At 45.0% G+C, this 115,343-nt stretch carries 112 protein-coding genes and 1 pseudogene (2 of these 113 running past the window's edge); 31 read left to right on the forward strand and 82 right to left on the reverse strand.

The genetic code is table 11. The features are described from left to right. The 10 genes from J2X75_RS10870 to J2X75_RS10915 all read right to left on the reverse strand — a co-directional run. A protein-coding gene (locus J2X75_RS10870; protein WP_310336308.1) for a 6-phospho-beta-glucosidase crosses the window boundary here: on the reverse strand, positions 1–505 show its start. It extends 938 nt beyond the left edge of the window; 505 of the gene's 1,443 nt are visible here — the first part of the coding sequence; it begins with the start codon at positions 503–505; its stop codon lies off the left edge, out of view. A 34-nt stretch (positions 506–539) separates the two neighbouring features. Beyond that, positions 540–2,453: a beta-glucoside-specific PTS transporter subunit IIABC gene (locus J2X75_RS10875; RefSeq protein WP_210108511.1), complete on the reverse strand. Its 1,914-nt coding sequence runs from the start codon at positions 2,451–2,453 to the stop codon at positions 540–542. Between the two features lie 445 nt (positions 2,454–2,898). Next, positions 2,899–4,836, reverse strand: coding sequence for a beta-glucoside-specific PTS transporter subunit IIABC (locus tag J2X75_RS10880; protein WP_310336312.1), 1,938 nt, complete (start codon positions 4,834–4,836; stop codon positions 2,899–2,901). A 167-nt stretch (positions 4,837–5,003) separates the two neighbouring features. Continuing rightward, positions 5,004–5,843 carry a BglG family transcription antiterminator LicT gene (gene licT, locus J2X75_RS10885; RefSeq protein ID WP_036613486.1) on the reverse strand — a complete coding sequence of 280 codons (840 nt, stop codon included), beginning with the start codon at positions 5,841–5,843 and terminating at the stop codon, positions 5,004–5,006. 224 nt (positions 5,844–6,067) lie between these two features. Continuing rightward, positions 6,068–6,373: a hypothetical protein gene (locus J2X75_RS10890; protein WP_124116346.1), complete on the reverse strand. Its 306-nt coding sequence runs from the start codon at positions 6,371–6,373 to the stop codon at positions 6,068–6,070. A 56-nt stretch (positions 6,374–6,429) separates the two neighbouring features. Further along, a complete protein-coding gene (locus tag J2X75_RS10895) occupies positions 6,430–6,990 on the reverse strand; it encodes a DEAD/DEAH box helicase family protein (RefSeq protein ID WP_307535155.1) in 561 nt (186 codons plus the stop codon). 167 nt (positions 6,991–7,157) lie between these two features. Further along, positions 7,158–8,246, reverse strand: a complete 1,089-nt coding sequence (locus J2X75_RS10900; protein ID WP_310336316.1) for an acyltransferase — start codon at positions 8,244–8,246, stop codon at positions 7,158–7,160. A 140-nt stretch (positions 8,247–8,386) separates the two neighbouring features. Then, entirely contained in the window at positions 8,387–8,920 is a 534-nt protein-coding gene (locus J2X75_RS10905; RefSeq protein ID WP_310336317.1) for a GNAT family N-acetyltransferase, read from the reverse strand. After that, positions 8,901–9,374, reverse strand: a complete 474-nt coding sequence (locus tag J2X75_RS10910) for a putative immunity protein (RefSeq protein ID WP_310336318.1) — start codon at positions 9,372–9,374, stop codon at positions 8,901–8,903. The genes J2X75_RS10905 and J2X75_RS10910 overlap by 20 nt, the downstream gene beginning before the upstream one ends. A gap of 175 nt (positions 9,375–9,549) precedes the next feature. Further along, complete coding sequence (locus J2X75_RS10915) at positions 9,550–12,219, reverse strand: family 78 glycoside hydrolase catalytic domain (RefSeq protein WP_310336322.1); 2,670 nt, start codon at positions 12,217–12,219, stop codon at positions 9,550–9,552. Positions 12,220–12,353: 134 nt separating this feature from the next. Between J2X75_RS10915 and J2X75_RS10920 the strand changes: the two genes are divergently transcribed. Next, positions 12,354–13,238 carry a helix-turn-helix domain-containing protein gene (locus tag J2X75_RS10920; RefSeq protein WP_310336324.1) on the forward strand — a complete coding sequence of 295 codons (885 nt, stop codon included), beginning with the start codon at positions 12,354–12,356 and terminating at the stop codon, positions 13,236–13,238. A 13-nt stretch (positions 13,239–13,251) separates the two neighbouring features. Here J2X75_RS10920 and J2X75_RS10925 read toward each other — a convergent pair whose 3' ends face one another. The 4 genes from J2X75_RS10925 to licT (J2X75_RS10940) all read right to left on the reverse strand — a co-directional run bounded on the left by J2X75_RS10925 (position 13,252) and on the right by licT (J2X75_RS10940) (position 18,405). Next, positions 13,252–13,818 carry a 5' nucleotidase, NT5C type gene (locus tag J2X75_RS10925; RefSeq protein ID WP_145322218.1) on the reverse strand — a complete coding sequence of 189 codons (567 nt, stop codon included), beginning with the start codon at positions 13,816–13,818 and terminating at the stop codon, positions 13,252–13,254. A 167-nt stretch (positions 13,819–13,985) separates the two neighbouring features. Continuing rightward, positions 13,986–15,449: a glycoside hydrolase family 1 protein gene (locus J2X75_RS10930; RefSeq protein ID WP_307535141.1), complete on the reverse strand. Its 1,464-nt coding sequence runs from the start codon at positions 15,447–15,449 to the stop codon at positions 13,986–13,988. Positions 15,450–15,498: 49 nt separating this feature from the next. Beyond that, positions 15,499–17,418, reverse strand: coding sequence for a beta-glucoside-specific PTS transporter subunit IIABC (locus J2X75_RS10935; protein ID WP_310336330.1), 1,920 nt, complete (start codon positions 17,416–17,418; stop codon positions 15,499–15,501). A 132-nt stretch (positions 17,419–17,550) separates the two neighbouring features. Then, positions 17,551–18,405 carry a BglG family transcription antiterminator LicT gene (gene licT / locus J2X75_RS10940; RefSeq protein ID WP_036613466.1) on the reverse strand — a complete coding sequence of 285 codons (855 nt, stop codon included), beginning with the start codon at positions 18,403–18,405 and terminating at the stop codon, positions 17,551–17,553. A 356-nt stretch (positions 18,406–18,761) separates the two neighbouring features. Between licT (J2X75_RS10940) and J2X75_RS10945 the strand changes: the two genes are divergently transcribed. Beyond that, positions 18,762–19,295: a stalk domain-containing protein gene (locus J2X75_RS10945; RefSeq protein WP_105599282.1), complete on the forward strand. Its 534-nt coding sequence runs from the start codon at positions 18,762–18,764 to the stop codon at positions 19,293–19,295. A 33-nt stretch (positions 19,296–19,328) separates the two neighbouring features. On the opposite strand, the gene J2X75_RS10950 is transcribed toward J2X75_RS10945, so the two are convergent. The 4 genes from J2X75_RS10950 to zwf all read right to left on the reverse strand — a co-directional run bounded on the left by J2X75_RS10950 (position 19,329) and on the right by zwf (position 24,381). Then, entirely contained in the window at positions 19,329–20,432 is a 1,104-nt protein-coding gene (locus J2X75_RS10950) for a metallophosphoesterase (RefSeq protein ID WP_310336335.1), read from the reverse strand. Positions 20,433–20,677: 245 nt separating this feature from the next. Continuing rightward, positions 20,678–22,096 (reverse strand): NADP-dependent phosphogluconate dehydrogenase, encoded by a 1,419-nt coding sequence (gene gndA, locus J2X75_RS10955; protein WP_310336337.1) that lies wholly within the window; start codon positions 22,094–22,096, stop codon positions 20,678–20,680. A 60-nt stretch (positions 22,097–22,156) separates the two neighbouring features. After that, positions 22,157–22,822, reverse strand: coding sequence for a fructose-6-phosphate aldolase (gene fsa, locus J2X75_RS10960; RefSeq protein ID WP_091020607.1), 666 nt, complete (start codon positions 22,820–22,822; stop codon positions 22,157–22,159). Positions 22,823–22,857: 35 nt separating this feature from the next. Further along, positions 22,858–24,381 (reverse strand): glucose-6-phosphate dehydrogenase, encoded by a 1,524-nt coding sequence (zwf, locus tag J2X75_RS10965; protein WP_307535129.1) that lies wholly within the window; start codon positions 24,379–24,381, stop codon positions 22,858–22,860. Between the two features lie 112 nt (positions 24,382–24,493). Here zwf and J2X75_RS10970 point away from each other — a divergent pair, with 112 nt between their 5' ends. Further along, the gene (locus tag J2X75_RS10970; protein ID WP_310336341.1) at positions 24,494–25,378 is read left to right on the forward strand and encodes a LysR family transcriptional regulator; all 885 of its coding nucleotides are present in this window, start codon (positions 24,494–24,496) and stop codon (positions 25,376–25,378) included. 97 nt (positions 25,379–25,475) lie between these two features. Here the strand turns inward: J2X75_RS10970 and J2X75_RS10975 are convergent, their stop codons facing one another. From J2X75_RS10975 to J2X75_RS11000, 6 genes are all read right to left on the reverse strand, one after another. Further along, positions 25,476–26,045, reverse strand: coding sequence for a chemotaxis protein CheW (locus J2X75_RS10975; protein WP_310336342.1), 570 nt, complete (start codon positions 26,043–26,045; stop codon positions 25,476–25,478). Next, positions 26,032–26,313 (reverse strand): hypothetical protein, encoded by a 282-nt coding sequence (locus J2X75_RS10980; RefSeq protein ID WP_310336344.1) that lies wholly within the window; start codon positions 26,311–26,313, stop codon positions 26,032–26,034. Before J2X75_RS10980 ends, J2X75_RS10975 begins: the two co-directional genes overlap by 14 nt. A gap of 250 nt (positions 26,314–26,563) precedes the next feature. Beyond that, positions 26,564–27,244, reverse strand: a complete 681-nt coding sequence (locus J2X75_RS10985) for a hypothetical protein (RefSeq protein WP_310336346.1) — start codon at positions 27,242–27,244, stop codon at positions 26,564–26,566. 132 nt (positions 27,245–27,376) lie between these two features. Then, entirely contained in the window at positions 27,377–27,973 is a 597-nt protein-coding gene (locus J2X75_RS10990) for a cupin domain-containing protein (protein WP_310336348.1), read from the reverse strand. 138 nt (positions 27,974–28,111) lie between these two features. Beyond that, positions 28,112–29,068, reverse strand: coding sequence for an aldo/keto reductase (locus J2X75_RS10995; protein ID WP_310336350.1), 957 nt, complete (start codon positions 29,066–29,068; stop codon positions 28,112–28,114). A 135-nt stretch (positions 29,069–29,203) separates the two neighbouring features. Next, a complete protein-coding gene (locus tag J2X75_RS11000) occupies positions 29,204–30,010 on the reverse strand; it encodes a helix-turn-helix transcriptional regulator (protein ID WP_310336351.1) in 807 nt (268 codons plus the stop codon). Positions 30,011–30,171: 161 nt separating this feature from the next. Between J2X75_RS11000 and J2X75_RS11005 the strand changes: the two genes are divergently transcribed. Beyond that, the gene (locus J2X75_RS11005) at positions 30,172–31,710 is read left to right on the forward strand and encodes a hypothetical protein (protein WP_310336353.1); all 1,539 of its coding nucleotides are present in this window, start codon (positions 30,172–30,174) and stop codon (positions 31,708–31,710) included. A gap of 58 nt (positions 31,711–31,768) precedes the next feature. Here the strand turns inward: J2X75_RS11005 and J2X75_RS11010 are convergent, their stop codons facing one another. From J2X75_RS11010 to J2X75_RS11030, 5 genes are read right to left on the reverse strand one after another with little or no spacing between them, the layout of a single operon-like run. Beyond that, entirely contained in the window at positions 31,769–32,491 is a 723-nt protein-coding gene (locus J2X75_RS11010; protein WP_310336355.1) for a GntR family transcriptional regulator, read from the reverse strand. Between the two features lie 10 nt (positions 32,492–32,501). After that, on the reverse strand, positions 32,502–33,515 hold the full coding sequence (locus J2X75_RS11015; protein ID WP_310336357.1) for a sugar kinase: 1,014 nt from the start codon (positions 33,513–33,515) through the stop codon (positions 32,502–32,504). Beyond that, positions 33,508–34,263 (reverse strand): 2-dehydro-3-deoxy-phosphogluconate aldolase, encoded by a 756-nt coding sequence (dagF, locus tag J2X75_RS11020; RefSeq protein WP_307535109.1) that lies wholly within the window; start codon positions 34,261–34,263, stop codon positions 33,508–33,510. Before dagF ends, J2X75_RS11015 begins: the two co-directional genes overlap by 8 nt. Further along, on the reverse strand, positions 34,260–35,369 hold the full coding sequence (locus tag J2X75_RS11025; protein WP_310336361.1) for a DgaE family pyridoxal phosphate-dependent ammonia lyase: 1,110 nt from the start codon (positions 35,367–35,369) through the stop codon (positions 34,260–34,262). Before J2X75_RS11025 ends, dagF begins: the two co-directional genes overlap by 4 nt. Then, positions 35,347–36,396, reverse strand: coding sequence for an amidohydrolase/deacetylase family metallohydrolase (locus tag J2X75_RS11030; protein ID WP_310336752.1), 1,050 nt, complete (start codon positions 36,394–36,396; stop codon positions 35,347–35,349). Before J2X75_RS11030 ends, J2X75_RS11025 begins: the two co-directional genes overlap by 23 nt. Before the next feature lie 257 nt (positions 36,397–36,653). Between J2X75_RS11030 and J2X75_RS11035 the strand changes: the two genes are divergently transcribed. After that, positions 36,654–38,984, forward strand: a complete 2,331-nt coding sequence (locus J2X75_RS11035; RefSeq protein WP_310336364.1) for a helix-turn-helix domain-containing protein — start codon at positions 36,654–36,656, stop codon at positions 38,982–38,984. 75 nt (positions 38,985–39,059) lie between these two features. Here the strand turns inward: J2X75_RS11035 and J2X75_RS11040 are convergent, their stop codons facing one another. From J2X75_RS11040 to J2X75_RS11055, 4 genes are all read right to left on the reverse strand, one after another. Beyond that, positions 39,060–40,076, reverse strand: a complete 1,017-nt coding sequence (locus J2X75_RS11040; RefSeq protein ID WP_310336366.1) for a glycoside hydrolase family 130 protein — start codon at positions 40,074–40,076, stop codon at positions 39,060–39,062. 86 nt (positions 40,077–40,162) lie between these two features. Next, complete coding sequence (locus J2X75_RS11045; protein WP_310336369.1) at positions 40,163–41,773, reverse strand: extracellular solute-binding protein; 1,611 nt, start codon at positions 41,771–41,773, stop codon at positions 40,163–40,165. Between the two features lie 40 nt (positions 41,774–41,813). After that, positions 41,814–42,725, reverse strand: a complete 912-nt coding sequence (locus J2X75_RS11050; protein ID WP_124116320.1) for a carbohydrate ABC transporter permease — start codon at positions 42,723–42,725, stop codon at positions 41,814–41,816. A 16-nt stretch (positions 42,726–42,741) separates the two neighbouring features. After that, entirely contained in the window at positions 42,742–43,719 is a 978-nt protein-coding gene (locus J2X75_RS11055; RefSeq protein WP_124116319.1) for an ABC transporter permease, read from the reverse strand. 567 nt (positions 43,720–44,286) lie between these two features. Between J2X75_RS11055 and J2X75_RS30350 the strand changes: the two genes are divergently transcribed. The 3 genes from J2X75_RS30350 (at position 44,287) to J2X75_RS11060 (ending at position 45,406) form a co-directional block, all read left to right on the forward strand. Next, positions 44,287–44,610 (forward strand): CPBP family intramembrane glutamic endopeptidase, encoded by a 324-nt coding sequence (locus J2X75_RS30350; protein ID WP_397383527.1) that lies wholly within the window; start codon positions 44,287–44,289, stop codon positions 44,608–44,610. A gap of 28 nt (positions 44,611–44,638) precedes the next feature. Continuing rightward, positions 44,639–44,734 (forward strand): MerR family DNA-binding transcriptional regulator, encoded by a 96-nt coding sequence (locus J2X75_RS30355; protein ID WP_366344209.1) that lies wholly within the window; start codon positions 44,639–44,641, stop codon positions 44,732–44,734. Between the two features lie 276 nt (positions 44,735–45,010). Further along, a complete protein-coding gene (locus J2X75_RS11060) occupies positions 45,011–45,406 on the forward strand; it encodes a hypothetical protein (RefSeq protein ID WP_310336375.1) in 396 nt (131 codons plus the stop codon). A 159-nt stretch (positions 45,407–45,565) separates the two neighbouring features. Here J2X75_RS11060 and J2X75_RS11065 read toward each other — a convergent pair whose 3' ends face one another. Both J2X75_RS11065 and J2X75_RS11070 read right to left on the reverse strand, forming a co-directional pair. After that, positions 45,566–45,931, reverse strand: a complete 366-nt coding sequence (locus J2X75_RS11065) for a cupin domain-containing protein (protein WP_310336378.1) — start codon at positions 45,929–45,931, stop codon at positions 45,566–45,568. A gap of 86 nt (positions 45,932–46,017) precedes the next feature. Next, positions 46,018–46,380, reverse strand: a complete 363-nt coding sequence (locus J2X75_RS11070; RefSeq protein ID WP_310336754.1) for a cupin domain-containing protein — start codon at positions 46,378–46,380, stop codon at positions 46,018–46,020. Between the two features lie 162 nt (positions 46,381–46,542). On the opposite strand from J2X75_RS11070, the gene J2X75_RS11075 reads away from it, so the two are divergent. Then, positions 46,543–47,406 (forward strand): LysR family transcriptional regulator, encoded by an 864-nt coding sequence (locus tag J2X75_RS11075; RefSeq protein WP_310336381.1) that lies wholly within the window; start codon positions 46,543–46,545, stop codon positions 47,404–47,406. Here the strand turns inward: J2X75_RS11075 and J2X75_RS11080 are convergent. From J2X75_RS11080 to J2X75_RS30360, 7 genes and pseudogenes are all read right to left on the reverse strand, one after another. After that, entirely contained in the window at positions 47,292–47,675 is a 384-nt protein-coding gene (locus tag J2X75_RS11080; protein ID WP_310336384.1) for an FAD-dependent monooxygenase, read from the reverse strand. The genes J2X75_RS11075 and J2X75_RS11080 overlap by 115 nt on opposite strands. Positions 47,676–47,716: 41 nt before the next feature. Further along, complete coding sequence (locus tag J2X75_RS11085) at positions 47,717–49,069, reverse strand: glucoamylase family protein (RefSeq protein WP_310336386.1); 1,353 nt, start codon at positions 49,067–49,069, stop codon at positions 47,717–47,719. Between the two features lie 252 nt (positions 49,070–49,321). Then, positions 49,322–49,807, reverse strand: a complete 486-nt coding sequence (locus J2X75_RS11090; RefSeq protein ID WP_310336388.1) for a hypothetical protein — start codon at positions 49,805–49,807, stop codon at positions 49,322–49,324. Between the two features lie 93 nt (positions 49,808–49,900). Further along, positions 49,901–50,272, reverse strand: a complete 372-nt coding sequence (locus J2X75_RS11095) for a hypothetical protein (RefSeq protein ID WP_310336390.1) — start codon at positions 50,270–50,272, stop codon at positions 49,901–49,903. Between the two features lie 18 nt (positions 50,273–50,290). Next, entirely contained in the window at positions 50,291–51,034 is a 744-nt protein-coding gene (locus J2X75_RS11100) for a hypothetical protein (protein ID WP_307535078.1), read from the reverse strand. Continuing rightward, complete coding sequence (locus tag J2X75_RS11105) at positions 51,034–52,341, reverse strand: SPFH domain-containing protein (protein ID WP_310336395.1); 1,308 nt, start codon at positions 52,339–52,341, stop codon at positions 51,034–51,036. The genes J2X75_RS11100 and J2X75_RS11105 overlap by 1 nt, the downstream gene beginning before the upstream one ends. Before the next feature lie 285 nt (positions 52,342–52,626). Then, positions 52,627–52,873 (reverse strand): annotated as a pseudogene (locus J2X75_RS30360) (DUF6809 family protein). 97 nt (positions 52,874–52,970) lie between these two features. On the opposite strand from J2X75_RS30360, the gene J2X75_RS11110 reads away from it, so the two are divergent. Further along, positions 52,971–53,951: a serine hydrolase domain-containing protein gene (locus J2X75_RS11110; RefSeq protein WP_310336397.1), complete on the forward strand. Its 981-nt coding sequence runs from the start codon at positions 52,971–52,973 to the stop codon at positions 53,949–53,951. Between the two features lie 86 nt (positions 53,952–54,037). Here the strand turns inward: J2X75_RS11110 and J2X75_RS11115 are convergent, their stop codons facing one another. Both J2X75_RS11115 and J2X75_RS11120 read right to left on the reverse strand, forming a co-directional pair. Further along, the gene (locus J2X75_RS11115; protein ID WP_310336398.1) at positions 54,038–55,060 is read right to left on the reverse strand and encodes a serine hydrolase domain-containing protein; all 1,023 of its coding nucleotides are present in this window, start codon (positions 55,058–55,060) and stop codon (positions 54,038–54,040) included. A gap of 143 nt (positions 55,061–55,203) precedes the next feature. Then, on the reverse strand, positions 55,204–55,812 hold the full coding sequence (locus J2X75_RS11120; protein ID WP_310336400.1) for a TetR/AcrR family transcriptional regulator: 609 nt from the start codon (positions 55,810–55,812) through the stop codon (positions 55,204–55,206). 169 nt (positions 55,813–55,981) lie between these two features. On the opposite strand from J2X75_RS11120, the gene J2X75_RS11125 reads away from it, so the two are divergent. After that, complete coding sequence (locus J2X75_RS11125; RefSeq protein ID WP_310336402.1) at positions 55,982–56,920, forward strand: alpha/beta fold hydrolase; 939 nt, start codon at positions 55,982–55,984, stop codon at positions 56,918–56,920. Between the two features lie 144 nt (positions 56,921–57,064). Here the strand turns inward: J2X75_RS11125 and J2X75_RS11130 are convergent, their stop codons facing one another. Further along, entirely contained in the window at positions 57,065–57,793 is a 729-nt protein-coding gene (locus tag J2X75_RS11130; protein ID WP_310336404.1) for a DUF1361 domain-containing protein, read from the reverse strand. Positions 57,794–57,823: 30 nt separating this feature from the next. Then, positions 57,824–58,360: a hypothetical protein gene (locus J2X75_RS11135; protein ID WP_310336406.1), complete on the reverse strand. Its 537-nt coding sequence runs from the start codon at positions 58,358–58,360 to the stop codon at positions 57,824–57,826. 324 nt (positions 58,361–58,684) lie between these two features. Here J2X75_RS11135 and J2X75_RS11140 point away from each other — a divergent pair, with 324 nt between their 5' ends. Together J2X75_RS11140 and J2X75_RS11145 are read left to right on the forward strand one after the other, a co-directional pair. Continuing rightward, positions 58,685–59,326: a spore coat protein gene (locus tag J2X75_RS11140; protein WP_397383530.1), complete on the forward strand. Its 642-nt coding sequence runs from the start codon at positions 58,685–58,687 to the stop codon at positions 59,324–59,326. A gap of 240 nt (positions 59,327–59,566) precedes the next feature. Beyond that, complete coding sequence (locus J2X75_RS11145; protein WP_310336409.1) at positions 59,567–60,520, forward strand: hypothetical protein; 954 nt, start codon at positions 59,567–59,569, stop codon at positions 60,518–60,520. A 99-nt stretch (positions 60,521–60,619) separates the two neighbouring features. Here the strand turns inward: J2X75_RS11145 and J2X75_RS11150 are convergent, their stop codons facing one another. After that, complete coding sequence (locus J2X75_RS11150; protein ID WP_310336411.1) at positions 60,620–61,555, reverse strand: sigma-70 family RNA polymerase sigma factor; 936 nt, start codon at positions 61,553–61,555, stop codon at positions 60,620–60,622. A gap of 33 nt (positions 61,556–61,588) precedes the next feature. Then, complete coding sequence (locus J2X75_RS11155; RefSeq protein WP_307535058.1) at positions 61,589–62,035, reverse strand: carboxymuconolactone decarboxylase family protein; 447 nt, start codon at positions 62,033–62,035, stop codon at positions 61,589–61,591. A 399-nt stretch (positions 62,036–62,434) separates the two neighbouring features. Between J2X75_RS11155 and J2X75_RS11160 the strand changes: the two genes are divergently transcribed. After that, positions 62,435–63,481 (forward strand): Rieske 2Fe-2S domain-containing protein, encoded by a 1,047-nt coding sequence (locus J2X75_RS11160; RefSeq protein ID WP_310336413.1) that lies wholly within the window; start codon positions 62,435–62,437, stop codon positions 63,479–63,481. Positions 63,482–63,958: 477 nt separating this feature from the next. On the opposite strand, the gene J2X75_RS11165 is transcribed toward J2X75_RS11160, so the two are convergent. Both J2X75_RS11165 and J2X75_RS11170 read right to left on the reverse strand, forming a co-directional pair. Further along, complete coding sequence (locus J2X75_RS11165; protein ID WP_310336415.1) at positions 63,959–64,744, reverse strand: cupin domain-containing protein; 786 nt, start codon at positions 64,742–64,744, stop codon at positions 63,959–63,961. A 151-nt stretch (positions 64,745–64,895) separates the two neighbouring features. After that, on the reverse strand, positions 64,896–65,945 hold the full coding sequence (locus J2X75_RS11170; protein ID WP_310336416.1) for a leucine-rich repeat domain-containing protein: 1,050 nt from the start codon (positions 65,943–65,945) through the stop codon (positions 64,896–64,898). A 108-nt stretch (positions 65,946–66,053) separates the two neighbouring features. Here J2X75_RS11170 and J2X75_RS11175 point away from each other — a divergent pair, with 108 nt between their 5' ends. Next, positions 66,054–66,362 (forward strand): hypothetical protein, encoded by a 309-nt coding sequence (locus J2X75_RS11175; protein ID WP_310336418.1) that lies wholly within the window; start codon positions 66,054–66,056, stop codon positions 66,360–66,362. Positions 66,363–66,458: 96 nt separating this feature from the next. On the opposite strand, the gene J2X75_RS11180 is transcribed toward J2X75_RS11175, so the two are convergent. Genes J2X75_RS11180 through J2X75_RS11210 form a run of 7 tightly spaced genes read right to left on the reverse strand, consistent with a single transcriptional unit; the run spans position 66,459 to position 71,512 of the window. Beyond that, on the reverse strand, positions 66,459–67,070 hold the full coding sequence (locus tag J2X75_RS11180; protein ID WP_310336420.1) for an SMI1/KNR4 family protein: 612 nt from the start codon (positions 67,068–67,070) through the stop codon (positions 66,459–66,461). Then, positions 67,070–67,513: a hypothetical protein gene (locus J2X75_RS11185; protein ID WP_310336422.1), complete on the reverse strand. Its 444-nt coding sequence runs from the start codon at positions 67,511–67,513 to the stop codon at positions 67,070–67,072. Before J2X75_RS11185 ends, J2X75_RS11180 begins: the two co-directional genes overlap by 1 nt. A 32-nt stretch (positions 67,514–67,545) precedes the next feature. After that, positions 67,546–68,847 (reverse strand): hypothetical protein, encoded by a 1,302-nt coding sequence (locus tag J2X75_RS11190; protein ID WP_310336424.1) that lies wholly within the window; start codon positions 68,845–68,847, stop codon positions 67,546–67,548. Positions 68,848–68,868: 21 nt separating this feature from the next. Then, positions 68,869–69,603, reverse strand: coding sequence for a hypothetical protein (locus J2X75_RS11195; RefSeq protein WP_307535041.1), 735 nt, complete (start codon positions 69,601–69,603; stop codon positions 68,869–68,871). Between the two features lie 45 nt (positions 69,604–69,648). Further along, entirely contained in the window at positions 69,649–70,209 is a 561-nt protein-coding gene (locus tag J2X75_RS11200) for a hypothetical protein (RefSeq protein WP_091017861.1), read from the reverse strand. Further along, entirely contained in the window at positions 70,206–70,856 is a 651-nt protein-coding gene (locus tag J2X75_RS11205; protein ID WP_310336427.1) for a hypothetical protein, read from the reverse strand. Before J2X75_RS11205 ends, J2X75_RS11200 begins: the two co-directional genes overlap by 4 nt. A gap of 41 nt (positions 70,857–70,897) precedes the next feature. Then, positions 70,898–71,512, reverse strand: a complete 615-nt coding sequence (locus J2X75_RS11210) for a hypothetical protein (RefSeq protein WP_310336428.1) — start codon at positions 71,510–71,512, stop codon at positions 70,898–70,900. A gap of 278 nt (positions 71,513–71,790) precedes the next feature. Here J2X75_RS11210 and J2X75_RS11215 point away from each other — a divergent pair, with 278 nt between their 5' ends. From J2X75_RS11215 to J2X75_RS11225, 3 genes are all read left to right on the forward strand, one after another. Then, on the forward strand, positions 71,791–72,783 hold the full coding sequence (locus J2X75_RS11215; protein ID WP_310336429.1) for a multicopper oxidase domain-containing protein: 993 nt from the start codon (positions 71,791–71,793) through the stop codon (positions 72,781–72,783). A 53-nt stretch (positions 72,784–72,836) separates the two neighbouring features. Next, positions 72,837–73,526 (forward strand): Crp/Fnr family transcriptional regulator, encoded by a 690-nt coding sequence (locus J2X75_RS11220; RefSeq protein WP_310336430.1) that lies wholly within the window; start codon positions 72,837–72,839, stop codon positions 73,524–73,526. 190 nt (positions 73,527–73,716) lie between these two features. Continuing rightward, complete coding sequence (locus J2X75_RS11225; RefSeq protein ID WP_310336432.1) at positions 73,717–74,142, forward strand: YlbF/YmcA family competence regulator; 426 nt, start codon at positions 73,717–73,719, stop codon at positions 74,140–74,142. Positions 74,143–74,284: 142 nt separating this feature from the next. Here the strand turns inward: J2X75_RS11225 and J2X75_RS11230 are convergent, their stop codons facing one another. Then, entirely contained in the window at positions 74,285–75,007 is a 723-nt protein-coding gene (locus J2X75_RS11230) for a ZIP family metal transporter (protein ID WP_091017873.1), read from the reverse strand. A 138-nt stretch (positions 75,008–75,145) separates the two neighbouring features. Next, positions 75,146–75,874, reverse strand: coding sequence for a YwiC-like family protein (locus J2X75_RS11235; protein ID WP_310336434.1), 729 nt, complete (start codon positions 75,872–75,874; stop codon positions 75,146–75,148). A gap of 71 nt (positions 75,875–75,945) precedes the next feature. Between J2X75_RS11235 and J2X75_RS11240 the strand changes: the two genes are divergently transcribed. Further along, on the forward strand, positions 75,946–76,647 hold the full coding sequence (locus J2X75_RS11240) for a Crp/Fnr family transcriptional regulator (RefSeq protein ID WP_310336435.1): 702 nt from the start codon (positions 75,946–75,948) through the stop codon (positions 76,645–76,647). A gap of 121 nt (positions 76,648–76,768) precedes the next feature. On the opposite strand, the gene J2X75_RS11245 is transcribed toward J2X75_RS11240, so the two are convergent. The 6 genes from J2X75_RS11245 to moaA are packed head-to-tail and all read right to left on the reverse strand — an operon-like array spanning position 76,769 to position 85,950. Beyond that, on the reverse strand, positions 76,769–78,280 hold the full coding sequence (locus J2X75_RS11245; protein WP_307535020.1) for a nitrate/nitrite transporter: 1,512 nt from the start codon (positions 78,278–78,280) through the stop codon (positions 76,769–76,771). Continuing rightward, positions 78,281–79,006: a respiratory nitrate reductase subunit gamma gene (narI, locus tag J2X75_RS11250; protein WP_310336437.1), complete on the reverse strand. Its 726-nt coding sequence runs from the start codon at positions 79,004–79,006 to the stop codon at positions 78,281–78,283. After that, positions 79,003–79,665 (reverse strand): nitrate reductase molybdenum cofactor assembly chaperone, encoded by a 663-nt coding sequence (narJ, locus tag J2X75_RS11255; RefSeq protein ID WP_310336438.1) that lies wholly within the window; start codon positions 79,663–79,665, stop codon positions 79,003–79,005. Before narJ ends, narI begins: the two co-directional genes overlap by 4 nt. A 14-nt stretch (positions 79,666–79,679) precedes the next feature. Then, the gene (narH, locus tag J2X75_RS11260) at positions 79,680–81,149 is read right to left on the reverse strand and encodes a nitrate reductase subunit beta (RefSeq protein WP_150365487.1); all 1,470 of its coding nucleotides are present in this window, start codon (positions 81,147–81,149) and stop codon (positions 79,680–79,682) included. Further along, on the reverse strand, positions 81,139–84,891 hold the full coding sequence (locus tag J2X75_RS11265; protein WP_310336440.1) for a nitrate reductase subunit alpha: 3,753 nt from the start codon (positions 84,889–84,891) through the stop codon (positions 81,139–81,141). Before J2X75_RS11265 ends, narH begins: the two co-directional genes overlap by 11 nt. A gap of 57 nt (positions 84,892–84,948) precedes the next feature. Then, entirely contained in the window at positions 84,949–85,950 is a 1,002-nt protein-coding gene (gene moaA, locus J2X75_RS11270) for a GTP 3',8-cyclase MoaA (protein ID WP_124116286.1), read from the reverse strand. Between the two features lie 319 nt (positions 85,951–86,269). On the opposite strand from moaA, the gene J2X75_RS11275 reads away from it, so the two are divergent. Genes J2X75_RS11275 through J2X75_RS11295 form a run of 5 tightly spaced genes read left to right on the forward strand, consistent with a single transcriptional unit; the run spans position 86,270 to position 89,064 of the window. Then, complete coding sequence (locus J2X75_RS11275; RefSeq protein ID WP_091029052.1) at positions 86,270–86,503, forward strand: DUF2249 domain-containing protein; 234 nt, start codon at positions 86,270–86,272, stop codon at positions 86,501–86,503. Positions 86,504–86,520: 17 nt separating this feature from the next. Next, complete coding sequence (locus tag J2X75_RS11280; protein WP_124116285.1) at positions 86,521–86,895, forward strand: hypothetical protein; 375 nt, start codon at positions 86,521–86,523, stop codon at positions 86,893–86,895. Beyond that, the gene (locus J2X75_RS11285) at positions 86,882–87,487 is read left to right on the forward strand and encodes a DUF2249 domain-containing protein (RefSeq protein WP_124116284.1); all 606 of its coding nucleotides are present in this window, start codon (positions 86,882–86,884) and stop codon (positions 87,485–87,487) included. Before J2X75_RS11280 ends, J2X75_RS11285 begins: the two co-directional genes overlap by 14 nt. 13 nt (positions 87,488–87,500) lie before the next feature. Next, complete coding sequence (locus J2X75_RS11290) at positions 87,501–88,733, forward strand: hypothetical protein (protein ID WP_091017894.1); 1,233 nt, start codon at positions 87,501–87,503, stop codon at positions 88,731–88,733. 31 nt (positions 88,734–88,764) lie between these two features. Next, positions 88,765–89,064, forward strand: coding sequence for a metal-sulfur cluster assembly factor (locus tag J2X75_RS11295; RefSeq protein ID WP_397383532.1), 300 nt, complete (start codon positions 88,765–88,767; stop codon positions 89,062–89,064). Between the two features lie 216 nt (positions 89,065–89,280). Here J2X75_RS11295 and J2X75_RS11300 read toward each other — a convergent pair whose 3' ends face one another. The 9 genes from J2X75_RS11300 to J2X75_RS11340 all read right to left on the reverse strand — a co-directional run bounded on the left by J2X75_RS11300 (position 89,281) and on the right by J2X75_RS11340 (position 102,088). Continuing rightward, complete coding sequence (locus tag J2X75_RS11300; protein WP_310336450.1) at positions 89,281–89,622, reverse strand: cupin domain-containing protein; 342 nt, start codon at positions 89,620–89,622, stop codon at positions 89,281–89,283. A gap of 143 nt (positions 89,623–89,765) precedes the next feature. Beyond that, positions 89,766–91,724 carry an ABC transporter permease gene (locus J2X75_RS11305; RefSeq protein ID WP_310336452.1) on the reverse strand — a complete coding sequence of 653 codons (1,959 nt, stop codon included), beginning with the start codon at positions 91,722–91,724 and terminating at the stop codon, positions 89,766–89,768. Then, on the reverse strand, positions 91,699–92,469 hold the full coding sequence (locus tag J2X75_RS11310; protein ID WP_017687815.1) for an ABC transporter ATP-binding protein: 771 nt from the start codon (positions 92,467–92,469) through the stop codon (positions 91,699–91,701). Before J2X75_RS11310 ends, J2X75_RS11305 begins: the two co-directional genes overlap by 26 nt. Before the next feature lie 192 nt (positions 92,470–92,661). Beyond that, the gene (locus J2X75_RS11315; protein WP_310336457.1) at positions 92,662–93,660 is read right to left on the reverse strand and encodes a sensor histidine kinase; all 999 of its coding nucleotides are present in this window, start codon (positions 93,658–93,660) and stop codon (positions 92,662–92,664) included. Beyond that, positions 93,657–94,370 carry a response regulator transcription factor gene (locus J2X75_RS11320; protein ID WP_310336459.1) on the reverse strand — a complete coding sequence of 238 codons (714 nt, stop codon included), beginning with the start codon at positions 94,368–94,370 and terminating at the stop codon, positions 93,657–93,659. The genes J2X75_RS11315 and J2X75_RS11320 overlap by 4 nt, the downstream gene beginning before the upstream one ends. Positions 94,371–94,453: 83 nt before the next feature. Next, complete coding sequence (locus J2X75_RS11325; protein ID WP_310336760.1) at positions 94,454–95,428, reverse strand: diacylglycerol kinase catalytic domain-containing protein; 975 nt, start codon at positions 95,426–95,428, stop codon at positions 94,454–94,456. A 71-nt stretch (positions 95,429–95,499) separates the two neighbouring features. Then, on the reverse strand, positions 95,500–96,543 hold the full coding sequence (locus tag J2X75_RS11330) for an SPFH domain-containing protein (protein WP_310336461.1): 1,044 nt from the start codon (positions 96,541–96,543) through the stop codon (positions 95,500–95,502). Between the two features lie 197 nt (positions 96,544–96,740). Further along, positions 96,741–101,117: a glycosyl hydrolase 53 family protein gene (locus J2X75_RS11335; protein ID WP_310336462.1), complete on the reverse strand. Its 4,377-nt coding sequence runs from the start codon at positions 101,115–101,117 to the stop codon at positions 96,741–96,743. 254 nt (positions 101,118–101,371) lie between these two features. Next, a complete protein-coding gene (locus J2X75_RS11340) occupies positions 101,372–102,088 on the reverse strand; it encodes a YceI family protein (protein ID WP_310336464.1) in 717 nt (238 codons plus the stop codon). 192 nt (positions 102,089–102,280) lie between these two features. Here J2X75_RS11340 and J2X75_RS11345 point away from each other — a divergent pair, with 192 nt between their 5' ends. Continuing rightward, the gene (locus J2X75_RS11345) at positions 102,281–102,967 is read left to right on the forward strand and encodes a response regulator transcription factor (protein ID WP_036672909.1); all 687 of its coding nucleotides are present in this window, start codon (positions 102,281–102,283) and stop codon (positions 102,965–102,967) included. After that, positions 102,952–104,418 (forward strand): HAMP domain-containing sensor histidine kinase, encoded by a 1,467-nt coding sequence (locus J2X75_RS11350; RefSeq protein ID WP_310336466.1) that lies wholly within the window; start codon positions 102,952–102,954, stop codon positions 104,416–104,418. Before J2X75_RS11345 ends, J2X75_RS11350 begins: the two co-directional genes overlap by 16 nt. Positions 104,419–104,514: 96 nt before the next feature. Here J2X75_RS11350 and J2X75_RS11355 read toward each other — a convergent pair whose 3' ends face one another. Next, entirely contained in the window at positions 104,515–105,327 is an 813-nt protein-coding gene (locus J2X75_RS11355; RefSeq protein ID WP_310336468.1) for an AAA family ATPase, read from the reverse strand. Between the two features lie 342 nt (positions 105,328–105,669). On the opposite strand from J2X75_RS11355, the gene J2X75_RS11360 reads away from it, so the two are divergent. Together J2X75_RS11360 and J2X75_RS11365 are read left to right on the forward strand one after the other, a co-directional pair. After that, on the forward strand, positions 105,670–105,822 hold the full coding sequence (locus J2X75_RS11360) for a DUF1540 domain-containing protein (protein WP_074095586.1): 153 nt from the start codon (positions 105,670–105,672) through the stop codon (positions 105,820–105,822). A 203-nt stretch (positions 105,823–106,025) separates the two neighbouring features. After that, a complete protein-coding gene (locus J2X75_RS11365; RefSeq protein WP_310336471.1) occupies positions 106,026–107,483 on the forward strand; it encodes a 4-hydroxyphenylacetate 3-hydroxylase N-terminal domain-containing protein in 1,458 nt (485 codons plus the stop codon). Positions 107,484–107,500: 17 nt separating this feature from the next. Here J2X75_RS11365 and J2X75_RS11370 read toward each other — a convergent pair whose 3' ends face one another. The 3 genes from J2X75_RS11370 to J2X75_RS11380 are packed head-to-tail and all read right to left on the reverse strand — an operon-like array spanning position 107,501 to position 109,384. Further along, positions 107,501–108,067, reverse strand: a complete 567-nt coding sequence (locus tag J2X75_RS11370) for a nitroreductase family protein (RefSeq protein ID WP_150365473.1) — start codon at positions 108,065–108,067, stop codon at positions 107,501–107,503. A gap of 52 nt (positions 108,068–108,119) precedes the next feature. Next, on the reverse strand, positions 108,120–108,926 hold the full coding sequence (locus J2X75_RS11375) for a hypothetical protein (protein WP_310336472.1): 807 nt from the start codon (positions 108,924–108,926) through the stop codon (positions 108,120–108,122). A 5-nt stretch (positions 108,927–108,931) separates the two neighbouring features. Continuing rightward, complete coding sequence (locus J2X75_RS11380; protein WP_091017919.1) at positions 108,932–109,384, reverse strand: flavodoxin; 453 nt, start codon at positions 109,382–109,384, stop codon at positions 108,932–108,934. Positions 109,385–109,677: 293 nt separating this feature from the next. Between J2X75_RS11380 and J2X75_RS11385 the strand changes: the two genes are divergently transcribed. The 3 genes from J2X75_RS11385 (at position 109,678) to J2X75_RS11395 (ending at position 111,813) form a co-directional block, all read left to right on the forward strand. Continuing rightward, positions 109,678–110,541 (forward strand): class I SAM-dependent methyltransferase, encoded by an 864-nt coding sequence (locus J2X75_RS11385; RefSeq protein ID WP_017687801.1) that lies wholly within the window; start codon positions 109,678–109,680, stop codon positions 110,539–110,541. Positions 110,542–110,543: 2 nt separating this feature from the next. After that, a complete protein-coding gene (locus J2X75_RS11390) occupies positions 110,544–111,275 on the forward strand; it encodes an RluA family pseudouridine synthase (RefSeq protein ID WP_310336474.1) in 732 nt (243 codons plus the stop codon). A 193-nt stretch (positions 111,276–111,468) separates the two neighbouring features. Next, positions 111,469–111,813, forward strand: coding sequence for an MGMT family protein (locus tag J2X75_RS11395; RefSeq protein ID WP_310336763.1), 345 nt, complete (start codon positions 111,469–111,471; stop codon positions 111,811–111,813). Between the two features lie 109 nt (positions 111,814–111,922). Here J2X75_RS11395 and J2X75_RS11400 read toward each other — a convergent pair whose 3' ends face one another. The 4 genes from J2X75_RS11400 to gyrA all read right to left on the reverse strand — a co-directional run. Further along, the gene (locus J2X75_RS11400; protein WP_124116268.1) at positions 111,923–113,434 is read right to left on the reverse strand and encodes a DHA2 family efflux MFS transporter permease subunit; all 1,512 of its coding nucleotides are present in this window, start codon (positions 113,432–113,434) and stop codon (positions 111,923–111,925) included. Further along, positions 113,431–113,877, reverse strand: a complete 447-nt coding sequence (locus J2X75_RS11405) for a MarR family winged helix-turn-helix transcriptional regulator (protein WP_036613308.1) — start codon at positions 113,875–113,877, stop codon at positions 113,431–113,433. The genes J2X75_RS11400 and J2X75_RS11405 overlap by 4 nt, the downstream gene beginning before the upstream one ends. Positions 113,878–114,151: 274 nt before the next feature. Continuing rightward, positions 114,152–114,592, reverse strand: coding sequence for a MarR family winged helix-turn-helix transcriptional regulator (locus J2X75_RS11410; RefSeq protein WP_036613306.1), 441 nt, complete (start codon positions 114,590–114,592; stop codon positions 114,152–114,154). Between the two features lie 228 nt (positions 114,593–114,820). Next, a protein-coding gene (gene gyrA / locus J2X75_RS11415) for a DNA gyrase subunit A (protein WP_310336476.1) crosses the window boundary here: on the reverse strand, positions 114,821–115,343 show its final stretch. It continues 1,940 nt past the right edge of the window; only the last 523 of its 2,463 coding nucleotides appear in the window; the start codon falls outside the window, past its right edge — the gene reads right to left on this strand; the stop codon is at positions 114,821–114,823.

Raw genomic sequence — 115,343 nt, forward strand, 5'->3', positions numbered from 1 at the left:
ATAGCGTCGTCGCATATTTCTCAAAGAAACCGATCATATTACGATTCTTCCAACCGCCGTAAGTCTCGACCAGATGCACAGGTACATCGAAATGACAGATCGTCACAACAGGTTCAATGTTGTATTTCAATAACTCATCAAAGACATCATCATAAAATTGTAAGCCTGCTTCATTTGGTTCCGCTTCATCCCCATTAGGGAAAATCCGTGCCCAGGCTATTGAAAGCCTGAGGCACTTGAATCCCATTTCTGCAAATAACGCAATATCTTCCTTATATCGATGATAGAAGTCAATGGCTTCATGTGAAGGATAGAATTCCCCTGTTTTTGGCTCATATGAATCCAGATTACCCAGAGCAATATTCCATCGATTCGCACCAATCGGAATCAGATCTACCGTTGTTAAACCTTTGCCACCTTCCAGATAGGCACCTTCCAATTGATTCGCTGCGGTTGCTCCTCCCCAGAGAAAATTCTCCGGGAAGGCTGTAAATTTTTCATTCATTGAGGAGTTCCTCCTAAACCATCTTCAATTTCAATTAGCTTAATACCGTGATCAATTTATCTTTCTCATGAACAGATGCATCTTTTGTTCCTACAACGTCCAGATAATTGGAAGTATTCGTGACAATGATCGGTGTAACCGTCTCATATCCTGCATCCTTAATCGCTTGCAGGTCAAACTCAACAATCAAATCACCTGCGTTAACACGGTCTCCGTCCTTCACATGGGTTGTAAAATGTTCACCTTTCAGCTTCACCGTATCCTGACCAATATGGATCAGCATCTCTACACCATCATCGCTTACAAGACCAATGGCATGTTTCGTGCGATATACCGTTTGAACAATACCCGTAATTGGAGATACCACTCTACCGCTGGTTGGACGAATTGCAATCCCTTTACCCATGTGCTCTCCTGCAAACGTTACGTCATTAATATCTTTCAGTGCAACGACTTCACCAGCCATTGGGCTTACAATTTCGTATCTGCTGTTCGGATTTGGATCAAGTACAGGTGCTGGAGCTGGTTTAGCTTCTACTTTGTCTTGGAATCCAACCACATACGTCAGAATAAAACCAAGGATGAATGCAATGCCACATGCCACCAGAGCCATATAGAATCCGGAATCAACACCTGTAGCTTTATTAATGAAGCTTGGGAACCCGAATACTCCCAGTCCACCAAAGATGTATAATTTCGAACCAGCTAATCCCAAAATACCGCCACCGATACCACCTGCAATACAGCTCATGATAAACGGTTTTTTCAGTGGAAGTGTCAGACCGTAGATGGCTGGCTCAGTTACACCGAAGATACCCGATATGAATGCAGGAATACCTAAAGATTTTAATTTCGTATTCTTTGTTTTGAACATCACTGCAAGCACAGCACCAATCTGTGCAAAGGAAGCTGCGAATGACATTGCAATTATTGGGTCAGCACCAGATGTACTCAAGTTAAGAAGCATGACAGGAACAAGTCCCCAGTGAAGACCAAACAATACAAACACTTGCCACAATCCACCAATAACCAAACCAGTAATAACTGGGCTTAATTCGTAGATACCTGTTGCTCCCGCCCCAATCAACTGACCCGCCCATGTGGATACTGGACCAATAAGAATGAACGTTGCTGGAACGATAACGAGTAAAGTAAAGAATGGAACAAGGAACGTGCTTACGACTTTAGGAATGATATTTTTGAAGAATCTTTCAATTTTAACAGCGAAGAAAGTAGCAATAATGATTGGAATAACCGATGTTGAATAACTCATCAGAATGACCGGAATCCCCAGGAACGTGATGTGAATCGGTGATTCAAACAATGAACCTGCAAACAGAGTGTACAATGGATCCCCGGCAGTCAACCCAGACAACGTAGGATAAACTAACGAGGCGCCTATCGCCATACCCAGGAACGGTGAACCGCCAAACTTCTTGATTGCCGTGTAACCAAGGAAGATCGGGAAGAAGTAGAACAGACAGTCACCCGTTGCATTCAACAGTTGATACGTTCCGGAAGTATCCGTAAGCCATCCGAATGATAAAAACATCGCTGTAAAACCTTTAATCATACCTGTTGCAGCCAGCAAACCGAGTAATGGTGTGAACACACCGGAGATCATGTCGATAAAGCGGCTGAACAACCCTACCTTTTTACCTGAGTTGTCTGCTTCCTCTTCAATCTGACCTTCGCTTGGGAAGTTTCCCGCCTTAACAACTGCTTTATATACATCCGGCACTTCGTTGCCGATAACGACCTGATATTGTCCACCACTTTGCATGACGGTAATAACACCTGGCAGATTTTTAAGTTCTTCCGTTTTGGCTACGCTTTCATTTTTCAGTTTAAACCGCAATCTTGTTACACAATGGAATACGCTGTTCACATTCTCGCGACCACCTACACCTGATAGAATATCCTTAGCCAATTGATCGTAGTTGCTCATTGTAATTCTCCCTCTCTAAGTAGACTCCCCATGACTTTTGAAACAAATAAAACCTGAACTACTGAACATACACAACATACCGGATCGTCCGGAAATCAGTCGTGTTATTCAGCAATTCAGGTTTTGCCCTTAACGGTTGCAACCCTGTAAGGCTGTACACATTGGTATTTAATTATTTGGATAACGAAAGTAAGTTACATTCCATATCCTCTGAACTGAGGATGGTCGGCATTGCCTGATTGAACAGTTACAATCCGATTAATGTATGCGCTTACTTCTTGAACTCATCATAGTACATCTGAACTACGTTTGCAACACTTATTTTTATTAAATTCACAAATACATTTGGGTGACCGAAAATGAAAAAAAGAGACCACTTCGAAAACATCAAAGTGGTCTCTATAAAGCTAATGTTCAGATTAATAAAATACGCACTAATGCAAAATTAACCAATAACCGTAATCAATTTATCCTTTTCTTGCACTTCACGATTTATTGTAGCAACCACGTCCAAATAATCAGCCGTATTGGTTACAATAATCGGTGTTACGGTCTCATAACCCGCCTCAATAATGGCTTGCAGATCGAATTCAACGATCAGATCGCCAACACTCACACGATCTCCATCTTTCACATGGGCAGTGAAATGTTGACCTTTGAGCTGTACCGTATCCTGACCGATATGGATCAGAATCTCTACACCTTGATCATCTACAAGTCCAATCGCATGTTTGGTACGGTAAATCGTCTGTACCACACCATTAATCGGAGATACAACTCTCCCACTGGTTGGACGAATAGCAATCCCTTTACCCATATGTTCACCTGCAAATGTAGCATCGTTAATTTCTTGCAAAGGAACCACCTCACCCGTCATTGGGCTGGCAATTTCGTAACGATTGTTTGGATTAGGCTCAAGTGCTGCCTTCTCTTCTTTTACTGGCTCTGGAGCCTGTTTGGCAGCCTCTGGATTAGCAGGATCTTTGAATCCTACAAAATAAACGAGAACAAAGCCTAGTACAAAAGCAATGATAGTGGCAATCATAGCCATCCAGAATTCATAGTTGATCCCATCTGTGGGACTAATCAGCGCTGGAACACCAAAGATTCCTGAAGCAAATACAAACATTTTGGAACCTGCAAAGCCAATAATACCACCAGCGGTTGCAGAAGCAATACAACTCATAATAAATGGTTTTTTCAGTGGCAAAGTAAGACCATAAATAGCAGGCTCAGTTACACCAAAAATCCCGGACACAAAGGCAGGAACACCCAGTGATTTGAGTTTGGTATTTTTCGTTTTAAGCATAACCCCAAGAACGGCACCAATCTGAGCAAAAGAAGCAGCAAACATCATCGCCAGAATCGGATCTGCTTTCAGAGTGGACAGATTGAGCAACATGATTGGTACGATACCCCAGTGTAACCCGAAGATAACCAATACTTGCCACAATCCACCAACAACAATACCAGTCACCAACGGACTCAAGTCATAGATGCCCGATACCCCGGCACCAATCAGCTGACTTGCCCATGTTGCGATTGGACCAATCAAGAGGAATGTCACAGGTACAACAATCAGAATGGTAAAGAATGGCGTGAGGAACGTTCTCACAACAGAAGGAATGATCTTTTTGAAGAATATTTCTACCTTTGCTCCAAAATAAGCAGCAATAATAATCGGGATTACGGATGAGGAATAACTCATCAAGATAACGGGAATACCCAGGAACGTGATATGAATCGGTGATTCAAACAATGTGCCTGCAAACAGCGTATAAAGCGGTTCCCCACCACTAAGACCGGATAAGGTCGGATATACAAGTGATGCTCCGATGGCCATCCCGAGGAATGGAGATCCACCGAATTTTTTCATAGCTGTGTAACCCAGGAAGATTGGGAAGAAGTAGAATAGACAGTCTCCTGCAGCGTTCAACAATTGATAGGTTCCTGAAGCCGGGTCCAGCCATTCGAGAGAAGTAAACATGGACAGGAAACCTTTGATCATCCCAGTTGCAGCAAGCAATCCGAGAATTGGTGTAAATACACCTGAGATCAAGTCGATAAACTGACCCAAGAGACTCTCTTTTTTACCGGAAGATTCTGACTCATCAGTTGAGACCGGTTCATCCGCATTCATATTACCCACATGTAACAAGGCTTTATACACATCAGACACTTCGTTACCCACAACTACCTGGTATTGTCCCCCGCTTTGCATTACCGTTATGACTCCAGGTAGATTTTTGAGTTCGTCTGTTTTCGCATTATTGTCATTTTTTAATTTGAAACGAAGTCTGGTAGCGCAGTGCACCACGCTGTTAATGTTCTGTTTACCACCAACGCCAGACAGAATGTCCTTGGCTAATTGCTCGTGTTTCATGAAGTCTTTTCTTCCTTTCTGGCTAAACACAGATTCGAAGCATATTGGAGAGAATAAAAAAACCTGAACATCTGAATGTATGGAACATCCGGTTAACGGTATGTTCTGTCATTCAAGCGTTCAGGTTTTGCCCTAGTGGTTGCAACCCTGCAAGCTGATCTATGGGATTATTCAGAAGTTGCATTCACAACTCTCTCAATATGGATCGTTAAGTACATCAATTCTTCGTCAGTTAGTTGATACGTGTAGTTGCTTTCAATGAATTTCTTGATTTTCTCCGAGCACTTGTGCGCTGCCGGATACTTTTTCTGAATCATCAGGAACAGTTCATCATCGTTGTTGCTCTTGTAATGTTTTCCCTTCACCAAACGTTGGGCGAAGAACTTCAAATGCGTCACAAAGCGATAAAATGTCAGTGAGTTCTCATCAAAATCAATCTTGAAATGATACTTGATGATTGTCAAGATTTCTTGCATGACCTGGGTCATACTCTTGATGTTGGGCATTTCCTCATTCAACGCTGCATTGACAAAGTGAAGTGCCATAAAACCGGCTTCGTCCTCGGGCAAGATCACACCAAACTGATCACAGATCATATTGAGCGCTTCCATTCCGACTTCATATTCCTCTTTGTATAACTGCTTTGTCTCCCAGATCAAACCGTTGCGTATGGGCAGATTCTTACGATACCGCTCAATGGCAAAGTGAATATGGTCTGTGAGATGTAAGTAGATGCTCTCATTTAATTTCTTGCCAAGTTTTAGCTTGGCGTAAGCGATGATTTCCTCGGATACTTTCATGTATTCCAAAGGAATGCTGGAGATTAATGCCTTGAAGTTTTCCTGAATATCTTCATTCTGTAAAGTAAATATCTTGTCGATATGCTGCTCGGAAACCATATCACCCGCCCGCTTCTGATAAGCAATCCCCCGGCCAATGATAATAACTTCCTGTTCGTCATTCATTGCAACTACAGCATTATTGTTCAGCACCTTCTCGATTTTCACTTTATCACTCCAATATACAGAAAAAGACAAACCAATCCCTTTTCTCAAGGTATACGGCTTTGCCTGATTCAACAGTTACAACCCGATATGTTGTACGCGCTTCCCTCATAATATTACAAATTTCTACACAGTGCAACATAAAGTTAATATCGTATTAGCATGACTCCCGATCTAGGTATATATACTCACAGGAGTGAGCAAATCAAGAATTATTTTACAGGGATTCACGGTTTATTGTTTTTGCTTTCTTTCTCCAGTTCCGCTTCAATTCTTCGATTAATCATGTCCATCTGTTCTGAATCCAAACGATCAACTTGAGTGTATTCTTTATCCAACTCGTACTCTTGCGCCTCGCCTTTGTTCATTAGTCCCAGATGATTCTTGATGTCTCGGATATCTTCACGCATATGCATCGTCTGGCGGTATTGGTCCACAACGAGTGCAAAAATAATACCCCCGGCCACTATTGGGCCAAAGGGGAGCAGATAACATAAAACAAGACCTATGAGCAAAAATATAACAAAGTACATGATGGAATGCCCCTCCCATATAAGTATCTACTTTGCTAAGATAGACGTTTCTCAGATTACAAATTAAATCGTTCCTGAATTAACTTTGCCACCTCGTCTGGGCTCTTGTATGTGTTATCAATCCTTATGTAGTGTTCATGCGTGATTTCTCCCGCTTCCGAGTTCAGTCGATATTGCTTCATCGTATCAAGTAAATCTCGCTCAGACCACGCAATGTCACGCTTTGTTGGTTTATGTAACAGACGATGCGGACTTTTATTGCGCTCTAGTCTTTCCGATGCATCGGCCTCCAATTCCACATAACAGACCTGACCCCCTTGAGATGTAAACAACTCACTGATCTTACGGATGTATTCACCATCTGACTCCGCGTCCAAAGCCCATACAAATGTGAAAATTAAACCCGGCAAGTCACTCTTCGCCACTTCTTCGAAAATCTCCTGACGGAACAGACTCACCAGTCTTTTGCCTTGTGGTGTGCCATAGCCGAAGAAAGGAGACACCAATTCAATCGTCATGTGGTTATGAAACAATTTTAGCTTTGTTATCTTCTCCAGCTCTTGCCCCACCGTCATCTTGCCCACAGCCTGTGGGCCAAAAATAATCACTAATTTCATTTTCGGTCACTCCTGACAAGGTAGTGTTCATTCCATTAATTCAATTTTATGGACATTAAACTCTATGATACCTTCTTTAGGGCAAATAAAAAAGAGGTTTCAAGTGATTCCCTCAGCGCGTGAGGGCTTGAAATCTCTTATCTTAAATTGCATATGTTTATTTTAACTTAACGTCCAATCAGTACCCATCCCCACTTCATCCGGCGCAATCCCATTGCGCAGATCCATGAGATCAGGAGAGCAACAACATAAGATAGGATGATACCCACGCTGAAGTGCCGAGCCAGGTCATCTGTAAATTCACGTCTCCAGAAGAGCAGTACGAGGGGATGCATTAAAAACACACCAAACGCAACTGTACCCAAGGAATCCAGAATATGCGTAGCTTTACGAACTTCAGTATGTTTTCCTGCGCCCAATCGTTCACTAAAGATCAGCAGGAGCAAGCAGGCTGACAACGTAAACAGATTTCGGAACAGGAACAGCACGGTATAGGTTACCACCGGATATGCAGCAAAAGCGGTTTTGATATAAGCATTACCATATATAAAAATGGCACCTCCACCTAACAACGCAGCTATGAGCACATAACGGTGAGTATACAGTTTCTTTAATGCCCACTCAAAGTTCAGCCCAACCCATGCGCCAAATCCAATCACGATCAGATAACTGGGTAACAAACTTCCAGTCCGTTCGAAGTGAAACTGCAAATGTAGTGCATAAAAGATCGCTTGACCCGCAATAAAAAATAATGGCAAATAACGATTAAACAAACGATGGCGTGTAAGGGACAGAAGCCATGGAAAAACGACATAGAATTGAAGAATAATCAGAAAAAAGTACAAGTGCGTATGAGCGGTTCCCATCACTAATTGTTTGGCAAATTGAACACCATGGGTCAAAGGTTCTTTGCCCGCAAGCAACTGTTTAATGGCAAAATAGATAAGGGACCACACCACATAGGGTACAAATACATAGAATAAACGCTTTTTATAAAAAGCGAGCATCCAACCCTTCTCATTCACCTTGGAGCTGTAGTTGTAGAACAAAACCAGGGATGACAGGAACAGGAACGCTGGAACGGCAAATTGCAAAAACGTGTTCCAGAAATAATACACATCATGATCTAATGTGTTCTTGGGGTAATGCGCAACTGCTGTTGAAGTCGCATGGATCGCTACCACTGCCATAATGGCAAAAGCACGATAGAGATCCAGATACTCAATACGCCGGGGCCGATTAACCGGTTGATTCATAAAGATAACCTCACTTGTGCCTGATATGGGATGATAGTTTCCGGCCGCAATCCAGATTCTATGCTTCATTTTAATCAGCACGCGAGGGTAATACAATCATAATCCATATTATTTCCGTTATATTACATCATTATTCTGCATTATTCGACATTTTCTATCCAGAATCGTTCAACAACGTTGCCATTGGATTCTACATAGTCTACATCCTTGATGCCACCATTTCGAAGGATAACCCTTCTGGAAGGCTCATTAACCGCATCGCATACGATCAATACTTTGGTAATTCCAAGCTCTCTTGTTTTCTCCAAAGAAAGTCTGAGAATTTCGGATCCATAGCCACTTTGCCGCTCTCCTGGACGAATGCCATATCCAATATGCCCTCCACTGTTGAACAATTTATCGTTAAGCTCATGTCTTATATTCACGGCACCCACAATTTTTTGACTCTCCGTGACCAGCCAGTATGTACTGTCTTTGACCCAGCCTTCCGGGATGTCGATCCCTTGTTCATTGCGCTGCAAAAACGCCAACATCTCATCAAACGCAGAAGGATCTTTGGAAATGACCCAAGGTACCATCGATTCTCCACTTCTGACCCAGTCTTCATAAAATGCCAAATATGCTTCCTTATATGCTCGTGATGGTTTAATTAATCTAACGTGTTCTTTCCCCATGATCACTACATCCTCCTAACAGATATTGATATTGCCACGTTCTCTCTTCCAGGACACGACGTTCTTGCTCTTCCATCAAACAGTCATAAAAGACAGCTTTCACTGCATACGTTGCGGCATGCACCGCATGGCCTTTCACATGGGCCGTTGCAGCTGCGTGCCCCGCCGCACGAGATGCAGCAGAGGCAGCGACATTATCCAATTCTCGTGCAGCAGCATGAGCTGCAAAAGCCGCCTTTCGAGCATCAACCATGGCAATTTCTCCACGGATCCAACCTCTTCCTGCATCAATGGCATCACGGGCGCGGAGATCCTCCGTCTTTTTCTCAAATATATGCAAGACACGTGCCGCACACTCCGCAGCCCAATAGGCCAATGTATGGTGATCCTGTTGCTTAGCCAGATTCTCTATTTCGCGGCGCAAAGGCGCATCTTTGAATGCAGGTTTTGCCATGGTCATGCTCCTTTCATTGTTCAAAAACTACAAATTTACTCTCAGACAAGTTCGAAAAAGGACCTGCGTGTGTGCAGATCCTCTTCAACTGTACATCTTACCACTTATTCTATCATTATAAGGACTCTGTCAATGCAGACTGTTGAATATCTCGTTCCTTTTTCGCATCCGTGACTTAGTACGTGAATCGGTAACTCCCAGATCCAAGTGTGACTTCAACATCGTCCCCAATGTTTTGAATATCCTGAATTCCACTTATCTGATCCAACTGATCCAACGGTTTCCCTTGTTCCAGAACGATCTGTGCACCTGCTCCAGGAAGACGTACCGTACCTCTCGTATTGACAGGAATATGCACTCGTATCTCCATTTCTCCCTCCGCCAGCCGATACCAACTTGAAGCAACTTGACCATACATCGTCTCCAAACTTGCTTCCACCCAATCCAGCCCAGGCCCGGGTTGCGGCTGGATATGCACCATTCGGAATCCTGGCTGATGTTCATCGGACCGAATGCCAGCAACATAACGATACAACCATTCTCCAATCGCACCGTACGCATAGTGGTTAAATGAATTCATATCAGCACTCCAGAGACTTCCATCCTCTTTGATCCCATCCCAATGTTCCCAGACCGTCGTTGCGCCTTGAGTCACCTGATATAACCAGGAGGGATAATCCTCTTGAAAAAGTAATGTATAAGCCAGGTCGTGAAGACCCGCATCACTCAATACCGGATTCAGATAAGGTGTACCCACAAAGCCTGTAGTAAGATGATTGCCCGCCTCTTTCACGAGTTTTACCAATTGATCAACAGCACGAGTTCGGGCAGTGGCGTCCAGAAGGTCAAATTGGAGCGCAAGAACATGTGCTGTTTGCGTAGGAACAGCAATTTTGCCAGCTGGAGTCACAAATTCATTTCGAAACTCATGAACAATGTTTGTATGCAACTGCTTGTAATATTCAGCATCATCTGTCTTTCCAAGGACCTCAGCCGCTTTTTGAGTTAACGACACCGAATAGGCATAAAATGCAGATGCCACATAATCCGTGTCCGTTGCGCCGACATAACTATTAGGCTTGGAGTCCAGTCCCAGCCAATCGCCAAAGTGGAATCCCGTGTTCCATAGATAAGGATTGTCACCCTGTACGTGAATGTACTCGATCCACCGCTTCATACTCTCATATTGCTCGGCCAATAATCTGGCATCCCCATACATCTCATAGATGGTCCATGGACAGATGACTGCTGCATCACCCCAAGCGGCGGAGGAATGACTGGTGTCACCCCATCCTTCTGACGTGGAACTTCTCAGATCCGGAACGAAGAATGGAATACCTCCATCTTCTCCCTGATCCGCTTCCAGATCCCGCAGCCATTTGGTAAAGAGTGGCGCCGTATTCATCAGGTAGGAAGACGTGCGGACAAACATCTGTGCATCGCCAGTCCATCCGAGCCGTTCATCCCTCTGTGGACAGTCTGTCGGCACGTCAAGGAAATTCCCTTTTTGCCCCCACAATATATTGTGATGCAGTTGGTTCACCAGTGGACTGGAGCATGAGAACTGACCTGTTTGCTCCATATTCGAGTGCAGCACTATTCCGGTGAATTCATTCAGACAAACGTGTTCCGGGAAGCCAACCAGCTTAACATAACGGAACCCTTGGAACGTAAAATGCGGCTCAAATGTTTCCACGCCATCCCCCTTGCACGTATAGCGAATACACTGCTTGGCGGAGCGAAGATTATCGGTGTAGAAGTTGCCTTCATGATCCAATATCTCAGCATGGTGCAGCTCAACCGTCTGACCGACCTCACCTTGAATGCTGAATCTCACCCATCCCACCATATTCTGCCCCATGTCTATTACACGATCTCCCTGTGGGGTTGTTAAGAAGGCGATTGGCTGTAGTTGTTCGACTTGGGTAACGGGTACGTTCTCCTGCGCAACGATGATATCTTTGGGATGATCCAGTACGTTCACAGGTACCCAATTCGTCTGAGATGAATCCGACCAATCAGACTCCATTCGTGCATCATACGTCTCCCCCATATAGATGTCCGACATACGGATTGCACTAGGAGCAGCGGTCCAATCCCCACCAGATAAAATCCATTCCTCCGATCCATCTGCGTATTTCATATGCAGTTCCAGCAGCAATGCGGACGTTGAACCAAATATCTCCCGTTCTTTGTTCCAGCCGAGATACCCTCGGTACCAGCCATCACCCAGATAAGCGCCTAATATGTTCTGCCCATCCTGAAGTAGATGAGTTACATCATAGGTTTGATATTGTAATCGCTTACGATAAGAGGTCCAACCAGGTGTAAAATAATCTTCTCCTACTCTTGTGTTGTTCATATGCAACTCGTATAATCCAAGTGCTGTCACATATATTCTGGCAGACGTAACAGGTTGTTTCACATTAAACTGCTTGCGCATACGCGGGCATGACGTATCTCCATCATCTGATGGTTGAGCTGTGATCCATTCTGCTTGCCACTTGTTATGACGATCCATAAGTCCCATCTCGAAATAAGCCGTTTCGGACCAACCCGAATCACTTCCTGCATCATCCCATGCCCGAATCCGGTAATAGTATCGCGTTTGCGAGGAAGGCTGAAAATGGTTTAATTCCACATGTATGGATTGATCCGTGTTTATCTTGCCAGAATCCCATTCAATCTCATCAAAATCTTTCGTTAAGGAGAGTTGTACTTGGTAAGCGAATTGCATACAGTTCCGCCGATCGGACTGCAACTGCCAGCTTAATCTCGGTGATTTGACATCAAGACCTATCGGGTTGATTCTATACTCACAGCGAAGGTGACTCACGTTGAACATTAGCAGATCGTCCTTTCCATCTTGGCTTCCCATTCGGGGTTACGATATAATTATATCGATCCTGTTGCCCTAAATACCCGGTTATCAGGACTATTTCATCCGGTGATTCAGCCATCTGTGCGAGGAGGTTGCTTGTGAATTCATCTGTACAACTTATGAAAAGCGAATACTTTCTGCATAATCATCTGCAACTTTTTGTCAATCGTTGCTCTGAAGATTTTGTGCTTCCTTTTCACGCACATGAATTTATTGAGTATAGCTATGTCTCCGAAGGAAAGGGCTTTCATCATATCGGTGAAGATGTCATTCCCGTGAAGAAAGGCATGCTGTTTGTCATTCCTGTTGGTGTTCCTCATGTCTTTCGTCCTGTGAGCACAAACGTAACCGAGCATCCATTAATTATATATAATTGTCTGTTTAATGCTGAATTGATCAACACGCTGACAGCCATCATTCAGGAAAAAGAAATCATTCAACATCTGATGAATCTGGCACAAAATCAAGTTCCTTATATAGCCGTTGTGGATCACAACGACAGGATTGAAGAACTAATGGTGAAGCTGTACCGTGAATCCTCCGTTCCGGGAATCGGTTCCTCTACCATGTTATACACCCTGGTGAGCCAGCTGGTATTGATGACCTACAGACAACTTTATCAAGAGGATCATGATGAAGAGCATCATTCCACCGGTTTTGATTACATCCTTCACTATATCAAGGAACACGTAAGCACTCGTATTCGGATGTCTGATTTGGTCCGTGTATCAGGCTGGAGCGAGAAGCAAATTGGGCGAATGTTTCTGCGACATACCGGTCAGACCTTTAGCAGCTACCTGCAACACCTCCGTATACAAAAAAGCTGCGAACTTCTAAAGAGTTCACAGCACAAAGTCAGTCTGATTGCAGAGCTGGTCGGATATCGGGATATGGATTCATTCTATGCCGCATTCAAAAAAATAACAGGCGAAACACCTCTCGCCTATCGCAAAAAATCCAGAGCACTGCGCTCTGGACAATAAGGTTAACTAACTTTCAGACACTAACAACCTGTAACACTTCATCTATGTATGCCTTGGCTTCTTTCCATGAAGACATCAACGGAAAGTTGTATCGCTCACGCTCCTGTATATTCCACGGATGCGGGATACAGATGACCTTTTTGCCGTCCTCATGCGCTGGAATCAGGTTATGTGCTCCATCATCAATGAGCAGATCGAAACCAAGCAAGTTTTTTCTTTTGCATGTAATAAACTGTTCTGCGGTTATAAAAGGCATGTGCTGCTGAAGCCAGTTCCACTTCTCAACGACTGTTCTTGGTTCTGCTGCCGTTACGACTATGACATCATAAGCATCGTTCAGCTTTCGCATCTCATCTACTACATACTCGTCGTATAACTCCAATTCCTCGAACAGACCCGGCCGACCATAAAATACATCGTGCGTGCTCTCTGGATGACGCAAATGGGACGTATCCCAATGAATCATATCCTCATAGCGCAACGGATGGGTCGGGAAGTTGAGGTTGTTGTGATAAATAGCCCGCTTGACCAGATGACATATCGTGTCATCCATATCTACAGCAATAATAGGCTTCTTCATGGTTATCCCTCCCCCAATACGATCACAGTATACCATCCAGAATGTTATGAAGTCATCCTTTTTACCTTGAAATGCCACTAGCGCTGATGAGAATTCTACCTGATTATATTAAAAAGGCGCCCCTGCGCAGCAATTCAGCTATGCCCGGGGTGCCTATTTAGATTATTCTATTCCAAGTTTTCGCCATTGGAGGCAATGACTTTTTGGTACCAGCCAAAGCTCTTTTTCTTATAACGATTCAATGTGCCTTGTCCATTGTCATCCTGATCCACGTAGATTACGCCATAACGCTTGGACATTTCCGAAGTGGATGCACTGATGATATCAATCGCTCCCCAGTTGGTATATCCCATCAGGTCCACACCATCCATAACGGCTTCTTTCATTTGTGTAATATGTTTTCTCAGATAATCAATACGATAATCATCGTTGATGGAACCGTCTGCTTCAACCGTATCTTTCGCGCCAAGGCCATTCTCCACCACAAACAGTGGCAATTGGTAACGATCATACAGCTCTTTCAATGCAACGCGCAGACCGATCGGATCAAGCTGCCAGCCCCACTCCGTACGCTCCAGATTCGGGTTCTTAATTGTACTGTACAGGTTACCACCCGTCACTCCATATTCCTCTGGATTTACTGCGGACACCAAGGATGTGTAATAACTGAACGAGATGAAATCAACCGTGTGCTCGCGCAGGATCTGCTCATCTCCTGGTTCCATGGCAATCGTAATCCCGTTCTCTGCCCAATACCGAGCCATGAACGTTGGATAACTACCACGAACTTGTACATCCGTATGCAGCAGGTTCAGCTGGTTATCGATCTGTGCTTGCAGCACATCCTCTGGCTTCGATGTCGCCGGGTAGTGAATCATACGCGCAAGCATACATCCGATCTGGAAGTTCGGGTTAATCTGACGTGCTTTTTCTGTTACCAGGCTGCTGGCTACAAATTGATGGTGAAGTGCCTGATAGGAAGCCTGCATCGTATTCTCCACACGGTCTTCAATAATACCTCCGCCTGTGAACGGTTCAATAATGGTTGTGTTAATCTCATTAAACGTCAACCAGTATTTTACTTTGTCTTTGTACCGGGTCATTACGGTTTCCGCATATCTCACAAAATGTCCAATCACTTCACGGCCAGCCCAGCCGTTATATTTCAGTACAAGTGCCATAGGCATCTCATAATGCGAAAGTGTTACCAGTGGTTCGATATCGTATTTCCGGAGTTCATCGAACACTTCGTCATAGAAACGCAATCCCTCTTCATTTGGCTCGGCATCATAACCATTCGGGAAAATACGCGGCCAGTTGATGGACAGTCGGAATGTCTTGAAGCCCAGCTCAGCGAACAGCGCAATATCCTCTTTGAAACGGTGGTAAAAATCAATCCCGTAACGCTTCGGATAACCTTTCGCGCTATGATGTGCCATAGCTTTCTCAACCGTCGCACTGGTAACATGCATCAGTTCTCTAAGGTTGGTGTAGTCCTTTTTCTCAAAATAAGGAACCATGTCGGCCGTCGACCATCCTTTGCCGCCAGCGTCGAATCCACCTTCAGCCTGGTTGGCGGCAATAGCGCCGCCCCATAGAAAACCTTCCGGAAACCCTTGTCGATTAATCATTCGTATCTCTCCTTCTTTAGTTGATATTGTTAGTCCTAAGACGGACAGTTTAGATTTCAGCTTTCAAGACGTCTTCACCCATCGTGATTTCGCCCAATTTCACAGGTAGAACCTGCTTGTAATCTGCCGTATTGGTAACAACCATAGCGGTTGTAATGTCGTATTCTTTTGCAATCTCGGCCAGTTCAAATGTAAGTAACTTGTCTCCAGCCTGTACACGTGCTCCTGTAGCAACATGTGCATCGAAATACTGTCCACGCAGCTTCACCGTGTTAATTCCAACATGAATCAACAATTCCATTCCGTTATCACTGCGGACAACGATCGCATGTTTCGTTTTGAACACATTCATGATGGTACCTGTCACTGGAGATACCAATTCGCCCACCGTTGGAACAAATGCCACACCTTTACCCATCAATTCATCACCAAATGTTGGATCGTTGACTTCTTTGAGCGGGATGGATTTACCTGTCATCGGTGCAACAGCTACTGCATCACTCGTTGGTGTTGGATCGCCCATGTCTTCCATGTTCACGGTTGCGGCGTCATCGGAAGGTACTTTCGCTGGTGCAGAAGAAGCACCTGGTGAGAATTGAGCTAACGCCTCTGCGTCTCCTTCTTCTTCCTTAATACCAAATATCGTAGACATGATTGCACCCACGATAAAGGCCAAAATCATACCCCCAAAGGAATACCAGAAGGTCTGTCCGATCAGGGAAGGAAGTCCTGGGAGACCACCGTTACCTGCAAGTACGTACGCTTTGGCGCCAAAAGCAAGGGCGAAGCCGCCACCTACTGCGCTACCAATCATAGCTGCGGCAAATGGTTTTTTATACTTCATGTTAACCCCGTACATAGCCGGCTCCGTTACACCCATCAGCGCTGTAAAGCTCGTGGACAATGCCACCGTTTTGAGTTTTTTATCTTTTGCCCGGAAGAATACGCCGAGTGTTGCACCAGCCTGACCCATATTGGAGATAAAGGTCAGTGGCAAGAATTTATCGAAGCCCAGTGTAGCGATATTACTCAGGATGATCGGCACAAGTGCATAGTGCATTCCTGTCATAATGATGAGCGCCATCGCGCCGCCCAGAACAATACCTGCAATCAATCCGCCTTCATTCAACAGCCAGTTGATACCGCCAGACAATCCGCTCCCTACAAATGTACCCAATGGACCAATTGCAATCAGCGTCACCGGAACCATAACAAGTAAGGTAATCAGCGGCACAAGCAATAGCTTGAGTGCAGCAGGGATAACGCGGTCAACCCATTTCTCAACATAGGACATCAACCATACAGCGAGTAAAATCGGAATAACCGATGAAGCATAACTTACTGCTGTAACCGGGATTCCCAAGAATCCAACCGATTCACCGCTAGATAACAATGCTGTCATGTCTGGATACATGAGTGCCGTACCTAGTGCAATCGCAACAAACGGGTTACTGCCGAATTTACGAGCAGCGCTGACTGCTATCAGTAAAGGCAGGTAATGGAATACGCCGTCACCGATAGCTGAAAGAATACGATACGTATCCGTTCCGGCAGACATCCAACCTACGGACACGAATAGTGCAAGTAATCCTTTGAGCATACCTGCCGCAGTAATCGCTGGAAGCATTGGGGCAAAGACACCTGCGATTGTTTCAAAAATTTTCAGCACGACATTTTGTTTTTTATCCGACTTTGGCTCTTTGTTTTCTGTACTTTGCTGGATTGCCGGATTTTCCTTCACCATGGCATCGAATACTTTTGCCACATCATTACCGATAATGACTTGGAATTGATCGCCGGAAATATTCGTGCCCATGACCTTATCCAGTTTCTTGAGTGAGCCGTTGTCGACTTTCTCGTTGTCTTTTAGATCAAAGCGCAAACGTGTGACGCAGTGATAAACTGAGTTAATATTGTTTGTTCCCCCAACGGCTTTAATAATTTCCTGCGCCGTTTCCTGATGTTTCATGATGTTTTCCTCCTCATTTTTCCAATAAAAAATACCCGAACGAATCTAGCGCATATTGATGGCGCCATCTCATTCGGGTATTGCCTGATTGAACAGTAACAAGCCCATAGGATATCCAGTTGTAATTTGATTCTATTGCGTGGACTTCTCGTCCCGCTTGGTTTTCATCAAACGTTCCAGATGGAGCGTTAGATATAACTGCTCAGAGTGAGTCATGTCATACTGATAGTTTTTATGGATAAAAGTCTCGATCTTGCCAATACATTTGAATGTCTCAGGATAGTTTTTCCGAACCACTTCATATAAATACTCCTCAGCATCATCATGTGAAGAATGGGTAATGACACGCTGACAGAAATATTTCAAATGGGTGATGAAGCGGAAATAATTAACGCTATCTTCATCCAATTCGACGTTGAAGTGATATTTGATGATATTCATGATCTCCTGCAACAACTGCATCAAATGGGTGACATCGTTCATGGAATCATTGACTTCCGCATTGATGAAATGCAAGGCAATATTACAGATTTCATCTTTGGGAAACTCAATATCCAGTCTTTCCTTCAGCAAGGTCAGTGCTTCTCTGGCCACATCATACTCCGCCTTATAGAAATGCTGAACTTCCCAAGAAAGTGGATTACGAGTAATCATTCCTTTTTCCAAGCGCTGAACAGCAAAGTGAATGTGATCAGACAGCGAGACGTAGATCCCGTCACTGATGGTTTTGTTCAATTGCGTTCGTGCCAGTGTCACAATATCATCTGTTGCCTGCAGAATCTCAATCGGCACTTCAGCCACGATGGATTTGAATTTCTCATAGATCGATGCATCCTGAAGACGAAATACCTTCTCAATCCGCTCTTCATCAATCTCATCGCCTGCTTTGAACTTAAATCCGATACCCCGGCCGAGGATCAGCAGTTCCTGATTTTTGTCATCCACGGTACTGACAATATTGTTATTAAATATCTGTTTAATAATCATTATGGACCCACCTGGTTTTTTTTGAGGAATAAAAAAGGGCAAAACCAAAACAGAAATAATAAAATCATTTCCATAGTGGTTTTGCCCGCATTACCGGTAACAAGCCTCGGATATAATTTATCATAACCTGAAAACGGTGTCAACCCAAAAATACTACTATTGCTATTACACTTCATTCCCTTACATGAGTCTTTTCCCTAAGCTTCCACGTTTAAGGGTGCATATGCTTTAGTATTCACATTTTGGAGCAGATTCAAACGAAATATTCCCAACGACTCATCGCTTGAATTGAATGAGATTATAACTAAAGTAAATGTTTTGAAGGATTTTTCACCTTAAATAGAGAAATGATTTAATTGAAGGAAGTAATTTTAGATAAAGGGGATTTATTCGTGAGGGACAAAGTAAAAGGATTACTCATTGGTATCACAATTGGATCAATGCTTACAGGAGTTACAGCTTATGCAGCATCAGGAACGCCCATAAAAGCTTTACTACAGAAAGTAAATATTTATGTAGATGGAACAAAGAAGTCGACAGCTAATGCAATAACTTATAACAATACTACATATGTACCAGTTAGAAGCATAAGTACTGCACTTGGTGAGAACGTAGCTTTAAAGTCTAACAATCTGTACATTGGCAAACAACCATTAGTTAAACTAACAGGGAATCAAGCGTTTGAACTGTTATATAAAAAAATTAAGAAAGAAATCGAAATGTATAGCCTAACTGTTGGAGAGGAATCCAAAGACGGAGATTTTTATGTAATGCGTTCATTCTCAGACAGAGAAACGTATGAAGTGACTTATGGCCTTTACTACATCCACATGTACACAGGGGAAGTCTACGAATGGAACTTCAAATCCAAGAAAATGGTTAAACTATAGTTATTAAAAGGCCCTTCTCTCGAAGGGCCTTCATCATTGCTGGAAGGTCACATTAATTTGTACAATCTCCGAACGACTACTAGTACGAATTGGAGGTCCCCAGAAGCCAAATCCTGAGGTTACGATGGAGTGCATAGAACCTTTTTGCAGATAACCCCAATCATTCTCGTAAATCGCTTGTGTGATGAACTGAGCCGGCGCAATCTGTCCACGGTGGGTGTGACCGGATACGACCAGATCTACATTGTTCTGCTCCGCAATATCCAGATCATACGGCTGGTGATCAATCATTAGTACCGGTTGGCTCAAGTCAGTACCTTGCATTAACGTAGCTACTTCTGCGCGATCCTTCTCTGTTCGGTCTTTCCGTCCAATCAGAGTGATCTTGTCATCCAAAACGATTTTGTTATCGTACAGAACTTGCATGTTGCTCTTCTCCAGCGCAGCAATCAGATCTTCAATCGGACCATCGAACTTATCGTGATTCCCGAGAGAAGCATAGACACCGTATGGGGCCTGAATATCACTGATAATATCGGCAATTCCGCTATTGAGGTACATATCCAGATTGTCATCAATAATATCTCCAGGATACAGCACCAGGTCCGGCTTCAATGCATTAATCTCCTCCACCATGCGTTTGGCATGTGCAGGGCCAGACAGAAGTCCGAAGTGCATATCGGCAGCCATGACAATGTTGAGCTTGTCTACACCTTCTACTTTTTTATCAATCTGGATATTATATGTTCTGACTACCGGGCTGTAAGCGTTATAAATTCCATAACCTAATGTGGACACTAATAACACCAGCGTAACGACTCCCGCCCATTTCTGTGTGTGATGTCTAGGAATACGGGTTAATCTCAGCAACCACATCATAAGGTGAACGACGGGCAGGATCAGTAATAACAACGAAAAGATTGCCAGCCAGTAAGAACCGATGATACCGAGGAACGAGATGCTTCCAAATACCCGTGCCAGAATGAAGGAAACGGCAAGGAATACAAGCGCTATAATATACAACCATCGAAATCTGGCGGACACAACTGGCTTCATCCAACTCCAACCGCTCCAGCCTATGTAGAACACTAATAAACCGTATACGACCAAAAACAATATACCTGCTAATACAAACATGCCCGGTCTAACCTCCACGTCAATAAGTTGTATTCTGAATTTTCATCACGGACACAGGTCCGTCTGAACAAGTATAACGTAGTTGATGAGTCAGATCATCTGTTTGCCAAACCCAGATTCGTACATTTTATTACAATTTGATGATATTCAAATTCGAACCAAAACGAGAAAAAGCATTCCCGCAGCCGCCCTGAATAGTTAAATTCAAGGACAACTGCAGGAATGCTATATTTTCGGAATTAAAATTACTCGTTTGTGTCCATCCACTGGAAGTGGAATGAACCTTCTTTGTCCACACGTTTGAATGTGTGAGCACCGAAGTAGTCACGTTGTGCTTGCAGCAAGTTTGCTGGCAAACGCTCTGTACGGTAGCTGTCATAGTAAGACAGTGCGCTGGAGAATCCAGGTACTGGAATACCTTGTCTTACAGCAGCCGCTATAACTTCACGCCATGCGCCTTGATAAGATTCAACGATGTTTTGGAAGTAAGGATCCAAGAGCAGGTTTTTGAGTTCTGCATCTTTGTCATATGCTTCTTTAATGTTTTGCAAGAACTGCGAACGGATGATGCAGCCGCCACGGAAGATCATGGCAATGTTACCGTATTTCAGATCCCAGCCGTATTCATCGGAAGCTGCACGCATTTGTGCAAATCCTTGTGCATAGGATACGATTTTACTTGCAAACAATGCTTTACGTACGTTCTCGATGAATGCTTTTTTGTCGCCAGAGAATGCTTCAGTTGCTGGTCCACTCAGGATTTTGCTAGCTGCTACACGCTCGTCCTTCATGGCAGACAGGAAACGGGAGAATACGGATTCCGTAATCATGGACAATGGAACGCCGAGATCCAGCGCACTTTGGCTTGTCCATTTACCTGTTCCTTTTTGTCCAGCAGCGTCCAGAATAACGTCAACCATTGGTTTTCCTGTTTCTGGATCGTATTTGGAGAAGATATCTGCCGTGATTTCGATCAGGTAGCTGTCCAGCTCCCCTTGATTCCACTCAGTAAAGATCTCATGTAACTCTTCAACGGAAACGTTCAATACGGATTTGAGCAAGTGATAAGCTTCACCAATCAACTGCATGTCTCCGTACTCGATACCGTTATGCACCATTTTCACATAGTGTCCAGCACCGTCTGGTCCGATGTATGTGCTGCAAGCGTCATCGCCAACTTTAGCGGAGATCGCTGTCAGGATCGGTTCTACCAACTGATAAGCACTTTCCTGTCCACCTGGCATGATTGCCGGGCCTTTCAGGGCGCCTTCTTCACCACCGGATACACCTGCTCCGATGAAGCGGAAACCTTTTTCTTCCAGTTCTTTACTACGACGTTGTGTGTCAGGGAAGTAAGCATTACCTCCATCGATAATAATGTCGCCTTGATCCAGATGAGGAAGCAGTTGCTCGATCGTTGCATCTGTTGCTTTACCTGCTTGCACCATGATCAGAATTTTACGCGGAGACTCCAGGGATTCCACGAATTCTTCAATAGTGAACGCACCTGTCAGGTTTTTACCTTCTGCTTCTTTCAGAAGATCGTTCGTTTTCTCCGGGGAACGGTTAAATACCGATACCGAGAAACCTTTGCTTTCAATATTCAAAGCTAGGTTTTTACCCATTACTGCCAATCCAATAACACCAATCTGTTGTTTACTCATAATGTCCTCCCAATACTCCATTATTTATATAGTAAGTTAAAACGAATGAATGGTTATAGATTATTGTACTGTTTTTTTCCAGTCAGCTGCAAACTTGTCCATACCTTGATCTGTCAGCGGGTGTTTGGAGATTTGTTCAATGACGGAGAATGGAACAGTTGCGATATGTGCTCCCGCCATTGCTACACGTGTAACGTGATCCGGATGTCTTACGGAAGCCGCAATAATCTGTGCATCCAGGTTATGTGTACGGAACAATTCAGCAATTTTGGTAACCAATTGTACGCCATCCTCAGAGATATCATCAAGACGTCCCAGGAATGGAGATACATATGTCGCACCAGCACGAGCAGCCAGAAGCGCCTGGTTCACAGTGAAGATCAACGTTACGTTGGTTTTCACACCTTTTTTGGTCAAGTAACGGCAAGCTTCAAGTCCTGCAAGTGTCATTGGCAATTTGATCGTAATGTTTTTGTCGCTGTTGTTAATTTTGATCAATTCGTTCGCTTGTGCAATCATATCTTCAGCAGTAAGGGCATCTGGTGTCACTTCCGCAGAAACAGACTCAACTTCAGGTACCAAACGCAAGATTTCTTCAATACGATCTTCGAATTTCACGCCTTCTTTGGCTACCAAAGATGGGTTTGTTGTTACACCAGACAATACACCGATTTTGTATGCTTTTTGGATATCTTCCACGTTAGCTGTATCGATAAAAAATTTCATGATTTAATTACCTCCAGATATAATTTTTTTATGGTTTAGAGATTCGCATTAACCGCCAAGGGTATGCTATTTGTAACTACAGACTCTTGATCCGCCGGCTCATCAAACCACCAGTGGTGACCATCTTCTTCAAGCATAACATCTGATTCAGCTGGACCATAGCTACCTGCAGGATACAGGTGAAGTGGCAACAGATTTTCCTGGAATGCATCCAGAATAGGTTGCACCCACGCCCATGACAATTCTACTTCATCCCAGTGGGCAAAGAATGTTGGATCACCCAGCAAAGCATCACGAATCAGATTCTCGTAAGCTTCCGCGAGGTCACCTTTATCCGGAGAAAGATCGATGTGAACCGGTTTGAATTCACCTTTATTCTCAGGATCACTGGCGTTCAGTTGCAATGTCATGCTCTGATCCGGACTCATTTCAATGACGAGCAGGTTTGGCTTGGAACCCTTGTTTTTCAGCACATTTGTTTGTCCTGAAGGTTCTTTGAATTCAATCACGATACGTGTTGATTTCTCCTTCATTCTTTTACCCGTGCGAATGTAAAACGGAACACCACGCCAGAAGAAATCATCAATTTGTAATTTGGCAGCAATAAATGTGTCATTCATCGTATTCTCGGCTACACCCGGTTCAGCAGTATAAGCATTTACCGGTTTACCTTGAATGTTGCCATCTGCATACTGTCCACGGATGATGTTTGCGCCCACAGTTTGTTTTTGTAACGGCTGGATCGATTCCATAATGTGTTTTTTCTTCAATCCAACTTTTTCGGAAGTACTGTTGTATGGAAGCTGGATCGCCATCATCATGAGCAATTGCAACATATGATTCTGGAACATGTCTCGCACTGCACCTACATGATCATAATAGGATGCACGTTCTTCGACACCTACAGTCTCATTCGCTGTAATTTGCACATTGGAGATGTAGCGGTTGTTCCATAACGCCTTCATGATTGGGTTACTCTGATGCAACGTCTCCAGACGCTGTACCATCGGTTTGCCCAAATAGTGGTCAATCCGATAAATCTCTTCTTCCGTGAACGATTCGCTTAATTTGCGATTAAGGTCGCGGGCGGACTGCAGATCGTGACCAAATGGCTTCTCGATGACGAGACGCTTCCAGCCGTCTGTGGAACCCAGCCCACTTTGTTGAATGTTCTCTGCAATGGGTTCGAAGAATTCCGGACCAACCGAGAGATAAAACAAGCGATTGGACGGAATGCCAAGCTCAGCTTCTCTTTGTTCAACTAATCCCAACAGCTTTATATAATCTTCCTTATGGCTTATATTCAATACACTGTAGCGGAAAGCTTTCACAAATGACTTCACAACTTCAGGATCAGCTTGGCGTCTGGAAAATTCATTTAATGATTTTTCCACTTGTGCCTGAAAGAATTCATCAGACCACTCTCTACGCCCCAGACCAATCAATGAGAAGGTTTCAGGAAGCTTCTGCTCAAGATATAAGTTATATAAGGCAGGATATATTTTTCTTTTGGCTAAATCGCCAGTAGCACCAAATAAAACAATGGTAGTTGGTTCCATCTCACCGTTCTCCTTCCAAGTAACTCTGGTTTCTTTGTTGTAGTTACACTATAATACGTTTTATAGCTATACAAGTAATTAATATATTTCACAGGAGCTATAGACCACATCTATGACTACAAATTACGAACTATATAAAGTCTTTTATTGGGCCGCCAAAACGGGAAGTTTGACACAGGCTGCGAAAGCACTGTATATCACTCAACCCAGCGTCAGTCATGCCATTAAGCAATTGGAAGAGAGCTTTGGTCTTACCTTGTTTTATCGAAATTCCAAGGGGGTAGCGTTGACACAGGAAGGTGCCAGTCTATACTCCTATATTGAACAATCCCAAATTCTGATCTCACTTGCGGAAGAAAAAATGGCCGCACTGAAGAATCTCGACAATGGTGAACTCCGGATTGGTGGCAGTGACTCCCTGTTCAAGCATTACATGCTGGCGTATCTAGAGGAATTCCACATCTTGTACCCTAACATCAAGCTACATCTGAGTCATGGAACCACGCCGGAAGTCATCACCTTTCTGAAAGAAGGCAAGATTGATCTCGGTGTTGTTCGGATGCCCATTGTTGATCCACAGCTTGAAGTCAGGGAAAGTATTCAGTTAAAAGATTGTTTTGTAGCTGGGGAACGTTATGCTCAGTTGAAGGGTAAAGTCATGACACTTGAGATGCTTCTTGAGCATCAACTGATCCTCTTCTCCCGGAACAGCCGTGTTCGGATGGCTATAACTGAGTTGTTTAACAGCTATAATTACACGTTGAAGCCTGAGATTGAGGTTGGTAGCGTTGATCTGTTGATTGAGTTTGCGCGTCGAGGACTGGGTATTTCCTATGTCACACGTGAGTTTATCTCCAAGGAGCTGGAGGAAGGTTCTCTCTTCGAAATTCAACTTGATGTCCCGCTGCCCCCTTCCCATGTGGGGATTATGACCAAACGAAATATGCCGATCTCTCTGGCTGCCAACAGGTTTATGGATCTCATTTTCAAATCCTGAGTGGTCACCATGTCAAAAGGTACAACAAAGAGCCCCACCATCCAGTCATGGATGATGAGGCTCTTTGGCTTGCATAATGTATGTGTTTATCTAACGATTAAAGACTCACCAGATAGGACGCGTACAATATAAGGGCAACCTTACCATTACCGAGGATTGTTGCTCCAGATAGATGGTTCATCGCTCCCAGATACGTACCAAGCGTCTTAATAACGACTTCCTGATTGCCTATAATCTCATCTACAGCGTATGCTGCAATTTTATCAACGGAACGCACAATCACCATCTGAATATCTTCAGGTGAAATTCGAACAATCTCAGCAACATTATACATCGGCAAGATTAGCACACGACCTGATACTTTAACTAACAAACCTTTAATAATCGCCAATGTGAGTGGTAGACGAATCGTAAACGTGGTGCCCACACCAACCTCCGTATCAATATCAATGATACCGTTGAGGCGCCCGAACCTCTGCACTTTCAATGCCATGATCAGCACTGTTGGGATGAGATGGATCAGTGGGTCACTCAATTCTTCAATAATCATCCGGTCAAGCTCAGTCTCTCCACCTTGAATAACTAGTTCCAGATCCTTACCAAGCTTCTGCGATAGGTTACGAACCAATCTCGGGAAGCGACTGAATAGTTGATCAATGGGTAACATCCGTGTCTTCATCCGGGCCAGTTGTATTCACGGTAAGCAAGCTTTGTTTCGTTTGCTCTGTTTCAGAGATTAATTCAAGTGGTGCAGACATCGCTGAAACCTCATTGGATTCCAGCAGATATGGAACAATCTCCAGCATATGTATATCCGAGTCTGAAGACAGGTCTGCCTTAAGCTGTTGTGTGTCCTTTGACGTTTTACACTTACATATATACGTATATTCAACATTCTGCATTACTTTCACATACATCTCCATACAAAATTTCATGTAATATGGTCTTCTTATATTTACATAAGAAGTTGTATAGTTCTTACGTCTAACAAATATCATTTTCTATGCGTAAAAATTATGTATTTTGCTGTACACACTCAACATTTCAAGACTTAAGTCTAATAAACACTTACACATACTGAGTCCATTTTCCCATAAAAAAAACCAAACCCGAATCAACAAAGTTTGGTTTTGAAGCGAAAAAATACACTTAAAATTAACATAAAACCCGTTTAAAACTAATTACTTATGTGTTATATAACTGCTCCAGTTCCATTAAGCGGTCCTTAATCCTGTGCGGAATAATATCAAACAGATTATCCCACGTCATGAACATCTCCGGTTTTAGTAAATATTCTTCGAACTCCATGGTAGGTACAAACGCTTTGGTCTGCAGATAACGCTCCACCTGAGCATCGATCTGTTCATTCGTTTCAAAATAATCTTGAAACAACTCATTCACAAGTAGCCCATCACATCCAGCTTCGGCATCTGCTGCACTATACAGGTTTGGCAATAACTCAAATACAACCGGAAGTGGTGAGAAAGCATGTTTGCCTGGCTGAGAGTACAGACATACATGATGTCCAACCACATTGACCCGTTCCTTCAATAATCCGCGCAGCACTTTCCCATGAAAGCTGGCTTCACAGTCTACCACCTCTCCGTCATGACCCACATAAACCCATACATGCTCCATTTCATACAGATGTCCAATCTCATAATCCCACCAGATTGCATATTCAATTACGTATTGTACTGCTTCGGTCGGAAACTTAATATCCCTTCTGAACGATGGTGAAGGCCCAGATTGATGCAACACAGAAATGCCAACAAAATCAGGATAAAAGGGTTCGGCTCTGTCAAACATCAAAATAGGTGCATAACTCATTGCAGTTTCAAGCGTTTTCATTTCTGACATGTTCATTCATGAGTCCTCCGTTTTTGTTGGATGTTCATACTATACTAACGATTATTACATCAACACGTCAAAAAACCTGAAACTGTTATTCCTCCAGTTACAGGCTCTGTACTTTGATAATAAATAAGGAATCTTGAATTAAGATTTCAGATTATTGGATGGTGACACGGACGTCTTGGAAGGTGAAGTCGATTGATCAGAAACCTGCGTATCACATCCTATTGGTGGGCCTAGAATCGCATCATTTTTAATAGACGCAACAGCTCTCGCATATGCCTCTTCATCCAAACAGTACGCGCGGTGAGCCACCTCCGGCGGTGTAGCTGCCAAGAAATCCGCTCCAAACACAATATCAGGCGTTGGTTGATCAAAGATGGTTAATACATATACATCATCTGTCTCAGCGACAAACCAGTGAAACCAGCCTTTCGGAAATACCACAACCTGCCCTGGTTTCAGACGATATGTCAATCGTTCACGCGTAAACGGATTGAAGACTGACGCTGTAACTTCACCAGTGATGACCACAACCATCTCCGTGACATTGGTGTGCCAGTGCGGCTGCACAATGATTCCTTTGCTTAAGTACACGTTGAAGAAACCATTCGCAATGGTCGGCAGCTGTTCTCCAAACAACTGGGTTACATAGTTGCGTGAATCCCTCTGATAATTGACAACCGCATTGGAATCGGCTGCCAGCGGAACATTCGGGGCTTGTAAAATCGGATTCATCATACGATCATTTCTCCTCCTTGGGCATACACCTCATTGTTGTACTGTATGCCGGAGAATAGAAAGATAATACCGTTGACACATGTTATATATTGTTTTTAATCCTGAACATTAGGTTTCTTAGAATCATGTATAAACAAACTAGACTTGACCAGGGAATCTGCCTCCGGCTGCAATGCCCTGGGGTGATATGCGATCTATCTGGTTCATCTCATCATCCGTAAGCGAAACCTGTAGCGCTCCTAAGTTCTCGTGAACTCTTTCCAAGTTCCGAGTCCCCGGGATCGGAACGATATGTTCTCCCTTTCCAAGCAACCAGGCCAGAGCAAGTTGAGAGACCGTGCATCCTTTTTGCTTAGCCATCTCTTGGATCAATCCAACAACCTCCAAATTTTTCTGAAAGTTCTCACCTTGGAAACGCGGATAGTGACGACGATAATCATCTTCCGGCAAATCGTCTATAGAACGGATCTGACCTGTCAGGAAGCCCCGTCCCAATGGGCTGTATGGAACCAAGCCAATGTTCAATTCATGCAGGACAGGCATAATCTCATCCTCAAGCTCTCGACTCCATAATGAATATTCAGTCTGCAACGCTGTAATCGGATGAACAGCATGTGCACGCCGAATGATCTCTACTGGCGCTTCGGACAAACCAATATATCGAATCTTCCCCTGTTGAACCAGATCGGCAAGTGTGCCTACCGTCTCTTCAATGGGTGTATTCGAATCAGGACGATGCTGATAATACAGATCGATATAATCCATTCCCAGATTGTAGAGACTCGCATCTACTGATTTTTTGATGTAGGCTGGATCTCCCTTGGGGCCCTGCGTGTGTGTTATACCAAATTTGGTGGCAACGATTGCCTTGGATCTTCGACCTTGAAGCGCGCGTCCAAGCAGTTTTTCATTCCCTCCAAATCGCTGTTTTTCATACTCTCCGTACAGATCCGCCGTATCAAACATGGTAACTCCTGCATCCAGCGCACCCTGAATGGTATGTACCGATTCGTCATTATCCGGCATCATCATCACACCCAGGCCGAGCCCAGATATACGTAATTTGTCATTGCCTAACGTTCTTGTTTTGAGCATGAGGCTCCCTCTTTTCATCTTGAAATAGAAACGTTAACTAGAAACGTATGAACTTGAGTTCATTCTATTTCACTCCCGAGACCCCAACCACACTCTGTTTATGCTAGTAAAGAAATTACCAGTTTGATTAACTTTCTATATGGCAACAGGAACGTAAATACAACAATGAATGCCTGATTGGCTGTTCAGATTATTCATGGAATAGATATCGTATGCATGCACAACACCATCTGCCCGATCCGTCGTTTCAAGCAGCACACGATTGACTTGTTTTAATTCGACTTGGTGCAGGTTCCAGATCGTTCGGAAGTCCACACTTTCTTCACTCAATTGTTTCACGATTCTGGTAAATTCGGGGTCACTCGGATACTTATCATAATACGTACGGAAAACAGCTACCGAGTGCCGCGCGAATTCATCCCAATTGTGCATACGCTCCCTGAGCGTTGCATCTAAGAACAAAATCCGCATCATTAAACGCTCATCCATATTCATCGACGAGAATTTAAAGAGGTTCGTATCAGCTGCTTCATTCCAGGCAAGTATCTCAGAACGTTCATTGGTAATAAAAGAAGGATGCGTCAACTGGCCAATAATACTCTGCCAACCTGGCTCCAGTTGCGAATACGAAGCAAGGAATTCATGTTCCGTATTAGGGTCCCATAAGTCAAATAGATGACTCTTCTCTTCCAGGGTTAAACGGAGCGCATTCGCTATGCTCTGCATCACTTCTCGTGAAGCCGCCAACTCCCTACCCTGTTCGAGCCACGTGTAATACGTTGCACTGACACCAGCCAATACCGCTACTTCTTCCCGCCGTAGACCGGGTGTTCTTCGCTGTCCATAAGATCCTGACAATCCAACTTGTTCCGGTTGAATGCGGCTTCTCCGTGATTTCAAGAACTCACCCAGTTTTTTGTTACGGCTCATACTTGTATCCATAGACATCGTTCCTTTTTATAAAAGTATTCAAGCCTATTCGACTCTATCCAAAATGGTAGTCTCTGAGTGACTTTGATATAATTCATCTATTATTAGTTCTGCAGAATCCTTGGTTTACAAGTAGCTTAGCATCGATTGGTGCAAAACGAAAGGAGCATAACATGATCCCTAATGTTGGAGATGTATACTGCGTGTACGTCGAAAAATTACAACAATATACCGCCTGCCAGGTAACTGGACTGAAAGAAACGGAGGGTAAAACTTCCGACATGCTTGCCTCCGTCCTTCAGTTGGATTGGACTGGTGATCAACTGCCTAATGAAATGCAGCTTCATCAGATAAAACCGCTGATCTGTAACTTCTATTTCTGGCATGATCGACTTGCCCATAGTTTCGTGAGTGCTAATGTTCCTTCACGGTATGTACTTGCAGGCAATATCCCTCCTCTCTACATCGAGGAAACAAATACGTATGGCGGAGGCTGGCCGATCGGAGAAAGTCTCTATCTCCAGCGTGAATGGGATGGTATCGATGCGACCCGAAGAGCGCAGTTCAAACAAGCTGCGGATGAGGACGAAGAAGTGATGGTTGGCGATCGTGTAATGCGGCGCAGTACGAGTACACTCCGCGATTTCAGCCCTAAATCTTCTGAAGATGTAGCCGAACTCGCAGAACTACCTTGTCTGACACATATTGAAATGGAAGGATATACGGAATCGATCTTTCCATTTATAGAGGACAACCCGTTCATTAATGAACTTCATATCATACATCATGGTCAAACGACGCTGGATATCAGCAACAGTCACTTAACCAAACTTATTGTGGATGCCCGCGGGTTAAAGGAGTTAATTTTGAACACAAAGATGAAGAGTCTGAATTTCACAGGAGAGGTGTCTCCTGATCTGCGTATCGTGGCTTATGAAGACGGTAAATGCATCACTCTCAATGTTCCATCGGGCCTGCCACAGGTTACGGGTATCTCACGACTTGAAGGTCTGTATATCAGAGATATCACGGAACTCAATCTGGAGCCACTTGTGCAGTATTATCCTGAGCTTTCAGAGTTACGATTGTGGGGTAAACCCGGCAATGTATCCCATATAGATTCGATTCAGCATTTGGCAAATCTGCAGACCTTCACTACATATGACCTGTTCGGTTTCAATGGTGAACAATTCCCTGATCCAGAGCAACTTCCAAAATTGGCTACGCTGTGGCTAACCAGCCTGCCTGCCGATGCAGCCAAATCAATCAAAACAAGATATAAAAAATCCGCTGCTGCCGGACTTGATATGGAAATCACCAAAGCACGCAAACCCGAATGGCTTGCGGAGAACCTGAACAATCCGTTTCGGGATTGGGATGGGCGGGACCACATTAAGGCAGCTCACGCCCAAAAAGCAGCTCAATTGTACAAGCAGTGCTTGAAGGAAATACGTCAGTTAAGTCAAGATTTTAACAATCAGGAAGCTATGCACAAACAACTCGTCTCCATGGTTGAGAACTACACACAGACCTTCAACAAGATGGATGCCAAGACCGGCTTTATTGAAACTATTGAGCGGGAAGAGATTTATGTTGTTCTAGCAGCGTTGCTAGAGCAGTTACAGCAGAGTTTGGAACTGCGTCAAGATGATTCGGTAGAAGTTAATCACGAGGAATTATATGAGGTATTTGATCGTTTGAGGGATTTCTAGTTTACGCAAAAAGGGTCCTGTTATGAAAATGGCTGGACCCTCTTTGGCACCCCCGACCTCAAGTGTCGTAACTAACCAGATAATGATGAAGTTCCGTGTTATAACAGCCGATACTGTGCTCAATTAATCTGCCTTCTCCGTCGAAGGAGTTACGGAGGCGCTTAAGCACATGCGTCCCCGGGGGGATATTCAGTAGTTGGCATACCTCAGGGGCTGCCAGCTCCACAAAGAAACGGTCTTTGAAGTTCTCCAGCAAAATGTTGTTCTCCTCCAGTGAGTCATACAGCGATTGAATGTCTCCATTCATCTCTTCCATGCCTCCGCCGGGCAATGCAGCTGCTGCCAAGAAGTGTATCAGATGAATATAAGGTTGTCCGTTAAGAATGTAAAGCCTTTCAATCCGCTGGCAATACGGCCCGTAGCGACCATATTCCTCCGTTCCGGTATCATTGGTGAGTAAACGGGAATTCAGAACTTTCTTTTCCAGCTTATGGCCCTCTTCTACGAGCAGCTCCGTAAACCGTTTGCCCTTTGAGAGCTTCTGATGAGAGGTATTGCGCAACACAATCGTCCCAACACCGCTTTTTTTCTGCACGTAACCTTCCTGGGACAGCTCTTGGACCGCACCGCGGACTGTCATTTTGCTGACGCCAAATTCTTTCTCCAGCTGCGGTTCGGAGGGGATGATGCTTCCGAGAGGATATACGCCATGTAGAATCCGATCTTTGAGAATTTTTTGGATTTGCTGATATAAAGGACCTTGCTTGCGCTTCAGAGACACTCACTGTTCACTACCTTTCAATATCTGAGGTATGGTCCGACAGCGCCCGGAGCACCTCATTCTCGGTAAAAAGCGCTGTATCACCTTGAGTGGTATGGGCCAGCATCGCTGCCGCCACTGCCATATTAACCGTATGTTCCTGTGGATATTGCTGCAATTCCCCATGGATGATGGTGCTAGCAAATACATCGCCGGCACCGATCCGGTCATACACCGGGAACGTCAGCCTGCGGGAAAATACGAACGTACCTTGATGATAGATATATCCTGTCAAGGAATGCGTGTGGTCAGCGTTAATCTCACGGTGAGTTCCTGCTACCGTTCCGATTCCGAATCGCTGTGCAACTTCAGGAATCGCTTGCTTCATCTGTGTTATTCTATCATATTCTCCGGTTCCGATGCCAAGAATACACTTCGCATCCTTCTCATTCATTAACACCAGATCTGCCAGCCCCAGCAGTTCCTCATAATGCGGGCGGGCCTTGACATAACCATCTGTCCCCCATAACGTAGGACGGTAATTACAATCAAACACAACCTTGCCCCCAGCACTCTTCACTTCCTCAGCAAGTCGTTTCATCTGCTTGCGCACGCCATCATTCATAGCCAGCGTAATGCCACATAAATGAAGAACGTCGACTCGGGAGGCAAGATCTTTCATATCATAATTGTCTGCGTCCGCGGTATTGAAACTGCTGCCCAGCCGGTCTGTGTAAGTAACTCTGCCAGGGCGGGCTCCAAAGCCATTCTCCAGAAAGTACATCCCAAGGTGTTTACCGCCCTGCCTAATAAGAGAGGTATCCACCCCAAGCTTGCGCAGATAAGCGATAGCCGCTTCGCCCACCGGAGTTTCCGGCAAGGTCGTAATAAGAGCGCCATAATGGCCGTATCTGGCTAATGCTGCCGTTACATTCACCCCGCTACCGGAAAAAGAATATTCCAGCCTGCTGCTCTGGACCAGCGTTTCGTAGCCCGGAACCTGCAGCCGCATCATCACTTCGCCAAAAGCAGCAACCCTAGGCATATCGGTCCACCAGCGATTTCATTGTTTCGAGCAGGCTGCGGACATCCTGTACGTTCGTACTCCCGGTCTGTGAATCAATAATTGAAGAATAGACATGTGGTATAACCTGAGGTACGCCTGCCTGAAGTGCAATCTCTAGAATGGGTCCAAAGTTGTCCAGATCAATTCCGCCTGTAGGCTCCAGAGCAAAAGCCGCTTCTCCACAAGCCTTGGCAACAGCACGGTACTCCTCTTCCAGCTTCAACCCCTGCATCGGATAATATTTGAGCGCGTTCCCTCCCATGTCACGAACCAGTGCAATGGCGGCATGAACCGGAACAATGGCCTGCGGAGTGGTTACTGAACTGATGGGGCCAGTCGATATATTTACATAACCTGGCTGACCGCATGGAGATACCAGGCAGTTAATCCAACTATCTTTAGGTCCCAGATTGGCACGGGTTGCCCCGACTGCCGGGAATACCTGATTGATATGGCTTCCCGGATAGCTGGCGACAATCTCCGCCACAACTGCAGCCTGACGGCTGTCTCCGGCCCCGAGTCCAATAGATACGGCATCTTGAATAGCCTGACCATATTCAGTCATGGCAACTACAGCTTCTTCCGACGTAGCATAATTTTTGGAGAGCACACCAATAAGTACATATCCTTCCGCAGCCTCGTACACATCCTTGGCGTTCCCGATACTCCCGGCCAATACATTAATTGCGGCCCTGTTCCTATACAGACACTGCTGAATATGACTCATTCTGGTTTACCTCCCACGATTTCATGTATTCTGCTGACGATGACCTGCGTATCATCCCCTTGTAGCGACCTTGGATCAATATCGAAATAACCCTGCTTGACGCCATAGTCTCGGGTATATACCGCAATTGCACCTTCACGTAGCTGGTCATTCATTTTCTTCGCATCCACCCCAGCAAGAGAGGAATCAATCTGGACACGTCCCCGGAAAATCGATCTGCCGGCTTCATCCTGCACGATGCGGACCGAAACACCAGGAAGTCTATCCAGTGGCTGAAGAGCCTCCAGCGTCTGCTTCTCTCGTTCACTATTATCCGCTTTGTCCTGGTATTCCTCTAGCGCTTGAAGTAACCCAAAAATGGTCTCTTTGCCGACCTTCATGCTGCGGCCAATCCCGTGTAGCTGTACCTTAAGCCACTCCACGTATTTATTTTTGCCGACGACAATGCCGGAAGTAGGGCCTTCAATAGCTTTCGACCCGCTGTAAATGGCCAGATCCGAAAGTTGGATATATTTGTGCAGATCCTCTTCCGCTGCCGCATCAACAATCAGCGGCACCCCTCTACGCTGTGCAACCTCCCATGCCTCTTCCACAGAAATCATGTTCTTCTGGACAGCGTGATGGGATTTAACATAAAAAATGGCTGCAGTGTGTTCACCGATCGCCTGATCGATATGTTCCTTACGGCCTTCATTGGCATACCCGACTTCTACTACCCGGCCGCCGCCAAGGAATATCATGGTTTCGACCGGCGCTCCATATTGCACATTATGGCCCTTTAGCATAATAATTTCATTTTTTAATATCGGCTCCTGGTGCAGACGAAGGCTGAGACGTGGATCTCCGGCAGTCACAATGGCTGCCACTGACAGCGCTATACCACTGGATGCGGAGTTCACCACAACCGCGCTTTCCGAACCAAGTAACTGTGCAATATATTCTCCGGATTTGTCCACAAGATCCGCAATTTCCACGTACTGCTGTCCGCCCTGTTTCATCGCATCCATGACTGAATCCGTTGGTGCGGAAACGCCAAGGATGCTCATTCTTCCACTGGCATTAATAACACGCTTCAATCCATATTTAGCCTGTAATGAGTGACCCATTAGCAAAGACTCCTTTAGCCTCAATATAGTGTTGCGTGACCCGGACATCACCTTCCGAGTCCTTAAGTTGCTTTTCGCCTGCTTCCAGGGAAAATAAAGTCAGGTTCGCCTGCTGTCCCACCCTAATCTGCCCGAGCTCCGGCTTACCGAGCCACTCCGCTGGACTTCTTGTAACCGCACGGATCACCTCTTCCAGACTGTAGCCGAGGTACAGAAATTTCGTCAGCACATTCGACATACTGTATACCGGACCATTCATACGGTTGCCTCGGTAAATGTCCGTACTGATTGTATTCAGCGCAATGCCTGCAGCCTTGGCCTGTTCTGCAATCCGGAAGGAAAAGCTCGCTGTGCCATGCCCCACATCCAGTTGAACTCCCCGAGCAGCTGCATCCAGTAGTTCTTGCAGCGGTGTGCCGTCCGCATGAAACAGATTGTTGGACTTGCCATTAAGGTAATGGGTGATTACATCGCCAGACCGTAGTAGCTCCAGCACATCAGAGATCGCGGGCGGAGCAGAACCGATGTGAACCATGAGTGGAAGCTTCGTTTTTTCCGAGAGTGTGCGTGCCAACTTGAGTGGCTGTATGCCGCTGTCTTTGACGACACTTTGGCTGATGCGGGCCTTCAGACCAACAATGAAATCAGGATAAGCCGCTGCCGCCTCCAGGACCTTGGCCTGGTCAATCCATTCCAACTGTGACAGTTCATCCGTCCGTTCGAGCCCGATGCTTGAAATGTTTAACAGAGCAAATACTTGTGTAGCAGCCTGTAGTCTTGCGGTATAAAAAGCTCCAATTCGATCTGCACCGCAGCTTCCAGCATCTACAAGCGTTGTTACCCCCTGCTTCACACCAATTTCGTCGATATCATCGCCATAGGGATCAAGCTCCTGGACGGCATGCACATGCAGATCAATCCACCCACTAGACACATATAACCCTGAACAATCCAGCTCATTTTCTCCTTCAACCTGTCCTGGCGGTGTAATGGCGGTGATGATCCCGTCCTGAATGGCGATATCCATAATTCGCCCATCAACAAGCTGCAGATTGCGCAGCACATTCTCTGTGCCCACTCATCCCATCTCCTTTTTCAACCCCGGTATACAGGCAAAATCCAAAAAATGATTCATGAAATCTGTACTTCCAAATAGGCAAAAATAAGCCTGATGAGCTACTTTATTCTAAAGATTATAATGTTATAATGTTTATACTAGCACAAGTGTAATCCAGAAGAGAACACTATTTTTAATTCGAATATCTAACACTGGGGGACTGCTTCATGGCAAATTCGGCACTCAAGCCATCCTTGCTCAACAGATTCAGGTTCAGCTGGAATCATTTCAAATCAAGGCTTCTGCTGAAATATGCCTTTTCTTACATTCTCATATTTCTTATCCCTCTGACAGGTGTAACTATTTTTGTATATGAAAACGCTGTCAAAGGATTGCGTGTAGAGATTGAACAATCAAATGTCAATCAGCTTAACCAGGTGAAGAGCACTATAGATAACCGCATGAATGAACTTCAGGAAATAGCGGGGAGAATCGCCTATGACAAACACCTGACCCCTTATATGGTACAGCATCCCTATTATAGCTTGGAGGCGATTCAGGCGCTGGCCAATTACAAAGCTAGCAGCAGCATTGCAGAGGATCTGCTCCTCTATTTCCATAACGATTCCAACATCTATTCATACCGCGGTCTGGCTAATCTTGATGTCACCTTTGATAGTCTCTATCAGTTCGAGCATTGGAATCCGGAAGAATTGCGGCAGGACTTGAATGAAACCAGGCAGCCCCTGGTCCGTCCCGCTGAGAACGTGAAGGTTAATTCCCGAATGGAGTCGATGCTTGTCATGCTTGTGCCCGTTAAACCGAATGACCCGTTTCCATATGGGACCGTTGTTTATTTAATGAAAGAATCCAACCTTACGGGGGTCATGGATTCGATTTTGAGTGATTTCTCAGGAAGCAGTTATATTTTCAGTCCCTCCGGAGAGGTGCTGACCGCGAATAGCCATGGCATCAGCCTTCCCCAGAACGAAATTGAGCATTTAGCTACACTTGAGCCCGGTATTCATAATTTGAAGATGGATGGAGAACAATACTCCGTTGTTTCTGTACAATCTGAAGAAAATGGCTGGACCTATGTGACCACAATGCCAAGCTTCCAATTCTTCAGCCGTGTCGCCCATGTCCAGACCCTGATCTTGATCGTCTTCTGTATTACAGTCATTACCGGCATAGCTGCTGCGCTGCTGCTAGCCAAACGGCAGTACCATCCGATCAGGGATTTGATGGACAAGATGAAAGGCAGCGGCGATGATGCTTCCAAGCTGCGCAATGAATGGGAATGGATACGACAGACGCTCCACAATTACAGTGCAAAAATTGATTTTCAGGAGCCCTTCGTCCGTAATCAGTGCATGTTGCTGTTACTCAAGCACGGCAAGCCGGATGATCCGGAGATTGAGCAAATGATCCTGAGCGCCGGATTCCGGCATCCTCAAGGACAAGGGCTCTATTTCTCGGCTATATTGTCTTGGGATGATACGTTGTCTGACGACATGTCCTGGCAGGAACGGCATCTGTTGCAGGATATACTCAGCAATGTGTGTCTTCCAGGTACCAATGCTCAGATTTTCGGTGTAGAATTCTCGGTCAAGGACCAGTTTGCCCTGATTATTTCACTTCCCGGCGATGCGGACAAGCCGATTCAAAGCCAACTGGAACAGGTGATTGAAGCCATTCAAACGGTGATCCGCGAGCGCTCGCAACTATCTCTGAGTATAGGTGTCGGCATGGCCTATAGCGACTTGGCCCGGCTTAACCAATCCTTCATTGAAGCCGCTGCAGCTCTGGAGCACCGGATCATCCGGCGCAGCGGTCAGGTGACTTATTTCGAGCAGCTTGCAGAGCTGAATCCTTCTGCTTCCGAGAGCTTTTGGATTCCGCGCAAATCCATGCTGAAACTGGAGCAGAGTCTAAAGCAGGGCAACGAATCAGTAGCTGTCCAAATGATTGCCGATACCATTCATACGATCCAAGACGAGCCGTTGCAGGTTCATCTACTGCGCTGCATCTGTTTCGATCTGCTGAACGCTTTTCTACGCACCGCCTCCGAGCTTGGTATGAACGAAGTCTTCGCTAATATGCCGGAGTTAACTTCCTTCGAAACACTTGAAGAGCTGGAGATTCGTTTGCTCAGTCTGGCCGCTGACATTTGCGCGCAGGTGGAGCTAAATACGAAGACAAGCGAGTCAACATTAATGGACGACGTTCTGGCTTACGTGGATCAACAGTTTGCAGACTACACACTCAGTCTGGAGCATGTAGCTCTTAAGTTTGCCATTTCAACTTCTTATTTAAGTCGGAGCTTCAAAGAGAAGACCGGCAGCAATTTCTCACAATATATCTGGCAGCGGCGTGTGGATGAAGTCATGCGGTTGCTGGAGAATACTAGCGCACCGCTCAAAGAAATTATCGAGCAGGTCGGTTATATGGATGCGCCAAATTTCATCCGCAAGTTCAAAAAAGAAATCGGTCTGACACCAGGGCAGTATCGCAAGGAACATGCCTTGAGAGGGGTAACTACGAAAAGACCTGTTTAAGTTGGCACAGTTTCCGCCCTTTCTGTATTGCATTCATGTATTTGAAGATACAGCTTCACTTTATGGTTTATTTTGCTACTGCCCTTCCTGGAGGATGTGCTCTACCAGCTCATCCAGCGGAACAGTTGCGAGTGCAATCGCCGTATCTGTTACCCCGTAATAGATATAGAGCAGTCCATCTTTGACCACATTTCCGGTTGGGAAGATGACATTTGGGATCTGGAACCCAAATTTCTCATAATACGTCTCTGGCTCCATAATAAAATGATGTGTCCGGGCAATGATTTTCTCAGGCTGCTCCAAATCCAGCAGCATGGCCCCCACACGGTAGACAATGTCCTCATCGACGCCATGATAGAGTACTAGCCAGCCCTTGTCCGTACGTATCGGGGGCGTAGAGCCCCCAATCTTCCGCGATTCCCAGGTCAGGTTCTGCGCGGTAGCGAGCAGCTTGGGCTCTTCCCAGTTCACGAGATCCTCGGAGTAGGTAATCCACATGGCCGCCTTATCCGTACCGTAGGCTTCTCCCACATATTCCTCAGGGCGGCGCAGCAGTACGAATTTACCGCCTATTTTCTCGGGGAACAGAATGTTGTCCCGGTCATTAATATCAAGAGGTGTCGTGTCCGCCACATACTCCCAGTCCAGCAGATTATTTGATTTCAAAATGGAGGACCGGGTTAGCCAATGTCCCCCCTCGTCCCCCCATCCATCCGGATATTTCGGAATAGAGCGAAGGGGGACGCCTGCCCCGGTAGGATAGTAACTCATAGCACAGGGGCGAAGGGCGTAGTTCAAATAGAAGGTTCCGTCAATTTTGACAATCCGCGGGTCCTGTACACTACCATAAGGGAATCCCAGCATGTCTGGCGTCACAATGGGCTCATCCTTCACGTGGGTAAAGTTCACCCCGTCTTCACTCTCTAGCAGACCCAAATAATTTTTGCATGGAGTTAGGGAACCAGCAGTGCGCTCAATCATATAAAATTTACCGTTATCGATGATGACCGCAGGGTTGAAAACCGTAACCTTACGCCATTCATAGTCGCCCGGGACAACAATGGGATTATTCGGATGTCTCGTGATTTGCATGTCTATTCCTCCTGCATTTAATGTTCAGGGACGCGTAGTATCCTTATATCTCATTTTTAACAGCAACTTTCTTCGCATGGACCTGATTAGTTGGATTCCCAACGATCATAGGCAGCCTGGTTGATTTCAACCATACGTTCTCCGCCCATTTTTTTGACCGTTGCCACATAATTGTCCCAGCCCGTAAGCGGCTCGGCTCCAGTGATGAATTTCGCCTCCATCTGATTCACATATGTCTTCAAATCAGAATTCAGGCTGCTGATTTCTGTCTGCTCTTCCACGGTAAGGAACAGAGTGGGAAACGGAATCCGTGCGCCTTTATCGAGAAGCTTCTGTTTGGTCTCCTGCTCTACCCAGAGGTCAAAGTCTGTCTTCAGCCCCTTATTAATATCATCCATGGACAGGGTTGGAGCGGGAATGCCGTAGTTAGGTGTCAGAGTTGCCCGATAATCTTCCATTTCCTTACCATCGGGTACCGGCAAGTAACGTTTGACCCGGTTCTCTTTGTCTGTGTACTCCCATAGAGTGCCCTCTGGACCTTTATTGAAGAACATGGCACCTTCATACGAATAGAGATAATCCACCCAGCGCATAGAGGCTTCCGGCGCAGGATTGCTCTGCGTAATAGCAAAGGCGCCGCTTGTAATCCCCCTGTTCTTCGCAATAGCTGGAGCAGCAACTGATTCACTGTGGACAGGTGCAAACATCGGATCTGCCGTCGAAGGTTCTCCACCTTTGCTCATGTAGGCATGCCAGTCCGAAAAGAGGGCGATTTGATTGTTCTGTGCTTTGGCCTTCTTTTGCTCCGCTGTTTGTGAGAAGCTCTCATGATCCAGCAGGTCTTCAGACCACAGGCGGTTCATATAAGTTAAATACTCCTTGTAACCTTCTTCAAGTGGTGTATAATGCACCTTGTCCGCATCATCCACATAAATTTCTTCTTCATAAATGCCGAAGGCACCAAGTAGCCATGTACGGATATCGCGGAGGTTCGCAGCGGGTGTTGTCACCGAGGAAATCGGAATTTCATCGGCTATGCCATTGCCGTTGGGATCTTCCTCTTTCACACGTTTCAGATAGGTATACAGCTCCTCTGTCGTTTCAGGGAGTTTATCGATATTCAGCGCCTTTAGAAAGTCCCCGTTATACCACATCGGATTGCGGTACCAGTGCTGGCTAAGTTCTACTACTGGCAAGGAATAGATATGCCCGTCCGGTGCAGTTATCGATTTACGGACATCTGGATTCTCCTCCAACAGCGCCTTAAAATTCGGAGCATACTCTTCAATCAGATCCTCCAGTGGAATGAGGATACCCTGCTCTCCGTAATTCATCTGCTCTGCAGTTGTCAAACCGGCTGCATAGAGGATATCCGGGTAATCCCCACTGGCGAGCACCAGATTTTTCTTCGTTTCGAAGCTATCCTTCGGTGCATTCTTGTATTCCAGCGTAATACCGGTCTTCTCCTGCATCTGCTGAAGCACCGCCATGTTCTCCCAGTTCTGAATTCCTACATCTGGTGCCATAAGCGACAGAGTAACGGGTTCATTAACAATCGGGAAACCTTCATTGTTCACAGCGACTTTTCCGAGATTGTTGTTCGCTTCACCTTCGTTTGAACTGCTGCAGCCTGCCAGTAATGTAATAACTAAAGCCGAAGATAGCAGGAGCTTCCATGGCTTGCTTGTGGTTGGCATTTATAATTCCTCCCTTGATTTTTCATCACATTTTAACTGTTTAGCCTTTAACAGAGCCTATCATGACCCCTTGGACAAAGTAGCGCTGTAGGAACGGATAAATTGCCACGATGGGCAGTGTGGAGACAACAATGACTCCATATTTAATCAGGGATGCCGTTTCTGCCTTATTATTCATGGCGGTCGCCACCTCGCCGTTAATGGATGAGCCCGTCGTTTCCGCTGTCATTTCCTGAAGAACAAGGATCTGACGCAGAACCATCTGCAGCGGATACTTCGCTTCATCATTTAAATAGATCAGGGACGGGAAGTAGCTGTTCCAGTGGCTAACCCCATAGAACAGGGCCATAACGGCTACGATCGGTGCCGACAGCGGTAGAACAATGCGAATGAACAGCTTTAGGTTCGTACAGCCGTCAATGTGCGCTGCTTCCTGAAGTTCTTTCGGAATGGTCGTCTGAAAAAAGGTGCGGGCCACGACGATATTCCAGACCGAAGCGGCCACCGGCAGAATCAATGCCCACATGCTGTTCATGAGTCCAAGGTTTTTAACCAGCAGATACGTCGGCACTATTCCGCCACTGAAGAACATCGTGAACAGAATGAGGCCCATGAACAACTGGCGCCCGACAAAATCAGATCTGCTGAGCGCATACGAGGCCGGTAGAGTGACGGCGAGATTGAGCAGAGTGCCCACAACTGTGTAAATAATGGTGTTCCAGTAACCACTCCATATCTTCGGGTTCTCAAATACAAGCTTGTAGCCGTCCAATGTTACATTCTTCGGAAACAACCACATCGCTCCCGAATTGACGTCCTGCGGCGAACTGATTGAAGCGCTGAGAATATAGATGAGCGGATAGAGAACAACCAGCAGTGAAAGACCTAAATAAATATAAGTGCTGATCAGAAAAAGCTTGTCCCCCCTGGATTCTTTCATCGCAGTAACCAAAGACTTCAACTCCTTTCTACCAGAGGCTGTTCTCACTGGTGCGTTTGGCGATCTGGTTGACTGTAACAAGCAAAATAACGTTGACTACCGAGTTGAACAATCCGACAGCCGTAGAGAAGCTATACTGAGCGTTCACCAATCCGGCGCGGTATACATAGGTGGAAATTACATCGGATGCTTCCATATTGAGTGAATTCTGCAGCAGCAGAATCTTCTCGAAGCCAAGACCCAGTATATTACCCATATTCAAGATCAGCATGATCGTAATCGTGGGTAATATCGTCGGCAGATTGATATGAAGCACCCGTTTAATTCGGCTTGCTCCATCCATAATGGCTGCTTCATGGAGCTGGGGATCTACGCCAGACAGGGCTGCGAGATAAATAATGGTTCCCCACCCGGTGCTCTGCCAGACGCCGGAGAATACATACACCGTCTTGAACCATGCAGGATCAGTCAGAAACTGTGCTGGTTCAAGACCAATGAATTCGATGAACCTGACAATCATTCCGCTTGAGGGTGATAAAAAGGTAATGATCATACCTGCCATGACAACTACAGAAATGAAATGGGGTGCATAGGTGACCGTCTGGACCGATTTCTTGAACGGGCCGTTGCGGACTTCATTGAAGGCCAGCGCCAATATGATAGGCAGCGGAAATCCGATGGCAAGTTCATAGAAGCTGATACTGAATGTGTTCCAGAGCAGATCCCAGAAAAAATAAGAATTGAAGAACCGTTCAAAATGGTCAAAACCAACCCATTCGCTGCCTGTAATTCCTTTTGAAGGTACGAAATTCTTAAAAGCAATCTGAATGCCGTACATCGGACCATAATGAAAAATAAGGAAATACAACAACGCGGGAAGCATGAACAGATAAAGCTCCCAGTTTTTCCAAATTCTCTTGCCAAGGGAGTTCTTCTTCAATGAAGGATTTACGGATACTACTGTGTGACTCTCCTTCACTCTCTCACTCCTTTCTATGTCTTTCATTACCTACGGTTATGTTGCTGCTTTGCATTCTTGCTGACTCCCTTTTTGGTAACGCTTACAATTCGAAGTATAGTGTAACGACGATGACACGGTAAATATGTAGGTTCTGCATTGTCACGAATAGGGTGGGTAAAACCGCGCTACTGCGGTACTTTTCGTCCAACCCTGATGTGGATGGTTGCAGATGGAGCAAGGCTGTACATATGTGAATTACGAACCTCCTCCACGTTGCAAAAGAAACATATTGTGATCACCGAGCAAGAATTCAACGTTTGTTATGAGTAACTGATCAATACTTTGATAAAAAAAAGCTGTTGCGGAGGACGCTACGTCACAATCTACAATGAAAAAAATGTGATAAAGGAGTTTTCATTATGTCTGAGACCCATGCAAAGGAACATTACAAAATACTGTTGATCGCATTACTAACGCAACCAGTTTTTCTATTTATTGGATTTATTTTTATTGGTTTATTTAAGTGGGGAGAAATGTTGCCATTTCTAATTACATTTATCAGAACAAGAACAGAACTCCTAAAACCGAGGGTCAGATATGATTAAACAAATAATGATCCAACCAAGTGGTATAGCTTTAACGGCGATAGGTGGTATATTTGAAGAATTCTTTTTTAGAGGTGTCCTGATCGGATTATTTATTGGATATTCTTTGTTCGTGGATTGGCTCGTCATTCTAATAAGCACTTTTCTATTCTGGATAATACATGTTCCTCAATATAGAGGAGCTACAGGTGTCCTTATAGTTGTGTTTGTAAATGGTTTGATTTTTGCACTACTTTTTTATTTTACAGGGTCGTTAATTCCACCAATCCTTGCCCATGTGATTTATAATATTTCTATTAGAATTTTTCTGGAAAGAAAGTACAGGAAATGATTATGTGAATTGAAAAGAGGGAAGTTAGATGCGATTAACAGTGAGTAAATTTGCAAAGCTGGCGGACACAACAGTTCGTACGTTAAGACATTATCGACAACTTGGCATATTGGTTCCCTCATAAAAGAACGAAAATGATCATTATGTATATATAAATGAGGATTTTAAAAGGCTGCATGAAATCCAATTATTACAAAGTCTAGGACTTTCATTAAACGAGATTAAAGCCGGTTTTGAAGATCCACAATATTCTTTTGATGAAATAATTAGAGTTCAAGAACAATCGCTTAAACATAGGAGAAAAGCTATTGATTGTTCTTTAGCATTAATTAAACGAATAAAACTGTTAAAGGAAAAAGATCAATTCAATGAATTAAATTCAGAATTGCTCATGCTACTTATGAACTCGATGCATGTTGAGGAGGACCAAAAAAAGCTGTTTCAAAAGTATGTTTCTACGGATATTATTGAAAAGGTGTTCCCAGAGGATGTCTCTAAGCAAACTTACTTGGATGAACAATTATACAATTTGCTATTGCTTGTCCATCGAGCTACCATACACGATCTTAAACCAGATCATCCTTCCATACAGCAACAGTTGAAAGACATCATTGCAGATACCCAATTAAATCATCTGATTCTCAATAACGAAGAAAAGAACGAAGAACTTTATAGAAATGTAAAACCCTATGAGTCGTTGATACCTAAGCATACCATGGATTTTTTGACAGAAGCATTTGAGGTATTAAATACGAAGAAGAAATCTTCTCTAAAGGATCTCGATAACTACCAATAAAAATCTAGAGGTTACGGGTACCCTTTATTGTGAATGATGTATCCAAATTCCTGGCAAGTGAATAGGGATAAAATAAAAAAAAGCCGCTATCTAAGCGACTTTCAATGGAAAAATATTATTGTATCCTGCCAGTATGTTTGTGTTGTTTCATCAACTTCATTATATCCAAATATCATTGACTGCTGTTAATTCCGACTCGGTTTCCCCAGTATTTACTACTCCCCTGGGCTCTACCATCATGATATGACATTCCTGGTGTGCAAACGTTTTGTGTTCGACTCCTCTCGGTACAATGAACATCTCACCTTCGGAAATCTTTACTTGGCCATCGCGGAAATAGACAAACATCTCCCCTTTGATCACGATAAACACCTCATCGGTATCTTGATGATCGTGCCATACAAAATCCCCTTCGATTTTAACCAATTTAAACTGGTAGTCATTCATTTCACCAATAACTTTCGGAGACCAATGTTCATTGAACTTAGATAATTTCTCATTAAAATTAATAGGCTGGTAACTCATATTAAACACTCCTTTTTATTGAGGCTTTAAGGCTAGACTATTGATTCAAAATAAGCATAAATAATTCATGTAAAAGCGGCGGTTCATCAAATCCGTTGAGGGATTGAAACGGTTCGTTCATTCACTATATTTCCTGTATTTAGTGTAGTTTTTGGTTCGATTAATAATAAATGGACCTCATCTTCAGCAATTGGCTGATGTTCAATACCTTTAGGTATAATCACAAACTCTCCTTCGTTAACAGCTATTTCACCGTCTCTCAATCTGATGAGTAGTCTCCCTTTCCATACAAAGAACATTTCGTCCTCGTGATCATGGTGATGCCAAATGAATTCTCCCTTTATCTTCACCATTTTTACGTAAGAGTCATTCAGCTCTCCACTTATTCTGGGATTAAAATAATCATGGATTCGCATAAAATTATCTTGTATATTGATCTTTGAAATCATCATGAGATTCCCTCCTCATTATCCGATAACGAGATAATCAACCCATTCGCAATGGTGTTAATCCCTCTGATTCATTAAGTTTACATCCTATAATGCATCACGTAAAATTAAATAAAATTATATAGATCATCATAATATGTGATGCAAAAGGAGAGGGCTGTTTTGGATATTAGGTCTTTGGAAGTGTTTAAGGCAGTAGCCATTGAACAAAGCATCACCAAGGCTGCTGAGAAATTGAATTATGTACAGTCCAACGTTACTGCACGAATACAACGTCTTGAGCAAGAATTGGGCGTTCCTCTGTTATATCGATATCATAAGAAGGTATCCTTAACGCCTGCAGGACATGAGCTGTTGCCGCATGTAAACAAGTTGCTTTATGATTTCGAGGAAGCGATTGAGGCAGTTAAGCTTTCATCTGCCCCGCGGGGAACCTTGCGCATTGGAGCTATGGAGTCAACTGCTTCTACACGATTGCCATTGATCTTCACACAATATCACAAGAAATTTCCACAAGTAGAATTAAGCTTATATATGGCACCTACCGTAGATCAAGTAAGTACCATTCTCGAATATAAGGTAGACGGTGCATTTGTGGATGGACCAATTCTTCATCCGGAGATTGTTGAATACCCTGTCTTTGAAGAATCTCTAGTTTTGATTACGAGTTTCTCTCCCGAGGCCTTTCAATTAGAATCGATTTTACATGAACCACTGCTTTCGTCTTTCGCCCATTGCATCTATTTGGGACGTTGGCAGCGATGGCTAGAGGACAATGGTTATGCTTCTATGAAGGTCATGGAATATGGCACACTAGAGGGTGTCCTTAAATGTGTCGAGAACGGGCTAGGAGTCACTGTTTTACCCGTGTCTATGGTTGAATCACGCATAGCGCAGGGGAAAATTAGCTGTCATCCATTACCAGAATCGTATGGAAAAGTGCCCACGGTGTTTATAAGACGACGTGACTCGTACATGACAAGTGCTCTCTCACAATTTATGGAGCTAGTGGGCATCACTGATTGAGCCACTGCACGGCGCTCCTCATTGTACGTTTCGAGTAAGGCGGCGTCCGCTCCGTGTAGGATGGCCGCCAGCTTCCAGCCGAGGTTGTACAATACCTTTTCTTTTTCCGGATACACTGTCGGTGATCGGGGGATCACCCTGTCTTCACCACTACCTGTAACGTAAATTCCATAATCTAAACGATACGACTTCATTATCAATGGTAAACGCAAAAACGGAACGAAGCATGCTGATACCCTGCTTCGTTCCGCCCATCTTTTTATCTTCATCCCATTTCGTTAGTGAACTTGCTCTAATCTAAAGCAACCCTTTATTGAATGGAAAAAACTTCTTTTTTCAATAATTCTTCTGGCGTCTGCCCTATCACATCACTGTGAAAATAATCGCGTATAACGCCATCTTGAAGATAGTTGGTGATCGACACCATAATCATCCCTTGATCCAGTGCCAGATAAGCTTTTGCAAGTTCTCCCGTTTCAACATTGACTGAGTCATAGAACCCATACTTGCCAAACATTTTGAAGTTTTTTAAAGCTTTAATGTTCTTTCGAACAGCTTCAGGGGCATAATCCAGGGCAAGGAATGTTGCGTGTGCTGTTACCGTTGCTCCATCTTTGTAACCTGAGGTACCTAACGGCGTTGCTGCAAACTCACTGTAACCTGTCGGAGTTGCAGAAGGTGAAAAGCCCCATGCGGCATAGCCTTTTTCTTTGGCGTATTCGATCTGCAATTCGACATGACGCTGGTTGTTCAATCCCAAAGCTTGAGTACCCAACTCTTTTTCTTTTATGACCATACCGGGCATAAGAGCTTCAAACATGCTACCTCCCCAGCTTGGCACGAACTTTTTATCCTTGTATACATAACTTCCTTCAAACACATCCACTCCATCGTACTTAACGGATTTCCCTTGAGGAATCTGAGCTTGCCAATCCCATTCTTGAGGTAATGTGCGATACATCTTCCACCAATGATCTTGGGGAACGTCACCTTTCCCAATAGCAATATAGCTTCCTACACGGGGTTCTGTATAAAACATCCCATAATGGTGATCCGTCAACGCGCTTTTAGCGACATCGTAACCTCCGCGGAATTGACCGACTTCAGGATCATATAACGGAGTATAATTCATATTTTTAACCAACTTGCTTGTTTCCCCATGAAGTTCTTCATAGGCTTGCCCAACAACAATTAAACCAGCGGATAACCAGCCATTATCGACTTGAGAAATAAATTGTCCCCAATCTTTCTTCACTGATCCGTCATCTGTGTTATACCAGTTATAAAATAGGCCGTTCCACTTTTCTAACTTTTCTAGGGAATTGATAGTCGTTTGCAGGCGATGTACAGCTTCTTTCTTCGAAATGATACCCAATTGTTGCGCTGAAACGGTGCTCATCATATACATGGCGATGTTTGTGGGCGAGGTACGTTTAGCTTCTTCTGTCCCTTTTTCAGTGAGCCGAACTTCATCGTAAGTCAAGCCGGTGTTCTGATCCGTATAGTCCTCAAAATACGAATAGGTCTTATATGCAATCGCTTTCAATTCTGCTCGAAATCCAATTAAATTGCTTGAGTCACCTGCTGAGGCCATAGGAGTTAAAGCTAAATTAGCCAACAGACAAAAAGTTAAAATGAAGCTGAATGGTTTTACTTTTTTCATGATGTTCTCCCTTCAAATGAATTCGAAACGTTTCGTGTATATGTTATCATAAATTTCCCATTTCCGTAAACAAGAAAAGTAAAACGCTTACAAACACTTATTATAATAAAGAACATTTATAAATATAAATTCGAAACGTTTCATTATCGAGACCATATTAAGACAGAGTTTTAGATTCTAAATTGAGGAGATAAAAAGCCTAACTCCATAGGAATCAGGCTTAATCCTTTCTCGTATCCATTCTAAACCGTTCTAAGTTGCTACAACTGTTGTTCCACAATACTCGCAGTCCGTTGATTGCTTAGGAAGTACTTTTGCCTTCGCCCCACATCCGGGGCAACTCAATGAAACAGGCCTTTGTGGCTCTTCAACTTTTTGTTCGGCTTTCTCTTCAGCGTTTTCCTTATCCGAGAAATTGATCTCTGTATAGTTAATTGTATTATGACTACTGTAACTCACGGTGTTGCTATTGTAACTTGAATAAGTATGCGGATTCGCATTTTCGCGATCAAGATGACCTCCATAGTCTCCCCCATAAAACTTTCGTTCCGGGCCACGCTTTTTTTTAACACGTTTTTTCCTAAGCAATTTAATGCCAAAAAACAAAAATAAAAATTCAATGATAATAACTCCAATTATGCCAAATAGATCTCCACTTTTGTGATTGTCAGCATTGAAAAAAGCAATGGGTGTGCCAATTGCATACACCATAAAAATGAGTCCGAAAAACTTCCTCAATCTGATTCCTCCCCAAAAACAACACCCTATACCTGGCGGTATACACTACAGGTATCTGTAAAAGCTATTAAAGTGTATTTATGTTAGCTACAACTACGAAATTCTCATTGTCGTTCCACAATACTCACAATCCGCAGACAAAGTAGGATATACCTTTACCTTGGCTCCACACCCTGAACAATTCACGGCTACAGATTCTTGAGGTGCCTCGTCATATTTCTCATTATGCTGATCTTCGTAATATTGATTATCATTAGAATCGTAATGATGGTATTGATCAGTGTTAGAACGAGATTTAGGTCGACCACACATTTTAATTCCCGTAACAAGTACGATAACCCCAGGGATAAAAAGAATTATCGTACTGATAATGGCCGTTTCTGTTCCCTCGGATATTAATATTAAAGATAACAAGATCGTCAGAGACGAAAGGATAATGAATATAATTCCAAAAAATCTTTTCACCGCGTTTCCTCCTGCAATTTATGATTTGCTTGTCATGATCTGTTGATTGCGCTCTTTCAAACGGAACTTTAACTGGGATAGTTGCGAAGCAAAACGTTCACTATTTACCAATTCCCCTGCTTCGTACTGATTTGCAAGTTCACTGTTCATCAATTCAATGTCCAGCAGGATCTGGCGGTCATTTTTCTCAAGTGAATCCGGAGTGATTGGGTCACTATACTTTACAAGTTCAATTAATGATTGAACGGTTTTGCGCTCCTCTTCCACAGTTAGGACGGGTTGTTGCACCATGGTATGAAGCAATTGCTGTAAAGCTTTTTCGATTAATTGTAAGTTTGCGATTTTTGTATGTTCATCTGTTTCATGACGGCGCACACTCTGAATATAGATCATAATGATTCCGCACAAAATAATTGCGATCGCAATCGTTACAGTGTGTAACAATACGAACCAACGAAGCGCATGATCTGCTGAACCTGTCAACAACGTGTAGATCATCACACAAATTAGATAAATAACCAATACTACACCTAACGCTGTGTAACCTGGAACAAATCGTTTAAACCGATCCATATTTTGCATGATGAACCGTGCGTAGATCCAAATAGCCGTAATCGCTACATAAGAAGCAACGAGATTCATCCAAAAAGAAAACGATAGAAGCGCATGATTAAACAGCGTAAAAGAAACGATTGACGATACTATCATGCATATTAAATAAACGACATCCAAAATCAGGAGATTGCTCCGTTTTACCATCACTATGCCTGTCCTCCTTCTTGCAGATTGTTTCCGCAATCGAGACAGAACTTCTGGCCGGGTTTTACTTCATGTTGGCACCGACTACATTTCAAGCTTAAGCTTGTGCCACAGTTGCCACAGAATTTTGTATGACCGGAATTCATATGGTTACAATTTGGGCATGGGTTAGGCATCGGTTGATGACATTGAATACATTCCAATGCGTTCTCCGCATTATCCGCCCCACATGAAGGACATGCATGGTATTTGTCACCACAGTTAGGACAGAATTTGGTTCCCTTTGGCAAGGTATGTCCACAATTGTTGCAATCTGTTGTTGTTACCGATTTTTCGGCTAATGAATTGCCACATTTGCTGCAAAAAGAGCTGTTCTCCTGATTCGGATGATGACACTGCTTACATATACTTACTGCAGGCGTTTCCTTAGTAGACATCACTTTAGACATCTGAGACATCTCGCTACTGAAAGACCCCCCCAGACCAACTCCCATGCCCATACCAAGCCCTGCGCCCATGATGTCTGACTGCATGCTTCCTTCATTCTTCGCTGCACCTTCAAGCGTATCAAACGAACGTTCTTGCTGATATGTGTACCCAATAATATCCATCTCAGCTTTGCGCGCCAACGCTTCTCTTAATCGAATGACGGAAGGATCTTCTTCGGGCAGATTAACGTTGTGAATATAGAGGTTGATCAACTCAATACCAAATTCTTCAAAAGTAGAAGCTATTGTGTCTGCGAAATGCCTTGAAATCTCAGCGATATAGGCATTGATCTCCAAAACACTAACTTTTCTATGTATTAGATAGGATGACAACGTGGAGTTAATATTCATGATAATTAGCCCGCGGAAGTAATTAATCATATTAGCTTGGTTAAACTCAGGCAGTGTGCCCACAAGCTTGACCAAAAATTTTCGTGAATCCGAAATTTTAATTCCCATTTGTCCAAATGTTCTTACGGGAACTATAATATTATACTTGGGATCCTGGATCTGAATCGGATTCGCTGTTCCCCATTTAACATCTAATGCGCTAACTTGATTGACATACCAGACTTCTGCTGCAAAAGGTGACTTTCCTCCAAACGGAAGGTTAACGAGTCGGTTCAAGATCGGGATATTCGCAGTACTCAGCGTATGCCTTCCTGGTCCAAACATATCAAGTGCTCTTCCATCCTTAAAGAGAATTGCTTGTTGAGATTGATTCACAATTAACTGGGTCCATGTTCCCAATTCAGTCTCCGGATGTTTCCAAGCAAACACATCAGGTGAGCCATCGTACTTAATTACGTCAATAATCGCCATGTTCAATTCCTCAATTCAGTATTAGATTACTATAATTTACTAAAAAGTTCTTTTGCTAAAACACTGATTCTACACTATTTCCTATATTTTATTATCTTTCATCTACTTGTTCCATGTTTAGGCATTGATATTTTACCATTTCTAACCTTAATACGCACTAACATAGTTCATTTTTCATATGATATTTTTCCTATATTGACATGTTCATGATAGTAAAAACCTCTTCCATAATGTTAAATAGGAAGAGGTTAACTATATAACTACATGTTGTGAAAAACCAAAATATTAGCTTGAGTATCCACTCTCGATCTTAATCAACGTCCCAATTTTGAAACCACTTGCAAAAGCCTCTTTTGAATGTATAGAGTGAATTTGATCCATCATATCAAACAATATCTCCAACTGTTTAAAGTCCCTCCGAAAGCTTTCTCTGGAATTTTTCGATATAAGTTGTAATTTCCTTATTAATAGATCGATACTCCGAATCTTTAGGAACAATATTCTCTTCTGGTCTCAGGTTACGTAATATAATTCTTCTATTGTTGAGCCCTAGCTCGGGAGTATGCTAAGATAATGGACACCTATTTCTACAAAATTCTATTACAAATCAACCGTACAGAAAGGACACTATGAATCCTTCATCACTGTCATCCAAGTTACAACATATCATTCCGCAGCTGGATCTGCGAAGCTGCCTCGTAAGCGTACGCGGTGAGCTTATGTACGAACACTACCGCAACCGTGAGGCTGCGACCGATATTGCAAAAATCAATTCATGTACCAAGAGTGTGCTGTCCGCACTCATCTGTATAGCGATGGATAAAGGCTTGTTGCCAGAGGCATCAGCTCCAATTTCTACCTTTTTCCCACAGTTGACATCCGATCCTGACCCGCGTAAACCTGCGATTACACTGGAACAACTGCTCACCATGACAGCCGGATTCAACTGGGATGAGTTCGGCGGGCAAAATTCATTCCCTCGCATGACCCGTACCGATCATTGGGTGGATTTTGCGTTGGAACAACGGTTAAGTCATGTACCGGGTACACATATGGAGTACAATTCAGGAGTATCACAGATTCTATCCGCCATTCTGATGCAAAATGCAGGTATGAACGTCGCCGCGTTCGCAGAGCGTTATCTTTTTGACCCGCTTGAAATTAAGGACTATGAATGGGAAAGCGACCCCCAAGGTGTACACACCGGCGGATTCGGTCTTAAGATGTTACCCGTAGATCTGCTGAAATTTGGTCAGCTTTTTCTACAGCAAGGAATGTGGGAAGGGAAGTCTCTCATTTCCAATCATCTCGTTACCCGTTCTACGCAGCCATTCATTACAGTCAGCCCACCTAATTACGGCAGTTATGCTTGGCATTGGTGGGTCGATGTCTATCCGAATGAAAGGTCTGTTGCCGAAGATAGTGCTGCTGAAGACGACAAACCCAATCTCCATTATTATTACGCGCGAGGATTTGGGGGTCAGTATGTATATATTGTCCCAGAACTCGAACTTGTTACGGTGTTAACCAATGACAAACGAAAGAAAGAGAAACCTCCGCTGGATGTTTTCCCTCGATTAATCGCCCCTGAGCTATGGAAAATGTTATAAATGCAGGCAGTCCTTCTATCCTGTTCGACCAATGAACCCCCAACCTTATGTAGGCATAACCAGCCCATAGGTTGAGGGTTTATTCGTCATGCCAAAGCTTCTTCGATAGCAATTGTTATTGGATACGGACCGGACTCTTGATTCGAGAGCACAACCAGTTGTAGATCATAGTCCGGATACACGGAAGACATGAACGACACCCCTGGATCAAACCCCATGACATGAAATTTGAAAATGTCTTCCTCTTTGCGGTCAATCCAGATCCCCTGCCCATAATACTCTTCATCCTCTTGATGAGCATGTGGAGTTAATAACTGCCGTGTTGTCTCAGCATTCAACAATTGGTGACCCAGCAAAGCATCCCAAAATCGAACCATATCCGGCGCTGTAACATAGGCCCCACCATCTGATCCACCTTTGACAGGAATGGAGAACATATTGGTGTTCCAGGAGCCATCTTCATGATCGATATACCCTAAAGCGGTGTTACGTGGAAGCTGATCTGTTACGAAATAACCGGAGTCCTTCATGCCAATCCTTTTGAAAATGTATTCTTCCACATAATCTGTAAACGACAGTCCTGAATGCTGTTCCACGATAAGTCCCAGCACAATGAAACCCGCATTGTTGTAGTGAAAACGTTCACCCGGAGCAGACTTCATCGGCAGCTGCTGAAACATGGGCAGAAAGTCACTTAATCGCCGCATCGCGTAGACGGGTCTCTCTTTCCACAATTCTGAAAAGTCTTCCATCACTTCTTCATCGAAATAATCCGGAATACCTGACGTATGTGTTAACAATTGATGAATGGTAATTCCTTCATCCCACAGCGGAAATTCCACATTCAACACATCCGTAAGCTTGGAATCAGCAGATAACTTACCCGCTTCAATTAGCTGGCATATACTCACTGCCGTGAAGATCTTACATCCTGATGCAATGCCGAACCGTGTATCCACCTGATTGGCAAGCTCTTCACTGCGATTCGCATAACCACGTTTCATATTCAAAAGGGTTTTCCCGGCTTGCTGGAGTAATACAACACCCGAAAAATTCACGCGTTCCATGACTTCTTCTACTTTTGTTGTCAGCTCTACTGCATTCAACATTTTGTTGTTCACCTACTTGTCTATGTATTCATTACATTCTCATTCTTAATTCTTCGTCATATCCTGCATACCTGCCATATTTTCATAAAAAGAAGGATTACTCCCTTATAAAAGGAAATAACCCTTCTTCAGACAACGTAAGATTAAGTTTGACAAAGCATGCTCAAATGCTGTTCAATCACCTGTTCCACTCGTTTTACCGTAAGTCTATCTGGCTGCATTAGGATATGAATGGCGAGTCCATCCACAAGCGCATATAACTTCTCTATCTCCATCTCGGCATCCAGTTCAGGATGTGTCATCCCCTGCTTATGCAACTCCTGTATTACCCATTGAACCGATCGATACATCCCCTGATGCATCTGATCACTTATCTTTTTTAATTCGGGGTACACCAATAATTTGGCTGTAAACGAAAACCAGACCTCCATTTCCATCATTCTGTCTTCATCCAACGGGAGAAATTGCAAGAGCAGATTCTTCATATCCTGCAGTACAGATCCACTCATCTGTAACGCCTCCACCCTTTTCTGTACCCGTTCTGCAAAAAGGTTCATGCAAAAGGCGAACAATTCCGCCTGTGTGGCAAAATAATGACGCATGGAACCTACAGAAAGTCCCGCTTCCTTCGCTATATTCCGAACTGTAGCATGCTCCAGTCCGTGCACTTGAATGACCCGGATTGCTGCATCAGCAACGATTTTCCTTTGAGCTTCATGATCTACGATTTTTGGCATGACAACATTATACAACAAACCTCTCTTTTTGTAATACACTGTGCTATAATCTTTTTAATACATTGTACTAAAATATAAAAACAGCTGTAGGAGAGGAATTCATAAGATCATGCATACAACTACCCCAGCCTCAACACGCAAGAAATTCAGAGTTTTCACCTTCATAGTAAGGTTATTCTGCACAATGCTACTACTGATAGGTGCCGCTTTCCTCTATGAGTGGTTTGCTTCGTCGCAGGCCAAAAAGGACTTTCCACCTCCAGGTACACTCGTTCAAGTCGGCGGTTACCAACTACACATTCATAAACAAGGCAATGGCTCGCCGACCATACTTATGGAGGCTGGAAGTGGTGAGACGAGTTTGTCGTGGAGAGACATTCCTGCGGCACTCGCCCAACATGCAACGGTGGTCACGTATGATCGTGCAGGATATGCCTGGAGTGAATCTGCACCTACAGAACGTACAGGTGCGAATATCGTCAAAGATTTACATGCAGCTCTGGAGAAGGAGAATATCCGTGGTCCTTACGTTATGGTAGGCCATTCTCTTGGGGGTATGTATGCTAGACTCTTTGCACAGACCTATTCAAATGAGGTTCAGAGCCTTGTCCTCATTGATGCGAGACCTGAGGATGATGAACGGAACACAAAGACTTTGTTGGAAAAAGCTCAGTTTCAGGGAAACCCGCCTGCCTCCTTGTTATCTTTACTGAAGGTATCTGGAGCTTTCAGATTATTTCCAGACTTTATGCTTGATGGTCTGGTTGCCAAGCAAGATCGGGATACCTTTGTTAATGTGATTGCTACCCCTTCCTATTTTCACGCCAAAGAAGAAGAAGCCCTCCTCGCCCATTCAACAGAAGATGCCATTCGTGGCCAAAGTCTTGGATCAATCCCTGTAAGTATCATTGCACGCGGACGTCCTCAAAACTATGCTAGTGCAGGGATTCCAGTTGAAATTGGGCAGAGGCTCGAATCCATATGGCAATCGGGACAGCGTAACATGTTGAATATATCGAAGGATAGTCAGCTCATTGTGGCCACCCGCAGTGGACATATGATTATTCACGATGAACCTGAACTGGTTGTGAAAACAATCCTAGCGTTAATCTCTGGTAAGTAAAAGTAAGATGTTTTTTCTCAATAGATCCAGGTCTCGTTATAACGAAAGGGCTGTTCCAATAGCCATGTGTATGACTTGGAACAGCCCTTTAAGCAATATATTAAGATTAGTTCTATTTGGTTGCATGCCTCAAGGCAACAAAATTTAGCGCAACGCTTGTAGGTCAACCTCAGGACTTCCTGCACTTTTCTGCGTTTCACGGGAAGACCTCGTATTAACCAGGTAATACAGTGTGGCGTAGATTGTAATGATAAACGTGCCAAAGAATAGGCAAAACGCAAGAGACGGACGGCTTACACTTTCGCGCATCAGTTCAATCAGCGTCTCGCGATTCGTCAGTGCATCCCAGCTATTCAGTCGATATACACGTCCAAGCAATACCCCATAACTTCCCAAAGCACAGCCAGCCAGTACAAAGATCCAGGATGCCCAGCGTCCAATTCGGTGATAGATCACTTCCTGAAGCTGATACATCGACAGGAATCCAAGCAGGAGTCCAGTCCAGACAAACATTAATACAACACTCAAGTCGTACCAGTAGGTGTAGTCCACTCCATTTCCACCATAATACCGAGAACTTCTTGCTGTCAGATGAACCAAATCCGTAACAATGTAAGAAGAGTTCGGGAAAAATAACAACCACAGCAGCCCACTTGCGACTGCAAGCCATGCGGACCCTTTCCATTTCACATCAGATAGCAGATAGGATGCATAAGAGAACACAAAAGGAATCCAGCCCAAGAACAGATTCCAGATCAGGAAGCGGAAATAACGCTGATCCAGCCAATCTGCGGCTACATAGTACAATCCAAGCGTTACTATTGTGACCGCACTAAGGAAAATAAATATGCGAATATAATTCAGTTTTCTCAATGATTCTGACCTCACTTGATAAAATTCAAATTAATTTCGAAAATAGCGGATGATTTCTTCCTTGTTCTTTTCAACACGTAAATTCAATCCACGTTTATCCTTTAATCCATACTGCTGTAGTTCATGGCCTGGATCAAGCACCAACGGTTTAGTCGCCACATCAACCAGCAAGTCCATCGTCAATTGATAGGTTTCCCGTAACTTGTCCATCGGCAGAGAAGATTCATACCGTTTAATGAGCTCAATCAGACGTTCAGCATACACGAGACGAACCATACTGTCTGCACTCTTCAATTGTCTTGAGGCAAATTCTGTAATTGCCTTAATTATATTGGGTTCTGTCCGATGTTTGGCAATCAACGCAAGTTCATCCACCGCATCCCAATTCATGATAGACAGCTCGGAACTTAATTGTTGAATTCGCTCCCCTATCCATTGTTCCTCTAACTCTTGGGGTACGTCCCATCGCTTATATTCTGCATACACACCTTCTCGATACATTTGTATAGCGCTCCCGTAATGTTTGACGAACAAATCCTTTGCTACACCCCAATCGGTCTCTTCCATCTTTAACCACCACCATGCCTATTCCTATTTGTGCGTATACTCCTAACACATTACATAAGTTTACTACTTTCCAAGCATACTATAGAAGTTGAACTATACATTTGCACGAGAACGCAGAGGACAGAAAGAACCTGAAGAAGCGAAGCGTTCGCATTTATCACCGGATTTTCACCTTTGTAAAATTGAATTAAAAATCTGGGGATAACAGCGATCGGAAGGTTGTTCTGTCATCGGAGTGGCAAGTGTAAATATTCTTTCGTTCAACTTATATAGAATCATACCATTTACCAAAGGAGAATCAAATTTACAATGAATCCAAATTCCATGAACCCTCAGAATATAGTACAACCCACATTGAATGCTAATCCAAATGTCACCCCTAACATGAATCATGGCGGCCATGAGATGTTCGATGTGCATGAGATTCTGTCCTCCACCATTAACGTGCTGGATCAATACATGATCTTTCGTACTTTTGTGCAGAGCCAGGAACTGATTGGCATTCTAGACCGACAGTACAACTTCATATTATCCCAGTACAATCTGACAGCAGAGTGTTTTGCATCTGGACAGAAGCCTCATCAAGAGACAGCTACCTATATGATCCCCAACATGGTACCACCGGTATATGGCCTTAAGCCATCAGCACCGAAAAAACCAAACCAGAGCTTGGCCGATGTAAAGGATGCCGGGATTAGCGGTCATATGCTGGGACTGATCAAGTCACATGCGAGTCTGCTCGGCATGTCCTGTAGCGAGATCACAAATGGAACGGTTCGCCGAGTCATCGCTTCTCAGATCCAGCATTTTATCGAGATGGCCTATGAAATTTTCATGTTCCAGAATAAAAACGCCTATTACCAAGTACCTCAACTCACCCCAAGTGATACACAACAGATGCTTCAGGCATACATTCCAGCAACCGGAGCACCTCAGATGCCTAATAGTAATAAACCACTTCATTAATTAGAAAATAAAGTACGAATACCTAGAACAGTCTCTTTAACCCTTTCGGGTTTTAGGGGCTGTTCTTTCATTATTTGTAATCATTTTCCTACTGTAGACACTTGATTCGCTTACCAGAAACTGGTTTAATCAAAGACAGAACTTACATATTCAACATACGGATCATACATATAAAATACGGTAACATGCGGTTATAAGAAAATTCAAATAGCTTTTTCTTCATTATCGGGAGGTATACAAATGAGATGGAAGCAACCTGCTAAACTTGGTTTACTGGCTATGGCTCTCGGCTGTACTGCCATTGGCGCAATAATCACACCTTCAACAACACTGGCTGCACCTGTTCCCGCTTCCAAAACGGTGTATCATCAATTCCAAACCTATCGAACAGAAGCAGTGAAGTCCACAGAAAGTCTGGTTAAAGCGCGTAAATACCTGATGAATCATATCGATAAAGTCAGCCCTTGGCAGGCCACATTAATGACGCTGCAACTGGAGAACATGCAGAACGTGAAATTGGCTGATATGGATTACCAAATGTATACGGAACAATTTCAACAGGCCATATCTCAAGCCCATGAACAACTTGGTTACGAACAGAAGCTTACATATAGTCGTCTGCTCAAAGAAATTAAAGATCCGACAGCGAAGAAACTTCTGCAGGAAGCTTCTGATCTCGGGTTCAAACTGGAAACCAGTGAAGGTTTGTATTACCCCATCATCAATTATGAGATATACAAAAAGTTCAAACCTTTTGTTAAGGCTGATATTGCTGCGTACATTGATATTATGGCTACCGAGTCCAACCAAATGACGACTTCAGATGGTGGCATTATCATCTCTTGGAACGAATTAATCCAGCGTGCATTGGAGAAAGAAGCCTTTTTGAACAACTTCCCGAATTCCAATCGCACATCAGCAGTGAAGCAAGGGTTATTTGTGGATTATCTGTTTTACGGAAGTGACAACACGCCTGCTTATGATTGGTACACGGACGAAGAAATCCGCACCATGGACCCTGAGGTGAAACAAGCTTACGAGAAAGCTTTGGCTAAGCGTGAGCCCAATACGGAGAGTGTTATTCTGGACACTATGGAAAAGATTTTACTGGTTCTCAATCAGAACAGTGATGAGCTTACACCTGAAGTCAGAGCAATCATTGAACCTGTTCAACAACAATATGCCCGGGAATAATTGGATGCTGAATCGCAAAATGTGAATGCCAAAAAAGCGGCAGTCCTCGAGAAAGAGGTTGCCTCTTTTAAGTTTACATATCAAGTCCTTACGTTTGGATCAAAGAGTTGAGGTGTCTATTGATGTAAGTTTGTTTGGATTTACGACGAGATAAACGCCCTCAATCCTCTCTCTGGAAGCGTCCAACTCCAAACAGAGTACCTCGGACAACTGCCCTTCTTTCATCAAAGCGAGTTGAAGCTCGCCATTGATCCACATGGGCACCCATTCTCTTTCACGCAATCGCGTAAGGACTCGCCGTGAGGTCAGGAGTGCAAGCACACCTTTGTGAACGTTCATTGTTCTCATAACCGTATGCACAACGCCACCGCCATCTGCTGTAAATACAGGCTGATCCGCCAGTAACTCGAGCATGGCAGAGACGTCATAACGAAGGAAAGCCGTTGTAAAACGGCTCAGCAATTCACCTTTGGCTATCATATCTGCATCACTCTGCTCGATCGGCGGAAGTCTTTCGGGCAGATTTCGTCTGGCACGGCTAAAGATTTGTCGGCAGTTACTCTCCGTTTTGCCCAGCCAATCCGCTATTTCGGAATAATCATATCGGAACGCTTCACGAAGGACAAAAACAGCCCGTTCCATGGACGATAGACGCTCCAACATGACCAGATAGGCGTAGGAGATCAGCTCTTTTTTCTCCATCGTTTCCTCTGGCATGTTCGCCTCTTCACTGTCACCCATCGGCTCTGGCAGCCACTCACCAACATAACTTTCCCTCTGATTACGGGCGGAATTTAGCAGATTCAAGCTTCGGTTCACAACCAATCTGGCGATGTAGGACTTGGGATTACGAATATCCTGAGCAGACGTGCTCTGAATCCCCGCAAAGCAATCCTGCACAATATCTTCAGCTTCTACCACACTGCCCAACATGCGGTAAGCTATTGAAAATGCATATTTTTTATAACGAATATACAACTCACCAACATCCAGAGAAGACACTTCTGGCTCATTGGCGTGGAAATTAGAATTCATAAGAAGCCTCCTCTGGCATGAGTGCGTGTATTTCTAGTTAAAGCAACCCGGATACATCCCAGTTGTGATCGCAATCCGGTTCCAGTTGTTAATCGTGTTAATGGCCAGGATCAGATCCACCAATTCGGATTCACTGAAATGTTCACGTACCTTATCGTATAACGCAAGTGGTACACCGTGCTCCGAGATTTGGGTCACCGCTTCAGCCAGCTCCAGCATAACACGTTCTTGATCCGTGAAGAAAGGCACTTCACGCCACACACTTAGCAAGAGAATATGATCCGCATAATCTCCCAGTTTCATCAGATCTTTGGCATGCATATCTAGACAAAAGGCACAGCCATTAATCTGGGACACCCGGATTTTTAACAGCTCATACAATACTTTATTTTCAAATTGCCCGGATATATATTGCTCCATTGCCATCATCGCTTTAAAAGCACCTGGACTAGCTACTCTGTAATTCGTTCTTAAATTCATTTTTCATTCGCCTCCGTCATTTGGTTTACATACTGTAGACAAATGACGGCCGGGATCTGTGACATTCTCTGCGAAAATCTTTTTATGCCCGCAAGAATGGTTGCTCAACTAACGAATATTCACACTGCAAATTCTAAACAGTAAACCTCCATAAAGCCATCAATCAGTAAAAGAAATAACATAATTAAAGGTTGTTCTTTTTTTTCTATAAATAACATCAAACGTAATGTAAATCCGAAAATTTCCGTATTCATGTACGTTTTTTGCTGTAGCGTTTGTGATTTTAACCAAAAGTAGGTTGGATATATTGATACTTTGACCAAAAGAGTAGTAATATACGGCTAATCAAGCTGACATTAATAAAAAATCATTTAATCATATCAGCAAGGAGTGTTTCCTATGATAACTTCCAACGCAAACCGTAATGTGACGTCCGAATTGCCTAGAGGCTGTACGTTCACCGCTGAAGACTGGCATGTATTATCCCAATATTGGTACCCGGTAGCCCAAGCAACCGAAGTAACAGACAAACCCTTGGCTGCTCAATTACTCGATGTGAAGCTTGTTCTTTATCGCAGTAATGATCAGGTTGTGGTAGCCAAGGATCTTTGTTTTCACCGCGGGGCTCCACTTAGCAAAGGCTGGGTAGAAAATGGCGAGATTGTCTGCCCTTATCACGGTTTCCGTTATAATTGTGAAGGAAAATGTACCGCAGTGCCTGCGCACCCAAGCTCCAAGATCTCGCCTAAGCTCAAACTCATTGTGTACCCGGCAGTTGAACGTTATGGCTTAATATGGACCACTTTGGCAGGAACGGAAGAACAGATCCCCTCCTTCCCTGGATGGGATGATCCGGATTATATCAATATTTTGCCACCCAACTTTGACATTGCTGGTTCCTCTGGACGACAAATGGAGGGATTCCTGGATGTATCCCATTTTGCCTATGTGCATACCAAAACGTTTGGTGACCGAAACAACACAGAAGTCCCCCAATACAAGGTGAAACGCGAAGGTAATGAGTTACTGGCCGAGTATTGGAGTACAGTGAGTAACTATGGTAAAGGGCAAGATCTTGTTGCACCTGAGGGTTTCCAATGGCTGCGCGAGTTTCGAGTGTTCCCACCTTTTGCGGCTTCTCTTACGGTACATTTCCCAGGTGAGGACAAGCTGAATATTCTGAATTGTGCTTCGCCGATCTCTGCCCGTTATACACGTCTATTCTGTCCAATCACACGCAACTTTGACAAAGATGCTCCGATTGAAGACACAATCAAGTTCAACTTGCAGGTATTTGAAGAAGACCGTGAGATGGTCGAGTCACAGAAACCGGAGGATCTGCCCCTTGATCTGCATGCCGAGGCCCATATTCCCGCAGACCGTACTTCGATTGCTTACCGTCAATTATTAACGGAGCTTGGCTTGGGACGAAATTACACGTCATAAGTAGATAGTATATAAATACAAGGTGTGTATTCAAATTAAGCTATCGAGTTAAATGTGAGCGCCTAAAAAGTCTTGAAGTACCATCCTGCGGACTCTGGGGGAATGGGTTGAAAATTTTCTTAGGAACTCAGGACATCTTATTTGGCCTCTAGGTCCTCATTTAAAATTGTAAGGAACTCCAGACATGTTATTTCCCATAATCCCCGATATAAACACATCAAACGGCTATTTATTCTGATATAAGGTGTCTCAGATTCTTTAATTTCTGGGCACGCACCTAATCCTTGATTTAAGACGCCTATGATTCGATAGCGCCTCATGCTTCGCTCTAAACACGTTCAGGTATGCATCAGCTTTCCTCAAGTATGAAGACACCTTTAATCAAAAAAAGAAGCGTTCCTTTGCGGACGCTTCTTTTGCTTTACCTAATTCAACTGAAGTACCTATGTGTATTTGATAAACGTTGCCTAATAAACGTCATCTTTCCTCTTGATTATTCGTATTCACAGGAAGTTCTCTATAATACGGACAGCCCGGCTCATGAATAATACGTGGATCAACCCAAGTGCCCCAGTAAGGAAGACGGTTTACGTAAGGTTGCATATTGGGCTGAGTATTTGGTTGCATGTTGGGTTGTGTGTTTGGTTGCATATTTGGCTGTACATTAGGCATTACGTACGGCTGATGATTCACATTCGGAGCACTGTTAGAGATGGGGACAGTGGAAGTCATACAATCTGCCGGCGGGCCAATAATCACTGTTTTTTGAATGGGAGCCAGCGCTTCTTGAACTTTTTTCTCATCTAGACAGTACGTATAAGCCAGAAGTTTGGTAGGTGTAAGTCGCAAGATGTCTGAGCCGAATATCGCTTCAGGCACCGGTGCATCGAAGATCGCCAGTAGATGCGTTTGATCTGCAGTAGCCACTTCATAATGCCACCAGCCTTGAGGTACATTCGCCACTTGCCCCGGAGTAATCGGGAAATGAAGCAACTCATTGGTAAACGGATTGATGAGGGACACGACGGCAGAACCGCTGATGCAATACACCAGTTCGGTTGCATTCTGATGAATATGAGGTTCAACCACATTGCCCGTGTTGAGGAAAATATCCAGTAAAGAAGTATTGCCCAGTGTGTTTAACTGCTTGATGGAAAGAGAGTTAATATAGTTGTTCTCATCCTTCTTGAATAACGGGTTATTGCTCAAATCGTAAGTAAATTCGGTGGTTGGTAAAGTGTAATCCATGTATGAGGTTGCCAAAATAAAACGCCTGCCCTTCGCTCTCGGTTTAGGTCATAACCTATATGCCAGCTTATGCCCAGCGCCCAGATACGTGAGCCCATTTCCGCCAATTTTTCATCGCATAACAAATATCCCTGACTCAGATACACGGAGCCGGGATATTTGGCTATTATAATTCTTCTTCGTCGGAGATGTCCTCCCAACTGATCCCAAGTGGAGTACTGTCCAAATTTACACTCTGAAGCCAGGTCATTCGCTTGACTATGTCCGGCATTCCTTCGATTAAACTATTCGTTATACTCAGATAACGCAGTTTCTTCAACTGCGCCAGTTCGGGTGGGATTTCACGAATGCCAGAGTAACTTATATCCAGATTCACAAGTTCACTCAATTCGCCAATCTCGGCCGGAATATGTTTCAGACCAAGATCCGACTTCTCCTTTGGCTTCCACCCGGTAGGAACATGATAAGAACTACCGCAATAAATTCTAAGCTCTCGAAGTTGTTTCAATTTTCCAATGTCTTGGTGAATACCTTCTAAATCCGCCGTCATGATCTCCAATTCTTCCAAAGATGCCAGTTCAAAAAGGGCTGGAGGAAGCGTATAAACATCCTGCTCAAAAATCGTCAAACGTTTCAAGTATTTCAATTCCCGAATTCGTTCCGGAATCTCTTTCAAGAAATGTGAACTAATATTCAGCACATCGGTCTGATGCCTGATTGCATCCTCCAACAGTCGATGAATATCTTTCTGACGATCTAACTCGAAGAACAAACCTGGAATACGCTCCATTAGCTCAATTGCTTCTTCTTGTGTAATGTGCATGCCATACATATGCTCATGAGCAACCGTGTAGAAGTAATCGCTCCCATCCTCTTTCAGAAAACAAAGATCGTCCGGCAATGACGGATATAACCAGTCATGAAAGCGATTGGCTTCCTCCTTAAGGACCTGCCCGGAATCAGGCGTGCAACGATATATGTAATAGATGCCCTCTGAGTACATAGCGCCACTTTGCATCATCATTTCTTCCATCGTACTCTTTTCAATCAGATACGGCTCAAGTCTCTGTAACACTTTGGCAACCCTCTCAGGTGTATCTCCCTCGACATACTTTCGGTCAACCAGCATAAAACGATCTGTCTTCTCGATCAATTCGTCAATCAACAGTTCATAGGCAGTTCCTCTTGGATCGGTGTGAAAAGCTACGGCTACCATATGCTCCCCCTCATGACTCTATATTCATTATTCTTCAATCTGCTGTATCACCTGAAACCACTATGGCATAGGCTGATATCATCAATCCAGTTATTGGAGGCTTGTTACATGGCATACGGCCCTGGTTCAGTAACATCCCCGCAACCTGCGGGTTATCCTTACCCTTATTATCCACCGCCACCACCGTACCCTTATCCTTATCCCTATCCATACCCACCCATCGTTCCTGTTCCACTGCCATTTCCGATCAGTGGCCCTTGGTGGCATGGTGGCTATCCCGGCGGTGGTTACCCCGGTGGACACCCTGGTCATTTCCCAGGAGGTGGCTATCCTGGCGGACCTCACGGAGGTGGACCGGGTGGACACGGAGGACCTCCAGGCGGAGGATTTCACGGACATCGTTTCTTTCAGTGGTAATCATGAGACTTATTCAAAGTCCAGGTTCAGATCAGATGAAGAAGCTGCTTCAGCAGCTTCTTTATTCATCTAGAACTATCCTCTAATCGTTTAGATTTAATATGTGATCTCATCCATCACCTTCAGATTTCGGTTCGACATGCTGAGGAGATCCGTGAAGGTAGGTGTAAGGTAATAAACAAAGTCCGGATCATGCACGTACATAATAATCTGTCCATACGTCCCTTCCTCCGTTGGATCGAAATCGAGCATCAGATACAGTGAACCTCCCGCGATCGTTGCAAATGGAATCCATGGTTTGTGGAACAAGTACGGCTTAATCTCAGGGTCCAACTGGCTGATCTCTTCCGTAGAATAATACTCTTCCAGCTTCTCATCCACTTCACAGAAGTATTGTTTGGTCTCTCGAATCTCTTCCAATGACATCATATAAAATGGCGTACAACGCCCAGCCTCAGCATCACCCGGGTACAGCACATGCAACCCATAGCCACTGCCGTCTTTGCCTTGGTAAAAGGTACGAAAATCGCCAGGCAGCCGGACGCCATACTCCTTTTCGAATAGATCCAGACTTTCCTCGGATGCACCTTCCCGATGTTGATATTCTTCAAACAATTGCCGAATCTCGTGATCCTGTATTTTCTCATCCAGCAAGCGATTCAGCTCGTCAATAAGTACGTTTAATGTTACATTCGATTCCGGTTTCACTAGACCTCCCCTTTCTTAGCTCCGCCATTCTCTTCTTGCACATATTGATGATAGCCCCAAAACGCTTCTTCTTCTCCGCCACCTTCGATCAGGATCATGACTGCGTAAGATAACAAATTAAGCCATTGTTCCATCAACACTACCTGCTCGTCCGAAATGAGGTTGTTGCTGCGAAGCATACCCTCAGGTTCAACGGCCCAGGCACGGGCCATGTGAGTAATTCCCCATAGACATGCCATGACTTCCCGATCCAGTGTAGGCCGCGCAAGTTCTGGTGCCAGAACCCGTAATATCTCCATCAACTCATGAAAATTCTCCTCAATCAAATGTCCACGAAAGGGCCGCAGACTGCGAAGAAAACCGTTCTGCATCTTGGGATGACTCAGATCATCATAGGAAAAGGAGTGACATTTTAATAACATTACAGCCTCTTCACGTTCCATGCCTTCACCCCTAACCAGGTCATAATGCTACCTCACCAGCGTAGAGGTTCTTCTCCACGCCACAATACATACCGCTCCAATTCACGAAGTGTACCTGTACCGATCCCGTATTCGTCCATCTCGTGCGAACGAAGATCCAGCACATGTAACATGCCACCATAGGTACCCACTGCCAGCTTGGACTGTTCAGGGGATACGGCAAGAGAATAGATTGTATTGCCCAAAAAATGACGCCATACTTCCTCACCCTCGCCATTCACACAATACAGGTAACCATATGCATCTCCAAGCACCATGCCCGCCTCTATTTCCACTGCCGCATACACACGTGCATTCTCATCCATGACTGGCCAATCTTCCTTCGTTTCGTTACCTTGTATATCTTCCAGCGGAACCTGTATCGTGACCCCATTATAGAAATGACATGCGTTAAACCAGATGCTCTGCTTAGCACTCATGAATGCGGCATAATGAGGATAGCTTGATTCTGGATAGAGGGAGTATGTCTTGTTCAGCTGGCGGTCCATCACCATATGATTGCTTCCTTGGCTACCATAGGCAATCCATTGACCATCCCGAGATACCGCTGCATGTCCCATGTCTAACTGTGTATCCTCTAGCTCATATTCTTCGATCTCTGCCAGATCGGGATGAAGCAATGTCACTTGATCTTCCGTTACCAGATATATCCCGTATCGTGAATGTATAAGTAGTGCCCTGCCTTCATCCATAGGTATAAGTCCCTCTAGTGTACGTTCGGGATGCTCACAATCAGCAAGTGATTCAATTCGAGGTGAGGACGACTGTATCCGGGATTGAATATCTACCCAACGATATGTCGCTATCTCTTGTCCTTCCAACTTGCGATCTGGCTGACGAATGACACGAATCCCATCCGGTCCTGCAAGCGCATAGTCCAATCCGTCTGATGAGCAACCTGCAAAAGTATACGAAGAAATCAACTGCCATCCGTGCTGATCCATCGTATAGATCTGACCATTCTCTGTGAAGATACCCGTGTTACATACACACGTTTCTTCGTTCAGATAACCTACAACTTTGACCGCCTGCATGGAAGCCTGAAACGCCTCATTCAGCGGCCACGTCGCTGCGGGCAGCTCACGTCGGAGCACCTCCAAGTCACCGTGGAGATTGGCCTGTCTCACCATATGGAATACTTTAATACTCATTCCGTTTCTGGAGTCTCCCTCCAGCTCGGATTCATCCGGTTGCTCTCCCTGCATACTTCTCTGGACAAATGCATTGACATCCTTTGCATAACGCTTGCCTTCATTGCGCCATTGTTCCGCAATGTCTTCCTTTAACCAACCCATAGGTGTCCCTCCACTCTGCCCCTATTCATATGCCGTACAATGATGTGCCTGCAAGAACAAACTGATTTCGTTATCCGTTGCCTCCTCCGCACCATTCTTTTCTTCATAGAACAGGGCAACTTCTCGCCCAGTTGCATAGTTAAATCGTAAATATCCTCCCATCGACACCATGAACATCTTGCACATGTACTCATTCTCCAACACAGCATCCCACTTAAATTCTGTTTTGCATGTATTAGCGAGTTCCTTCATAGAGCTTCCCTGTTCCGTCCCTGAAAAATGGTAAAACGTATGTTTCCGAAGCTCATTCCACGGTTCAAAGTATAGTGGCGTTATTGGATTATCTTGATGGTAATACCCACAATAGATCCGGTCCAGCGTTTCGCCAAATTCAGTCTCCGAGCATGTCCATAAGGTGATATTCTCATCATGACGCGGTAGCCACAACAGCCCCTCAACTTCCGGATGAACAGCAAGGAAATCTCCATCTACAGAACTGCCGATGGAGATGCACTGTTCAAGTTGATGCTGACTTATAGGCGAATCATCCGTATGTATCCAAAAATCATATTCCACAAAAGGCTTCAGCACTTCCGGGTCCGGCCTCTGCACATTCATCCATCCCGTGTATGTACCCTCTCCGTATTGTTCAATCCAGGTCCGGTATGACAAAGGCAGCGAGATGGCGTGCTGTTGTTCAAAGTGATCCAGTTCCTCTGTTGGAACCGGCTTAAGTACACGGGATACGATATACATTTGTCGACATCTCCCATCTCAGTTTGGTTCATTCGTTTTCAGGATCTAAGCCAGTTCTTCCTGTACAATGTCAGTCTGTACCCCTTTACGATTCAGAATACGAATGGCAAAGGCATCATATCCATCACGTTTGACCTGATCAAAATGCATGCGCTCTCCCGTAATCAGTTCATATGCACCATTTTCATCTACATCTTCGCCGAACTCTTCATCCCATGGCACATTGTAGTAGGCCGTCAATTCCACCTCAAAGATGTCCTCTCCTTCAACATCCAGATAAGGGCGAAGAGGTCTGTCACGTAGTGATTCTTCCGAATAGGTCTCACATAACATGGCATCATATCCGTGCTTGGCGGCATCAATGAGCAGATAACGTTCACCTGTAACGGTATGCTCCGCATATACAAGAAGCGGTGTCGAATCATGCCAGGTAATCAGATCATCTTCCATCAAGTCACCATAATAAAAAATATGGAATTTATCATGACCATCACTCGTTTGAAGTTTGCCTTTCCACTCCACTTCCTCGGAATTAATGTCGTTGTCCTTTCTTGTCAAACCTTCCAGATAAGCAGGTCCGTGTTGCACACCATACTCATTCATCATCTCGCCTCCGATTTGTTCATTCGAATAGTAACTACTTTGTGCTCCTCATCCACCGTCAGTTTCACATCGATGTTTAGCTTGTCACGGAATAGCGCCGTAATATTGATATAAGGATCCCGGGCAGCTTCACTACTACCGCCACTGTTACGGCTCATTCCCTGATGAATTATGGACTTCACCAATTCGTTATCCGCTTTGCCAGTGTTATCGTAGGAGTAAATCACCTGCCCATCCTGATCATACAGATTCAAGACCGTTGAAAAATCATTGGCGTTCTCATACTGTTTCTCGGTCTGTACGTAGTTGTGGTCCGTATGTTGATAGTTTATAGTACCAGCCAGATATGGATTGTCCCCACCGGGCTTCACTTCATACTCCCGATAAGCCAGATTAAACAGGTATTGGATATGACTCATATCGATCCGGTAATAAAACTGACGGTTATCCTCTTGTTTATCCATCGCTGCAAAACTGTTAATCAGCGGCCAGGCTGCATAGGACTTGCCATTCACATCAACAGCGAGAGCATAGTCAGATAGGACTGTCTGTTTTTGAAATATGCCATAAGTCTGTAAAATAAAATAAGCAGGAATCATCAACATACCCAGAATGATTGCAAAAATAGTTAATTTAAATCGTAGTTTCATGTTCTACTCTCCCTTGCAGCTTTAACGCTTCATCTTCGCTTTCAGTCTAATCCAGTCTTGTGCTGAAGCTTCGACAGTGTACGAACAACCACATCCCTGTTCTTCGCATCCTTAATATAAGCCGGTATACTATGTGAAGCCGTTCTTATAGGCATATTTGCATGTTTTACACGCAGATCTGCGGAAACATAAGCGATGAGATAACTCAGGTGCTCCCGATTCACAGCCCATATTATTTTTCCTCTGAAATCATCCATAAAGTATAATTCCAAACCGAACACTGGATCTTTCCCTGCACGAATCTCGGAAAAACACCTTCCGTATATCGGCTTGGCATGTAGCTCAACCTGATTAACAGAACCACAATGCGGACATTCCACATGCGTTGATCGGTGAGACGTCTTCTTCTCGTCTGTGACTTCCACGTTGAACCAGCGTTCACATACAGCACAATTCCCCTTGGCTTTATATTGATACACTGGTTCTTCAAAAGCTTGAGCGTAACATTCGAAACACTTCCATCCCAGTTGATCATTCTGTTGTTCAATCGAAGCGTGCCCACCGCATTTGGGACATTTCACATCAATCCGCTCTCCCCGTCGAAGAACCGAATAAAAACTGTACTTATACGCACCTTCATCTTCGAAACGTTTCATCCTGTATCCACCCTTCTCCTGGACTATGACACACACCGCGTCAGAATACTCAACATTTACCAATCCATCTCTCTAAAATTATATGAAACTCCGTTCCTCAGCACAAGAATTGAAGGAACAATGTTGGAAATACGTCTAATACGACATACCCAAGTGTGTGCCTCATCACACCCGTCCCCACCTCAATAACGTAATCTATAACTACATAACTACTGAAATGAAAGAAAAACTGCTTTTCAGATTGTGAAAAACATCACTTGAGTAAAGGTTGTGCAACTATGTTCTCCTTACTGAATGTATATAAATGGTCACTCGTATTCGCTATATTCACAGCAACTCTCTCTCACTGTACTTCCACTGATACGGTTAAACCTGTTCACCACGATGAAGTCTCCTCCTCCTCTGCGATCAGCCAAACCCCGGTGGACCCGATCATTCGCAGAGAAGGTACTACGGTATATATTGAAATGACGGCCCAGGTTACAGATATCGAAATCTCCGAAGGCGTAATCTACAACGCTTGGACATTTAATGGTACCGTTCCCGGACCCGTCCTAAGAGTGACCGAGGGAGATACCTTGGTGTTCACGTTGAAAAATAAAGATTCCAGCCTGCCTCACTCCATGGATTTTCACGCTGTACATGCTGCTCCAAGCAGCAAATTTATTGATGTTATGCCAGGCGAGGAAGGTACGTTCACATACCCAACCTCCTCACCCGGTGTATTTATGTATCACTGTGGAACCAAACCGGTCCTTGCCCATATCGCAAACGGGATGTACGGCATGATTATTGTGGAACCCAAGGCTGGATACCCTTCTGATCACTTGGTAGATCGTGAGTATACCCTTGTTCAGAGTGAATGGTATAAGGAGCATGACTACGAAGCTTTTTTGAACGGAGAACCGGATTATGTCGTATTTAACGGCAATGATTATGGATTGACCAAACATCCCCTGTTAGCCAAAGTAGGAGATACGGTGCGGATCTATGTCAGTAATGCCGGCCCCAATGAAGTCTCATCCTTCCACGTTGTAGGTACAATTATGGACCGTGTATATACCGATGGGAATCCACGCAACATCCAATATGGAATACAGACGGTTATGCTTCCTGCAAGTGGTGGAGCTGTCGTAGAGTTCACCGTGACGGAAGAAGGCGATTATGCGATTGTAACCCATCAGTTCAACCATGTAGCCAAAGGAGCTGCCGCTGTTCTGCGTGTGACCAAGGATGCTACTGATCATGGTGGACCCGCGATGTCTCACTGAGACATGACAATAGATAATGGCTATACCTATCCTGAACCATTCGAGGTGATTAAATGATGATCTGTACACACGAAGCGAAGGATGCATGTTTCTCCAAAGTATCTCTGTTCCAGCATCTTGATCCATCCGAAGCTGCCTTATTGATCTCCCTTCTGCATACCCGCAAATATAACAAAGGCGAAGTTGTCGTCCAGGAGGGAGAACGCTCAGATACGCTTTATGTGGTTCATCAGGGATGTGTGAAGTTATCCAAATACAATGAAAATGGCAAGGAACATATTATCCGGTTTCTGTTTCCCGGCGATTTCTTCGGACAAGATTCCCTGTTACACCAAAAACCACATGCCGCGAACGCCGAAGTTCTGGAGCCTTCAGCCATCTGCTCTATCAGCAAGCATGACTTTGACCAATTACTTGAACATAATCCGAAACTTGCTTATCATTTCCTGCTTGCCATTTCCAAGTTGCTCCGTGAAACCGATGAATGGAATAGCTCGCTAAGTGCGATGACAACGGAACAGAAGATTGCCAAGTTGCTATTGTATTTTCATACCCGAAATCATGCAAAGCATGAGATCCGCCTGCCTGTTTTCAAAAAAGATATGGCTCTGCTACTCGGGATCACACCCGAAACACTTAGTCGTAAACTCGCCATAATGCAAACTCAGGGACTGCTTCAGGTTACAGGGAACTGCATCCTTATTCTTCAACTGGAGCAGCTTAGGGAAATGGTTCCGTACTGAACTAAAGATTATTTACACTAACACCACGATGACAGAATAACCTTCCCATCACTGCTAACGTGTGAATGATTAGTTCAACTCATATAGCTTTTGGACAAGTATTATATTTCACATTGGATGTGAGTATCATCACAGTGTCACCTAGCGTTACAGTATACAGTTAAGAAAATATCTTCAGGAGGTTTATGGGATGAATACAGTTGTTAAATTGGACAAACAGATCATTATGCACAAAATGCAGGAGCTCTGTTCACTGCTACTACAGGATGAAGGCTACAAAGAGATGCGGGAGATGATTGATCAGTTTGCTGCAGATGAGCAAGCTACGACTCAGTATGAGAAATTTATGGAGAAACATCAGGCACTGGAGGAGAAAGAACGGCAAAATATCGAATTACTTGCATCTGAAATCCAGGTGTATGAAGAGGAAGAACGCGCACTCTATGATCATCCCCTCATTCGTCGGTTTATCTATGCTCAACGGGAGTTCAGTCAGCTACATCAGCAGATCAGTCACTATTTCACGAAATCTGTGGAGTTGAATCGCCTGCCCGAATCCAATGAACTAGGTAAGGAAGCTTGCGGGTGCGGAGGCAGCTGTTCCAGCAACCATTAATATCATCCTTTTTGTTAAATAATCAAAAAGAGTATCCGATCAGAAACCACTCTGTTCGAATACTCTTTTTATATAAATCAACTAATATCTACACGACAATGTAGGTATGTAGAGGACAGTGACTAGCAACTGGTTCTGTCATCTACAGATCCAACAACAGCGATACGAGCAATCCCATGGATGCAATCAAACCCACAACTGGCCCCCCCTCTTCAAAGGCTTCCGGCATCATCGTCGAGCAGATCATGGCAATGATTCCACCACCTGCAAATGCACCAATCGCTGCACCCATCTCCTCAGGAAGCTGCTCGAGAAACAGATATCCACCCAAAGCCGCAAGCGCGGAGATCAATAGTACACTCAGCCACATTAATATAATTTTGCCACGACTGTACTTGCCCTGTAGTCCAACCGTACTGGACAGACCTTCAGGAATGTTGCTGACAAAGATCGATACCACCAGCACCACACTGACACCGTTGCCAGCCAGCAAGCTGGCTCCAAGCATGATGGATTCCGGGATAGCGTCCATTACCGTGCCTGCAAAGATACCCAGGCCGCTTTGATTCGAGTCTCCTGACCTTCCCGAGCGTTTACGCCCTGCCCCTCCCTTTGCAGAAACGAGCAAGTCAAACAGCGTATATACGACGGCACCCGCCGTAAATCCAATGGCTGTAGGGATAATCCCTCCATCATTCAGCGCATCTCCGAGTAGTTCAAAGGTAGCTGCCCCGATTAATGTACCTGTCCCAAAAGCCATAATCCAGCCAATGACTCGTTTGGGAATCTTCAGAAACAATGCTGCGAGTGCGCCTATGACAACCGCTGAGGCAGAGATGCCGCCCCACATGAATGCAGTCCACATCTGGGCCGACCCCTCTCAAGTTCAATTATGTTCTATCATTCCATTAACCTTGGCTGACGAATCAAAAACATTCCTGCGACGTTGTGATCTATATCACCTGCTGTGTTCAAAAATCACGCTATGATGAAATGATGCGAATTACAATAGAATAGACCACAGCAAGAACTGCACGGCTCCAATAATTTCGATGATACCAACCTTCATAGGGCGGAGTGTCCTGCCTGCATAGATGAAGGTTCGCACAGCGGAGTAGACATACGCCAAAGATATCCATGGATATCCGATCACCATCGGTATGATGATTAGAAGGATATGTACCATGCGAGTTAGCATCAGCCAACGCTTATTCGTTCGCTCTCGAAAGACCGATTTCACAAAGAACGTGCTTCCTGTAAAATGTAAGAAAGAAAACAAAACTACGATCGCCATTCCATAGTCCCAGTGCCCGCTTCCTACGAGATAAGCAGCTGCTCCCCCTAGAGAAAATACGAGCATGGCACACAGGTCATTGGTAAGCGAGCGTTCTACTTTGTGTCTCACATGCCAGATGTTCACCAGCAACAAGCCAGCCAGTACCGGGCCAAAGAATAACAGTGAGGTATGACCAAGAACGGGCGGAATCAGGCAGATGAGAGCCACTGTACCGTAAATGGCAGCCCATTTGTAGAGACGCTGCCGATTGGCATTTTTTTTCAAAGACTGCAGTAAGGGATACGCAGTTAGATATAGTCCAAGCCAGGCTACAAATAAGGGCACATGCAGCCATTGCGGCCCACTTGCAACCATACCTACCAGAAAAGGTACACTAACCATGGCCCAGCCGCCATGTTCATGGGGGATAACGATTGAATGCGTATTGGTTTTCACTTCACAGTTAACCTCCTAGGATTGAATGATGTCGAAGTTCAGAAATATGAACACAGAGAGGAAAGATTCTCATGAGCAGGGTAAACAAAGATTCAGCAGCTGAGTTTTTACAACAGTTCCCCATCTTTCAGGACCTTAGTCCAGAAGAATTAAAGCAGGTTGAAGATATCGCCATCTCCAGAAGCATTCATAAGAAAACGGTCATTTTTAGCGAAGGTAGCGAAAAAGAAGCTGTTTTTTTCATTCGTACCGGCATTGTTAAAACATATAAAACGGATGAGAACGGACATGAACAGATTGTCTCTTTCCTCAAAACAGGGGATATGTTTCCGCACACCGGCTTTTTTAACGCACACCCCTATCCGGCTACCGCTGAAGCGATTACCCCTACTGAACTACTGGCCATACCTGTCCGATTGTTCGAACGATTAATGCTGGGCACTCCATCGATTGCGATCAAAATCATGCGTGTACTCGGAGACAAAATACGAGAATTACAGGATAAATTGCAGGTACTCTCTGGTCAGGATGTGCGCAACCGTGTGCTTTCCTTCCTTCTCATGCTCGCAGAACAGCATGGACAGATACATGGAGACCAAATTATCATCAACCTTCCCATGACACACCAGGAGTTTGCCAATTCCATTGGTACAACAAGGGAGACAGCGAATCGGCTTCTAAATCAGCTTACTAAAGAGCATTTGATCGAAGTGGATCGCAGCCGAATTATCATTCTTGATTTACAAGCATTGAAACAACAAAAGGATGCATGATCACCAAGCTCCACTGGGGTTTCCCAATTCCTTACACCAATCTCTGTGTGCAAAAAGAGACCTTAACGCCTGCAATCGATGTTAAGGTCTCTTGCTGTATGCACAATTACCGATACATGTATCAGGCGATTGTGAGCTCTGGCTTGCCCATGTCACTGAACATGCCCGCATAATATTTGACTTCGCCTGCTTCATTACGGATTGCCGTAATACTTAGCCATTCCTGATAGATGTCTCCATTTTTCTTCCGATTCCAGATCTCGCCTTGCCAATATCCTTTTTCACGTAATTCCAGCCATAATTGGTCATAGAAACGTTTATCCTGCTTACCGGATTTCAGCAGACTTGGCTTCTGTCCAACCGCCTCTTCGGCACTATACCCAGTGACCGCAGTAAAGGCCGGGTTCACGGATGTAATAACACTGTTTGTATCTGTGATCAGAATGGCTTCAATGGTACTCTCCAGAATGCTGGCAGATAACTGAAGCTTCTCCTGGTAGAACATCCAGATCACAAGTACCAGGCTGACCAGCGCAATCTGAGACAAAGCCATGAATCCAATGGCATAATGACCGGTCATGCTGTACAACAAAGTCAACATCAACGGAGGGAAGAATCCACCCAGCCCCCCCATAGCGGAGATCACCCCATTCGCTACACCTGGTTGTTTGACGAAATACATTGGCACTAATTTGAAAATGGTTCCGTTACCTGTCCCTGCGCATAATGCCACAGTCAGACATCCAATCGTATAGATATAGAATGATGGCGCGAAGGATAATACAATCGCTGCAATCGTTAATCCGCCAAAAACAAACATTAATATTTTGAACGGATTAAATCGATCTCCAAGCCAACCTCCTACGGGCCTCATAATGGTTGCAACGAGAATGAATCCCGCTGTACGAATACCTGCATCGACTTTATCCATCTGAAAGTGACTAACCAGAAAATTCGGCAAATAGACCGTAAACGCCACGAACGAGCCAAATGTCAGAAAATAAAACAAGCAGAGCAACCATAGTTTATTGTTGCGTGATATGGCCTTCAGTTGCTGCATCAATGGAGCGTTAACCCGCACTTCCTGTTTGTCACCCAGAACGAAATTTAGCGCAGCCATCCCTACTAGTAAAATACTGTAGAGCAGAACCGTCGTAGACCATCCCATACGATCAGCGATCAGCGGGGCTCCGAATGCAGACAGTGCTGTACCCAGGTTACCAATTCCGTAGATCCCGTTAACAAATCCATGTCGCTCTTTCGGATAATATTTGGGCAGTGAAGTTACACCGACGGAGAAGACAGCTCCACCAATACCGAGGAACAGTCCACCAATAACCAGATCACTGAACGACGTCGCTCGGCTAATCCACCATACCGGGGCCAGCAACAGGACAAAGCTGATCATGAAAATATTGCGTGCTCCATATCGATTCGTCCAATAACCAATCGGAATACGGGCAATCGATCCGATCAATACGGGAATCGCTGTCGCCCATGCAAGCTGAGAAGACGTAAGCGCAATGTCTTCTTTAATAAATGGCATCAGAGATGACAGGATAACCCATACCATGAAACCAAGAACCAGACTTGCGGTTTGCAAGGGCAGTTGAACCTTTCCTTTATGTTGCATTTACATCGCCCTTTCCTTTTTTTGTTCCTGATTCGGATACACAGCTCCATCTCTTCTGCGATACAACACATAACTGCGTTTCAGATAACCCAGTGGCATACTTAACATGTGAACCAGACGAGTAAATGGAAACACGCAGTACAGGACAAAGGTAAGCAGAATGTGTACTTTGAAATTCAGCGGTACCGTCTGCATCAGAACCGGATCAGGCTGGAATACGATCAGACCTCGCAACCATGGATTAATCGTTGTTCGATAGTCGAAACCTGTGTGATTCACCGCATTGGCCGAGGTCGCCAGTATTCCGGTGACAATGACAATGATCAACATGACAAGGGCCAGCCAGTCCCCGATGCTGCTTGTTGCCCGCACCCGGCGAGCAACATAACGGCGAACCAGTAGAATGACTGCACCTGCAAATGCAATGATCCCCGCAGGCAGTCCTCCTGCGATAGCCATCAAGTGATATCCTTCATCACTCAGGCCGATCCAGCGATAGAACTCCACCGGAACAAGCAACCCGGCAATATGTCCACAGATTACGGCGAATATTCCAATATGAAAGAGTAAGCTGCCCCATTTTAACATGCGTTTCTCCAACATCTCACTGGACTTGGACGTCCAACTGAAGGGATTCGTCACATATCTCCAGATCGTCGCCGTAATACAGAAAACAATGACCATATAGGGAAGAGCGCCCCATAACAACAGTTCCAGTGTACTCACCGATTCCCCCTCCTCATCTGGGCAGCGATCTGCATAAGATCTGCTGGTTGTTGGTTAACTGTTTCTTCTTGTTCTGGCACATCAGAGGCAGGAGGCTCAGGAATGACCTGTAACATCAGGCTGAGTAATGGTCCATATGGGCTTTTCTGCCCCGCAATGCTTTTGCTCATTGTGACCAACGCCTTATGGCAACTGGAGAGCACACCTAAGGCGTCTTCCTCGGGAGCCTCAGCTACAAATTCAAGCACCATAGGCAGGTAGTCCGGCAACTCACTTACTTCCATGTAAAATCCCGCAGCTTCGTATCTGCGCTTCAATTCAATCAAAGCCGGGCCCCGATCCCGCTCATCGCCATGAAGAGCATATGTGAGATAGAGGTTAGACTTTTTATCAAAATCAAATGTACGAACATAAGAATCCTGCCACTCAATCGAGCTAACAACCTGTGCTTCATCGACAAATGTCAACAGGATCTGGTTCACCGTCTCATCCGAAATAGACTGTGCAGCTTCCTTAACACCTTGTAGTCCTTCTCTCCATTCTGTATCAGGATATTGCAGCAGATAGGAGATCAGTTTACAGACCATTCTTCTCGTATCCGTATCGTAATCAAGAGCCTGACCTGTTCCTTCATTGGTATCGGTCGTCATCGTTGTCATTGTCCCCTCTCCCATCAGAATACCCCGCAAGAACCTGGACCACCTGCAAAATCAAGTCCGCAGCTGCCCTGTTCGCTGAAGAGATCTTCCACTTCCTCACGGTGAGCTGGCGGGATGACAAAACGGTCATTGTATTTCGCAATAGCGAGCAGTCGGTACATGTCCTCCACTTCCTGAGCATCCATGCCTACCCTTTCCAGTAATTCCGATTCACTGGTCTTGCCCGTCTGCTGGTTACGCATGTGAATGCGCATAACTGCCATTTTCCGCAGTACTTCACGGATTCGATCCGTATCTCCTGCCGTAAGCAGATTGGCCAAATATTCCACGGGAATACGCATGTTATCAATCGCCGGGAAAATATCATTGGCCTCCAGTGAACTTCCCTGTCCCTCTACCCGATTGGTAATCGGGCTAAGTGGTGGAATGTACCATACCATTGGCATGGTGCGGTATTCAGGGTGAAGCGGGAGCGCAATTTTCCAGTCGATAACCATTTTATAAATAGGGGACTGCTGCGCTGCAATAATCCAATCCTCTGGAATTCCGGCCTCGCGCGCTTCACGAATCACCTCAGGGTCATTCGGATCAAGGAAAATATCCATCTGGGATTCATAGAGATCCTGATCATTTTCAACTGAAGCAGCGGCTTCAACACGGTCCGCATCATACAGCATCAAGCCGATATAACGGATCCGTCCTACACAGGTTTCGGAACAGATCGTTGGCAGACCCGCTTCAATCCGTGGGAAACAAAGAGTACATTTCTCGGCTTTGTTTGTCTGCCAGTTGAAATAGACTTTTTTGTAAGGACAGCTCGACACACAGAATCTCCATGCGCGGCATGCATTTTGGTCGACCAGTACAATGCCGTCTTCTTCCCGTTTGTACATCGCTCCGGAAGGACAGGAGGATACACATGCCGGGTTGAGACAGTGTTCACAGATTCGTGGCAGGTACATCATGAATACCTGTTCAAAATCCATTTTGATTGAATCTTCGACACCCTTCATATTGGGATCTTCCATTCCGGTTATATGGGCACCTGCCAGATCATCTTCCCAGTTCGGACCCCACTCCAGATTCATATATTCACCGGTAATCTGGGATTTGGGTCTTGCTACAGGCTGGTGTTTTTTCTCCGGACTGTTCGTCAATTTCTCATACTCGTATGTCCATGGCTCGTAATAATCATCAATGGTAGGCTGATCCGGATTATGGAAAATGTTAAGCAGGCGTCTTGCACGTGTTCCGGATTTCAGCTCCAGCTTGCCATTCTTCATCTCCCAACCACCGCGATAACGCTCCTGGTCCTCCCATTGTTTCGGATAACCGACCCCTGGCTTGGTCTCTACATTGTTCCAGTACATATACTCTGCACCTGGACGATTGGTCCAGGTGTTCTTGCACGTTACACTACATGTATGGCACCCTATACATTTGTCCAGATTCATGACCATGCTGACTTGTGCTTTAATCTTCAAGCCAATCCACCTCCTGCAGTTTTCTAATGATGACGTTGAGGTCACGCTGGTTGCCTGTCGGGCCATAGTAGTTGAAGCCATAACTTAACTGGGCATAACCGCCAATCATATGTGTCGGCTTCACATGAATACGTGTCGGACTGTTATGTGTACCTCCACGTGTCTGTGATATGTTGGTGCCCGGAACATTAATGTGACGGTCCTGAGCGTGATACATGAATGCCATGCCGCGAGGAATACGATGCGTTACTACGGCTCTGGCAACGACTACCCCGTTACGGTTGAAACATTCGATCCAGTCGTTGTCAACGAGTCCCGCTTCTTCTGCATCTTCGTGGTTCATCCAGATTGTCGGGCCACCTCGGAACAGGGTCAGCATCGGCAGCGCATCATAGTACATACTGTGGATCGACCACTTGTTATGCGGTGTCAGGTAGTTAAGGACGATTTCCTTGCCACCCTCAATCGGACGTTTGCTGTTGGGATGAAACGGCGTATGCTTCAGCACAGGTTTAAATGTCGCTAATGTCTCTCCGAACTCACGGAGCATCGCATGATCAATGTAGAACTGCTGTCTGCCTGTCAATGTACGCCATGGAATGAGGCGCTCCACATTGGTGGTGAATGGCGAATATCGGCGTCCACCTTTTTCCGATCCGCTGAATGCAGGCGAGGTAATGACCGTTTTCGGTTTGGAAGTGATCTCGTCAAACGTAAAACATTCCTCCGACCGTTCCTCAGCCAAATCTTTCAGATGTAATGCTGTTTTCTGTTCAAGCGCCTCCCACGCACGCACAGCCATCTTGCCGTTCGTTGTACTGGACAAGGTCAGAATGGCCTCCGCAACGTTACGGTCTGTGCTCAGATCCGGACATCCTTGTCCAATGCCATCTTTACGGTGCACGCCCAGAATGCCCTTGAGTTTTTCATACTCTTCACTAGCTGACCAAGATATGCCTTTGGTGCCGATTGGTTTATCCTTCACCACAGGTCCAAGGCTGATCATTTTGTTATATACGGCAGAATAGTCACGTTCCACGACCTGAATATGTGGCATCGTTTTACCCGGAATTGCTTCACATTCTCCCGCACTCCAGTCTTTGATCTCTCCGTACGGTTGAGCAAGCTCATCCGGTGAATCATGCAAGAGCGGTGTAGCAATGATCTCCTTCTGCGGCCCATCGAATTGCTGCGTAGCCATCTCGGAGAATACACGTGCGATTTCCTTGAAAGTATCCCAGTCGGAACGGGATTCCCACTGCGTGGCTACCGCCGGGTTGAATGGATGAACGAACGGATGCATATCCGTACTGCTCAGATCGCTTTTCTCATACCAGGTCGCTGCTGGCAGCACAATATCGGAATACATCGCTGTACCTGCCATACGGAAATCCATGTTGATCATCAGGTCAAGCTTGCCTTCCGGTGCTTCATCCACCCACTCCACATGCTCTGGGCGCAGTCCATGATCGTCATCGTTCAGCAATCCGTTCGTTGCACCGAGCAAATGTTTCAGAAAATACTCATGCCCTTTGCCAGAACTTGAGATCAGATTCGCTCTCCAGACAAATAGTACACGCGGGAAGTTCGCCGGATCATCCGGTTGTTCGATCGAGAACTTCAGATTTTTGTTCTGTAGCTCGGAAGCAACATAAGCGCCAATCTCTTCCTTCGTCGTTGCTCCGGCCTGTAGTGCATCCTGATGCAGATCAATCGAGTTACGATTGAACTGTGGATAGGATGGAAGCCAGCCCATACGCGCAGCCATCACATTATAATCAGCCACATGCTGGAACCGCGGTTCACCTTCAAGCGCCGAAGTCAACTCTCCGACTTGGGTCTCCTCGTATCTCCATTGATCTGTTGCAAAGTAGAAGAAGGATGTTCCGTTCTGCAGACGTGCAGGTCCGGTCCAGTCACGAGCAAAGGCAATCGTCTGCCAGCCTTCAGCCGGACGCAGTTTCTCTTGACCGACATAATGGGCCCAGCCTCCACCGTTCACACCCTGACAACCTGTCATCAGAATTAAGTTAATGATGGCGCGATAGATGACGTCGGAGTTGTACCAGTGATTAATACCGGCTCCCATGATGATCATGGAACGACCTTTGGTATCAATCGCATTCTGTGCGAACTCACGTGCAATCTGTACGACAGTCTTTTGGTCCACACCAGTGATTTTCTCTTGCCACTCTGGAGTGAATGGTTTTACTTGTGTTGCATGCAAGATGTCATCTCCATCGTTAACACGTACACTCAATTGTTCCACACCAGTGACTACTTCTGCTGAATCCGCTGAACGTGTCATTTCACGTTCAATTCCGTATTTAGCAAGTACCAGATCGTATACGGCTGTTACTGTAATCCATTTGTCTCCTAACCATATCTGACGTACAGGAATCTGCCGCTCCATGACGTGTTTTCCCTCATCATCAAAGTACGGCAGTTGAATCGTTACAAGATCATGATGAACTCCGAGCATGGATAGTCTTGGATCAATCGGCTCACCGTTCTCCACCTGTTCCATTTTGAGATTCCATGTGCCTTCTTCACCCCAACGGAAGCCCAAACTTCCTTTCGGCATCGCATAGGTTCCACTGTTTTCATCGTAAACGAGCGTTTTCCAAGCCATGTTATTACCTGTGATGCCCAGATCTTCCCCAACGAGAAATCTGCCTGCTGTGTGTACGCCATCCTTTTCTTCCACGATCAGCAGATTTGGAAAGTCCGTATACTGTTTGGCATATTGCATGAAATAGTCCGTAGGTTTTTCAATATAAAACTCTTTTAGAATGACATGGCCCATAGCCATCGCCAGAGCGCCGTCCGTTCCTTGTTTTACCGACATCCACGTATCTGCGAATTTCACATACTCCGCATAGTCCGGGCTGATCGACACCACTTTTGTTCCCCGATAACGTGCTTCAGCCAGGAAGTGTGCATCCGGTGTCCGCGTCATTGGCAGATTCGAGCCCCATACCAGAATGTATCCCGAGTTGTACCAGTCACTGCTCTCTGGCACATCCGTTTGATCACCCCAGATCTGAGGTGAAGCCGGTGGCAGATCCGCATACCAGTCGTAGAAACTGAGCAATGGCGATCCCATCAGGGATAAAAACCGTGATCCTGCTGCATAACTGACCATCGACATGGCAGGAATCGGAGAGAAACCAATAATCCGGTCCGGTCCGTATTCTTTGATCGTATGAATTAGCGAAGCGGCAATAATCTGTGTCACTTCACCCCATGACGCGCGAATCAATCCACCTTTACCACGTACCGATTTGTATCTTTTCACTTTGGCCGGATCATCCGCAATGCTGGACCATGCTTGAACCGGGTCACCATGTGTCTGAAGCGCATCACGCCACAAGTCCAGCAGCGCACCACGTACGTAAGGATGTTTGACACGCAGCGGGCTGTACAGATACCATGAGAAACTCGCTCCACGTGGACAACCTCGTGGCTCAAATTCCGGCATATCCGGTCCAGTTGAAGGATAATCAGTAGCCTGCGTTTCCCAAGTGACAATGCCGTCTTTCACATAGATCTGCCAGCTGCATGATCCGGTACAATTGACGCCGTGTGTGGAACGCACCACTTTGTCGTGCTGCCAGCGGCGGCGGTAGACATCTTCCCAATCCCGGTTAACCGGGGACATCTCACTCCAGCCCTCCGCACTTTTTTCACGTTTGGCAAAATATTTGAGTTTGCCCATCCAGGGCATGCTTTTGTTACTCATTGTTGTCCTCCCACATATATGACCTGTTGATGCAAGTTGAATCCTGAACTGCTGTTGCTAACCTCCGATTTGCGACATATGTCGCAGCGTTGGCGTGCCGTCAATCTGTTGCCCGTTTAAGGCTTTTAACATGTCATGTGTTTCGGGTTTGGCTCCGAGCGCCTTGTAAAATAAATCCTGCACCGCCTTGTCATCACCTACGAGTGGACGAACATTGAACTCATCTGACCAGTAGAGACAAGGTTTGATATTTCCGTCTGCTGTCAGCCTGAGCCGATTGCAATTTCCGCAGAAATGGCTGCTCACCGGGTGAATCAGACCAAAGGTTCCGGCAGCTCCCACAATGCGATAACTATCTGCCGGGCCATTGCCGTAAACTTCACCACAGCTTTCGTAGTTCCATGATGCTCCGCATGTTTCCAGCACATGTTCGAGTGGTAGATATCCTGATCTCCAGCCATCACCACTGTCACCTATGGGCATGTACTCAATAAAACGAATATCAATTGGATCATCCAGGGTCATACGCAGAAAATCTTCCACCTCATCGTCGTTCACGCCTTTCATGAGTACGACATTTAGCTTGATCGGATGAAATCCTGCTTGTTGGCTGGCTTTGATGCCGTCCAGCACACGTTGCACTTTACCGCCTCGTGTAATGCTTGCGAATCGCTCCGGCTTCAAGGAGTCGAGGCTAATGTTCACCCGGGTTAGTCCCGCAGCCTTCAGCAGATCCGCATAAGCTGCCAGATATATACCGTTCGTTGTCAATGCGATATCTTCAATTCCTGGAATGGCGGACAACATGGCAATCAGTTGATCCAGCCCCTTGCGAACAAGAGGCTCCCCTCCAGTTAAACGCAATTTCCTAATGCCTAATGGAGCAAGCGCCTTAACGATGGACGTGATTTCTTCATAGGACAGGATTCGTTCTGTCGGTTCAAACTGCATTCCTTCCTCCGGCATACAATACACACAGCGGAGATTACAGCGATCCGTAACCGAAATTCTTAAGTAATCATGTATTCTTCCAAACGGATCCATTAATTTCGATTCCATACACGTACCTCCCTTCTCTAGGGTGCTGTCTTCACATCAGCCGAAGGAGAAACCTGCTTCCTCTCATCGAGTGTCATCTTGACGCTAAATATAAGGATGTCTCGTTCGCTCAACTGTGCAAAATATCACAAGAAGTGAAACATAGCGCACAGTTGCACATCTATATATGCTCCGCAACCCTTTTCCAAACAGGATTTTGGTCTAAATAAGGCAAAATTATGGCAAAAGGAAATGTGTGAGCAGGCTCACACAGACCCCTCTTCACATTTTCTATAATCAAATTGCAACACCACACTATCCCTATTTGGAGGAATGACACATGAACACATACACAGCAACCATTAATGCCACGGAGTATCCACCGCATTTGAAACATAAAGTTATTTTCGAAACGTTTGATCAATTGCAACCACAGGAATCCATGCTGCTCATTAACGATCACGATCCTAAGCCACTTCGATTCCAATTCCAGTCCACACATCCCGATGGCTTCAACTGGGAGTATATTGAGCAGGGTCCTACAACCTTCCAGGTCAAAATCAGCAAATTATAGATTGGAGCTGAACCGCCATGGCCCACGTTGAAATCATTGACGATACTACACTTCGCATCACGCTGAGGTTGGAAGATGCCCTAACCATGGTACAGATAGCACAGCGTGAGCAGGCCGAATATGCGCAAGAGATTATCACCATCTACGAAAAAATGTCTGTGTTCGAATACACTCATTTCTGTTTTTACGCCTATGACAGTGCAAGACTTTTTGAGCGTATGCTCGGGATGGACCCCAAAGCCTATCTGTCCTTCTCCCTCGATGCGCCGGAGTCATTCTTCTATGCGCTGTACGGTGGAATGGCCGCCCTGTATGAATCATCTCTGCAGTTGGTACAGCAGGCGGATGTAGCTAGTGCAGGATCGGATGTGAACGCACATGTCTCCATCTGACGTCCATATTGTTGAATTGGATGTGCGTCCTCATCTGAGTAAAAAGTTGGAGCCGTTTCAACTGATCATGGACACGGTCAAAGGCCTTCAGCATGAAGATGTATTTGTACTACATGCTCCATTTAAACCAACGCCACTGCTCGGTATTCTCAAGATGAAAGGATACTCCAGCACATCGGAAAGAAAAGGTTCAGATCACTGGGTTACCACGTTTGTGCACAAAAAAAACAAAACCGGTGCAAAAGCATTATCTGCAATGGTTTTATCTGGATCAGAAGTTAATTGGGAACCCCATTCAGATGAAGAATCAGCTTCATGCAAAGGACATTCAGAGGAGCAAGCTGTTGCGATTGAAAAATTTGAATCCCTACAGGCGCCCACCGTTATACTGGACAATCGCGGATTGGAACCGCCACAGCCAATGATGCGAACACTTGCCGCACTGGAACGTTGCAAACCTGGGGAAGTCGTACTGATTCACAATGACCGTGTGCCAGTTTTCTTGATTGAGGAGTTAAATAATCTCGGTTGCCCCTTCACGGTTGAGGATCAAGCCGATGGTACGGCCAAAGTGAGAATTGAAAAAGGGTAAGGAGGCAAAAGCCATGTCCAGGTTGCCGTTTCTTTTTATCATCACGGGCATCTTTGGATTTGTAATGTATCACGCATTCTCCCTGCTCTCGCTGACAGGCTGGCTTGGTGATGAACTCAGAGGACCCGAAGGCTGGTTTCATGCCCATCTGTTTGTGCTCGGGTGGGCAACCATGCTGGCTATGGGTGCCGTTTATCAGTTGATACATGTTATTTTGCAATCCAATATCTACAGTCTGTTTCTCGGTTATTGTCATTATTTCTTGTTCAGTATCGGAATCGTGGGTATCTTATACGGCTTCATTCATGCAGATGTCATCTGGATTGCCGTTTCTGCTACACTCGCGCTTTCTGGCATTCTGTTGTTCGGATGGAATATGGCCGTTACCCTCTTCCGGGCCTCACAGTGGAATCCGGTAACGATCAGCGCAGCTTGTTCCTGTCTTTATCTGGTTCTTACCGGGCTGTCCGGTATGCTAATGGGTCTGAATTTTGCCTTTGGTGATTGGAATAGTCTGCATGAACGCTTATTCGGCGCACATATCTGGATGGGAACACTTGGCTGGTTTGGCATGTTAATTACCGGCTTCAGTTACAAAATGCTTCCCATGTTCTACTTATCCCACGATTATTCCATTCGACTGCAAAAAGTGGTCCTGGTTCTGTGGAATGCAGCTGTAGTTACAGGTGTTGTCGCATTTCTGACAGGTATTAAGGGAGGTCTGCTCTGGCTCGCGCTCCTACTTCTAACCGCAGCCCTTCTCTTCTATGTGTATCACTTGGAGCAAATTCAGGAGAAACGGCACAAAAGTAACCCAGGTCCGGGCATCCGCTGGTCTGTGTATGTAAGCCGTGCGTTGGCTGTATATGCTGTTGCCCTACTGATCTATTCCTCACAAGGGACTGAACTACTGCTCCATCCACGTGTTGTTCTGCTGTCTGGATGGGTATATCTTGGGGGCTGGGTGTCTCTCACCATACTTGGTTATGCCTCCAAAATCGTGCCTTTTCTATGGTGGACCCACAAATATGGCAAGCAGGCAGGCAGACCCGGAACACCGCTGATGGCAGGTATGCTAAGTGAACGGTATGTCAATTGGGGTATGCTCGCCATGGTCGCTGGAAGCCTTTTGCTTGTCAGTGGAATTCTGATTAATCTGGCAGAGGTCATGATGGTTGGAGGGACGATTTTGTCTCTTGTCTCCATCGTTTATATAACAAATATTGCTTTGGTATTCAGACGTTAATGTTAATAAAATGGACTGGAGAGTGAACATGATGGAACAAACCACGCATTTGCTGGAATGTCTCAAGGAAGTATATGACCCTGAATTAGGTGTCAATATCGTTGACTTGGGTCTGGTGTATGAAATAAGGGAAGAGCCTGAACGGGTACATGTACGGATGACGCTGACTACACCAGGTTGCCCGCTGCACGATACAATTGTTGGTGCGGTGAAATGGGTTTTGCAGGAAAATACAAATAAGACTGATATTGATGTTCAAGTCGTGTGGGAGCCACAGTGGTCTCCACAGCTGATGTCGAATGAAGCCAAGGAAATGCTGGGATACTTCTAGGCAGAATGACTACAGACCGGATGAACGAACAAGTTGTCGGCGGAATACGAAGAAGCGTACCTCTGATGCTCTCAGACCCAGGTACGCTTTTTGTTTTGCGATGGAACAGAATCAAGGTATTCTTGAATAAAAATAAATAAGGAAACTCCAGAATAGAGTTCCCCCTTGTATTAGTACCGATCAGTGAATCATCATATCGATCCTTGATATTAGATGTTAGATGTCCTTGGCATACGATGCTGCTGGTACTTTATTTAACACCACGAACAAACGAACCTCCTGATCTCCTGTATTATGGAATGCGAACTCCACCTCACCGCCACAATGGATCACATCCTCTTGTTTCACCGCTTGTTCATTTCCATCCAGAATAAGTGTGCCTGTGCCTTCGACTACCAGCAAAATAACGTCTGTGCCCGGATGTTTATGAACGGGAAGCTGCTGACCTGGCAGAAAATGAAGTACAAAGGTCACTCCACCACCCTGTTGGAATAAAATCCGTTTCGTAAAACGGTCCTCGCTGAATGTTTTGACTTCTTGCAATGACGTGATACTCATGATTAATCTTCCTCCTCGATAATATAATCTGTGAATACATTCATCTTATCGCAAGAAAACCCGCGTTTCCTTGATCTGAATCAAGAAATGCGGGCAATAACAAATCATGGTCGGTCCCTTATGATCGTTTGTTTCTAAGATGGTTAAACCATCATTTTGCGCAGAGAAGCGATATATCTCGAACGTATAACGAAGAAATAAAACGTCTGTGCAAGTACAAAGGCACCAAATACAGTCAACACCGGCATCGTATAATTCGTTATACCGAATTCAGTAAGAAATGGCTTAACCACGACCAAAGTTTCAATGATAGCTACCCCGATCGGTAAAAAGAACAAAATGGCAATCTGAACGGTGGATGATCGTTTCATCTCCTGGAAACTGAGACCCATTTTCGAAAGAGAATGCACCATCTTTCCATCCGCTTCAAGATCGGTATGCAGTCTGAAATACAAAAAGCTTGCGGAAGAAATCGAGAAGATTAATCCGATAAATATGCCCAGGAAGGTAAAGAGTGCTGTCCCCTGTCTGAATCTTTCAAAATCACCGTACCGCGTACTCAGATATCCAGAGTGGTTATCCGTTGAAGCGTTACTGCTTTGAATGGAATCCGCAGAGAATAGAAGCTGATCGCTGACCATGGCTTCCGAGGAGTGGCGGTCAGGTACCGCATGACCCCATGCAGGGATCTGATACAGATATTTACCAGATATCATATTCTCTTTGATCTGTTGGGCAATCTCTTCATACTTCTCATCCGGTAGGACAACTACACCTGTAGCATAGAGTAGGGTTCCAAACTGTGGATCGATATCTGTATCCGTAACCCGAGCTTCCAGTGGGCTCGCATTCAGACTCAACGTCAACTTGTCTCCCTTCGCATAATTACGAAATCTGTTGCGCTCTATCTGACCCTGATCCTTCTCATTGCGGGTATCCACAAATAAGGCGGATCCGGCATCCAATTGGAACATCTTTTTCCCTTGTGTCAGATTGTATTGGTTGTAGTGACTAAGCGGCATAACCGAGACAGCACTCTGATCTGCAGCTGACCAGAAATATTCCAGATATATCTGTTGATAATCCAAACCTGCAGCTTCAAGCATCGAATCAATAGCGCTCATATCCAATTGCTCTGCTGGTCTGAAGACATTGTATTGAATTGGAAAATCGTTGTTTGTAAACTGCTCCCGGTTCTCCTGATCCAGTGACAAAATTACAACTGCACTCATTGAAGCAATCGCAATGACCACGGTCACCATAAACAGCATGCGGGCATTATCCTTCATTTTATAGCTCATCTCTGAGATCCATAACAGACGTGTACCATGCCATACCGTTTTACGATTACGCTTCAACAAACGGATGATGAGCACGGAAAGTTGTGAATAGAAAAAATATGTTCCTGCTATCCCTGTTACTGCTGCAAGCATGATTGTTCCGCCATTTAACTCGCTACGGAGTACCATAAAACCTACTGTAAGTAAGGCAAAACCCAGAAGTGAGAAGAACCACGAAGCTTTGGGCTCTTTTTTAGGTTTGCTGGTCCCCGTCAAAAGTTCTAACGTCCGTTTGTTTCCGATAAAAACCAATGTGAAGAGTGAAATGCAGAAAAATAATAACAGAAAGGCCCCGATCGTAATCAGAATCGCTTTCACCGGAAAATAAAAGGACAGATCATCCATCCCGATAAAACGAGTAGTTAACATCAGGAACAGCTTGGACAACAACATACCTCCGCCGATACCGGCAATAATGGACAGACAGCCGATCGACATATTTTCCAATATGACCAATTTCCGAATCTGTCCAGGCTCCGCACCAAGTATGGTCAGAATGCCAAACTCTTTATTCCGTGATTTGAGAAAAGCACTGATGGAATACATGACAAAGAAAAAAGCAAACACGTACACGATAATTGAAGCGATCTGCATCCCCGTAGCAGTTGTGTCACCCATTGGCAACTCCGCCACATATGGATGATAGATAAATACTGCATAAGCGAAAAATATCATGACCATAAACACACTGCTAAGAAAAAAAGCAATATACGCTCGCCCATTGCGGCGAATGTTATTAAACGCGAACTGAGGAAAGCTCATGTGAATTCCCTCCCCAGAAGGATAAAGTATCAATGATCCGCTGGAAGAACGTCTGTCGATTATCTCCGCGGTGTACCTCGGCTGCCAGTTTTCCGTCCTTGATGAACACAATTCGGTTGCAATAACTTGCAGCAAGGGGATCATGTGTAACCAGCATAATGGTCGTTTTCTCTTGCTGATTAATCTGTTCAAGCGACTCCATGACGGCCTGAGATGAAGTAGAATCCAATGCGCCAGTAGGTTCATCCGCCAATACAATCGAAGGCATATTAATCATGGATCTGGCAATGGCTGTGCGCTGTCGCTGTCCGCCCGAGATTTCGTACACTCGTTTATCCAGAATATGATCAATCCCAAGCTTGGCTGTAATACGGTGTAGTCTGCTCTCCATCTCCTTCAGTTTGACCTTGTCCAGTGTCAATGGAAGTACAATATTCTCGGCAACCGTCAGCGTGTCCAATAGATTGAAATCCTGAAAAACAAACCCGAGTTCCCGACGTCGGAACATGGCAAGTTCTTTCTTTTTCATATCAAACGGATTCATGCCATTAATCAGCACCTTGCCTGAGCTGGGTTCATCAATGGTGGAGACCATGTTTAACAAAGTTGTTTTGCCACTACCCGACGGGCCCATAATACCCACAAACTCACCTTGCTTGATTGTCAGATGAATATCACTAAGGGCTTGAGTCTGCACTTTGCCCTGATATACTTTGTTCAGTCCCGATACTTGTAACATTTCCATACATAATTCCCTCCTAATCCATCATTCTTTATACGTTAATTCTATTCTTATCCTAACTGACCTCCCATAACGGTGCTATCGAATTACCTTAAACTTCCCTTACAGTACGTTTAAGGTTCTGTTCCCCTGCCTCCATAACTTGTTGTATCTATAAAAAAAACACCTCACCCATGGCTGTGGGCAAAGCGCTCTTTATTGCGGATATTTCGAATGAATCCAGCTAAATCTGACCAACGTTCCCTTATTCAGCTCCGAAAACAACTCTACCCGGTTATCCAGACGTGCACTGATCTCACGAACCAGATATAACCCCATCCCTGTGGATTCGTGGTATTGCCTGCCACGTTCACCTGTAAAATAGGGATTGAACACACGATGAATATCCTCGGACGAGATGCCGATTCCCTCATCCTGAATGTCCAGGATTGTACGCTCTTCCTGTTTATAGCCGGTAATGATCACTTTTTTGCCTGATTTGCTATCGGAATAGTTCACGGCATTGGTCAAAATCTGGGTGAACATGAACCGTAGCCACTTGGAATCACTGTATATCTGAAGGTCGCCCTCCATCCGGATATCCGGCGTAATGCCTCTGCGAATAAACAAACGTCGGTTCTCTGCAATGCTACTCCGAAGCACCTCATGCAGAGACAGCAGCTCTACACGAAAATCCCCTTCGAACTGTTCAAGCCGTGATGAATGCAAGACCATCTCGAGTCCTTTGCGCATTTTATCCAGCTCATCCTGAATACTGCCAGCCGTCTCATCGTCCACATCTTCCAAGGTCAGTTGGATAATGGACAACGGGGTCTTCATCTGATGAACCCAGCGATTCATGAATACCACCTGCTGTTCCTTACTGGTACGTAATTGACTTATCTCATTCTGCCGATTACGCTCCAGTTCATGTAACAATTCCTGGATGGCTTCCGCCACGACCGAATTTCCAAGCGTTTGGAAAGGCTCGTTTACCAGTTTACGTGGTTGTTCAAGTAGACGATAATACGCTCGTAGCTGGAGGTAACGTATGACCAGATAGATCAACAACACAACAGTACTGATCAGCATACCATAGAGAACAATTTTCATCGGACGGCCCTCACCAGAGAGCCAGTAGACACACGGAACCAGCAACATCTGTAACACATAAAATCCGACTAACAACAGGTGGTCTTTCAGGAAAAGTCTCATTTCCCTTTTCCCTGTGCGGATGAATCCAGATCCAACACACGATAACCCGCTCCGCGAACCGTCTCCAAAATCTCTTCTGCACCCAACTCCTTCAACTTCCGGCGAACACGTGTAATATAGACATTCAACGTATTATCATCGATAAAATGCTGATCTTCCCACATTTGTTCCAGCAATTTTTCTCGGCTGACAACTCGCCCTGCCTTCGCTATTAGTGCTTCCACCAGTATCGCTTCCTTCTGTGTCAGCTCTGTTGAACGTTCCTCATATACCAATACAAATCGCTCAGGATAGAGGATCATGGGACCATTCGTCACCGTTACTTCCTGTTGAACAGCAGCGTAAGAACCATAGGCTCTGCGCAGCTGACTACGGACTTTGGCAAGAACGACTTCATATTGAAAAGGTTTCGTAATATAATCATCCGCTCCATGTTCCAACGCCATAATCTGATCCATACCACTATCACGAGCCGATATGAATAAAATGGGACATATGGAATGTGTGCGTATCTGCCTGCACCAGTAGTATCCGTCATATTGAGGCAAATTCACATCCATCAGCACAAGGTCGGGATTCACTTCCACAAATTCATCCAGTACATGACGAAAATCACCGGTGACTTGTACCTGAAATCCATTTCGGCTCAGATAAGCCGCCAGCAATCCTGCAAGCTTGGCATCATCTTCAACCAACAATATCGATTGCATCGTTAACCCTCTTTCCGTTTCCTGACGTCAATGTATCACATCTAGTTACCCATTTTAGTTGGAAACGGCTTGAAAATAAAGCTTTAGACCACGAGACGCCCTCTCTTCTCTGCCAAACCAATGATAGCTTCCACTCCTGAATTAAACTCAAGAAAGTCCTGCTCGACCCCATCGCTGAAAATAACACCATCCTCTGGCATCTGGGATACAATGTGCAGTGGTTGCTTCGAATGGATCTGTCCAAACACCAGATTGGCAGCTGTCGTTCGGCTCGGAAAAGGTTCACGTACTGAAAAATATAAGTACGGCGCATCCCAGTTAAAATGATTCAGCTCCTGCCTGCTTCCATGAATGGATGCCGATGCTGTAGCGACCTCTGCTTCGGAATTCATGTTCTGCCATGCAGCCGACCCTACAATTCCGGTGGCTCCGGCCAGCACACTTTTGAACCAGCCTGTCGATCCCATGCCTGTGGATACAATGATACCGCTGGAGGATTGTTGTTCTACGGATGTACCCAAACGCACTTCATAACGTGCCGATACATGTGTCTTCCGACCAATGAACAGATCGTTGACTCCATATAGATACTGTCCATCATTTAGTTCCACTTTGGCGAGAGTGACTTCTTTCAATGTTCGTTGCTTTCGAATGACATCAGGAACAATGAAGCTCAGATCTTCCACGGTAAAAGGTAATAACACCCCGTCCCACCGCATCGGGTCCGGGTTCACACCAATGAGCGGCTGCTCGGTTACGTATTTGAGGGTATTGGCTACAAGCCCATCCTGTCCAACCACGACCACGATATCCTGCTCTCCAAAGATAAAATTAGGCACATGTTCCCGATCAATTGTCTGAACGCGGCCCAATTGACCCAGTTGCTGCTGTGCCTGCTGCACAGATAGCCGATAACGACGGTCTTCCTCCATATAATCACTGAAGTCTGCGCCCAGACGTTCAATATAAAACTGAGCTTGCTGCACCGTGTTATATCGAACCACCAGTTCCTCTAGTCGGGTACGACGCTTAACGAGAATGAGCTTGTGTTCGCTCATTCGATCGTCCGGCGTAGCCTCATGACGTACTGATTTCCCTGCTTGCTCTGTCTGCTCTCTTCTTCCTAATCTCATCGTGCTCGACCTCCCTGATCTCTGCCCGGCATGGGAGACATCAACCCCTGCAACAGATCCGGCGAGATATTAAGCTGTCCGATCTTGCCTGCATTTTCGGCCAGTTCCTGGAATGCTAGTGCGATCAGCTTATCAGAATTCATGCCCATGTTTGCCATCGCTTGCAGTACATTTGGCTGTACATTTTGCAACGAATTCATCACGGCAGCAATCTCATACGCTTTGGCATCGGCTTCCGCATTGTGATTGGCAATGGTTAATTCAATCAGTTGCTGCTTGCGTTCCTCCATCGCTGTATTGAACTGAAGCTGCTCCTGCTCCATCTCGTTTTGTTTCTGTTTCACCGAGCGTTCTGCCTGCAATTGGGTCTCACGAATTTGCTGTTTCTTTGTCTCCACGGCAATTTCGGTGTTCAGTTCGTTCTCCTTCACTCGTCTCTCCTGTTCAATCGATGCATTGCGACGCACATACAGCGCTTCATCTGCTTGACGTAAAATCTCTTCCCGCGCTTGTGCTTCCAATGCACGCATCGTCTCTTTATTGGGCAGAATGGCCAGGATGGATAGACTCATCAGCTCAACGCCCAGTTTCTCCAACTCTTCACTTTGCACAACTTCGCGTTTCATGCTGCTTGCCAGCCGTTCACTGGATTGAATGGCCTCCTTCAACGGCATTTTCTCCAGATATTTCTTGGTTAGTACTTTCGCTGTGGTGATCACCCGTTGGTCCAGTTTGCCGGGGTCGTCTGAAATATACCGATTCTTGCGCAAATTGTATGTGTAATTCAGGCTCTGTGTTATTTTCAAATAATCTACAATGCGATAACTTAGCTGTCCCTGCACAGTAACGGTCTGATAGTCCGCCGTAATCTCTTCGAACATAAAAGGTACATCCACCGAGGACACGGGTAGCACCACTACCGATGTGGTCGGCTCATAATAATAGAAGGACAGTCCCACGCCTTGACGTTGTACTTTTCCATTTTTCACCTTCATGACATATTCGCTGGGTTGAAACTTCGCAAATCGGAATCCAAACATGGCTCATTCCCCATTTCTTAATATTGTCGTTTTGATATTATCGAAATGATACCAAATGAATTCGATATTGTCAATACGACATTTACGAAATGTTTATATGCCTATTTAGAGAAAGGGATGACGTCTGAACCTCTTCTTTCCACAAAACAAAGAGACCGAATCAGTTGATTCGATCTCCTTACCTGCTTTGTTATTTTCTAATACAGTTGTTCCATCAATCTGGCTACTGCAACAGCCCCTTGTGCACGGTTCGCCGTTTCTTTCGGAGCAAACGTGCCATCAGGCATGCCATTTAGCAGTCCAAGTTGTTGCATCCAGGCTACAGCCTCTTTGGCGTATGCCGCGATCTCGGCGTTGTCTACAAACACCATATTTCCTTGTACAGAATGGGTCACATCCTCACGCTGCACAACCTTCAGTGCTCTGTTCAGCATAACGGCCATATCTTCTCGCGAAATACGTTCATTCGCTCCAAAGCTTCCATCTGCCCGGCCTTGAATAATGTCCATTTCAATTCCAAGTCGTACTGAATCGGCATACCACTGCCCTTCCTTCACATCTGTTGGGACCGAAATAGATGGATTCGGCTGGCGTGTATCACCAATACCTTTAATAATCATTTGCAAAAATTGTGCTCTGGTCAGTTCATCTTGCGGGGCAAAACGAGTTGCGCTCATCCCCGAAATAATCCCTTTACCGTAGAGGTTCTGTACCTCTTGGATTGCCCAATTGTGATTTTGCAAATCATGTAATGGCACTTCAACTTCTGCAATGACATAACTGGTGGATTCCAGAGGTTTGAACGTCATCGTTTTGGTCTTGTCATCGTACTTGGAATACGTAACAGGTTTCATTTCTCCACTTGGAGATATGGAATGTACAACCATAACTACATCATTTTTTTTAGGTTGCTCCACATTGGATAGAGCAACTTCAACCGCTCTGTTTGTCCATTGCAATGGCTTATTGTTCATTAACAAATTCACATCAACAATCGCATGATTACCGATCGCTGCTTTTTGAGATGTGGACAGTGTATCTGTCGATCCTTTTGCCACTACGATGTCGAACGTTCCCGCAGTCTCCGCAATAATTAGCGGGAGTGATTTTAGAGGAACACGAACGGTAGTCTGTCCTACAACTACATCCAGGAATTTCACTTCCTCGGAACGAATCCATGCTGCCAGTTGACTTGCACCCAATTGGAATGTGACTGTCTTGGCTGTGTCAGGCACATCTGCAATCAGTTTCAATGTACGATTTCCTGCATCCATGGATTGCAGTGCCTGAGTTAATAGGGATACATCTGGACGAATCGAATACTTCTCATCCCCGGTTGCTGTTCCTTTTACCGTTATCAGACCCTTAACTGGCGGATTACCAGGTTCAACCGGTGGTGTTACAGCCGGATTCCCCGTTGAAGGAGCTGTTCCCGGGTTGGAAGGTTGTGAAGGTACACTTGGTTCTGATGGCTGGCCAGGGCCAGGTGTACCATCTTGACGTACAAGCTTACTCACAGCATCTTGTAACGCACGATCCGCATTGCTCACATCTTGCATTGAAGATTCAACATCCAGAATGAATGCCTTCGCTTCAGAAAGTGCCTTACTAAATACATTCCAGCTTGAAGTCGTGTATTCGGTTTGCTTTAATTTCTCAGCGGTATCTACAGTAGCTTGCAGTGCAGATTTGTCCGCCGGGAACGTACCGTATGCTTCAAATTCCATGAATCCTACCCATGTGGGACCTGTTTTAATCGTTACCCGAATGTAACGTCCCTCCGTGCCTTCTGGAAGTACATGGCTAGGTGCGGTCGATACAACAACATCACTTGTGGTGTCGACTACTTTCACAAAACTTTTGTTATCATTGGACACTTCGATCGTATATTTGATGCCGCCACTCCACATGGACATGTCGATCTTGCGCAGGTTTGTGACTTGCCCCAAATCCACTTGCCACCAGCTGTCAATACTCTTATCAGTCCCCCATGAAGTGTTCGGATTGTTGTCAATTGCACCCTCAGGAGAGTTGGCTTGATTACCTCCTGTCCCTGCACTGCTTGAAGCCTTCGCCGTTTTGCCCGTTGTTAAAGCCTCTAGAGAGACCAGATTAGTAAAGGCTTGTTTCAACGTACTTAGTGCTGAATTCACCTCAGACTGGACAACAGCATTGTTATCTCGGACCTGAATCGCTGCCTGCAAAGACTGTTCCAATACAGACCAGCTCCGGCGTGTATAGGAAGATTTAGTCTGCTGCTGCATTTGTTGAATGTACTGGTGCAGTTGTGTTTTGTCCACATTGGATAGACCTTGAATCGCATCATGCAAACGTTTAACCGCTGTATTCGCATCCGTCTGTGTTGCTCTTTGATCATTCAATACCTGCTCAGCGCCTTCCAGCGCTTTGGTCAATACCGCCCAAGTGGCCGCAGACCAGTCAGTCTGCTGATACGTACGCGCTTCCGCTATTTTAGCTCTGACCTCGTCAAGCTGCGGGGCGATAACCTGCATCTGCTGCATCACACGTTCTAGTGCTGTTGTCGCTGCATCTGTATCTGCTTGAGTTACCCCACCCGGCGTGTATGCCTGACGATTTACGTCATCCGCTGCCGAGATTGCCGGAGCCAGAGTCCCCCAGCTTTCCGGAGTAAAATCAGTCTGTACCAATGATTTGGCTCGTGTAAGTGCCGCATCCAGTTGCTGGCGGTCTGCGGGCAGAAGACTCAATCCACGTTTGTACACATCAAGGGACCATAACGCTCTACCTTCATACGAATGTCCGCCGTTGGCCGGAAATTCGTCGTAATCAAACATGGCTTGGTTCTCCCATGCATTACCTTCGGATGCAATCCAGCCTACACCGGCCGGAATCCAAGCTGGCTCCCAGTAGAAGAAACCTGCGCCATGATTTCCTGGCACGTTCGCAATCATGTCCATAATGCCGGCGATGGCATCATATTGGCCTTGGACTGTTGCAGGGAATGTTGCTCCCCCAACATGAAGCGCTTCGTCCGACCCGATGATGTTCCCATGAGCGTCCCCGTTTTTGTAGGAAAACGGATAGGACGTTTCAGCGATAATGACATCTTTGCCAAACTCGACTGACACTTCATTCATCGTTTTCTGCACATCCGCAAACGTCCCATGCCAGAAAGGGTAATACGATAGTCCGATAATGTCATAGTCCAGTCCGCCTTTACTTAACTCTCCAAAGTACCATTTGAACGTATCTGCCTTGCCACCTTCAGCCAGATGGATCATGATCTTCACCTTATCCGCGTTATTGGTGATCTCTCCTTCTACTGCACGTACAGCATCAATTCCGCTTTTCAGCAATGCAACATTTTGCTTAAAATCCACGTCGCTGCTCAAGCCGTTCAGAACACCACTGTTGATCTCATTACCGATCTGCACCATATCAGGCATGGCGCCCTTAGCTTTCATTTCTCCCACAACTTCATACGTATAGTTGTATACGGCCTGCTTCAGCTCTTCGGGCGAAAGACCTTCCCAAGCTTTTGGACGAAGCTGCTGACCCGGGTGCGCCCACTCATCCGAGTAGTGGAAATCCAGCAGGATCTTCATACCTTTTTTCTTCACCCGCTCGGCCAAACGAATGACATCTTCCTTATCGTTGTAGCCCCCTGATTTCTGTGGATCATTCCACAGACGAAGACGAACATAATTGACACCGCGATCCTTGAGAATATCGAGCAGATCACGCTCTGTACCGTTGCTGTCCACATATTTTCCGCCTTTGTCCTCAATGGCAGTCAACGTGGAAATATCGACACCTCTGACATAGTCTTCACGATACCCCTCAACGATCACCTTAGCTTTAAGCTGAGGCTCTGGAGGCGCACCATATACAATTCCTGTTACCGTAAATTCGCCTGCAGAGGCGTATTGCATAGGGTCGATATGATCCCAAGTCACAGGCACCATTCCCGATTTTTCATTCTGAAACTGTGCCTTTACCTCGTTGGGCAGAAATGGCGCACTTCTGGTCACCGTTCTCACTTCGATCTCATCATATCCTTTAATATTGGCTGGTTCAGTTCTTTCTGCTTCTCCCCACACTTTGAACTCCAATATTTCCGGCCAGACTCCCTCACCCTTGTAAAAAGATATGTTCAATCTGATGTATCGCACATCATTCTGCTGAAACGTCAGATCAGCGATCTGTTTGGGATCGGCATTTTCATTTTGATCAGCAACGTTGGTCCATGCCTGCTGATCAGCAGATGTTTCTACCATATATTTCACAACCGTGTTTTCTCTCCACGTTATTTCCGCTCCGGACAGATTGTAGTCTTCACCCAGATCAATCATCACCCATTGTGGTTGTTCCGTTGTCACTCCCGCCGTAGCAGTCCAATGCGTGTCACTTTTACCATCAACCAAATGCTCCTTTTTACTTCCCCACTCCAAATATTCTGTGCTTACCGTAACTGCCTTGTTAAGTGCCACGTTCACTTTTGCATCTTCTGCAGCCGCTGGACGAACCATCAGCCCCAGATCACAGAACAGCATCAGTAATACCAGACACCCGCTTATGTACCTTTTGTTCACTCTTGATCTCCCCCTTTTTGTGTTTGATTGTGCATGGATCAATGAATGTTATGAATCCTCCTCATTGTAAGCGCTTAATAGTGATGGGTAACACGGCATTATCCAAAGGAAACAGCAGTTTTTTTAACAATATGATCCTGTGACAGTTACATTTGAGCTATAAGAATCACACTATTTGTAAGAAACAAAAAAATCTGTCCGTCCACCCTAGGGCAGAACAGAACAGATTTTCAGGTATATGATCGTTGCTACACTTATTTGGAGAGTTTCAATTCAAGTTGTACCTGGATATCATTTTCAGTCGAGAGCACCACCGAGTGTGGATTTTCCATTCCGAAATCTTCGAATGTTACCATGGATGTTGCCGACAACAATACTGCATTATTCTCATAAGCAGCTTTTGCATCAAAAGTTACTTCTTTTTCAATACCTTTAACCGTAATCGTACCATTCATTTTGATATCAACCGTTTGACCGACAGGCCATTCCGCAGGTACCCCTTCAAATGAAGTCGCTGTAAATGTAGCTTGTGGATGTGTAGCAACATCGAAGAACTCGGCTTGCTTCACGTGTCCATCACGCTGTCCATTCCCGGAATCAATTCCATCCATTTCAATCTGTCCTTCTGCTTTCATCTGGGAAGCATCGTCTACATTAATAGTCCAATTGCCTGTTACCTGCTCGTCCACAAAGTTAACTGTCTCCTGTGATGTGGTTACGGAGAAGTATACTTTGGAACCTTCGCTGATGCTCCAGTCTCCGTTCAGTTGCTCTGCTCCTGCAGTTTCATTGGCTACAGCCGTTCCTGTGCTATCTACCGTAGTTGTGGAAGTCGCTGTGCTCGCAGGAAGCACCTGCTCAATCTCCACGTTGTTCCCCAAGTAGCTATTGCTGAGATAGTATCCACCGCCACCGATTACGGCAACCGCCGCTACACCTGTTATAAGCCATGCTTTTGCTTTCTTGTTCATCTCTATGTTTCCTCCAGTACATGATTGTTTAGGTTGCTTGTTGGAGTGAATCATATCAATTGAATGTGTCAGGAAGAAGTCAAGATAAGACAAGTCCCATATTTTTTTGAAATCCGTAATACAGGATTGGCTTTACGCTCTAGCTCATGTAAAATCAGTACAAGTTTACAAAGCGAAAGGAGAACGCTTTTCTTGAAATCTATACTTATCGTCGAGGATGAGCAAGCTATTGCACGAGTATTGGCTGCTTATCTGAGAAAAGCAGAATTTGAAGTTCATCATGCAGCAGATGGACCGACTGCACTTACCCTTTTTGATACCGTAACGCCTTCCCTTGTATTACTTGATGTGATGCTGCCAGGAATGGACGGATGGGATCTGCTGCGGATTATTCGTGAAAAAAGTGCTTGTCCCGTGATCATGCTAACCGCACTGGATGACATTTCAGACCGTCTCAACGGACTGAATGCTGGTGCTGACGATTATATGAGCAAACCTTTTGTACCGGAAGAAGTGGTCGCCAGAGTTAATGCGGTGTTGCGTCGTAATCCACATTGGACCTCAGGTGGCAAAGAGAAGCGTTCTTTTGGAAATCTCGTCATTGATCTTGCTGCCAAGCAGGTGTTGCTGAACGGAGCAGAGGTTGCACTCACACCTCGTGACCTGTCGTTACTGTTCTTCCTGTCCGATTATCCGAATCGGACATTTACCAGAGATCATCTTATTGAGCAGGTATGGGGGATGGACTATGATGGCAGTGACCGTGCTGTAGATCTATCGATTAAACGACTACGTCAAGCCCTCTCCCACTGGTCGCCAGAGACGGGAGAAATTCGGACGTTGCGAGGAATGGGGTATCAATTTTGGATCGCCAACTGAAACAGAAGAAACCCAAACGAACGATATCCATTCTGTCACACTGGACACTGCGATATTTTCTAATTTTGTGTATTGGATTCACGATTATTGCGGCAGGAGCACTCTACTGGATTCGAACAACTTCCATTGAGAAAAGCCTCAAAACCGCAGAACTGCTTGGTCTGGAGATTGCCGATCATGTGACCAGTGAAAATAATATGCTTCGGGTTCCACCCGATCTTGACAGACTGGTAACCAAGCGAGAGAAACTATTTAATACAGATCATTATTTTTGTGTCATGATCTTGGACAATAACAATCAATTGATCTTTTCCCAGCCTAAAATGGAGCAAAAAGATGTGCATTATCGACTGTCAGACGACTATCTTGAACCGCGCAACAACAAATATGCAGGTGTAACGGTCAACATATCCGAAGGCGACCAAACCTTGGGTAAAGTGTGGGTCATGCAGTCCAAACAATCCATTACATTTGGTCCAGAGACGATATGGCTCGTGGCTCTAATCCTCGGAGGACTAATCCTCTGTGGATGGTTTACAATCTATCTCCTGTCCAAAAAGTTATCCAGACCGATTCGTCAGGTCGCCTATGCCGCTGAGCAGATTCGAGGTGGCAATTATGATGTGAGTCTTGACTTGAATACACGAGAACGTGAGATCAATGAACTTGTAAATTCATTTCGCGATATGGCTACTCGTCTCCAACAGCTCGAAGAATGGCGTACACTTTCGCTGGCAGGAGTAAGTCATGAACTCAAGACACCGGTAACTTCCATCAAGGGGCTCGTTATGGCAGTACGTGACGATGTCGTGAGTCCACAGGAAGGAAAAGAATTTTTGGATATCGCTTTGAAGGAATCCGAACGCATGGAGCGTATGGTCGCAGATTTGCTTGACTATAATGCCATGGCTGCAGGAAGTGTTGCCGTTCGCAAGGAACGGACGGATCTGAAGCTGTTGGTTGGTGAGATCATCTATCAGTGGAAGATTGCGTATGAGGACAAAATGCCAGAGGTTCAGCTGCACGCCCCTCCAATTAACTTCTTTACCATGGGGGATGCTCTCCGCATTCAGCAGATCATTGTCAATTTGCTCAATAACGCACTTCATGCCACAGCTCCTGAACAGAAGGCTGTCTTCGATATTTATCTAAGTAAAGAAGAACAGATGCTGTACGTTGATGTCAAGGACAACGGCACAGGCATCGCAGCTGAAGAACAACCCAAAATCTTTGAACGGTTCTATCGTGGAGAAATCAAAAAACGTCGTAACCGCGGCCTGGGTCTAGGATTAACATATAGCCGCCTACTCGCTCAGGAACAGGGCGGTGAACTGACACTTGTCTCCAGCAGCCCGGAAGGCAGCATGTTCAGATTAAGCCTGCCACGCTGGACTGCAACACAAGAAGCCCTAAATACAGAAAAAGCATACGGAGCAGCCGTTAAGGTGTAACGCACCACGCTAACATGACAACTAGCCCAGAACTCCATTCAGGAGACTGGGCTAGTTCAACGTTGTTCCTTGTTGCTTTATCCAGAATGGAAGCATTCAACACTCTAATACACGTGGTCTGTATTCATCGTAAGCATCCGAGATCAGTTGCTTATGAAGTGTACTGCTGGCTATGATCGCTTTCCGTTTTGCTTTCAAAACGATCTGCTCTATATCCGCATAACTGCACCCGGTTAAGCGTTCACATATGTAATCTTCCAGCTGGGTCTCCTGTTCAAATGCCCCCACCAACTTGCTGATATACAATCTGCGACTTGAATCGTCAGGCATTCCATAGGTCATCTTGGTATCAAACCGCCGCCAGATGGCGTGATCCAGTTGGGTTTCCAGATTCGTCGCAGCTACCAGGATACTGTCCCCATCGAATTCGTCCAGACACTGCAACAACGTATTGACGACACGAGCCATCTCTTTCACTTCATCATTGCTCTCACGCGTCCGGCCTATGGCATCAAATTCATCCAGAAATAACACACAGGGATTCATTCGTGCATATTCGAATAACTTACGTACATTACTCCCCGTCTCCCCAAGATGGCTATGAATGATCGCATCTAATCTCACAAGAACCAATGGCAGATCAAGGCGCTCCGCCAGATGTGATGCCGTTAATGTTTTTCCCGTACCGGGAGGCCCGAACATGACCATTTTGTTGGGGATTGATACATCATGCTCTCTGAACTTCTCTTTCATGCCCAGAATGGTGACAAATTCATTAATGATGCGTTCATTTTCAGCGGAAAATACAATATGCTGGGCTTTATGTCTACACTCTTTCGGCGTGTAAAAAGCAGCCATATCGATCCCTTTCGCGCGGGGAATCCGGTTCATATGGTTTATTTTGCTCATGTATACACATGCTCCTTCATTTATGGTTTCGTGTAAATGCTTGGTTCAAGTTATATAGAATCAATTAGACTTTTAATCGTAATTATTACTATTAAATAATAACATACTACTGCCTTTTTGCAAATATAACCACAGCACGTCCACTATTTTGCCACAGATGGGGGCATTTGGTTGCAAGCTTCAATAAAATTTGCTATTCTAAGTGTGCATCGTTGTGTATAACGCAAAAAAGCCCTCCGAATTTCGTGAGAGCAAAAATTTTCCAGATTGGCAAGCGGCAACTTGTTATATCCGGATCTTTATACCAACGACTGTAATCCAATTAAAGTGAGGTTAACAATCATGGCAAAAGACGTATTGTGTGAAGTTAATTCCTGTCGTCACTGGGCTCAAGAGAACAAATGTAACGCATCTTCGATCTACATCGTGAGTCACAGTTCCAAAGAAGCAAGTCAGTCTGCTGAAACAGACTGTAAGACATTTGAAGTAAAATAAGTAATTTCATGTGATCCACTTAAAGGAGCCCTTACCGGTTCCTTTTTCTTTTTCCATTGTAACAAGAATGATAATTATTATCAAGCCCTAATCTATATAAAAATCCTTCTCACCTCTTAAATGCACATTGGACAGATCACCTACGTACACTACGTAAGAAGTCAGTCTGCCCATGAACGATTAGAACCAAGAGGTGAATAACAATGCCTGTTAAAAGTGGCACACAGTATCGTGAACGAATTGATGCACAGTCCGTCCCTTGCTGGTACAAAGGTAACCTTATTACTGGAAAACGCTCTGAACATGTAGCATTTGCTGGTTTAATGGAGACTCAGATGTACATGTATGATCTGCAATCTGATCCTAGATATGTGGAAACGATGACGTATGCCTCTCCGGCAGACGGAAAAACAGTAGGCATATCCTTCCTGCCTCCAACCAGTGCGGACGACCTCCGCAAACGACGGGAAGGGATGAATATCTGGGCAAATGTCCATCATGGCTTTCTTGGTCGCTCACCCGATTACATGAATACAGCCATTATGTCCTTTTACACAGGTGCCGATCTTCTGAACGAATTATCTCCCCAATATGCAGAAAATCTCAAAAATTATTATGCCTACTGCCGTGATCATGATATTACGCTATCCCATGCCTTCATTCAGCCATACGCCAGCAAAATTTCAGGACAATTGGATGCCACTGAGGATGCTATTGCCGCAAAGGTCGTAGATCGTACCGAGGAAGGTCTCATTATTAGCGGAGCATTCATGATGGCTACACAAGCTGCCACTTCGGATGAGATTTTTGTCTACCCGTCCCCTTCTCCCGCCCCATTTGATGACGAAAATCCATTTGCATTCTCTTTTGCTGTCCCCAATGATCTCCCAGGAATCAGTCTGGTATGCAGGGATACCTACGCAGCCGAATCTCACACCAACTATCCTCTGAGTTCCAGATATGAAGAAATGGACAATATCGTCATCTTTGACCGGGTGCTCGTTCCGCATGAACGAATATTTTTTGCAGGAAGTGAGGAAATGTCCTCGCGTCTCTTCAGTGGCAGTAACTTTCATATTCACGCAGGTCATCAGGTATTGTGTCGTTATATTGCCAAGACGGAATTTGTTCTCGGTACACTCCAGCTTCTCACGGATACTCTCGATCTGAATACAGAAGCACATGTTATTGAGAAAACTGCACGAGTGTTCGCAGGTCTTGAATCGTTAAAAGCATTGGCTTTGGCCGCAGAGGCAGGTGCCATACCGGACGGAAGAGGATTTGTATTACCTGCACCCAAACCATTGATGGCAGCCAATCTGCTTTTTCCGAAACTTTATCCTGAGATGATTGAAATTCTGCAACTTTTGGGTTCGAGCGGGGTAATTATGATCCCTCAGGAAGAAGAGTTTCAATCCGATATCGCTCCTTCACTGAATATATATCTGAAAGGGAACGATATGGCTTCTTATGAACGCAACGCTCTGTTCCGCCTGATCTGGGAGCTTGGGGCTGGATCATTCGGGGGCAGACAGACCCAATTCGAACGATTCTTTTTTGGCAATGTCCTTACAGTATCCAATCGATTATACTCCGTATATAACAAAGATCAGACGAATCGTCAGCTCGTTCGTGATTTTCTATCCAACACCAGCAAATAAGTAACTAAAGAATCGTTTTATACCAGATGGTCATAGACCGTCATCAGTTCAGAGGCTGGTCTGCTTGCATCCACATCCCGCAATCCAGGCTGGTCTCCGTAACCGATATGGAATACCCCCAGCACCTTCTCTGCACTTGTCAAACCCATCAAATTCATGAACACAGGATGTTGTTGATAATCATTGATCTTCCAGACCGCATTCAAACCCTGTTCCGCAGCCAGAATACTAAAGCGTTTGCTCCAGGCTTTGGCCGGCAGAAGATCATCCTCACGGGCATTTCTAGGTGCCACGACAACCAGATGGGTTGGAATTGCTTCCGTGTATTGATATGTAGCCCAATCGCCGTAGCGATCAGCCAGATGAGGTGGATAGCTCTGTCTGACCGCTTCCAGATAAAGCTGTCGCCCTTCGCCTGCAAACAACATAAACCTCCAGGGTTCTGAACTCATCACATATAATGAAGGATCTGCTTCATCAAGCAACTTCCGTATAACCGACTGGGGTACTGGCAACGGACTGAATTCGCAAGTTCCTGCACGTCTCTTGCCGCTGCTTATATCTTGACTTAGACCGGTAGACATGGCAACTTCCCCTCCTCTATGTGCATGATATATCGTTATCCTTCAATCGCCTTCACATCAACCATGTTTTCTTCGGTTCAATGGCTTCCGTTTTCCAGCGATCTATCTCTTCGTGTATACGAGCTTTATCACGCGTCGTAAATTGTTCTGACTCCACCACTTCTGCTTGCGGCATGCTGTCACGTATCAAGCGAATGTAGTCCATGGAACGTATCAAAGACTGGCGTCCAGGAATGTACCTAATTTTGCGTCCTTCCAACAAGCAGTATATCTCGATCATACCCGGTAATTTTCCGAAGGCTTCCCAGCAGAATACACTGACCATATGCTGAAACGCCTCAACTACGTTTGGATCATGGACAACCATATATTTCTGAATAAGCAGCGAATCCCAGCCTTCGGGTTGCCAGGCCGCCTGAAATATCATCGACAAATGCATGGATAATGAAGGTAATTCTGTCCTCCACTGTTCAAAAAGAATGGCTGGATGCTTCAGATCATCGTTCATTGCAATGGCGAGTGACAATTCATCCGTAATCTTGTTCTTCACATCCCAGTAATGGAGAACAGATTCGAAACCATCCGTCTTTCTGGGCCACCACTTCTCAAGTAAATACTGTACGGGTATCTCTTTACGAACATCGGGGTCGAGACTGTAAAAGGCATTGATCGCATGGCTCACCGCATATTGTACACGGTGCCTCCATTGCAGTGGAAGACGCTGCTCAGACACGGGTTCAGGGCGGATGAATCGGTGTGGGCTGCGCAGCATTTCTTCCAATCTGTAATCTTCAAGCAGACGTCCAGAAAGATCATTTCTTCCGACTGGCATCGCTGCCTGAACATTATGTTTTAACATGATCTTTAGGATACCTGTAATCCGGCAGCAGCGAAGCGTTTGCCAAAATCACGGCATGTTTCTTTCTCCTGCTCAAGCGGACTGTATTCAATTTTCAACATCTCTGGAGATACCTCCGCCCCACGCTCTTGCAGCTTGGCAGCCGCGAGATCAACTGCACCGCAGAACTGCTCATACGAGGTGTCACCACTACCAAACACCGCAGCTCTCTTACCACTCAGGTCCAGCTCATCCAGCTCCTCATAGAAATCAAGGAATTCATCTGGCAACTCCCCATCTCCCCAGGTGTACACACCGATCATGAATCCGTCATAGTCCAATACATCAGATGCATTACAATCCGTTACGGATTTCAGGTCTGCCTCGTGGCCTCCCTTTGTAATTCCCTCCACAATCAGTTCTGCAATTTCTTCTGTATTTCCTGTCATGCTCGCATAAGCCACTAACAATTTAGCCATCTATTTTTCCCTCACTTTAATTTGATCATGTAATATTCTCTCTATGAAGAAAGAATGAATTTTGGATTAACAAAATCATATGTGATAATGATTATCATTGTCAAATTAAATTTTTGGTTATCTTTGTTTTTCAGTATATGGGGCATGTTGGATTTCAACACAGCTAAAATACTTCATCCTTTAAGGTCAGATGTAATACCTTCCTCCAATGATCCCGTCCCCCAACTGGCGTACAAGCCCTTTTTTGTTGTACAATAGTATCCAAATGACTTTTGAAGGATGGATAAATCATTATGTACGTAGCTAAGAATTGGAAGGACTATGAAGTAATCGATACAGGAGGCGGCGAGAAACTGGAGCGTTGGGGAGATGTGATTTTACGCAGACCTGATCCACAGATTATCTGGCCCCTCGAGCAAGAAACCAATGAATGGCGTCAGGTGCATGGTCACTATCATCGCAGCTCTTCTGGTGGCGGTAACTGGGATATGAAAAAGCCCATTCCCGAGCGCTGGACGATCGGATACGAAAACCTGAAATTCCACATTAAACCTACCAGCTTTAAGCACACTGGTCTGTTCCCTGAACAAGCCGCCAACTGGAGCTGGATGATGGATAAAATCTCCAATGCAGGACGCCCGATTTCTGTCTTGAACCTGTTTGCCTATACAGGCGGAGCAACGGTAGCCGCAGCTTACGCAGGCGCTTCTGTTGTGCATGTGGATGCAGCTAAAGGCATGGTTCAATGGGCCAAGGAAAATGTTCAATTATCCGGACTGGCTGATCGCCCTGTTCGTTTTATTACAGATGATGTATTCAAATTCGTACAACGGGAACAACGGCGTGGAAATCGTTATGACGCCATTATCATGGACCCTCCTTCTTATGGCCGCGGTCCGAATGGCGAGACATGGAAACTGGAAGAAAACCTTTATCCATTCTTGAAGTCATGTATGACGATCTTGTCGGATAATCCATTATTCATGCTGGTTAACTCCTACACCACGGGCATCTCCTCCACGGTTCTGCGCAACATGTTGACCATGACAATGTCTGCTCAGTACGGTGGTGACATTACCGCAGGTGAAATCGGTCTGCCGATCACACGCAGTGGTCTTGATCTGCCTTGTGGTATTCTGGGCCGTTGGGAGTCCTAATCATGTCAGAACATCGGCATGATCACGATGCAATTCCGATTCTGTTTGAAGACAACCATCTGTTAGGTATTACGAAGCCGGTCAATGTACCTACCCAGGAAGATGCATCAGGTGATCCGGATTTGCTCACATTGCTGAAGCAAGATCTGAAAGAACGATATAATAAACCTGGCAATGTCTATCTCGGGTTAGTACACCGACTTGATCGTCCTGTTGGAGGGGCAATGATCTTTGCCAAGACATCCAAAGCAGCTTCGAGATTGTCCGAGACAGTGCGGGGACGTCATTTCCGTAAAATATATGCGGCTGTAGTACATGGCAAGTTGCCTGCACAACAGGGAACGTTAAAACACACGCTGCTGAAAGATGCACGTACAAATACTGTTACTGTTGTACCTAAAGGTACGGCTGGCGGTAAGGATGCCGTTCTGGATTACCGTGTTATCGGCGAGACAGACCGTTACAGCCTCGTCCATATCGAACTGCACACCGGCAGATCTCATCAGATTCGGGTGCAAATGAAAGAAATCGGCTGCCCTCTGTACGGGGATCAGAAGTACGGCGCAAGCGTGAATAAACCCGGGCAACAGATTGCTCTATGGTCTGCGATTGCTGCTTTTCCTCATCCAGTTACCAAGGAAGAAGTTATTCTGCAATCTTTGCCTGCAAGAGAATTCCCCTGGGCAGAATGGCCCGCTGCCGTGTACCAAAAAGCTTTTGGACAATCTCAATAAGTACATGTTCAGCAAGACTGGTTTTCAGTACCGAGAAGATGGGATCAAAAGCGGTTTTATCGAACAACCTCTATAAGTGCACAGGATCAGGTTAGATTTGTCCATATTACGTGTCGTTCAGATTCTGTATCTGAACGACACGTTTTTTCATATTTTCAGCTATATACCTAAGATACAGAGAGGAGACATCATGATGACCCCGTTTACCAAACAAGTCATTGCGATCATCGCGGCGATTCCCGAAGGTAAAGTGATGACTTACGGTCAGATTGCAGCCCATGCTGGAAGTCCAAGAGCGGCGAGACAAGTCATCCGTATTCTGCACTCGATGAGCCGCAAGGAACGTCTGCCCTGGCACCGTGTTGTCAACGCAAAAGGCGAAATCTCCATACCGGACGAACACTCGCGCATGATGCAGGAAACAGAACTGATTAGCGAAGGTGTGGAGTTTCAGCTGAACGGAACCATTAATCTAAAACGGTTCGGACATGAGCCCGATCCTGTATTTCTTATCGATCCAACGATCCAGCCCGAATAATAAGAGTACTCTCCTCCTATCGCGCACACCAAAAAAAAAGAGAACTCAGGCAGTTAGGGTTACCCCTTCGACTGCTAGAGTTCTCTTTTTTGGTTTTATCTAATATTCGTTATGCAGTAGCCGTCGCTTTTTCCTGTTCTACAGTAACAGGTTCAACAGCTGGTTTTGTTTTCCGAATAAAGAACGCCATGATCAAAGCAACCACAGTCATTCCGGTAGCCACAATGAATGCATAATTAACACCGTAAATCGTTGCATCTGCTGTAGCAGCTATCATCGCTGTCTTATCAGTAGGATCAACCTGACCCGCAGCCACTGCATCCGCCAGATGTGTTTTGAGCTTGCTACTCATGATGGTAACGAGTATAGCTGTACCAATCGCTCCGGCAACAGTACGCAATGTGTTGGACATGGCGGTACCATGCGCGTTCAGACGTTGTGGCAGTTGATTCAGACCTGCTGTCTGGATCGGCATCATCAGCATCGACATACCGAACATACGAGCCGTGTAGATAAACATCATGTAGCCGTACGTAGTATCGATTGCCAGGCGACTCAGTCCAAATGTTGTGATCGCCGTAATAGCAAGACCCGCAACTGAAAGCCAGCGAGCGCCTACCTTATCAAATATACGACCCGTGATCGGAGACATGATCCCCATCAATATCGCACCAGGCATCATCAAAAGTCCTGACTCAATCGGTGAGAAACCACGAATGTTTTGTAAGAAAATAGGAAGCAGGATCATACCTGCAAACATCGCCATCGTCACAAGCATATTGATAATTGTCGTTAATGAATACATATTGTACTTGAAAATACGGAACTCAAGGAGCGGATGATCTGTTGTCAGTTGACGAATAACGAACAGAATCAGGGATATCGCACCTACTACGAGGCATCCAATGACAATTGCACTGCCCCATCCATCGGTACCCGCATCACTAAATCCGTAAAGCAAACTACCAAAACCAAGTGTAGATAAAATAACGCCTGGATAATCCAGTTTAGGTCTGGATTGACGTGTTACGTTTTTAACAAAAGCAATACCGATTGCCGTTGCAATAATAGAGAATGGCAAGATGATGTAGAACAACAATCTCCAGGAATAATGCTCAACCACATAACCTGAAAGTGTAGGCCCAATCGCAGGAGCCAGAATCATCGCGATCCCCATGGTTCCCATGGCCTGACCACGTTTCTCGATTGGGAAGATGGTCAGGAATACAACGGTCATGAGAGGCATCAGGATACCTGCACCTGCCGCTTGAATAACACGACCTACCATCAGAATGGTGAAGGTTGGACTAAGACCACAGACTAATGTACCTATGGTAAATAGAGTCATGGCTGTAATAAAAATTTGACGCGTTGAAAATTTGGCAATCAGATATGCCGTAACCGGAATCAGTACACCGTTCACAAGCATATAACCCGTGGTTAACCATTGGGCTTTGTTTGCATTGATCGCGAGGTCTTCCATGATTTTAGGAAGCGCTACGTTCATCAGGGTTTGGTTCAGGAATGCCACAAAGGCACCAATTAACAATGCCGCTACAATCGGGCCTTTCTTGATGTTGTCCATCGCTGAGGATGGAGCTGCAGCAGTAGTCGTACTCATATGTTGTTCATCTCTCTTCCTTCTAACTTTTCAATCATTTGACTATGAATTCTAAGTAGGTGCTCAAGGTCTTCCTTCGATATATCCAGAATGGGTGACACTCTTTCCATCCACAAATGGTGCGTTTCCTGTTGGGCCTGTTCCCCTTTGTCCGTAATCTGAAGCTTAACGGATCGGCGGTCAGCATCTGAACGTGTCCGAACGATATACTCGCCTTTGACCAGTCGCTCCACAACAGCACTCATGGAACTGCTGCCCATATGGCATAGCTCAGCCACTTCGTTGATGCCAATGGAAGGACGCTCCCTCAGAATGGATAACACCATAAACTGGATCGAAGTCAGCTCGATCTCCTTGTTTTCATTCCAAAATGCTCGAAAAAGCATTTGATTCACTTGGCGGAACGAATTAATAATATAGAATACTTCATACGTATCAGTCATTGATTCACCCTTTTACTTTTGGAATATAATATTTCGCACACGAAATATCAGGGGAACAATTATTTATTATAACAAAAATATTTACATAGTCAACTCTTTACATATGAATTCACAAAATAATATTAGGACATACTAACTGTGTTACATCCTTGTCTTTACTCAACTAACCTGGACACAGTGTGTATCATATGTAATTTGTAAATAAAATAACCATAGGGCTCCTGCATGAAACGAGCAGGCACTCCTATGGTTATTCAGAAGAATCAGCATGGTATCATACCGAAGTAGATAAGGCAGGCTCTTTGGTCTTGGGTGTTGTCATTTTGCCTAACAGATATACCAGCAATTGTTGATTGTGCATCGAAATGTTACTGAGAACAGAGTTCATGAATTCATTCCGGATGGTGATTCCCCGCTCTGTCTCCATTCTTCCTTTCTCTGACAGAGATACCCACACAATGCGTCGATCCTGATTATCCCGATTCCTGCGAATCAGATCATTCTTCTCCATTCGATCGAGCAGCATGGTTACAGCAGCTGGCGTAGTCGACAGATAAGGAATCAGATCCGAAGGTTTCATCTTCTGATGGTCTTCAAGCACCTCCAGAACAGCCAGCTGAGCCTCTGTTAATGAGGGTGCCAGCTCTTGATCCATATGCAATTTATAATCTTTGGTTAACCTGGACCAACACTTGGCAAAATCGGAATTATACATCTTCCATCGCTCCTCTCTGCAACCGGTTATCACTTCACCTGCTTAAGTTTTCGCGCTCCAAAGCCGCATTCCTGCTGCCTTTTTTCAATTTCCTAGCGATCGACCGTAATCGACGAAGGTTGTTAAACTTCGCATGAATGCCCTCTTCTAATCCGCCTTCGAACAACAAAAAAAGACTCCTCGCATGACAGGATTAGCTGTTCTGCGAAAAGTCTCGTTTGTTTGTTTTTATGAAGATGCTGCTGGTTGATTCTCATTAAAGTCCCTTAGAAGTTCAACGATCTCGTCCTGTTTATCCACAGGAACAATCAGTTTGCCAATATGTTTGCGCTCAGTAATCGGAACACCTTCCGAAGAGATCTGATGCACTTGGCCTTCCTTGGTCATTACAGTGATCTTACGTTGCTCTTTGCAATAAAACGCTCCAACAATACGGCTGCCATTCGGTTTCACACGTTTGCCTTCTTTGAACTCAAATGTGACAAGCCCCTTGCCTCCACGGCTCTGGACAGCATAATCCAGGAGTAATGAACGTTTACCATATCCCAGATCGGACAACACGGCAACTTCACCTTCATCTCCTTCTACCCATAGAGCGGATACAACTTCATCTGTATCTCTCAACTGAATACCACGAACACCACCGGATACACGTCCCATTGGATTGACCTCATCCTCTCGGAAACGAATCGCCATGGCTTCTTTTGTAATCAGCATAATATCTTGAGCGCCTGTACTTAGATGTACAGAT

The sequence above is a fragment of the Paenibacillus sp. 2003 genome, assembly GCF_031455635.1.
Lineage (GTDB): Bacteria > Bacillota > Bacilli > Paenibacillales > Paenibacillaceae > Paenibacillus > Paenibacillus amylolyticus_B.

What these genes read in the sequence shown, in the direction of transcription:
- J2X75_RS10875 (WP_210108511.1), bottom strand. Translation starts at nt 2,453, where the DNA reads ATGAGCAACTACGATCAATTGGCTAAGGATATTCTATCAGGTGTAGGT.
- J2X75_RS10880 (WP_310336312.1), bottom strand. Translation starts at nt 4,836, where the DNA reads ATGAAACACGAGCAATTAGCCAAGGACATTCTGTCTGGCGTTGGTGGT.
- J2X75_RS10890 (WP_124116346.1), bottom strand. Translation starts at nt 6,373, where the DNA reads ATGTACTTTGTTATATTTTTGCTCATAGGTCTTGTTTTATGTTATCTG.
- J2X75_RS10895 (WP_307535155.1), bottom strand. Translation starts at nt 6,990, where the DNA reads ATGAAATTAGTGATTATTTTTGGCCCACAGGCTGTGGGCAAGATGACG.
- J2X75_RS10900 (WP_310336316.1), bottom strand. Translation starts at nt 8,246, where the DNA reads ATGAATCAACCGGTTAATCGGCCCCGGCGTATTGAGTATCTGGATCTC.
- J2X75_RS10905 (WP_310336317.1), bottom strand. Translation starts at nt 8,920, where the DNA reads ATGGGGAAAGAACACGTTAGATTAATTAAACCATCACGAGCATATAAG.
- J2X75_RS10910 (WP_310336318.1), bottom strand. Translation starts at nt 9,374, where the DNA reads ATGGCAAAACCTGCATTCAAAGATGCGCCTTTGCGCCGCGAAATAGAG.
- J2X75_RS10915 (WP_310336322.1), bottom strand. Translation starts at nt 12,219, where the DNA reads ATGTTCAACGTGAGTCACCTTCGCTGTGAGTATAGAATCAACCCGATA.
- J2X75_RS10925 (WP_145322218.1), bottom strand. Translation starts at nt 13,818, where the DNA reads ATGAAGAAGCCTATTATTGCTGTAGATATGGATGACACGATATGTCAT.
- J2X75_RS10930 (WP_307535141.1), bottom strand. Translation starts at nt 15,449, where the DNA reads ATGATTAATCGACAAGGGTTTCCGGAAGGTTTTCTATGGGGCGGCGCT.
- J2X75_RS10935 (WP_310336330.1), bottom strand. Translation starts at nt 17,418, where the DNA reads ATGAAACATCAGGAAACGGCGCAGGAAATTATTAAAGCCGTTGGGGGA.
- licT (WP_036613466.1), bottom strand. Translation starts at nt 18,405, where the DNA reads ATGATTATTAAACAGATATTTAATAACAATATTGTCAGTACCGTGGAT.
- J2X75_RS10950 (WP_310336335.1), bottom strand. Translation starts at nt 20,432, where the DNA reads ATGTTTGTATTAGCAGGTATATTGTTTTTGGTCGTATACGGTTTATTA.
- gndA (WP_310336337.1), bottom strand. Translation starts at nt 22,096, where the DNA reads ATGAGTAAACAACAGATTGGTGTTATTGGATTGGCAGTAATGGGTAAA.
- fsa (WP_091020607.1), bottom strand. Translation starts at nt 22,822, where the DNA reads ATGAAATTTTTTATCGATACAGCTAACGTGGAAGATATCCAAAAAGCA.
- zwf (WP_307535129.1), bottom strand. Translation starts at nt 24,381, where the DNA reads ATGGAACCAACTACCATTGTTTTATTTGGTGCTACTGGCGATTTAGCC.
- J2X75_RS10970 (WP_310336341.1), top strand. Translation starts at nt 24,494, where the DNA reads ATGACTACAAATTACGAACTATATAAAGTCTTTTATTGGGCCGCCAAA.
- J2X75_RS10975 (WP_310336342.1), bottom strand. Translation starts at nt 26,045, where the DNA reads ATGTTACCCATTGATCAACTATTCAGTCGCTTCCCGAGATTGGTTCGT.
- J2X75_RS10980 (WP_310336344.1), bottom strand. Translation starts at nt 26,313, where the DNA reads ATGAAATTTTGTATGGAGATGTATGTGAAAGTAATGCAGAATGTTGAA.
- J2X75_RS10985 (WP_310336346.1), bottom strand. Translation starts at nt 27,244, where the DNA reads ATGAACATGTCAGAAATGAAAACGCTTGAAACTGCAATGAGTTATGCA.
- J2X75_RS10990 (WP_310336348.1), bottom strand. Translation starts at nt 27,973, where the DNA reads ATGATGAATCCGATTTTACAAGCCCCGAATGTTCCGCTGGCAGCCGAT.
- J2X75_RS10995 (WP_310336350.1), bottom strand. Translation starts at nt 29,068, where the DNA reads ATGCTCAAAACAAGAACGTTAGGCAATGACAAATTACGTATATCTGGG.
- J2X75_RS11000 (WP_310336351.1), bottom strand. Translation starts at nt 30,010, where the DNA reads ATGGATACAAGTATGAGCCGTAACAAAAAACTGGGTGAGTTCTTGAAA.
- J2X75_RS11005 (WP_310336353.1), top strand. Translation starts at nt 30,172, where the DNA reads ATGATCCCTAATGTTGGAGATGTATACTGCGTGTACGTCGAAAAATTA.
- J2X75_RS11015 (WP_310336357.1), bottom strand. Translation starts at nt 33,515, where the DNA reads ATGCCTAGGGTTGCTGCTTTTGGCGAAGTGATGATGCGGCTGCAGGTT.
- dagF (WP_307535109.1), bottom strand. Translation starts at nt 34,263, where the DNA reads ATGAGTCATATTCAGCAGTGTCTGTATAGGAACAGGGCCGCAATTAAT.
- J2X75_RS11025 (WP_310336361.1), bottom strand. Translation starts at nt 35,369, where the DNA reads ATGGGTCACTCATTACAGGCTAAATATGGATTGAAGCGTGTTATTAAT.
- J2X75_RS11030 (WP_310336752.1), bottom strand. Translation starts at nt 36,396, where the DNA reads ATGGATATCGCCATTCAGGACGGGATCATCACCGCCATTACACCGCCA.
- J2X75_RS11035 (WP_310336364.1), top strand. Translation starts at nt 36,654, where the DNA reads ATGGCAAATTCGGCACTCAAGCCATCCTTGCTCAACAGATTCAGGTTC.
- J2X75_RS11040 (WP_310336366.1), bottom strand. Translation starts at nt 40,076, where the DNA reads ATGCAAATCACGAGACATCCGAATAATCCCATTGTTGTCCCGGGCGAC.
- J2X75_RS11045 (WP_310336369.1), bottom strand. Translation starts at nt 41,773, where the DNA reads ATGCCAACCACAAGCAAGCCATGGAAGCTCCTGCTATCTTCGGCTTTA.
- J2X75_RS11055 (WP_124116319.1), bottom strand. Translation starts at nt 43,719, where the DNA reads ATGAAAGACATAGAAAGGAGTGAGAGAGTGAAGGAGAGTCACACAGTA.
- J2X75_RS30350 (WP_397383527.1), top strand. Translation starts at nt 44,287, where the DNA reads ATGATCCAACCAAGTGGTATAGCTTTAACGGCGATAGGTGGTATATTT.
- J2X75_RS30355 (WP_366344209.1), top strand. Translation starts at nt 44,639, where the DNA reads ATGCGATTAACAGTGAGTAAATTTGCAAAGCTGGCGGACACAACAGTT.
- J2X75_RS11060 (WP_310336375.1), top strand. Translation starts at nt 45,011, where the DNA reads ATGAACTCGATGCATGTTGAGGAGGACCAAAAAAAGCTGTTTCAAAAG.
- J2X75_RS11065 (WP_310336378.1), bottom strand. Translation starts at nt 45,931, where the DNA reads ATGAGTTACCAGCCTATTAATTTTAATGAGAAATTATCTAAGTTCAAT.
- J2X75_RS11070 (WP_310336754.1), bottom strand. Translation starts at nt 46,380, where the DNA reads ATGATTTCAAAGATCAATATACAAGATAATTTTATGCGAATCCATGAT.
- J2X75_RS11080 (WP_310336384.1), bottom strand. Translation starts at nt 47,675, where the DNA reads ATGAAGATAAAAAGATGGGCGGAACGAAGCAGGGTATCAGCATGCTTC.
- J2X75_RS11085 (WP_310336386.1), bottom strand. Translation starts at nt 49,069, where the DNA reads ATGAAAAAAGTAAAACCATTCAGCTTCATTTTAACTTTTTGTCTGTTG.
- J2X75_RS11105 (WP_310336395.1), bottom strand. Translation starts at nt 52,341, where the DNA reads ATGGCGATTATTGACGTAATTAAGTACGATGGCTCACCTGATGTGTTT.
- J2X75_RS11110 (WP_310336397.1), top strand. Translation starts at nt 52,971, where the DNA reads ATGAATCCTTCATCACTGTCATCCAAGTTACAACATATCATTCCGCAG.
- J2X75_RS11115 (WP_310336398.1), bottom strand. Translation starts at nt 55,060, where the DNA reads ATGTTGAATGCAGTAGAGCTGACAACAAAAGTAGAAGAAGTCATGGAA.
- J2X75_RS11125 (WP_310336402.1), top strand. Translation starts at nt 55,982, where the DNA reads ATGCTACTACTGATAGGTGCCGCTTTCCTCTATGAGTGGTTTGCTTCG.
- J2X75_RS11135 (WP_310336406.1), bottom strand. Translation starts at nt 58,360, where the DNA reads ATGGAAGAGACCGATTGGGGTGTAGCAAAGGATTTGTTCGTCAAACAT.
- J2X75_RS11140 (WP_397383530.1), top strand. Translation starts at nt 58,685, where the DNA reads ATGAACCCTCAGAATATAGTACAACCCACATTGAATGCTAATCCAAAT.
- J2X75_RS11145 (WP_310336409.1), top strand. Translation starts at nt 59,567, where the DNA reads ATGAGATGGAAGCAACCTGCTAAACTTGGTTTACTGGCTATGGCTCTC.
- J2X75_RS11150 (WP_310336411.1), bottom strand. Translation starts at nt 61,555, where the DNA reads ATGAATTCTAATTTCCACGCCAATGAGCCAGAAGTGTCTTCTCTGGAT.
- J2X75_RS11155 (WP_307535058.1), bottom strand. Translation starts at nt 62,035, where the DNA reads ATGAATTTAAGAACGAATTACAGAGTAGCTAGTCCAGGTGCTTTTAAA.
- J2X75_RS11160 (WP_310336413.1), top strand. Translation starts at nt 62,435, where the DNA reads ATGATAACTTCCAACGCAAACCGTAATGTGACGTCCGAATTGCCTAGA.
- J2X75_RS11170 (WP_310336416.1), bottom strand. Translation starts at nt 65,945, where the DNA reads ATGGTAGCCGTAGCTTTTCACACCGATCCAAGAGGAACTGCCTATGAA.
- J2X75_RS11175 (WP_310336418.1), top strand. Translation starts at nt 66,054, where the DNA reads ATGGCATACGGCCCTGGTTCAGTAACATCCCCGCAACCTGCGGGTTAT.
- J2X75_RS11185 (WP_310336422.1), bottom strand. Translation starts at nt 67,513, where the DNA reads ATGGAACGTGAAGAGGCTGTAATGTTATTAAAATGTCACTCCTTTTCC.
- J2X75_RS11190 (WP_310336424.1), bottom strand. Translation starts at nt 68,847, where the DNA reads ATGGGTTGGTTAAAGGAAGACATTGCGGAACAATGGCGCAATGAAGGC.
- J2X75_RS11195 (WP_307535041.1), bottom strand. Translation starts at nt 69,603, where the DNA reads ATGTATATCGTATCCCGTGTACTTAAGCCGGTTCCAACAGAGGAACTG.
- J2X75_RS11200 (WP_091017861.1), bottom strand. Translation starts at nt 70,209, where the DNA reads ATGATGAATGAGTATGGTGTGCAACACGGACCTGCTTATCTGGAAGGT.
- J2X75_RS11205 (WP_310336427.1), bottom strand. Translation starts at nt 70,856, where the DNA reads ATGAAACTACGATTTAAATTAACTATTTTTGCAATCATTCTGGGTATG.
- J2X75_RS11210 (WP_310336428.1), bottom strand. Translation starts at nt 71,512, where the DNA reads ATGAAACGTTTCGAAGATGAAGGTGCGTATAAGTACAGTTTTTATTCG.
- J2X75_RS11215 (WP_310336429.1), top strand. Translation starts at nt 71,791, where the DNA reads ATGTTCTCCTTACTGAATGTATATAAATGGTCACTCGTATTCGCTATA.
- J2X75_RS11220 (WP_310336430.1), top strand. Translation starts at nt 72,837, where the DNA reads ATGATGATCTGTACACACGAAGCGAAGGATGCATGTTTCTCCAAAGTA.
- J2X75_RS11225 (WP_310336432.1), top strand. Translation starts at nt 73,717, where the DNA reads ATGAATACAGTTGTTAAATTGGACAAACAGATCATTATGCACAAAATG.
- J2X75_RS11230 (WP_091017873.1), bottom strand. Translation starts at nt 75,007, where the DNA reads ATGTGGACTGCATTCATGTGGGGCGGCATCTCTGCCTCAGCGGTTGTC.
- J2X75_RS11240 (WP_310336435.1), top strand. Translation starts at nt 75,946, where the DNA reads ATGAGCAGGGTAAACAAAGATTCAGCAGCTGAGTTTTTACAACAGTTC.
- J2X75_RS11245 (WP_307535020.1), bottom strand. Translation starts at nt 78,280, where the DNA reads ATGCAACATAAAGGAAAGGTTCAACTGCCCTTGCAAACCGCAAGTCTG.
- narJ (WP_310336438.1), bottom strand. Translation starts at nt 79,665, where the DNA reads ATGACAACGATGACGACCGATACCAATGAAGGAACAGGTCAGGCTCTT.
- J2X75_RS11265 (WP_310336440.1), bottom strand. Translation starts at nt 84,891, where the DNA reads ATGAGTAACAAAAGCATGCCCTGGATGGGCAAACTCAAATATTTTGCC.
- moaA (WP_124116286.1), bottom strand. Translation starts at nt 85,950, where the DNA reads ATGGAATCGAAATTAATGGATCCGTTTGGAAGAATACATGATTACTTA.
- J2X75_RS11275 (WP_091029052.1), top strand. Translation starts at nt 86,270, where the DNA reads ATGAACACATACACAGCAACCATTAATGCCACGGAGTATCCACCGCAT.
- J2X75_RS11280 (WP_124116285.1), top strand. Translation starts at nt 86,521, where the DNA reads ATGGCCCACGTTGAAATCATTGACGATACTACACTTCGCATCACGCTG.
- J2X75_RS11285 (WP_124116284.1), top strand. Translation starts at nt 86,882, where the DNA reads ATGTCTCCATCTGACGTCCATATTGTTGAATTGGATGTGCGTCCTCAT.
- J2X75_RS11290 (WP_091017894.1), top strand. Translation starts at nt 87,501, where the DNA reads ATGTCCAGGTTGCCGTTTCTTTTTATCATCACGGGCATCTTTGGATTT.
- J2X75_RS11295 (WP_397383532.1), top strand. Translation starts at nt 88,765, where the DNA reads ATGGAACAAACCACGCATTTGCTGGAATGTCTCAAGGAAGTATATGAC.
- J2X75_RS11300 (WP_310336450.1), bottom strand. Translation starts at nt 89,622, where the DNA reads ATGAGTATCACGTCATTGCAAGAAGTCAAAACATTCAGCGAGGACCGT.
- J2X75_RS11305 (WP_310336452.1), bottom strand. Translation starts at nt 91,724, where the DNA reads ATGAGCTTTCCTCAGTTCGCGTTTAATAACATTCGCCGCAATGGGCGA.
- J2X75_RS11310 (WP_017687815.1), bottom strand. Translation starts at nt 92,469, where the DNA reads ATGGAAATGTTACAAGTATCGGGACTGAACAAAGTATATCAGGGCAAA.
- J2X75_RS11315 (WP_310336457.1), bottom strand. Translation starts at nt 93,660, where the DNA reads ATGAGACTTTTCCTGAAAGACCACCTGTTGTTAGTCGGATTTTATGTG.
- J2X75_RS11320 (WP_310336459.1), bottom strand. Translation starts at nt 94,370, where the DNA reads ATGCAATCGATATTGTTGGTTGAAGATGATGCCAAGCTTGCAGGATTG.
- J2X75_RS11325 (WP_310336760.1), bottom strand. Translation starts at nt 95,428, where the DNA reads ATGAGCGAACACAAGCTCATTCTCGTTAAGCGTCGTACCCGACTAGAG.
- J2X75_RS11330 (WP_310336461.1), bottom strand. Translation starts at nt 96,543, where the DNA reads ATGTTTGGATTCCGATTTGCGAAGTTTCAACCCAGCGAATATGTCATG.
- J2X75_RS11340 (WP_310336464.1), bottom strand. Translation starts at nt 102,088, where the DNA reads ATGAACAAGAAAGCAAAAGCATGGCTTATAACAGGTGTAGCGGCGGTT.
- J2X75_RS11355 (WP_310336468.1), bottom strand. Translation starts at nt 105,327, where the DNA reads ATGAGCAAAATAAACCATATGAACCGGATTCCCCGCGCGAAAGGGATC.
- J2X75_RS11360 (WP_074095586.1), top strand. Translation starts at nt 105,670, where the DNA reads ATGGCAAAAGACGTATTGTGTGAAGTTAATTCCTGTCGTCACTGGGCT.
- J2X75_RS11365 (WP_310336471.1), top strand. Translation starts at nt 106,026, where the DNA reads ATGCCTGTTAAAAGTGGCACACAGTATCGTGAACGAATTGATGCACAG.
- J2X75_RS11370 (WP_150365473.1), bottom strand. Translation starts at nt 108,067, where the DNA reads ATGTCTACCGGTCTAAGTCAAGATATAAGCAGCGGCAAGAGACGTGCA.
- J2X75_RS11375 (WP_310336472.1), bottom strand. Translation starts at nt 108,926, where the DNA reads ATGTTAAAACATAATGTTCAGGCAGCGATGCCAGTCGGAAGAAATGAT.
- J2X75_RS11380 (WP_091017919.1), bottom strand. Translation starts at nt 109,384, where the DNA reads ATGGCTAAATTGTTAGTGGCTTATGCGAGCATGACAGGAAATACAGAA.
- J2X75_RS11385 (WP_017687801.1), top strand. Translation starts at nt 109,678, where the DNA reads ATGTACGTAGCTAAGAATTGGAAGGACTATGAAGTAATCGATACAGGA.
- J2X75_RS11390 (WP_310336474.1), top strand. Translation starts at nt 110,544, where the DNA reads ATGTCAGAACATCGGCATGATCACGATGCAATTCCGATTCTGTTTGAA.
- J2X75_RS11395 (WP_310336763.1), top strand. Translation starts at nt 111,469, where the DNA reads ATGACCCCGTTTACCAAACAAGTCATTGCGATCATCGCGGCGATTCCC.
- J2X75_RS11400 (WP_124116268.1), bottom strand. Translation starts at nt 113,434, where the DNA reads ATGAGTACGACTACTGCTGCAGCTCCATCCTCAGCGATGGACAACATC.
- J2X75_RS11405 (WP_036613308.1), bottom strand. Translation starts at nt 113,877, where the DNA reads ATGACTGATACGTATGAAGTATTCTATATTATTAATTCGTTCCGCCAA.
- J2X75_RS11410 (WP_036613306.1), bottom strand. Translation starts at nt 114,592, where the DNA reads ATGTATAATTCCGATTTTGCCAAGTGTTGGTCCAGGTTAACCAAAGAT.